Here is a 114,282-nt window from a genome sequence, read left to right as displayed (position 1 = left end):
TAGTAGATACCATTCCTCCCGAAAAGCCGACAATTTTCAGTTCAACTCATGCGGAAGGGGTTCCTTCATCAAACAGAAATGTGTTGTTCCACTGGTCGACTGTTGGCGGTCCAAGTTCTGTTGTGTATTTCTATCGTTTGGATAATTACGATAATGAGTGGAAACAGACGACCGAGACGAATGTTTCATATCAAGGCTTGCCAGACGGAGTTTTCACTTTCCTCCTTAAGGCTAAGGATGCCGGAGGAGAAAGTGAGACAGGAAAATATTCGATAATCGTGGATACCGTACCTCCGGATATCGAAATCTTCGGACTCGAAAACGAAAATAGACTTAAATCATCTTCAAGAATTTTCACGCTAAAGGGAAGGGTGGAACCTGGTTCTACAATCGAAATAGACAATCTCCGGGTATTGGCAGATGAAAATGGTATATTCAACGTGGACCTTCAGCTCTCAGAAGGCCTTAACCTATTTCTTCTCAAAATTGTTGACAGAGCGGGAAATGTTACGGAGAGACAGCTGGTTGTAGAATGGCCTGGACCCAGCTGGGTTCAAAAATATAAAATAGTGATTTTTATCGGCTGTGTATCGATTGCTGCGCTAGCAGTTTTTTGGAAAATCTATCGCCTCCCGAGGATGAAGCGTAGAAAACGAAAACGTCGTTCTAGCCGATGACATCGGAAAAGTAAAACTGTCAAACTGGGCAGAATTCAAGATTTGGCGCCCTGGCCGGGATTTGAACCCGGGGCGCAGGCTCGACAGGCCTGCATGTTAGTCCCGGCTACACCACCAGGGCCCAACTAATCTTTTTTATTTCCAAACCTTTAAATTTCTCTGGCCAAAGAAGGGAAGGACGAATATGTGGAAATGTCAGAACTGTGGAAAAACATACGAGAAGCTTCCGGAAGGATTGAGCTGTACCCACTGCAAGAAGAAAATCTTCATCAAGCTCAGACCAAAAATAGTGAAAAAAGTCAAAGCAATTTGAAATGGTTTGCGAAGACGTTTGCTAATGTTCTATCGACGATTTTAAGAGGCTGGCAGCGTTCCGGACTTCCCGTGGGCTCGCGCACCACAGTACCGTCCAGAACGCAGGCGGGCTTAACTTCCGGGATCGGACGGGACCGGGTGTTTCCCCGCCGCTTTGGCCGCCAGCCAATTTACTACTACTGAAAACATGCTTTTTTACTTTATGGTTACGAATCCGCTGAAAACAGTTCCAACTCCATCGATCCATATTTTTACAAAAATATCCTCACGGAGATTCTCCGAAATATCTGCCTTGGCCCAAGCAAGATCGCCCTCACAGAAGCGATCTGGCCGCTCAAAAGTCCAATTCACAATTTTCATTTTACTTCCGTCAGAAAACAAGACTTCTCCTTCCATAAGTTTGTCCGGGTTTTTTGCGAGATCAAAATATAAACAACCTCCTCCAGTGTGCCGCACGATGAAGATAACAGCATTCTCAACCCTCTTGGCTTCAACGCTTACCGAGAGCGTTATTCTGCCAGTTATCGGAAAAAGAGCGGACAGCAGACATGAAACGGGAAACGCAATCAACAACGCAAAAAGCAAAGTGAAAGTTATACTCCACGCATGTTTTCTCTCCATCCGAATCCACCAAAACTGGGTTCCAGCTACTTTAATACTTCTCATATTAGCGTGAAAAGCCAAAGAACCTGCAAATAGACCGGGAGCAACAGTCTTTTTAATAAACAGACACGAAATAGCGGAAGGTATAGGGCTATGATAAGAGATGTTGTGAAAATCCCAGAGGGCATCCAGGTCAAAATTGAGGGAAACACAGTCGAGGTCAGCGGGAAGAAGGGTTCCATAAAGAAGACTTTCGGTTTTCCCGAGGTCGTCATCAAACAGGGAAATGGAACTGTTGTGATAGAGGCGCCATCTCCGAAAAGAAAACTGAAGGCGGCCGTAGGAACGATAAAGGCTCATTTGAGAAACATGATTAAGGGTGTCACGGATGGGTATACGTATAAGTTGAGGATAGTTTATTCTCACTTCCCGATAAAAGTGGAGGTGAAGGGAAACAAAGTTTTGATTCATAACTTCTTGGGAGAGAAATACCCAAGGGTGGCGGAGATATTGGAAGGCGTTACCGTGCGCGTAGAAGGTGATGAAATAATAGTTAGCGGAATAGATAAGGAGGCCGTGGGGCAGACAGCCGCAAACATAGAGCAAGCCACAGTCGTGAGATATAGAGATCGGAGAATTTTCCAAGATGGTTGTTACATAACCGAAAAGGGGTGAAAGCGTGAGCAAAAAATTCAAGAGACAAAGTTGGTGGAGATTCAAACGGCTTGATGAATCTTGGAGGCGACCGAGAGGAAAAGACAGCAAGATGAGGCTACAGATAAAAGGGAAACCTCCTCTGGTTTCGATAGGATATCGTTCGCCTAAATCGGAAAGGGACCTTCATCCATGCGGTCTAAAGGAGGTGCTCGTCCACAACCTGAAGGAGCTGGAGAAGGTTGATCCCTCGACGCAAGCGATCAGAATATCCTCAACTGTTGGAAAACGTCTGAAGACCCAGATTTTGAAGGTGGCCCAGGAGAGGAAAATAAAGGTCTTGAACCCAGGAGGATGATTGAATGAAGCTGGATAAGAAGAGGAGGACGGCTGCCAGAATTCTCGGTGTTGGCGTCAACAGGGTTTGGATAGATCCGGAACATATCGCCGAGGTAGATGCCGCCCTGACAGCTGATGATATTCGCAATCTTATAAAGAGGGGTTACATCAGAGCTAGACCAGAGAAGGGCGTCAGCAGAGGCAGAGTCCGGGAGCGGGGAAAGAAAAAGCAGGGGCCCGGAAGTAGAAAAGGGGCCAGGGGAGCTAGAGACCCACGCAAGCGTAGATGGATAAGAACAGTTAGACCTCTTAGAGCCAAGCTCCGTGAGCTCAAAAAGCAAGGAGTTTTAACTCCGAGCCTTTACCGTAGGTTATACAGAATGGCTTCTAGGGGTGCATTCAAAAGCAAGGCTCATTTGGACCGTTATTTGCGGGAAAAAGGAATAATCAAGGGGTGACTACGAGATGGCAAAAGGTCCGAGATATAGAGTTCCATTCCGCAGACGTAGGGAAGGCAAAACGGATTATCGGAAACGACTGAAACTCTTGAAATCCGGAAAACCTAGATTCGTCGTTAGATGGTCTCTGAACAATGTTCAGGCGCAGGTGATCGGAGTGGGTTCTGTGGGCGATTTTGTCATTGCGCAGGCTCACTCGAAGCAGCTCCAGAAGTTTGGTTGGAAGGGAGGAACCTCAAATGTTCCAGCAGCCTATTTGGTGGGACTGCTATGCGCAAAGAGAGCACTTGACAACGGAGTTTCCGAGTGTGTTCTGGATATTGACAGATACACACCAACAAAAGGGGCAAGAGTCTTTGCTGCTCTCAAAGGTGCATTAGATGCGGGTCTTTCAATTCCTCATGATCCAGAACTTTTTCCTGACGACAAGAGAATAGCAGGTGAGCACATAGCCGAGTATGCCAGAAAGCTAAAGGAGGAGAATCCCCAACTTTATGCTAGAGTGTTCTCTCAATATCTCGCAAGAAGTCTTCCGCCCGAAGCTCTACCAAATCACTTTAACGAGATTAAAGAGAAGATTCTAGGAGGCGTGCTGAAATGAGACCTGGCGAAGCATTCGACATAAACCTTTGGGAACCAAAAACGGAGCTCGGCAGACTTGTTAAAGAGGGGAAAATAAAAGACATCTCTGAGATTCTCCGCTCTGGGAAGAAAATTATGGAACCGGAGATAGTAGATGCCCTTGTTCCAGATCTTAAAGAGGAAGTTCTCTCCATTAATCTAACACAACGTATGCACAAGTCAGGGAGAAGGACTAGATATCAGGTCGTCGCAGTTGTGGGAAATGGAGACGGATTGATCGGTGTGGGTAAAAGCAGAGCCAGAGAGATCAGCCAAGCCATAAGGAAGGCCACCGCAGCCGCCAAACTCAACATAACGGAGATCGCGCGCGGTTGTGGAAGCTGGGAGTGCAGGTGCGGCAGACCACATTCTGTACCTTGGGAAGTAGAAGGAAAAAATGGTAGCACAATAATCAGAATAAAACCCGGTCCGAGAGGACTGGGTTTGGTCGCGGCAGAGATTCCAAAGATAATCCTGAGACTTAGTGGGATAAAGGATGCTTGGACCCATACGGAAGGGGAGACTCGTACGACCATTAACTTTGCTTTCGCAACTTTCAGCGCTCTAAAAAACACTACGAGGGTAGCATCCCTAGATCAGCTTAGGAACGTTGTCATTGGTAGGGCGGGTGTTTCCGGTGAAACTGGCAGTAGTTAGAGTGCGAGGAGGAATACGGGCGAGGGGAGATGTGATAGATACTCTCAGAATGTTAGGGCTAACAAGAGTAAATCACTGCGTGATCGTTGATGATACGCCGTCTCTAATGGGCATGTTGCAAAAGGCAAAAGATTACATAACTTGGGGGGAGATAAATCCGGAAACGCTAGAAATCTTGATAGCAAAAAGAGGACGACTGATCGGGAACAGAAAAATCGATGAGGAAACCCTCAAATCTTGGGGTTTCAGTTCATTTCGAGAGATAGCTGAGGCAATTTGCTCGGACAAAATCTCCATCCGACAGCTTCCGGGCCTTAAAAGAGTTTTCCGTCTTCATCCTCCGCGAAAGGGGTACAAGTCCACGAAAAAATCTGTGAGCGAAGGTGGAAGCTTAGGTTACTGTGGAGATAAAATAAACGATCTGATCAAACGGATGGTATGAGGTGAAAAGATGGTTGTAAGAAGAAGGAAGAAAGTGAAGAAAAAGAGGGGCAGCAGGACACACGGGAGAGGATGTGCGAAGCGGGGAAGAGGTAGCGGCGAGAGGGGCGGTAAAGGAATGGCGGGTGGTCACAAACATAAGTGGTCATACATAATCCACTACGCGCCGGATTATTTCGGAAAGCACGGGTTCTTTCCGCCTACCAGAAGGGAGCAGGAAGCGGTGAATGTGGGAGAGCTCGATGAGAGAATAGAGGAGCTTGTCGAAAAGGGGCTCGCGACCAAGGAGGGAGATATCTATAAAATAGATGTTAGGAAGCTTGGGTTTTCGAAGGTTTTGGGTGGAGGTGAAGTCAAACACCCGATGGAGATAATAGCCGATAAAATCTCTAGCGAGGCCAGAAGAAAAATAGAGGAGGCTGGTGGACGGGTTTCAACCGGTGACTAATGATGGCGGAGGAAACCGAAAAGCCACGCTCGAAGCTTTACGCTTTTGAACCCATTTTAAGAAAACTTCCGGAGATTTCGGTTCCAAAGCGTCACGTTTCGTTTAAAGAGAAGTTCTTTTGGACGATTCTTGCTCTTGTTCTTTTTTTCGTCATGGCACAGATTCCGCTTTACGGGATACCTAAGGGTTTCGGAGTTAGCGAACTGCTCGGCCAGCTCAGGTTTGTGTTCGCTAGTCAGACTGGAACCTTGATGGAGTTAGGTATAGGCCCGATAGTCACTGCCGGCATTATAATGCAGTTGCTCGTAGGGAGTAAGATAATCAACCTGGATCTATCCGATTCACAAGATAGGGCAGTGTTTACGAGTTCTCAGAAGCTTCTGGCGATTCTGATGGCAATATTTGAGGGAACCATGCTTGTTCTAGCTGGGAGATATGGCGTAAAGCTTACGAGTTTAGCCGGAATTGCCATAGTCGCCCAACTAACGCTAGGTGGAATAATTGTCATATATCTCGATGAAATTGTCTCGAAATATGGATTTGGCAGTGGGGTCAGTCTTTTCATAGCCGGAGGAGTTGCGATGACAGTATTCTGGCAGACTTTCAATTTGAGGACCGGAGCGATACCAGTTTTTATAAGGGACGTGATGGCAGGAGAGAATCCACTCAGCGCATTCTTTGCGCCAGGCCCAGTCAATATGATGGGCGTTGTTGGAGTTATCCTAATCTTTCTGGTCGTGGTATATCTCGAAAGTGTTAGGGTGGAGGTGCCCGTGACGCTGGCAAAATACGGAGGAATGAGAGGAAGATATCCGATAAAGTTCCTCTACACCTCGAATATTCCAGTTATCCTTGCCATGACGATTTTCGCAAACATAAGGCTATTCTCATCTCTGGTCGGAGCGCAGTGGTTAAGCAATTTTGTACATCCACCAAACGGCGTGTGGGACGTCCTGGCTAATCCACTCAGGATTTTAATTTATGGAATTCTTTTGATTTCCCTATCCGTAGCTTTTGGTTTGATGTGGATATATATGACCGGAATGTCGCCGAAGGACATCGCACAGCAACTCGATGAATCCGGCATGACGATTCCAGGGTACAGAAAGGACCCAAAAGTCCTTGAGGCAGTCATCGGAAAATACCTAATACCTGCGACCATACTCGGTTCGCTAGCAGTTGCATTGATTTCGCTGGGTGCAGACATGCTGGGAACACCCGGCAGCGGAACAGGCATTCTTCTGACTGTCGGAATAATATACTCTCTCTACGAACAAATGGCGAGAGAACAGTTGGCGGAAATGTTCCCCGCTGTCAGGAGGTTATTCGGTGAATAGAGTTGTGGTAATAACAGGAGTGCCGGGAAGTGGGAAGACAACGGTGATGAGAGAAGCTCTCAGAAGGCTTGAAACAATGGGTGTAAAGTATAAGGTGGTCAATTACGGAGATGTTATGTTCGAGATAATGTCGGAAAAACTTGGCGTTAAACACAGAGATGAAATGAGAAAAATAGGGACCTTGGTTTATCGGAAGATTCAGAGGGAAGCTGGGAAAAAAATCGCGAAGATGGCAGAGGAATCAAATGTGATCGTGGACACGCATTGCTTGATAAAAAAGCCCGAGGGATATTATCCAGGTCTTCCTGTTTGGGTGCTAGAAGAATTGAGGCCAGATGTTTTGATACTCGTTGAAGCAGAACCGGCCGAGATATTTGGTAGAAGACAGAAAGATATGGACAGAATGCGAGACCAGGACAGACTCGAGGAAATAGACGAGCATCAGCAGATGAACAGAGCCATAGCAATGGCATATGCCGCTTTCACCGGAGCCGCGATAAAGATCGTTCAGAACCGTGAGGGGAGGTTAAATGAGGCTGTAGAGAATATAGTGGAGGTGCTAAAATGAAAAAGTTGATAACCGCGATCGTGTTGATAGCGGCCGTAATTGCGCTGACGGCGATAGGTGTTTCGGCTAAAAGTGACGATAGGATTGCAGAGATCATGAGAGGAATAGATTCGACAATCGTTAGCCTTCGGAAGGGTGAGGAGTTGGGAGCTCGTCTCTCACAAATTGAGCAGCTCTATCGCCAAGACATAGCACCACAATTGGAAAACGTAGATAACGAGCTTAACCAGCAGATTTTGTCCAGATTTTCTGAACTCAGTTTATCATCAAGACCAGTGGAGGAAAATATCCGCTCTCTCAGGGAAGAAATAGTCAAAGCTGGAGAAAAGCTGGGCATGTCGATTTCGCCGATTCACAAGTTTTCTTCAGTATTCATTTTGTTTTTGACATTTCTGCTTTCGCTCCTAGTCACGCTTGCAAACAAATGGGTTGTCAACTGGGAGCTGGTTTCCAACTATCAAGCACAAGTGACAGAATTCTGGAACGAATATAGAGATGCTCTCCGTAAACAAGACAGAAAAAGATTGCTCAAGCTAGACCAGAGAAAGCCCGAGATTTCTAGGATGCAGACGATTATAATGTCCGAGACGATGAAACCATCGATTTACTATCTTGTACCTCTTCTAATCTTGTGGGTTGTGCTGGCAAAAGCTTTTAGCGGGTGGGTAGTGACTTGGCTTCCTTTTAGCCTCAGTCTGCCAATCTATGGAAAATGGGTTGCGTGTGGTTTTGGCTGGTGGTATTTTCTGACTTTTATGGCATTTTCCGTTCTTCTCAGACCCATCCTAGTGCCAAGCATCCAGAAACCGAGTAAACCACAGCAAACCGAGGTGAAAACATGAAAAAAAGCGAGAGAAGAGCACCTAAGCGGTTTGTGAAAACTCCTGGGGGCAAATCGAAGGTTCACATAGGCAAAGTGGCCGCAAAACCTGCCAGATGTGGCATGTGTGGAGCCATTCTTGCCGGGGTTCCTCGGGTTAGACCATCAGAACTTTCAAAAATTCCCAGAAGTTCTAGGAGACCAAACAGGCCTTACGGAGGAAATCTCTGTCCGTCATGTTCTAGAAGGATAATCAAGGAGCTGGCAAGGGTCTGATTTTGATGGTGGTTGTAGCCGTAAGTGGACCCCACGGTGCAGGCAAGACCACAGTGGCTAAATTTCTCGCGAAAAAGCTGGGTCTGCGATATATATCAGCCGGCGAGATATTCAGAAAAATGGCTGCAGAGAAGGGCATGTCACTTGAAGATTTTTCTAAGTATGCGGAAAGAAACAAGAAGATCGATGAGGAAATAGACAGGAGGACGATCGAGGAGGCTAAGAAAGGCAACGTGTTGGTGGACGCAAGGCTTGCTGGATGGCTCGTGGAAAACGCAGATTTAAAGATACTTCTGACGGCTCCGCTTGAGACGAGGGTAAAGAGAATCGCCGAGAGAGAAGGAAGACTTTATAAGGACGTGCTGAGGGAGACAGTGAAGCGCGAAAAGAGCGAGGAAAAAAGATTCAAAAAATTCTATGGAATTGATCTGTCGGACTACTCCCCTTACGATATCGTATTAAACACCGAGAAAATATCTATCGAGAAGATGAAGGAGATAATATGGACAGTTACGCGCGCAATACTCTTTGGGAGGAAGGTAAATGATGGAAATCGGAAGGGTTTGCGTGAAAATCGCGGGTAGGGAGGCCGGCGAAAAATGCGTGATAGTGGACGTGCTTGATAGGAACTTCGTTGTGGTCATCGGTCCAAGAGTCAGAAAGAGACGTTGTAACATTGCACATCTGGAACCAACGGATAAAAAAATAGACATAAATAAGAATACACCCGACGAGGAAATTTTGAAAAAACTCAATGATCTCGGCATAAGGTGAAATTTTTTGGGTGTCTTGCCTTCAGAGGTAAAGAGACAAACTTTCTTCAAGTTTCAGGACGTGTCTGATCCGAAATATGGTTGTAGGCCAGACAGAAGACCTATTTCAGAGCTTATCAGACTAGGTATTATAAACCTAGACAAGCCACGCGGACCAACTTCTCACGAAGTCTCAGCTTGGGTCAAAGAAATTCTGAATGTCAAGAAGACGGGCCACGGTGGTACACTTGATCCGGGAGTCAGCGGAGTTCTTCCGATCGCGATCGAAGATGCAACGAAAGTAATTATGGCATTACAACCAGCGGGTAAAGAGTATGTTTGTTTGATGGTTCTTCACAAAGATGTTCCAGAGGACAGACTTCTGGAAGTTCTCAAAGAGTTCACCGGAGAAATCTTTCAGAGGCCTCCCGTAAGAGCAGCCGTGAAAAGAAGAATTAGAAAAAGGCAGATCTACTACATCGAACCGATAGAAATTGAGGGCAAAAATGTTCTGATGAAGGTTGGTTGCGAAGCCGGAACATACATGAGGAAACTCTGCCATGATATCGGAGAAGCCCTTGGATGTGGTGCACATATGCAGGAGCTGAGGAGAACAAAAACTGGACCTTTTAAGGAAGAAAATTCTGTGAAGCTGCAGGACCTTGCTGATGCTTATGCATTTTGGAAAGAAAATGGAGACGAAGAGGAGCTGAGAAAAGTAATACTGCCAGTTGAAACTGCTGTCGAACATCTTCCAAAAATAGTGGTAAGAGATGGTGCTGTCGATGCTTTGTGTCATGGTGCAAGCTTAGCGGCTCCTGGCGTAGTTGCTGTTGATTCAGATATAGCTATCGGCTCTCTTGTAGCCATAATGACGTTAAAAGGAGAATTAGTTGAACTTGCGAGGGCGGTCATGAATACTGAGCAGATCCTTGAAGCGGAATATGGAATAGTAGCTAAGCCGGAAAGGGTGGTAATGCAACCAGGAACATATCCAAGGGAATGGAAAAAGTGAGACAACGGTGTTTGTTGGCTTAATATATGAAAAAACAGTAAAGTAGTGGATGATGAGATGAAGGTCGAATGGTATCTAGAGTTTGTTGATAAGAAATATAAACCCAAATCAAGCGACGTAGTGGCGCTTTTCTATTATGAACCGGCAAATGGGATATCGGCAGAGGAGGCTATCGGAAGAATCGCCTCAGAGAGCTCCTGCGGAACTTGGACAACGTTAACAGTCCTTCCAAAAAGTCTACCCAAAGCCGTTGCCTTCTGGTATAGGGAGAACCTTGTCAAAATCGCTTATCCAATGGACAGCTTTGAGCACGGATCAATCGCAGGGCTGATGAGTGCAGTTGGTGGCAACATCTATGGTATGAAGGCTCTCAAAAATCTAAGATTGATCGACATACAATTTCCAAGCGAATATCTGAAAGATTTCAGCGGTCCACTTTATGGCATTGATGCTATAAAAAAGATATTCAGGCGAGAGTCTGGTCCGATAACCGCCGTGGTTCCGAAACCAAAGGTTGGCTTCAGCGCGTCGGAACACGCCAAAATGGCTTATGAACTTTGGGTTGGCGGGATCGACTGTGTGAAGGACGACGAAAATTTGACAAGTCAAAGATTCAACAGATTCGAGAAACGCGTGACTCTTCTAGCGAAGCAGAGAGATAGAGCGGAAAGAGAAACGGGTGAGGTGAAGGACGCATTCATTAATGTGACGGCTCCAGACCTTTGGGAACTAGAAAGAAGGATAAAACTTGTTCACGACAATGGTTTCCGATATTTTATGATCGATGTTGTTGTGAGTGGATTCACGGCGGTGCAGACAGCCACCGAACTCGCGCGTGATTATCGCATGGCAATTCACGGACATAGGGCGATGCATGCAATGTTTACGCGCAATCCCAAGCACGGGATGTCGATGCTGGTTCTGGCGAAACTCATGCGTTTAGCAGGCGTGGATCAGCTCCACATCGGCACGGTTATCGGAAAACTCGCTGGAGAGAGGGAAGAAGTCTTAGCCATCAGGGACGCAATCGTAAAGCGTGAGGTGAATGAGATACCAGGCTTCCGACTTTCGCAGTCATGGGGGAAGATAAAGCCAATGCTTCCAGTGGCGTCCGGCGGGCTTCATCCTGGAATCTTGCCGGAGATTTTCAATCTCTATGGAACCACGGATATCGTCGTTCAGGTTGGAGGAGGAACATTTGGACATCCGATGGGAGTTCGCGCAGGGGCAATGGCGGTGATACAGGCCATAGAAGCATACAAACAGAACATTCCGCTAGAAGAGCAGGCAGAAAAACACATCGAATTGAAAAAAGCTCTCGAAAAGTGGGGCAAAATGAAACCAGTTTGACTCCTTTAAATCATCTCAGGTCTGGCTTTCTCCAATCTTTCTACAATTTCGTACGGAACTGTTACGGTTCCTATGGGTCTTTCAGCCCCGTGAGCATCAGAACCGCCTATCTCGATCAATCCGTATTTTTTGGCAATTTTCTTGAATCTTGCTACTTCTTTTGGTGTGTGATCTGGGTGGTAAACTTCGATCCCTTTGAGACCAAGTTCTACAAGGTAAGGTACAAACTTTATGGCGTCCTGATATTTTGGATGAGCAAGCACGGGAACTCCTCCGGAATTCCTTATCAACCGCATGATTTCTCCAAGGGGGAGTTGGTAACGGTTGACATAGGCCGGGCGTCCATAGATCAAATATTTTTCAAATGCCTCTGATTCAGATTTCACGTATCCGCGCTTAACCATGGCTCTTGCCACATGAGGTCTCGTTAGCACACTTCCTTCTGCCGCTTCTGCCAAAACGTCTGCGAGTGTTATTTCGATTCCGATTTCGGATAATCTATCAACAATATCTCTTATTCTTCTGAATCGCCCCTGCTGAATTTCGCGTAACGCTTCTTTCAAAGTGGCATTTCGCCAATCAATAAAATAACCAACGATGTGAGCTCCAGTTGGACCTTCTTCATAACACATCTCGACAGCCGGTATGACCTTAACCCGATAAAGTTTTCCAGCTTCTAATGCCGGTTCAATTCCGTCCACAGAATCGTGATCGCAGATCGCTATCGCAGAAATCTTCATTTTCTTGGCGATTTTTACAGCTTCTTCAGGTCTGTAGCTACCATCAGAGGCAATAGTATGAATGTGAAGATCAGCAACTTTCTGCACTACTCCACCAATATACTCTCTACGACCATAAATAACTTTCAGTAGGTTAGGATGATCGTTCGTTTAGATATTCCAAAATTTTTCTTGCGAGTCTCTCTCTGGATTCAATATCGGGTAGAAAGAGGTCGGCACTCTCCACAGAAATGCCGAGCCGCTCAATTTCAGGAGCGAGATAATGATCACTTTTATCCACAAAAATAGTCTTTATAAATTGTCTGTAAATCTTTGCAACACCAACTGGGTTTACTTCATATTTTAAGGCTTTCATCAAGATCCCTGCGGGGCCACTGACTGGAGCATTACCTATGATGGGACTAACGGCCACTACCTTCTCTCTATTCTTCATCAATTTCTTTCCTATTTCTCGAACTCCGATGATAGGTCCGATACTGGTCACCGGATTGCTAGGTCCGATGATCACTAGCGAACTTTCATCAATGGCCTCCAGAACTCCAGGCGCGGGTCGAGCATTTTCCAAATTCTCAAAAGTTACATTTTTTACGTTTACATTTGCTCTTCTCGCGACCCAGAACTCGTGGAAACTCAAATCGCCCTCCTCCGTGTGAATGACTGTTCTAACGCGATCATCACTCATAGGCAAAACTATTGCCTTAACTCCAAGAGTTCTGCAGATTTCTCCGGTTATTCTTGATAGACTCCATCCTTCCCGCATTTTTAAGGTTCGGTAAAGTTTGACAGCTCTATCTTTATCACCGATTCTCAACAACTCTTTTTCTCCCAAAACTTTCAACATTTCATAGCAGCTAAATGTGTCTCCAGATATCCCATACCATGTTTCTTCGTTGACAATTCCGGCCAGAGTGTAAACAACCGTATCAATATCTGGTGAAACATACAATCCAGAAATCTCAGTATCTTCGGCTGTGTTCACTATTATCCTCAGATTACGTTGATCTACAATTTTGGTTAAACCTTGAATGAGTTTTGGCGTTCCGGTTCCCCCGGAAAGAACGGTTATCATCCATCACACCTTATACAAAAAGATCCTTCTCTTTTGGTCTCACAAGCTCGATGCATTTGCTCTCTCCGAACACAGATTGTGGGGCATTGCGAACTATTACGACGGGGGTTTTCTCATCGGCTTCACCCATCATCAACACAGCGGCTGCAGCTATTGCGTCTGCAGGGCTCGTGATTGTTGAAACAAGTTTTTTACCATAAATGTCTTTTTTTCCTCTGAGGTCATCTAACACCTTAACGCCAGCAACGCCAATGGCGACGCCTACGCATCCGAGTCTAAAAGCTCTCCCCTGCGTATCCGTGATTATTACTCCGACATTAACGCCGAGTTTTTTCCTTATGAAATCACGTATTTTTTTCGCAGACTCGTCTGGATTTTCCGGCAGAAGCGTCACGCAGTTTGGTGGAGCATTTGATCGATCAACTCCGGCATTGGCACAGACAAAGCCATGTTTCGTTCGGGAAATTATGACGTGTGCAATCTTGATGATTTCAGAAGATTCAGATAAAATTACCTCAACTTCTCTAGGATCTTTTCCGAGCTTCTTTGCTAATGCCACACTCAATCGACTTGGTTTAACTTTCTCTAGGTTAACGATTCTTCCTTCGCTCTTAGAAACTATGCTCTGACATACAACGATTATGTCTCCCTCCTCAAGCGAAACATTGTTTTTTCCCACGGTTTCTACGATGAGCTTGGGGAGGTTGTCTCCGGGTTTTACAATTGGGAAATTTCGAAGTGGTAGAAATTCCATTTCAATCCCCACACATTGTATTTTATTATATCAGAGATTAAAGAAAAGTGATGCGGCTGGGGGTTGAGTTTGTTCCATACATAGAAATAGACAAAATGGTTTCTCTTGCAAAACTTGTCGAACGCCTTCGTTTTAGCCAGATTTGGATATGTGACCACTACCATAATCGCTATGTCCACACAGTTTTGACGAGGTTGGCTCTTAGCACGTCAAAGATTTCTCTTGGGCCAGGTGTCACGAATCCTTATACTGCGCACCCAGCGATCACAGCAACGGCGATAGCGACGTTAAATGAGATCTCTGCAGGCAGAGCCATACTTGGAATATCCGCTGGAGACCCGTTATTCCTCCAAACAGTGGGATTAAAGCAAGAGAAACCGGTGAGAGCCGTGGAAGAAGCAATCAAAATCATTAGAGGTCTGCTTTCCGGCCGTACCATATTTTTCAATGGGGAAATTTTCAAGTGTCAGGGAGCAAGGTTGCGATTCGATCCGGGAGGTCATATTCCAATTTACGTTGGTGGTAGAAGGGAGAAAATGCTCAAACTTGCCGGGCGCTTGGGAGATGGTGTGTTGATAAATGCTTCACATCCAGAAGATATACGCGAATCGTTAAGTTTCGTTAGAGATGGGATGAGAGTCAAGAAAAAGAATTTTGACTTTGTGGCCTATATGGCCGTATCCATAGACGATGATCCAGAGGTAGCTAGAAAGTTGGTCAGAGGAGTTGTCTCATTCATCGCATCATCTGCTCCAAAAAGTTCTTTGGAGAGACACGGAATAAACGAGAAAGATGTCGAGAAAGTTAGGAGAAGAATTTTGGCTGGAAGTATAGAAAAAGCCCGCGAGGAGGTAACCCCTGAGATGATCGAAGCGTTCAGTGTTACAGGACCGCTAAAGGTTTTGGAAGAAAGAATCGAAGCTCTAAGAAAGCTCGGAATAACAACAGTGGTTGTTGGTTCTCCAATCGGAAGAAATAAACCAGCTGTTTTGAAACAGATCTCCAGTCGTCTATTGTGACATCATTGTACGCTTAGTTTTCTTTCCCTGGATAAGCTTTATAGCATCCTCCAACTAGCTTCGGATACTCGAATATTTCGAGAACGTGCAGAGGGCACATTGAACGCAGAGATTCTCGTCTATTACATCCTTATTAATTGTTGTCCGAGATTAATCTTTAAATGATGTTATTTGATTTCGAAGAAGAAAAAGTCGTGAAGTTCATCCGACAATACAAGAACAAAAGTGTTGGGATTCAACTTCCTGCTGGTTTAAAGAGATATTGCGACGAGATTCTGGAGGTCTATTACAGAGAAGGAATAAAACCAATTGTTTTTGATAGCTGTTTCGGATCTTGCGACCTTGCAGATAAGCAGGCGTGTCAAGCTGGTTGCTCCGCTCTAGTTCACTATGGACATTCAGACATGGGTCTGAGGACAGAGATCCCGGTTCTTTACGTGGAAGCTAGGGTAAAAAACTTGGATTTAGAACCCTTGGAAAAAATAATCGGAGATATTTGTGGAAAAAAGGTTGCTATCTTCACGACGGTCCAATATATCGACTACCTTTCCGATCTTGCGGCAATCATTCGAAGACTGGGTGGAATTCCCATGATCGGACAACACGGCTGGAGGACGAAGTATGATGGTCAAATTCTTGGCTGTGATCTTCAAAGTGTTCGTTCGGTTCTCAATCCTGACCGTCTTCTTTATCTCGGAACTGGCAGATTTCATCCACTCGGCGCATCGATAATCTCTAATAGCCCAGTTATATGTGTGAACCCTCATACATTTGAGGTCGAGGAAATTAGTGGAGAAGAGTTCCTTCGTAAGAGAATGGCATACATCATGCGTGCTCGTGATGCTCGGAAATGGTGTGTTGTGGTTTCCACGAAACCAGGGCAATTTCGATTCGCATTAGCGGAAAAAATTTATGAAAAGTTACTCAGAAATGAACGAAAAGCCACTTTGTTGATTGTGGATAAAATTTCGTCAGACTCTCTGGCGGATTTTGACCCAGATGCAGCGGTCATTGTCGCCTGTCCGAGAATACCGATTGACGATTGGGAACTTTTCGACTTCCCCGTGTTGACATCATCTGAACTCTCGATAATCCTAGGAGAAAAGGCTTCATATGAGCTTGACGAGGTTAAAGAGCAGGACTTTATAATGGCATTGAAATAAATCAAAGAAGGGGATTGAAAATGGTTGAAGTAAAGACTGGAGATTTCGTGCTTCCGGGCGATTTCCTTGCCACGCCCGAGGAATTTCTTCCAGGCGAAGGAACATATGAAGAAAAAGGAAAAGTCTACTCTTCATCCATTGGAATAGTTCTCCTTGATATTCGAACAAGAAAAGTTTCAGTTTTTGCTAGGACCAAGACTCTCCCAATTCTAAAACCGGGAGATTTGGTCATAGGGCGTGTCGAAGAAGTAAGAGATCAGTTTGCCACCGTCCTGCTCATGAACATGATCGGTAAGGAGGATAGGGAGCTCCCACCTCCGAGAATCGGTATTCTTCATATCTCCAAAGTTCAGCGCGGATTCGTGCGTGATTTAGGAGCGATGTTTAAAGCTGGAGACATAATAAAAGCAAAAGTAATCGAGGTCCGGCCAGAATGTGTTCACCTCACAACGATAGATAGAGCCCTGGGTGTGATATATGCTCTCTGTTCCAAATGTCGCCAACCTCTTGAAAAGGAGGACAACAAACTGAAATGCAGGACTTGCGGAAGTACTGAAACAAGAAAACTCTCTACGGACTATAGGCGGGGGACACCTTGAAGAAAAAAATCCGGATAAAAGTATCAAATGCTTCTTCCCTAATGAAGCTTATGGAAGCTCTCGGTGAAATAAGTGCCAACATGGACGCAGAAGGCTCAGGATGCGCGGTAAATATTTACATCTATGGTGATGAGGAAGAGATTAAAAGTACGATAAGGAAAATTAGAGAGATTGCAAGGAGGTTATGAATGATGGAAGTAGAGGTAGTCGAGAAAGAGGAAAAGAAAAGAGTTCTAAAGGTAACGGGGACGGACCACACTATTATGAATCTTCTATGCTCCGAGCTTCACAGTGACGAAGATGTTGTATTCGCTGCCTACAGAGAAGATCATCCTCTTACAAAAACGATAACTTTTTACATACAAACCTCGGGAAAAACTCCGGAAAAGGCGATAAAGGACGCGATTGCCAGAATTCAGAGGCAGATAGACGAGTTCGAGGAAAAGTTTAAAAAGGCGTTAAAGTGAATGTCAACCAAACCTCAAGCATCTTTTCATGTTAAGCCTGAAATAAGGATGCTCGGAGTGGATGATGGTCCGAGCACATCCGTAGCCGTATTACTTGTTGGAGTAGTTTGCCGAGGGGGAACGTCCGTTGATGGTGTGCTCAAAACAGAGATAGAAAAAGATGGGATGGATGTTACTGACAAATTGATTGAGATGGTTTCCAAAAGTCGTCATAAAGGGCAGCTTCGTGTAATTTTGACGGATGGGATAACTTTTGCGGGTTTCAACGTGTTGGATGTTCACAGAGCCTCCGATGAGCTAGGTCTTCCGTTCATAGTAATTTCAAGGAAAAGACCAAATATGCGTGAAATGAGGACAGCACTAAAGAACTTGTCAGGTTGGAAAGAAAGATGGCAGTTGATAAAGAAAACGGGCAAAATTTATGAGATGCGTCCGAAAGCAAGGGGGCCGCCCCTTTATATTCAACCGATTGGGATAAATCTCAGAGAAGCTGAAAAGATAGTAAGAATGAGTTGTGTGAGAAGTTCGATACCTGAACCGGTGAGGCTTGCACATATGATTGCAACTGCAATGGTAAAAGGTGAAAGTCATGGCGGGCCATAAACGTAAGAGAAGCTCTAAAATTAAAAATCTTCTCGGAACTGTTCTTTCTCTCCTACTGGTATACAGCTTTATGGTTTCCTTCGCAACCTTAGCCGCTGGAACCACATCTTTCTGGATGTCTGTGGTTTCAGATAGCATGAGTCATAAGGATAATCCTAATTGGAGGGTTTACTTCGAGAATCGAGAAGAAAGAAGGTGGCTCCTCAGTAAATATGGTATACCTCTTACGGAGGATGTTTTACGTACTTACGATACTTCCAAGTTTCCGGTTAAGGAAGGTTTTCAAAGAGGAGATCTGATAATTGTTAAAGGAGTCTCTTCCATATCCGAAATCTCTGTCGGTGATGTGATAGTAATGAGGGGTAAAAATGGTGGGCTCCCCATGACTCACCGGGTTCTCGCAATCTGGCAGAAAGACGGAGAGATAAGGCTGATAACCAAAGGGGATCACAACCCATTTCCCCTTCCGCAAGAGCGAGAGATACAACCAGAAGATATCATCGGTAAAGTTGTTTATGTGGTTCCAAAACTAGGATGGCCTTCCATAATTGTACAGGGAAGATAATGACCTCGCCTAGATTAGCCGTGGACGCCGTGATAAAAGCGAAGAATGGCATTGTTTTGGTGAGGAGGAAGAATCCTCCTTTTCGAGGGAAATGGGCGCTTCCGGGAGGTTTTGTCAAATATGGGGAAAAGGTGGAGGAGGCGCTAACCAGAGAAGTTAAAGAGGAAACTGGGCTTGAAGTTGAAATAGAGAAACTACTTGGAGTGTATTCTGATCCGTCTCGCGATCCTCGTGGGCATGTCGTAAGCATATGCTTCCTGGCAAAGGTAGTTAGTGGAAAGATGCGCGCTGGTTCAGATGCCGCCGAAGTCCGAATTTTTAAGAAGATTCCGTGGAAAAGACTTGCTTTTGACCACGCTAAGATTTTAATTGACGCCGGTCTGAATAGAAAATAATGCAGAAGTGTAAACGCTGTGGGGGAGTGATGCTACCTCAAGAGATCGGCAGGAGACTCATGTTGGTCTGCAACTCCTGCGGATATCGGGAGCAGGCTAGTCAGGAAGATAAGCGAAAAATTTCCACAAAGGAAGCGGACGTTATAGTCGTAGAAAAAAGAGGGGAACTAGCTCCAACAACCCACGTGATTTGCCCGAACTGTGGCGCAGATAGAGCTTACTGGTGGATAAGACAGACAAGGGCCGCGGACGAGCCATCCACCAGGTTTTATAAATGTGTGAAGTGTGGAAAAGTCTGGAGAGAATACGTATGAACATGTTTGTACGCTCGCCTTATAAAGAGAAGAGGATTTCGGAAATTTCATCAACAGATGGTCGAGTGAGGGTTTTAGGCACGGTGGTCGAGACAGGTGAAGTGGATTTAGTAATAGCAGACGAAACCGGACAAATTTCTTGTTTTGTAAAAGATCCCATCCTTTTGCAGGACATCCGCCCTGGCTCTGTTATCAGAGTGTTCGGTTTCCCAGTCGGTATGGGGGAGACAAAACTTCAAATCGACATAATTCAGAAGATGGACGGCCTGAACGTACAGCTTTATAGAGAAGTTCGGCAAGAAATTTCTAGGTTTGAGGAGGGACTTGAATGGTAAAGATGCGAATGGCTGAACCGAAGATTTTGAAAAATGCCATCGGATCGATAGTAGAGTTGATTGAGGAATCAGCTTTCAGGTTTACACCAAAAGGTGTTAGTATGCGGGCGTTGGATCCCTCGAGAATAGCGATGGTAGATTTCGAGCTTCCAGCTGATGCATTTGACGAATACGATGTCACAGATGAAATGATAATCGGTGTAAATCTCGTCGACTTCGAGAAAGCTTTGAGTAGAATGAAGAGCGGGGAAGAGTTAACATTGGAGATTTCTGAAGATGGGAGCAGACTCCTTTTAACTTTCCGCGGGGCTTCTACGAGAAAACTCGGAATTCCAATAATCAATGTTGAAGAAGAAGAGGTATCGGAGCCAAAAATACAATTCACGGCAGAAGTTGGGCTTACGGCAGAAGTGCTTATAGATGGTCTAAAGGACGCTGAAATGGTGTCCGAAAGCGTTCTCATTATGGCAAAGAAAGGCGAGTTTGTTATTTCGGCTGAGGGTAAGAAAGGCTCTTCGGAATTGAGATTGAAAGAGGGAGACGCGGCACTTACAAAACTTGATGTGAAGCAAAACACGAGTGCGAAGTTCGAACTAGAATATCTTCTGAAGATGGTAAAAGGAGCGTCTTCTTCGGATGAAATCATTTTGAAACTTGGCACCGATCTTCCGCTAGAGATGGAGATGAAACTCGAAAAGGGAAAACTGAGGTTCTTCCTAGCCCCGCTAATTGAGGCTTAATTAATCAGCTCCACCAAATGGAATTCGGATGCTGTCAGATTTCTACCTTCCAGTGCTGGACCCATTCGGCGAAGAAGCGAAGAAAATAGTAGCTAAAGCACCCCCCTTGGATTCTATGCCTCAGGAAATCATAGAACTTGCAGTAGATCGCTTGAAATGGAAGACGAGTGAATGTATCGTTGAACCAAATGAGAGAGCTGTTGAGAACGAAATACTCTCATTCTATCTGGCGATGCAGGCAACTGCTTCTGTGTCTATGCCTTATTCTAGGGAAGTTCAGTTTGTGGCAGAAAAGACGAGAGACACAATAAGGTACAGGCTTTACAACTTATTCAGAAAAGGAGAGGGAGACTTCTGTCTCAAAGCAATCAGTGGGCAGATAAAAAATCTGACACTTCAAGAACTCTCCAAAGCTCTTGGCATGAATTTTGATGAAAACGACCTTAGGAAGATACGAGATTTGCGCTTAAAGAAGGATGGGCTGAAGGAGGTGGATGATCATCTTCTTCCCCAGTATATGCCGTCTTTGGCTGTTAGATGGCATGATCTTTCTCCCCTTATTGCTCATGGGAGGTTACAAGTTACAGATCTTCACATGGTCAGTGGCTGGGCAATAGTTTCTCTTCGTGATTTGTGGGACCTCTATTCGGAGCTTATGTATGTCAAAACAGAGCGATACATCCAGGAAGTATTTGAAAAATTACAGGAGGGTGGAGAGCCGCATCCCCTCTTGCTCACAGTTGGTGAACGGATATCCAAGATGGTGCCAAGGGCGCCAGCTATTGCGGTCGACACCAGACGCATGGCGGGTAAACTTTTACCCGACTGTTTTCCTCCCTGTGTCTCAGCCGTCATGAATGGTGTGAGTCACGGCTTGAGAAACTTTGGAGTCGTCATGCTTCTCACATCGTTTCTTTCATATGCAAGAATTGCGCCGTCTGGTAAGGCTTCAAACAAGATATCTGATTTCGTGAAAGACATATCGATAGTTACTCAAGAAATCGTCCCGCTCATAGTAGAGGCGGCGAATCGTTGTAACCCGCCCCTCTTCCAAGATCAACCGCAGGAGAAAGCAAATATTTTCTATCATCTTGGCTTTGGGATGACGACCGAGCCGAAAATCGAGGATTCCGGGAGATCAAAATGGTATATGGTTCCAAATTGTTCCAAGATAAGGTCCTCGGCTCCACTGCTCTGTAAACCGGATGATATGTGCAAAAACGTGAAGAATCCGCTCACGTATTACTTTCTGAAGAAGAGGGAGAAGTTCAGAGGTGGCGTGCGTGATAATGAGAGAGGCAAAACCGGAGGAGAGGCGTAGGTTTTACGCTGAGGAATGGAAAAAGGAGGATCTGCCAGATTTCCTTCTTCATACTCTCTCCATGAGAGAATTTGGATTTGATTTGGATGGAACAGGCCCAAACTATAGGTATATTCAGTTTCTCACGATCGAGGACTTGGCAAATTTCCTGAAGTCGAAAGCACCTCATGCGGCGTATTCGAGCGTCTGTCTCTATCAGAATCCGAAACAAAGAGAGGGGTGGATCAAAGCCGAATTGGTTTTTGACATAGACGCAAAAGACCTGCCTGTAAAAAGTTGCGGATGTCCTAAAGGAGAGGTCTGCGAGAAATGTATAATGGAAGCTAAGCAGTTGGCAATCGAGTTTTCGGATGTTCTGAAATCGGATTTCGGCTTCCGGGATATACACTTTGTTTACTCTGGGAGAGGTTTTCACATGAGGACAACTGATGAGCCAGCAATGCTCTTGGGTGCGAGTGAACGTGATCAAATGGTCAGTTATATCGTTGGAGGCGTGATTCCTTCAGATTTGACGATATCCTTCGGATATTCAAGGATATTCAGAAAAAGGATCGCGTATATGCTGGAAAAAGTTCGGGAGGACGAACTCAAAGATGCTATAAAATCGAGAAGGGTTTTGAGTAAAATTCTCGCAGAGAAAAGCAAAATCATTGAGAAAATAAAAGCAGGACAAATAGAGGAAATTCTCAGACCAGGAGAAATAGGAGTTGGAACCATTCAGAAACTTCTCCAGTTTCTCGCAAAAATGAATTTTCAGCTCACTGACGGCAAAGTAACGGTGGACACAAAACGTATACTCAGGCTGCCGTCTAGCCTTCATTCAGGTGTGAGCAGAAAATGTATGGTCATAAAGAACATTGAAAAGTTTCATCCAGACGATGCAGTACCGAAGTTCCTGATGGAGGTGGAACATTGAAGGATTTGACATTAGACGAACTTGCGGAAATATGCAAACGCGAGATGAATTCAAAAGATGTGGAAAAGCTTGCGGACGGGTTCGTGCAGGATGTTTGTAAACTTTTGGAAAAATTGAAAATGGAAATACAGCAGAAGAGGGGGCTAGAAAAGGCATTGGCCGAGCGGCAGCTTTCAGAGGCGATTAGGCTGACCGAGCTTTTGTTTTCGGTCAGAACTACAAAGGCAATTATTCTGATTCTAACTGGAAGAGCTCCCCAGAACTTGGTTGAGATCGAACGCGAAAAATTCTCAGAAGTGAACCGACTTCTCGCAGAAATACGAAGATCGCTGGTTTCGGAAGAAAAAATAACGATAAAGATTCCGGGAGCCTGTGTGAGAAGGTTAGTTGTTTTTCGCCTAGGGATTTCACAAAAAATAGTAGGTGTAGATGGGAAAATTTATGGACCATTCGACGCGGGAGACATAGCAAACTTGCCAGCGGAAAACGCAGAGCTCGTGATAAAACACAGGTTCGCTGAGGAAATACATCCGTCGTAAAATCTTGAAAAACAGGCTTTTATGTAGATAACGAGTATTTTGACAGAGACGATGAAGCTTCCAAAAAAAATCCGGACGTATTGTCCCCACTGTAAAAAACATACCGAGCACACGGTTTCGCAGGCAAAGAAACATAAGGCGAGGTCTCTCAGTTGGGGACAGAGGCAATTCGAAAGAATAAGCAAGGGTTACGGTAGCCAGCCGAGATCTGAACAGAAAAAATTTTTCAAGACAACAAAGAAATTTGCTTGGCTTCTTAGGTGTTCTGAGTGTGGCAAGGCTCATCCCCGCACCGGCTTCAGAGCGAAGAAAGTCCAAATAGGTGAGTGAGATGAAAAAGAAAGCAACTTTTCTTCGCGTCAGATGTACCGGATGCGGCAACGAGCAATTGGTTTTTAGTCACGCAAGCACTATCGTGAAATGTCGAATATGTGAGAAGACTCTTGCTGTTCCTAAAGGAGGAAAAGCCGAAATAAAGGGGGTTATCCTCGGAGAGATGAGTTGATGCCGAGAAAGAGATCCGAGTGGCCCTCTCTAGATGAGTTGGTTCTCTGTACGGTTACGAAAGTCTTTCCTCAAGCGGCTTATGTAACCTTGGATGAGTATGGCGGGAAGGAAGGAATGATTCACATCTCGGAGGTGGCTTCAGGTTGGATAAAGAACATCCGCGATCATGTTAGAGAAGGACAAAAAATCGTATGCCGGGTTCTTTCTGTAGACCCGGTTCGTGGAGCGATAGATCTATCCTTACGTAGGGTAAAGGAAAGCGAAAAAAGATGGAAAATTGAGCGCATTAAGCTTGAGCAAAGAGCAGAAAAACTCCTTGAAATTGCAGCAAAAAAGATGAAGAAAACTTTGGATGAGGCATATGAGGAAATTGGGTTTAAGCTTCAGGAAAAATTTGGCGATCTATATGGTGCATTCGAGGCCTTGGCAAAAGATGAGCATGCGTTGGACGGCGTGATTGAGAATAAAAAATGGATAAAGATACTTGCGAAAATTGCCAAAGAAAACATAGAAACACCCCTTTACAAGATTTCTGGAACGCTTGTTCTTTCTTCTCACCGGCCAAATGGTGTGGAAGCAATAAGAGCCGCCTTGCTCGCTGCCAAAGCTTCTGCAACTGCTGATGCAAAAATAGAGATATATGTGGAAAGTCCACCGCGCTATAGGATAAACGTGACTGCACCATCTTACAAAACGGCCGAGGCTGTGATGAAACAGGCGGCAGACGTTGCGATAGAGGCTATAAAAAGGGCGGGAGGGAATGGGGAGTTTATAAGGGGATAAATGTGAAAATCAAACGGTGCAAATCTTGTGGCAGATACACTTTGAGAGAGAGATGTCCTGCATGTGGAGGAGAGACATCGACTCCCCATCCTCCACGTTTTTCTCCGCTCGATCCGTACGGGAAATACAGAAGAATGTTAAAGAAGGGGTATGAATGCGCGAAACAGTGATTCATCTGCTGGCAACTAAAAAGTTTAGGAATCCAATTTTGGTAGAGGGATTGCCCGGCATGGGGCACGTCGGAAAGATAGCCGTGGAACATCTCATCACGCAGCTGAAGGCAGAGAAGTTTGCAGAAATATATTCCTCCTCTTTTCCTCATCATGTTGTGATAGAACCGGACGGGACGATGAGACTACTGAGGAACGAGCTCTATCATGCGCAAGCTGGCGGAAGAGATTACATATTCTGGGTGGGAGATGTTCAGCCGTTCGGGTCAGAGGGACACTATCGGGTTGTCGAGAAGGTCTTGGATTTCTTGGAGCAGAGAGGGGTTAAACAGATGTTTACGTTAGGTGGACTCGCGACTGGCGAGTATGTGATAAACACCCCAAGAGTTATTGCTCTAGGAGACGCAAGTCTTGTCAAAAAAGCAGAGAAATTCGGAGCGATATCAGACAGATTGGCCGGACCGATCATTGGTGCGGCAGGGCTGCTCATTGGTCTCGGAAAACTGCGCGGGATAAAAGGTCTCTGTCTCTTGGGAGAAACAATGGGAATGATTGCAGATGCACGTGCAGCTAAGGCAGTTTTAACCGTGCTTTTACAAATACTGGGGCTTTCGGTTAGTTTTGAAAATTTGGAGATACGCGCGAAGGAAATAGAGGAGATGATGCGCAAGTTAAAGAGTGAGATGGAGAGAAGGGAAGAGAAGAGAAGGGAAAGTGAAGAGTTATTCTACATCGGCTAAATTCAGAGGGATAAAGCAATAAATCTGATTATATCTGCAACATCCTCACATCTGTCGGCTACATTTTCCATGTTATCGATTATTTCCTTAACGAGCAGATACTGTCCAATATCTTGACATTTTCTGGACCATTCAAGCAGTTCTGGCAAGATTTTCTTGATTCTGAAGTCGTCGATCAATTCCTCGGTCTTTTCTATCTCGTTTGTAACAGCGATTGCAGACTCTCTATCTTTTCTAAGTAACTTTAACGCATCATAAGTTTTCATAACCATTCCGACAAGATTCTCTGAAACATTGAGCATGAGTTTTCTGAGGTTTGGAGGTATTTTCTTCGGATCTGCTAGCGTTCCGATTTTCATCGCTGCAGCTTTTGCATTTGCAGCTATGTCATCTGCGGTCAAAATGAGCCTAACAAGATGCTCTTGATCGAGCGGATGTATTACCTTACCGTAAAGTTCAACGAGTATTTTACGCTTTATCTCATCGGCTTCTTTTTCCTTCTCAAAGGAAGTCCGATAGGAGCTTCTGCTTCCTTGCAGATTCCCCTTCTGAAAGTTTTCCATCGTTTCGTTTAGCGAGATAACAACCGAACAGATTTTCTGCATGTGGGTTTCACAAAGTCTTAGGATTTCCTTTTCCCTTCCTCTTCCCAACCAAGCAATTGGACCGCTTCTCAAATGATCACCCAGCTAAGTAATCTGAAAATTCCCATACTTATAAACGCTGCGCAAGGAATCGTTAGTGCCCAGAAGGCAAGGATTTTTCCTGTGGTCCCCCTATGGATGCTACCAAAACCACCTGCAGCCAGACCGACACCTATGATGCTACCGATGCTGCTATGGGTGGTGGAAATAGGTATACCGAAGCCCGTCAACCATGCGGGAACGGTGGTGAAGAGGAAAACGCACAGGGCATTTGAGAGTTCGGCGGAGAATCCCATCAAAGGATCCAGTTTTGTGATTCTGTAGGCCGCCGTTGCGATCACCTTGGGTCCCCAAGTGAATCCGCCCAAAGCGATGAAGATGCTTCCAAGTATTGCGAGAATTAGCATGGTTGTTAAAGTTGGTTTTCCGGTTAGAATCTCTGTAGGAGTTACAAAAACTCCAGTTGCATTTGCTAAATCATTTGCGCCAAACGCGAAAGCCGAAAAAGATAGCGAAAGAATAAGCAAGAATGCGAGCGAACCTTCTCTCCAATCTTTCCCTGATTTTTTTCTTTTCATCAATCCAACGGTGATTAATGATCCCAGAACAGAGGCAATGGTTGAGACAAAGACAATTTCCGAGATTTTACCCTTCCAAAAAATCTGGAAAATTGAAATGGATGTCGTGAGGAATATAAAGAAGACTATTGCAGCCGTTGTGAGCAAAATCTTTTTGTTTGAACCTCGCAAAAAGATATGCCTCATGATGTAAAAGAAGAAAGCGGCTAAAAGAGCGGATAAAACGGGAGAAAGGACGATACTAACTGCAACGAGTTTCAGTTTGCCCCAACCAATTAGACTTGGACAAGCGATGAGTCCGAATCCAAGAATGCTTCCGATTGCCGAGTGCGTTGTTGACACTGGCATTCCGAGCCAAGTAGAGACGGCAACCCAGATGATTGTAGCAAGCGCTGAGGTCAGGCTCCCGAGAATTAAGGTCTCTTTATTGAGCAAGCCGGTTTCGAAACCAGTTTTTCTATCGACGAGTCCCCTGTCAAACGTTTTTATCACGAATGGGCCTATCAAAATTCCGCCCAATGCGGCGAAAATCGCGAAAAGAGTGATCGCTTTGCGTAAGGAAATGACGCCTGCACCAACAGCGCATTCGGTCGGATTAGAGGCATCGTTTGCTCCTAGGGCCCACGCCATTGCGCATGATAAAATCATTCCAACAAGATAAACTAGCCAGACTATCATGACCTCTCACGAGCATCGGGAAAGAGAGCATTTAATCTTTTTGATGGACATAACAAGCGATGACTTAAAAATAGCTGACGGGCATATATGCTGGAGGATAGAATGCGCGTGAATGGAAATCTCTGCATGAGATGTGGGGCATGTGTGAGTGTTTGTCCGCTTGATGCGATAGAAGCCACAGATGGGCAGGTTATGGCGAGCGACAGGTGCAATGATTGTGGTCTTTGTGCCAAAGTTTGTCCAGTGGGGGCGATCACGGTTGGAAAAAAGAGAGTGTGATATCGCCATAGTCGGGGCAGGGCCGGCTGGCTCGACCGCAGCATATGCTGCGGCCAAAGCTGGTGCAAGCGTTCTCATGATCGATAGACGAAGAGAAATAGGAGTCCCGGTTCAGTGTGGCGAGGCTCTGGCGGAGGACGTGTTAAATGAACTGAAAATCAAACCGGATGAAAGTTGGGCTGTGAACAAGACGAATGCCGTGAAGATAGTCTCTCCAGGAGGAATCGAGGTCAAGATTTCCGAGAAGGCTGGTGGCAAAGTCGGTTACATACTCAACCGCAAGATTTTCGACAAGTTCCTTGCGCTACGTGCTGTGGAAGCCGGAGCTGAGCTGATCGTCGGAACGTATGTTAATCAGCCAATCATCGAGGATGGGAAAATCGTTGGAGTCAGGGGTTCAGGTCTTGGCGGAAGCATAGAAGTAAGGTGCAAGGTTCTGATAGCTGCGGATGGTGTGGGTTCTAGAGTTGCAAGATGGGCCGGGATAAAAAGTGTGATAACAGCCGCAGACATCGACACCTGTGCCCAATTTCAGATGAAGGGTGTAAAGCTGGAATCCACAAGGGTTCTCGAATTCTACCTCGGGAGCAAGATCGCTCCTGGAGGCTACGCTTGGGTCTTCCCAAAGGGTGAAGATTACGCAAACGTTGGGATAGGCATTCTCGCGAGCAGAGCGGAGAAGACACCTCTCGAATATCTTCAAGATTTTGTGAGAAGAATGCCAAACTTGGTGAGAGGGAAGATTATCGAGATAAATGCTGGTGGAGTCCCGGTGTGTGGGCCTCTCAAACAAACCGTGAAATCGAACGTTATGGTTGTCGGAGATGCGGCTAGACAGGTGAATCCTCTGACGGGAGGTGGAATAGACTCGGCAATGAGAGCTGGATCGATCGCCGGCGAAGTAGCGGCTAAAGCTGTAAAAGAGGGAGAGATCTCCGAAAAGAGATTGATGGAATACGATAAAAGGTGGAAAGCTTCATTTGGTGAACGTCTGCAAAAATATCTTAAGGCAAAGGAGATTTTCCTCTCCCTTTCAGATGAAGAGCTCGACAAACTTGCAGCGGCGGTCAGCAAGATAGAGTTTGACAGAATAAGTCTCACAGATCTAATAAGAGCGGTGATGCGGGCGGATCCAAAACTGTTGCTCAAGCTTCGCGGTCTGTTTTAGTGGAGTCTATGGAAAAACCGATCATAAGAATCGGGGCCGTTGCCGATGTCCACGCTCCTAAGTATCTCGATGATTTCACAAAAAGTTTGGCAAAAATAGGTGATCTCGATGTTCTTCTCTTGGTGGGCGATGTTGTTCTTAAAGGAGATTTCACACAGATGCCGCGAGTAATCGAAGAAATCAAAAAAGTATATTCCGGAAAAATTTTTGCGTGTTTTGGAAACGAAGAATATGAGGAAAAAGAGGAAGCCCTGAGGAGTTTTGAAGAGATTACGTGGTTGGACGATCAGGCCGCAAAGTTAGAAATTCACGGAAAAATTGTGGGGATTGTTGGTTCCAGAGGTTCGCTTGACAGACCGACTTCTTGGCAGCGAAAAAATAGGCCGGAGCTCTTCGAAGTATATCGAAAACGTGTTGAAATCTTAGATAATCTTTTGGAAAATCTGAAAGCCGATCTCAAAATTGTCATATCCCATTATGCTCCGACCTATCTTACTCTTGAGGGTGAGGAGAAATACGCATGGCCTGAGATGGGTTGTAAAAGGATGGAAGATGTGATAAAAAGGAGACAGCCGGATGTCTGGTTCCACGGACACGCCCATAGATCGGCGAGGCTAGAAGCGGAGATCGGCAGAACTTTTATAATGAACGCTTCTCTTCCGGCAAGGAAAGAAATAGCAATTGTAGAACTTCCAAGGAAATTTGGTTTGGAAAGATTTTTCTAAGGAGTGAGCCTTTTCTTGTCTCTTGGGAACAGTGCACATTCTCTGATGTTTTCCGCTCCGGTGAGAACCATCGTCAGTCTTTCTAAACCCAGACCCCACCCCGCGTGTGGTGGCATCCCATATTTAAATGGTAGAAGATGATATGAGAAATTTTCCGGGTTTAGACCGTGAGCTTTCAGACGCTCGACCAACAAATCGTATTGGTGTATTCTGGTTCCACCGGAAGCCAACTCTAGACTACCATACATGAGATCAAAAGCTTCTGCGAGCTCGCGGTTTTCAGATTTAGGCATGGTGTAGAATGGCTTTATCTTTAACGGCCAGTCGATTATGAAGTATGGTCCAGGAAACATCTCGCCGAGCTTCTTCTCAGCTGGAGTTGGTATGTCTTCTCCCCAAGGAATGTGTAGACCGGCTTCGTCGAGTTTTTGCAAAACTTCCGAATAAGTTAGGCGCGGGAAGGGTTTTTCCGGAACTTCCAGAGTTTTGTTCAAAATATCAAGCTCCTGCCTGCATTTTTCGTTTACTCTCGAGAAAACAGAAATGATAACTTCCTCTAGGATTTTCATCACATCTTCGGCTCTGGCATAGGCCATCTCTATATCCACCGATGTTGCCTCGTTCAGGTGCCTCGGTGTGTCATGCTCTTCAGCCCTGAAGATTGGTCCGATTTCGAAGACTCTCTCAAAAGCCCCCGTCAACACCTCCTTATATAGCTGCGGGCTTTGGCTCAGAAAGGCTTCTCGGTCGAAATAAGTTAGAGGAAAAAGAGCTGCTCCACTTTCCGTGGCAGTAGCGACTATCTTCGGTGTATGAACCTCAACGAATCCGAGAGATGTGAGACACTCTCTGATGGCCTGAACAGCCGTATGTCTGATTTTGAAGATCGCAAGAACTTCTCGGCGCCTAAGGTCTAATGCGCGGGCATCTAATCTCGTGTCGAGGTTGGCTTTAACTCTCCCAGTTATATCGAGTGGAAGAGGTGTTTGAGCTAGATTTAGAATTCTGATTTCGGAGGGGATTACTTCAATTCCTCTGGGGGCCTGAGGGACTCTGACCACAGCCCCTCTTACGGCTACGCAGGATTCTGGGGTTAAGATGGAAATCTTTTGTAAAATTTCCTGTGATGCTTTTTGTTTGGGAATGGTGATTTGGATAGTTCCGCTGATGTCACGCAGTATGAAGAACTTTATTCCGCCGAGGTCTCTTATGTTCTCGACAAAACCCATGAGGATGACTTCTTGACCTTCATTCTTCTCAGTTATCTCCCCAGCCAAGTGAGTTCTGCGGAGGTCCCCTAATTCGTCCATGGTTCTCTAAAAACAATGGTTTAAAAAAATAAAAAAGGAGGGCACGGGCCTTATGCCTTGCTCAAAGTAATTTCAATTGTTGAGACGTTGGCCGTGCCACTCTCTCCCTGAACCTGCTCAGTTCCGATTGCGATGTTTTGCACTGTCAGATTTTGCATGAAGCGATTCCTGAGGATCTCTGCAACGTCGACGGCTCTGCTAATGGCCTTGCCTCGTGCCTTGAGGACAACGGAATTCGCGCCCTCGTTGAACTGGGTGATGGCCGCTAGTACGTAGTTCATCACTGGTTTCGTTCCGATGTAAACCACATTTTCTGCAGACTTCTCAGCCATTTCATTCGCCTCCTTTGTTTTCTATTTCCGATAATAGCGCAGATATTTAAATATTTTCTCTGGCGAGGATGAAGGATAAACATGAAGTCTAAAGTTATTGATGTGCTTTTTGGTTTGGGAATAGCTTTTCTGTTTATATTTCCGTCGGTAGTTTTCTTGTTTTACGGTTTTCGAGAATCCCGTACAGTTTCTAATGTCTATTTAAATCAGGAAAATGAGAATTCCGAATTTATGGAGATAGTTTGGATTGCGGACTGGGGTTATCCCGGTCCCGGATATAGATATGAGAATTTCGTAGCATATCTCTGGTGGCCGGATAATGCAGAGTTCTTAAGAATAAGGAGTTACACGTTTAGTTATTATACCCCATCAAACGAGTACACTTGGTGGTGGGATTTAGATGATAATGAAATAGTTTACGGCGAAGCAAGGTGTGATCCTGTTGTGATAGGTTCTCTACCTGAATGGTTGCTTCCACATATGCCAGAGTTCAGTCTTGTTGAGATGGATACACCAACCGGAAGAAGAACCGTTGCAAAAATCACGCAGAAGGAGTACTGGGAAAATATACAGTATAACATCAATGTTTGGATAAGGATTCCGAGAAGAATAGCTGAAAACAGAGAGTTTACAGGAATAGAACTCGGAGAAAATATAAATTTATTAGGGCAACGCTACTGGAGTGACAAGGCGTATTTCTATTTCGATTACGAACCAAAGAAACCGATGGGGCAAGTGTTTCATCTGAATCTTGGAGATTTCGGTAATGAAGGAGTTTACATGAATACACTTTTAACAGCAACAATTATTCCCGGAAGATGGATAAAATCCAAGGGTTATCGGGTTAGTGGATACGAAATTCTATAGAACTGGTAATATGACAGTTATTGGAAGCGGAATAGTCTTTGTAACATCTTTCACTTCGGCAACAACTCGGATATTCGAACCGACATCCACATAGAAGCAAGCTACTATTGTTTGGCTACCGTTTGTGGCTTCTATATCGATTTTGTATTCAAAAGACTTTGTTTTGGATGGTTTAATGCCAGCTGGCTGGATAAGTCTCAAAATATATGTGTCGTGCGTATTGTTTTCTCCGATTTTATTCCAATTTATAGCAAGACGGTAACTTGGGTCGATGTTTGCACACGCTTTGAAAATGTATCCTTTAGGAATTCCAACTTCTGTTTGTATTTCATAACCGTTACTGATGTAGATAAGCTCGTACCAAGGATCTCCAGTAGGCTCATAACTTGGAAAACAAAATATCAAGTATCGTATGTAGTTTTGATGTTTGATGGCATCATAAGTTATACTTACAGGATATCTTTTTTGTTTCAGCAGAATATTGTCTGATTGGAGCGGAGAACCGTTTTCTTGGATGTTGGAACCGAGCGGACGTGACGCATAATAAAGCAGATAATTCCGATTGTCTGGAAGACTCGGATCGTTTGTTCTTATTTCGAACGGCATGTTCTCGGATCTTCTAAACCAGCTATCCATGACTGAAAACCTCAGAGTGCTTCTTCCATTCGGATAGAACGCAAGCCTAAAGACATACGCATTTTCTGTTTTTCTGTGAGACGTTATGTTCTCGAACCTGAATCTCTTTGAGTTTTCTGGTCTGAAAGAAAGCCCAGTCCACCTCCCGGCATAAACCCAGTCATATTTGTAAACTGGTGTCGGTTTATATGCCCAGGCGTATGTGTCTGCCAAAAATAGAATAGATGGCGGATTTTCAGGGTCTGGATAATAAACGGCATATCTTCCATAATCATCTGGATGCATGTATGGTTCTCTTGGGTAGTCTCTTCTCTCGATAATCTCATAATATCGGAGTCGTACTAAGGTTTCTGGACCCCAGATTGTCAAGTAACTAGGATCATACTCCCAGTGGAGAACACATATGTTGTCACGCGACATGCCATTTGCATAAATATTTTCATGCAGATTTATCGAAAATCTGAATTCTCTGCCTATAAGAAAACGGATATCGGAAAACGGAATGTTTGCAACATTGTCTAGAACAGTTACCTTTTGTGGAAGCCCTTGTGGGTCTATGGAAATCGTGGCAACAAGTTTAGAGTTTTCCAAATCATATTTTACCTTGACGGCATTTATTGGAGGATTGACACACCAATATATGCTGTCTATACCGATATAACCAGAGCGGAGAATACTTACTTCTCTTACACCAAACAAACGGAGACCATCTTCATCGACAAAGAGGTCTCCAGCTCCAACTCCATTCCCATATGCATCCTCTCCGTTTATGAAAACACTTTCTCCGTTTGGAATCCACTCGTTAACGGCAATCCTTTTTCCAACTATAGTATATGCCCAAACATCTGCATCATAGAGATCTATTGTTATCGGAACTGTGTACACATTGTCAACCCAGAGGGTAACATTCTCTCCAGAGAGCAAACTTGTTCCGAGCAGGAGGTTATCAGTGTATCCGTTCAACCGGGCAACGTAAAGGTTCTCGTGCTTTATCGGATATGGAAGATAGTAATATGTCTCGAAGATGTTTTCGTATGCATCTACGTATTTGCGATAAACATGATACTTTATCCGGACATTGTAATAACGATATTCGCTTGTGTTTTCCGGGGGATTTGAAAATTCCAGCTCACCCTTATAAACCCAACCATAAACTGGAACTCGTGTGTTTGTGAGCATCCAGTCGTATCGATCGACAACGAAGACATATTTTATCTTCTTTAGCTCAACTGTCATGTTTTTGTAATATGCTCGTACTCTTGGCGCATCATTTGATGTTTGATAGTTTTCTCCAAAGATCTCAAAATAATAAACCGGGCCGGATGGATAAGAATAGTGCCACCAGTTTCCATAATCATTTACGGTGGCGGAACTCGATTGCCCGAGAACAGATGAACTTCCTATTGTCACATTGCTTATTCTCCATCTGTTAGAGAATCCGTTTGTAATGATGTCGTCGACGGAAATTGTAAAGGTTTGTTGCCCTTCAAATGTCGTCGGTTCGTTCCCGTTCTCTACTGCTTTCATATACAAATTGAGCTTAAGAGAGAAACAGTCTTCTGGGTCTCCCTCTTTGTTGATATCCGCTCTAACCGTTATTTTTACCGGAACCTTGCTCAGATTTTTATCATTTCCACCGGTCCAAGGAGGATAAAAGTACTCATATCTACTTGGAAGGATTGGAGAGATTTGTCTAGTATCATAACCGATCGTATCGATTCTTTTACTCGTTATTTTATACTTGTACGATCCATCAGACTCAGGGGGGTAAAACTCGTTTCCCACGTTGTACCCGTAATATTCGCCGAAAGATGCATCATACTCGACGCCACTCGCAGTTTTCACCCAAGTATATTGCTGGGCATCCTGATATCCAACGATTTCCCAGTGATAGACATCAGCTGCCCAATAGCTTTCGAGTTTCCATCCAGATTTGTTTTCATATGAAGGTGCCTGCCACGCCTCTACGTCTTTTACATACTCCCAGCGATAATCAAAATACCAGCCGAGCCTGTTTTCCTGAGAGTTGTAATTTCTTGAAAAGCTCAATGAATTGTTCCTCATCCATGCTTTGAACGGATCGTAGAACATGTAAACAACGAGTCTTCTGTTTTCAGGCGAGACCTGCCCTTTCCAAGAAGTTTGAGCATAACCGAGGGCACTTACAACGATATCTAGGGCGTGATTTTCTCTTCCAGAAATTTTGATAAATGCTTTTCCATTTTGCCTCGTGTGCAATTCTAAAAAGGTCTTATTATGCGAGGCGATGGTCCCCACAATGCCAGCGTTTTCGATCGGCTCATCGGTTTCAACATCTTTCACAAGAATCTCTATTCCATTCGATGGGAGACGAAAAGATACAAGTTTTGAGAGATTTATCGGGAGATTTTCCATAAAACTAAAGCTTGCCTCAATCGTTCCGCTTGATTTTTCTTCGCAGACTACCTGCTGTACAAAAAAGATAGTGAAGATGATAAAAATATAAGTCAAACGATTTTCCATTTCTCACCTCCTTCTTTTTGTAGAAATTCCCTTTAAAAGTTTGACATATTGGTTCGGAATGCGCCAAGAATCTACACGAGCTCCATTTTTGCCCCAAGTTTCTTCATATCTTCAACGAAGTTTGGATAAGACACTGGTATGCTTTCTGCACCCTCGACCACTGTTTCTCCTTCAGCCACCAGCCCGGCCACCGCAAATGCCATCGCCATTCTGTGATCCATGAAGGAACTCACGTGTGTGCCCCTGAGTTTTTCAACTCCCCAGATCCTCAGACCGTCCGGCAATTCCTTAATTTTTACCCCAAATTTCTCCAGCCCGATGGCCAAAACGTGCAACCTGTCGCTCTCCTTCGCCCTAAGATGTGGAACATTCACTATCTCGGTTTTCCCCTCAGCTACGCTTCCGGCGACAGCTAGCGGTGGCACTAGATCCGGATTATCTTTGCAGTCGAGTTCGGTTCCTTCCAGAGATTCTCCAAAAATCTCGACGTAGTTTCTTCCTACACGCAATTCTGCTCCGAAGTCTCGCAAAAAGTCGACGATTCTCTTGTCGCCTTGCGGTCCTTCGAAGTCCAAATTTTCAATTCTCACTTTAGATCGCGTTATTGCCCCTGCCACAAGCGGAAATGAGGATGAGGAGAAATCTCCGGGTATTTTTATGTTCAGCGGTTTAAGCGGTCCGCCCCTTATCCTAAACTTTCGGAAATCAGGCGAATGTTTTACGTCAGATCCGGCAAGCTTCAAGAGCTCCAGTGTTATCTCTACATAAGGCCTAGAAACGAGTTCTCCTTCTATTTCGATCTCTGTTTCTCCCTGAAGCTGTGTGGCCGCGATAAGAAGCGCCGAGATAAATTGAGAACTGACGTTCCCCGGCAGACCGACGCTGCCCGCACGTAGACCGCCACCGACGATGACGGGAGGTCTTCCTTTTTCTCCCTCGCATCTAGCATCGGCTCCAAGAGTTCTCAGCGCCTCTATGAGTGGACCCATCGGCCTTCTTAGAAGCGATTCATCGCCGGTGATCTTCAAACGTTTTGGCGAAAGAGCAGCCACTGCACTGAGTAGACGCATGGTCGTTCCAGAATTCCGTGCATCGATTACATCTTTCTTCGGAGAAATTTTACCACCAGTTCCTTCAACTATCCAGACATCGTTTGTTCTTTCGACTTTTGCCCCGAGAGTTTTTATACCCTCAATCGTGGCGAGTGTATCCAAGCTTATGAGCGGATTTTCTATCTTGCTTTTTCCCTTCGCAAGCATTGCAAGAATGAACGCCCTGTGCGTGTATGACTTTGAGGGCGGCGCCGTAATAGTTCCAAAGATATGCGAGGGATAGACAATGAGTCTGCTCATTTTCGTCAATTTCAATTAAGCATTTTTACTCTAATTAGACTGTTGCTCGAATAGTTGCCCGGATTATTACGCTTATATACGTTTCGATACGGAAATTTAGGAGGTGAGACTCTGACGGAAATCGGGAAGAGAATACGGCTCGAGAGAATAATCGACAGGAAAACAAGGAAAACAGTGATAGTTCCGATGGACCATGGACTTTCAATGGGCCCCATAACCGGTTTGGAGGAGATGACGACGATAATCGATAAGGTTGCGGATGGTGGGGCAAACGCGGTTGTTCTTCACAAGGGAATAGTCAGAGCCGGGCATCGAGGTAGGGGAAAAGACATCGGGTTGATAATTCACCTATCCGGAGGTACATCGCTTGGTCCGGATCCGAACTGGAAGGTTCAAGTGGCAAGTGTCGAGGAAGCGATAAAACTCGGAGCGGACGGTGTTTCCGTTCACGTGAATGTTGGCGCACCGAACGAACCGGAACAGTTGCAGATGCTCGGAATGGTCGCAGAGAAATGTTCCGAGTGGGGAATGCCTCTTTTTGCAATGATGTACGCTCGCGGTCCAAAGGTTCAGAATCAGCATGATCCGGAGCTCGTCGCTCACGCTGCGAGAGTTGGGGCAGAACTCGGAGCCGACATAGTTAAGACGGTTTACACGGGAAGCGTTGAGTCCTTCCGAAAAGTTGTGCGCGGTTGCCCGGTTCCAATCGTAATAGCAGGAGGTCCGAAGATGGGCTCAGACAAAGAGGTGCTTCAAATGGCATACGAAGCGATGGAAGCCGGAGCTATCGGAATCTCTATCGGGAGAAACATCTTCCAACACAGAGATCCTACAGCTATGACAAGAGCACTGGCGAAAATAGTTCACGAGGGAGCAACGGTCGAAGAGGCTCTCAAAGAGCTCTAAAGGTGAACTGAACTTGCGGAAACTACTCTGGGTGAAGGCAGACTGGGATTTGCCATGGGAAGAAAAGGCAGAATTTGTGAAGAAAGCAGTAGAGTGCGGTGCTGATGCTATAATTGTCAAAGGAAGCGAGGTCTCATCGGCTCTTTGTTTTGGTTCGGCTCTTATCGTCTCACAAGAAGATCGTCCGGGCGTAGGAGTAGTCCTCGTAAAGTTTAAGGATTTGGAGACCACAGAGAAAGAGCTGAGCAATTTGAAATCTGCAGGGCGCAGAACTGCCGTGTTGGTCGAAGTTTTTGATAAAAAATCCGAACAAGTCGCGATTAGGCTTGCAGGTCTTGCCGATTTTATTCTCGTCACGGCGAAGTCTTGGGAGATAATCCCGCTTGAGAATATAATAGCTGCTTTGCAAAAGACTGGAGCGAAGTTGCTTGCTGAAGTGAAGTCTGCAGAGAAAGCAACGATTGCTGCGCAGATTTTAGAAATCGGTGTCGACGGTGTAGTTTTAGACCCGCTTGACTTGGGTCCAGAGGAAATAGAAAAGACATGTAGGGCATTGGATGCTTTGACCAAGGGAAAGCTGGCTCTCAGCAGAGCAAAGGTTTTCAGAGTACAACCGGCTGGTCTCGGTGACAGGGCGTGCATTGACACAACATCGTTCATGAGCAAGGGAGAGGGCATGCTCGTTGGAAGTCAGTCGAATGGTCTCTTCCTAGTCCACTCCGAGACGTTGCCGAGCGAGTTCGTCGAGCAGAGACCCTTCAGAGTGAACGCCGGAGCAGTCCATTCTTATTTAATGATTCCAGGTGGAAAAACGAAGTACATGACTGAATTGAAGGCCGGTGATGAAGTTTTGATAGTTGACCATTCTGGAAACTTCCGTCCAGCTGTTGTAGGAAGAGTCAAAATCGAGAGGCGCCCGCTCGTACTTGTTGAGGCGGAGGCAGGCGGAAAAGTTTATAAGGTCCTACTTCAGCTTGCTGAAACGATAAATTTGGTGGGAGCTGGAGGAGAGCCGCTACCAGTGACCAGACTGAAGCCAGGCGATGAGGTGCTCGTCTACGTGGAAGAGGGGGGAAGGCATTTTGGGATGAAGGTAGAGGAAACAGTTGTCGAGAAGTGATTATGTATGGGTGAGATCACCTTAGGGAAATGGAAGATAAAAACTCCAGCGGTTTGTGCTTCAGTCGTTGCGCAGAGTTCAGTGGAGGCTAAATCGCTTGCGGATTCTGCCATAGCGAGAGGAGCAAACTTGGTTGAGATCAGGCTTGACGCGTTCAAACTTGCACCCGACTGGGATGAACTTGGGAAAATCAACGCTCCAGTCATTCTAACAAACAGGAGCAAAAAGGAGGGTGGGAGATTTGGCGGCGACGAGCAAGAAAGAGTTGCATGGCTTCTACAGGGAATTGAAAGAATTGGTGCATGCGTAGATATCGAATTTTCTACTTCTCGGAAACTCGTTCAAAAGGTTGTTGAAAGTGCTAAATCGCGGGGGACTGGTATAATAATCTCCCACCACGATTTTCGCGGAACCCCTAAGCCAGAAAGTCTTCTGAAGATTGCTACGAAGATGGAGCAGGCTGGAGCAGACGTTGTAAAGATCGTGACAATGTGCAGATCTTGGAAAGATGTGGAGAATCTGATGAACTTTGCTGTTGAGACGATCAAAAATTTATCAAAACCTGTAATAACTTTTGGAATGGGTAAAGAGGGGTTGATCACCCGGTATCTCAGTTTAGTAATAAACAACCCCGTGATCTATGCGGCGGCAGGACCTTCGGCGGCTCCCGGTCAGCCGGATCTCGAAACGGTAATCTCATTTTTGAAGGAAATCCCAGAGTGGGAGGTCAAAGATTGAGAAAAAGGCAACCGGAACTCTTCATGCTGATAGGGGATCCCGTAGAAGGTACTCTTTCTCCTCTAATCTTTAATACGGCATTCCGAAGATTAGGAATGAACGCGATTTATGCAGCTGTACGTGTTCCTCCTTCAATCCTCTCAGAATTTGTTTTCACGATTAGACGGGCGGGGATCCGCGGTTTCAATGTTACCATACCACATAAAGTGGCAATAATCGAGTTGCTCGATTCTCTTAACGAATCCGCTAAGGAGGTCGAAGCCGTGAACACAGTTGTTAATGAGGATGGTAAGCTGATCGGATACAACACCGATGGGCGTGGAGCGCTCATGGCTCTTGAAAAGGAAATCGGATCAGTTAATGGAAAAAGGGTCTTGCTTCTCGGAGCTGGAGGCGCCGCCAGAGCCGTGGCTTTCTCGCTGGCGAAGGCGGGTTGTGAGCTTACTATTGCGAACAGGACGCTTTCAAAGGCTGAAGCTCTGGCCGAGATCATAAGTAAAAAACTCGGGAAATCTGTGGGAGTCATTTCCCTTGATCGGGAAAAGCTTAGAGAAGAAATTTCCCGGGCAGACATACTTGTAAACACGACTTCTGTTGGGATGATGCCGAATGTCGACGAAACGCTGGTAACTTCAGATCTTATGCACAAGAATTTAGTTGTGTATGACATCGTCTACAAGCCACTCAAAACGAGACTACTAAAAGAGGCGGAAAAGGTCGGAGCTAGAACTGTAAACGGTTTAGGCATGTTGATCAATCAGGCTGCCATAGCGTTCAAGATATGGACAGGAAAAGACGCTCCAGTCGAAGATATGAAAAGAGCTGTGCAGGAATATCTGGAGGGAAAACGATGAAGGTTGCGGTGATCGGAGTAGGCGGAATGGGCAAATGGTTTGCAAAACTCTTCAAAGATGCTGGTGATGAGGTGTTGGTTCACGACATAAAGGCTAAAAGAATGAAAATGGTGGCGGAGGAGCTCGGGGTCGAGTTTGGAGAAGCAGAGGACATCGCTCGTAAGTCTGAGCTGGTGATTGTTGCTGTTCCAATATCTGCTGCCCCAGAAACCATTGAAAAAATCGCCAGGGTTTTGGGTTCTAGAAGTTTGCTGGTGGATATCTGCTCAGTCAAAGAGGAGATAGTTGACACAATGAAGGAGCTAAAAACGGAAGCGGAAATGGCTTCAATTCATCCACTTTTTGGGCCGGGGGCGTCGGACCTCCGCGGAAAGGACATCATTTTTGTGCCGGTAAAGGTCGACCGGATGTACAAAAAGTTTAAGGAAAGGATTTCGGAAATGGGCGCGAACGTTGTGGAGATGAAAGCGGACGAGCATGACAAACTTATGGCCGTCGTTCAGTGCCTCCCCCATTTTTCAGTACTTTCTTTTGTTCTCACTTTGAACTCTATGAAAGATTTTCTTGTGGAGGATGTAAAGACACCGATGTTCGCTCATCTTCTTCTGGCGAGCAAGGCTTTTCTAACGCGCAGTCCAAAACTGTATGGTGAGATACAGGTTCACAACAAATATGCGAGCATCGTGAGAGAAAGAATGCTCGAAGTCTGCAGATCTCTTGACGTGGCTCTTTCAGCTGGAGATGCTGGTGTCGTGGAGAAGGAGTTTATGGAGCTCAAGAAGTTATTCAGCAGGAAAGAAATGGAAAAAGCATACAAACTGTTATACGAGTTGTTTGAAAGGAGAGAGGAAAGATGAAAATTGCCGTGCTTGGACCGAGGGGAACGTATACGGAGCTGGCCGCACGCAGACATTTCGGAAAGGAAGACTTTGTTTACTATTCTTCGATCTTGGAGGTAGTGAAGGCCGTGGAGGCGGGAAACGTTGATGCAGGTGTTGTTCCTGTTGAAAGCATGCGGGAGGGATCGGTGGGCGAGACTCTCGACGCTCTCGCCTGGTGTGACGTTCGTGTGACCGCGGAGATAGTCCTCCCAGTTGTTCATTCTCTTTTGTCCGTCAAAGGAGCCAGACTCGACAATATAAAACAAGTTCTTTCGCATCCTCAAGCCCTATCACAGTGTAGAGAGTTCCTGCGAACGAAGTTACCCAGGGTAGAGCTCATTGAGGTAAGTAGCACGGCGAGGGCAGCTGAACAGGTGAGCAGTGCTGGTTCCCTTGAGGTCGCAGCTCTTGGGCCGAAGGAACTCGCCGAGATATACGGGTTGGAGGTTTTGGTAGAAAATGTTTCCGGGGATGAGGAGAATCTTACCAGATTCTTCTGTCTAGGGAGAGAAAAAGTTCAGCGGACCGGTAGAGACAAGACTTCTATAGTTTTCTACACGGAGAGGGATAGGCCGGGCATTCTCTACGAGATTCTCGGCGAGTTCGCACACAGGCAGATAAACCTCACGAAGATAGAGTCGAGGCCGTCTAAGAAAGTCCTCGGAGATTATCTCTTTTTCGTAGATTTCGAAGGCCACGAAGATGATGAAATCGTCAAGGAAGCGCTAGAAGGCTTGAGAAAAAAGACAGCGATGCTGAAAATTCTTGGGTCATATCCTAGGAGGTTCTGAATGTCTTCGGTTGAGAGGAAAATCGAAAATGCTCTGAAAATAGATGTGAAAAAGGCTAGAGAAAAAATCGTCGAGTTCATAAAGCGAAAATTCGAGAGTTCGAAGGCGGATGGACTAGTCATAGGTCTGAGTGGGGGCTTGGATTCGTCTGTTTGCGCGTTCCTCTCGGTCGAAGCTGTGGGTAATCAGAAGGTTTTGGGAGTTTTCATTCCTGAAAAAGGAATCACTCAATCCGCCGATTGGAAGGATGTTCAAAAGGTCGCGGATATTTTGAAGATTGAAGTCCGAGAGGTTGAAATTTCCGAGATTCTGAAGGCTTTCAAGATGGCGATAATTGGCTTTGATGAGAAAAACGTTCTTGCGGAGGCAAATCTGAAGCCAAGAATCAGGATGACAATTCTTTACTACTATGCCAACCTTCTCAATTGTCTCGTGGTTGGCGCAAGCAACAAGACGGAGTTGAGAATCGGATATTTCACAAAATTTGGGGACGGAGCTTCCGACATTACGCCTATTGGATGTCTCTACAAAACGCAAGTAAGAGAGATGGGTAGACATCTGGGAGTACCGGAGAGCATTTTGAAGAAAACGCCGACAGCTGGTCTCTGGAAGGGACAAACGGATGAGGAGGAGATTGGTCTTCCTTACGACAAACTGGACAGAATTCTTGTCGGGGAAGAACTCGGATTTTCCGCGGAAGAGATCTCTTCTGCTGTCGGCGTGGATCTAGACACGGTTAACAGAATTCTGGATAGAATCAGGAGAAACAGACACAAGATTTTACCACTTCAAGTCCCGAGGTTGTAGTCGGCATGATAAAAGTTTATTACGGAAATCTGGAATTTCTAGTTTTACCTTCAGTTTACGAACCTTCGGATGATACTTACCTGCTTGCGTCAAACCTGCAAATACTTCCTGGACAGAGAGTGCTCGAGATCGGCACAGGTTGTGGAATGATTGCTGTAATTTCGGCGTTGATGGGTGGAAAAGTCACAGCAACGGACATTTCGGAGGAGGCAATAAATTGCGCCAGAATAAACGCGGAGAAACATGGTCTCTCAATTGAATTCTTGGTTGGAGATCTTTTTCAGCCAGTAAGGGGGAGAACGTTTGATGTCGTGATCTTTAATCCTCCATATCTACCATCTTTATCCAGTTGTGATGATCCGATTTTGAAGGCATGCGAGGGTGGTCCAGAAGGTAGAATTGTGGTAGACGCGTTCCTGGACGAGCTTCCAAAACATTTGGAGCCAGGCGGTGAAGTTTATCTGGTGCAGTCATCCCTCTCGAACGTGGAGCGAACCGAGAAACGCCTACGTGAGTTGGGATTCGAGCTGAAAATCAAAAGAAAAAAATTATGGTTTGAGGAACTCTTTCTTTTTAGGGGTAAAAGATCAGTAATCTGAGACTTTACGGAGGTGAGAGTCTGGGGAAGCGACCGAGGAAGTGGAAGAAGAAGGGACGTATGCGCTGGAAATGGGTGCGTAAGAGAATGAGAAGGAAGATGCGAAGGCTTAAGCAGAGGAAACTCGGGAGACTTGGCTGAATAAGAATCTCTCTGGTATCTTCGTTTGTAGGAAAATCCAGAATGCTACTCCGACGATTATTCCTGAGACGAATATCCAGAAACCTCGGAAAAGATCATTTGGGAAAACCGGGGGGAGCAGGTATATGAAATTTTGTCCTATGAGCATAAGGCCTCTTGCCAATAGGATGAGTAGGCATATCACTCCGACACTTGTAAGAGTCAGCCCCACTGGAAGAAGTTTTTTTGTGTCAGCTACATCGGTCAGCCAAGCAAGTAGGCCGGAGACGAAGATTGCAAGAGTGCCAGTGATCGTAAAGAAGAGCACCGGAAGGCCAGTCTTTCTCTCTTGATTGTCGATAAGGTCAAAACCTGAAAAGGTTCTGGCGCCAGCTTTGTACCATGGGCTCAAAAGGCCCAATAGAATGAGACTTCCGGAGAGGAAACAGACGAGGGAAGTCACAACAACTTTCCATCTGATTTTCATCGTTTTCCTCCTTAAAGGATGAATTGTGGTGTTTTTATTTTTATGCGGATTCTTGGGTCTCAGATATTTGAAAAGCTCTTAGGCGAAAAATTTATATCCCGATTTGGAGCCGCCGGTGGGATTTGAACCCACGATCTACCGCTTACAAGGCGGTCGCTGTAACCAGGCTCAGCTACGGCGGCCAAGAAAAATTTAATGTTCAGAAAGTTAAAATTTTCCGCTTACTGCTCTGACCATGTCTTCTATCGCAGCCCTTGGGTCTTTCGCACAGACGATCCCAGACGCCACTAAAACGCCCTTCGTTCCAAGCTCGATTGCCTTGACAACATCCTCACCGGTCGTTATCCCAGCTCCGCAGAGAACCTCCACGTTAGGGTTAACCTTTTTGATCTCTTCAACGGCTCCGGCCACAATTTCCGGTTTTGCTTTTGAAACAGGGATTCCAGTGCCTATCAGCTCTGGAGGCTCTATGGCTATGATGTCTGGCGAGAACTCGGCAACCTTTCTGCTTTCCTCGATGTCCGCTGTGCAACAGATGGTAACCAATCCAGCGTTTCTTGCAGCTTCGATCGTGCTTCTGACTACTTCTAACGGAAGCTTGTGCTCAGAATGATTTATCAACGTCCCGATTGCACCTGCTGCCTTCATAGTCTCAGGTATGACCCATCCAGTGTTTCTTCCGGGTTTCATCGGATCAACATGCTGTGCAAAAACTGGGATTTTGACCTCCTTGGCGACCCGAAAGACGTCAGCATGCTGTGGGCAAACCGCGATGGTGACCTTGTACTTTTTGGCCACCTTCTGCATAATTTTTGCCATTTTTACCGCGTTCTTTCCGGTTGCCTCCGGGTATGTTTTGAAGTTTACAACGATAGCGGGAAGTTTGAACATCAAAGAACACGGTAAACACCGCATATAAAGTTAACGATTCACCAAGCGCGGCACATAAATATTGTCTTAACATCATCTTTAGGGGGAGAAACATGCGAAAAATCCAGATAACAGTGATACAAGTTGATTGTTATGGCCCATGGACGGTTACTCCTAGCCCCAAACCCGAATCAGAGCTTCAGATTCTCCAGTCTAGGCTTTATGCAGATCTCCAGGAGAAATTCGCTTCGCTGGGCGGTCTCGTCTTCCAAGCCAGACAGGACAACATGTTGGCTATTTCCAACGGTCTCACGATGGAAGACCACCGCAGAATTCAGATGGAAATTGTTGAAAGATTTCCGGTGACGGTTAGCATGGGGGTCGGTTGCGCCGAGAAACCCTATGACGCGCAAGTCGCTGCAACGCTGGCTCTTCAGTCAACCGGGAGTTCTAGAAATCCAGACCGGAAAAGCAAATTAGCGGGCACAACGGTGGTTCCACCGGATGAGGACTGGGTCGAGATCGTTCATATGGATGTCAATCACTCGACCCTTTTGACAGACACGAAACCAATATACGAAACACAGCTTCTGATAAATGAAATACTCACATTTCTCATGAAGCGGATGCTAAGGCATGGAGGCATGGTTTTCTACATGGGGGGAGATAACTTCATGGCAGTTTCAAATGGCATAGATGAAAAGGTGTTGATAGAAATTTTGAAAGATCTCAAGCTAGAACTCGGCGTGGAGATGAAAGCAGGCCTTGGAAAGGCTAGGCGGGCCGCAAACGCCGCAAAGTTGGCAAGTCAAGCGTTACATGAAATAAGATCTGGAAAAAGTCGAACAAACATAATTGTTAAGTGTGAGGATTAGTCACAGATTTTGATTCATTGAAGAAACATTTTTAATTTTTGCATGTTTATTTTTTTGTGAGATTAATGAGAAAATTCACAATTCAACTCGTTCTCTTAACGCTTCTGCTACTTCTGGCAGCGATTGTAAAACTTTTGATGGTCAACCCAGCGATCGCTTTCGCTGGAGGGAGCGGGACTCCGGAGGATCCATACATAATTATAGATGTCTACCAGTTGCAGGCGATGAAGGATAATCCCTCAGCATATTATGCTCTTGGAGCGGACATTGACGCATCTGATACAATAAATTGGAACGGCGGTCGTGGTTTTGAACCGGTGGGATCTCTCACATCTCCGTTCTCGGGTGGTTTTGACGGAAGGGGTTACAAGATCTACAATCTTTTCATAAACAGACAAACAGAGGATAGGGTTGGACTTTTCGGAGTTGTTGATAATTGGGTCGTGATAAAAAATCTGCGGATGGAAAACGCCAGCATAGCCGCATATTCTCGTGCTGGAATAATCGCGGGGATTCTTCGAGGTAACGCCCTTCTTGAAAATTGTTTTTCTGATGGTCAGGTTTCGACCGTAACTGACTATGCAGGTGGACTTGTGGGTGGAAGCAATGGAAGTCTTCTCAAATGTGGTTCATCTGCAAACGTTAGAGGAAGGAACTATGTAGGGGGACTAGCCGGCGCAATTGTTGGAAGTGTTATCGATAGCTCCTTTACCGGTGATGTAACTGGGGAAAACTCTGTGGGCGGGATTGCAGGATATTCCGGAAATGAGATTTCCACAAGCTGGGCAGCGGCAGAAAATGTTAATGGAAAAAACTATGTTGGAGGTTTAGTTGGATATGCATATAGCTCCAGTTTTATAATCGACTCGTACTCGCTCTCAAAAGTTAGCGGTACACAATATGTCGGCGGTCTTGTAGGCTACAATTTAGGTTATGTGATCAACACATACTCCGCTGGACCGGTCGTCGGAACATCAAACGTGGGTGGTCTCATAGGTGCTAACTTTTGGAAAGTTCTAAACTCATTCTGGGATATTGAAAATTCCGGTCAATCGTCAAGCTCCGGAGGCACGGGGAAAACCACAGAGAACATGATGAATGTTCGAACTTTCACGGACAACACATGGAGTGATGGACTTCTTTGGCCTTGGGATTTTGTTGGCAATCCGTATGAAGACACAAGATTCAGAGATAGATGGAAGATTGATAGCGGATATCCTTTTTTGGTCTCACCAGTTTTCTCAGGTACCGGGAGTGGAACTATAGATGATCCATTCTTGATTGAGAACGTTGAGCAACTCGATGAAGTTCGAGATTTCCGGTTTTCACATTTTGCACTCGCAAATAACATAGATGCAACGCAAACTATGGGGTGGAATGGTTGGTTTGGGTTTTTCCCGATAGGTCCGATAACGTCTTTCGGGCTAGGATTTTCCGGGAGCTTTAATGGGAATGGACATACAATCGAGAACCTTTTCGAAAATTGGGATTGGGATTTGGGCTCTGTCGGTCTGTTTAGTGTACTAGACAATAGTGCCAAGATTTTCGATGTGGTTCTCTTAAACTTGACTGTGCAGACGAAAGGTGGTAATGCTGGCGGTTTGGCAGGAACAAATCGTGGTTTCGTAGAAAGATGTAGAATTTTTGGTGGAACAATTTCGGGTAGCGGATCTAATGTTGGCGGAGTTGTGGGTAGGAATCTAGGAACAATCAAACAAACCACATTCTTCGGAACCGTTTCCGGCTCGATGGAGGTTGGAGGACTAGTGGGATGGAATGATAACCAGGCGTGGATTATCGGTTCAGGTGCAACAGTTCAGATAAGTGGAAATAGCTATGTTGGTGGCCTTATTGGTAGAAATTATTTTGGAAATGTTTTTCAAAGTTTTTCTTCTGGAAACATCACTCAAGCGACCTATTATGCTGGGGGACTTATCGGAGCTAACCTGGGGTCCTGCGAGCAAAGTTTTTCAAACGCCAACGTTTCTGGTGTGCAGGGCGTGGGGGGACTGGTTGGCGTTAACTATGGAATGGTGCTAAACTGCTATGCATCAGGATCTGTTACGGGTAGCTTGTATGTTGGTGGACTGGCTGGCTCAAACGAAGTATCAGGCGCTCTTTCTGGTAAAATAAGAAACTCTTATTCAGTTGGTCCAGTTGCGGGGAATACATTCGTAGGGGGACTTGTTGGACTCAACAACGGCGAGGTGACGAATTCTTTCTGGGATAATGAGACCTCAGGACAGTCTTCAAGCGCCGGTGGAACCGGAAAAACCACGGAAAATATGAAGAATGTGAGGACATATACGGACAACACATGGAGCGATGGACTGACAATCCCCTGGGATTTCTTGGGGAATCCTTATGAGGATATTGAAAACTATGACATATGGGATATTCATTCCACAGTAAACAGCGGTTATCCTTTCCTGGTATCTCTATGGCGGGAGTATAGTCCAGGACCACCGCCAACTAAACCTAACCTTTACCTTCCAGAGAACAACGCAGCAATGAACAACTCTACGCCGGATTTTGAATGGGAGAACGGAATTTATGCGGAGAGACATAGACTAGTTATTGACGATAATTTTGATTTCAGCTCTCCGGTTTTCAGTTTGGAAATAATCGGAGATAACAAATACACTCTTCCTCCCGAAAATGCTCTCCCAGATGGTCAGTATTACTGGAAAGTGATAGCAGTGAACATGTGGGGAGAAAACGAATCTGATGTCTGGAACTTTATAGTTGATACTATTCCACCCTCAGCTCCAGTTCTTATTTTGCCCGAAAATGGGGAAAACATTAACGACAACACACCAGAGTTGACTTGGCAATTGATCCCAGAGAACACGTTTCCTGTGACATATACTATAGCAGTTGGTGTCTGGAATAAAACGTTCAGTTTAATTGTTTCCTATGATTATGTTACCTATTCATCATCCGGAACCGCATCAATTGAGGTGAGCATGCAACTACCGGACAATCTTTACTGTTGGTTTGTTTATGCAACTGATGGTGCGGGTAACACGGGAGAATGGAGCCAGATTAGATTCTTCAGGGTTGACACAGTTCCGCCCGAAGGCCCGACTCTGGTCTTTCCAGTGAACGGCGAAAACACGAACGACAATACACCCACTCTCGTATGGAACAACGTCTTTGAGAACTCCCTACCGATCGTCTACACGATAGAGGTTGACAACGAGAACACGTTCTCTGCCCCACTCGTTTTCACGACGACCGTTGAGAACTGGTCAACAACCGGAACCTCTAGCGTCACGACCTCCGTCCTTCCGGACGGTGTATACTACTGGAGGGTGAGAGCTAGGGACAATGCTGGAAACGAAGGCGATTGGTCAGGTGTCTGGAGCTTCAGAATCGACACCGTTGCTCCCTATGTTGTTGGCATCACCATAAGCGACAACCTTATAACGGAATCCGATAATGGAGGAACTCTGGTTATAACGATAACGTACAGTGAGAATATGGATGCTTCTGTTGCTCCCGATATAGCGTTCGATCCCGACATAGTATCATCCGGAACACTAACCCCGGTCTCCGGAGCGTGGATATCGCCTACGATCTACGTGGCAACCTATGATATAGCCGATGTTGATGAGGAGGTCCTAGGTGTTGACATCGTCGTTGAGAATGCCAGAGATCTGGCAGGTAACACACAAGTTCCCTACCGTGCGCTTGATATGATAGACGTTGACACATACGTGAGGATTCCGATACTAATCTCTCCAGTGGATGGAGAAAACATCAATGACGACACACCAACCCTTCTCTGGGAGAATGTGGTAGATGCCTCCCTGCCCGTTGAGTATTACGCCGCAGTGAGTGATAACTCAGCATTCCCGTACGAGAACGCAAGCTCCGGCTGGATAACTGACAACAACTGGACCACACCTAATCTTTCCGATGGAGTCTGGTACTGGAGGGTGAGAGCTAGAGACAATGCAGGAAATGAGGGTGGATGGTCAGGTGTCTGGAGTTTCAGAGTAGATACGATTCCACCAGCTGCACCTACCCTAGTCTCGCCGTCCGATGGGGAGAACACGAACGATAACACGCCGACCTTGGTCTGGAACAACGTCTTCGAGAACTCCTTGCCCGTTGTATACACGATCGAGGTTGACAACGAGAACACGTTCACAGCCCCACTCGCATTTACAACAACCCTTACGGTCTGGTCAACAACAGGTACTTCCAGCGTAATAACTCCAGTCCTTCCGGACGGTGTATACTACTGGAGGGTGAGAGCCAGGGACAATGCCGGAAACGATGGCGGATGGTCATCTACCCAGAGACTTACAGTGGACACAACTCCTCCGCAGATAATATCTTTCCTCATAAACGGAGGTGCGGCTGAAACAACTTCTTCCACCGTGACCATCACGATCATCGCAAGTGATGCGCTGAGTGGAGTCTGGCAGATGCGTTTTAGAAATGAAGGAGAAAATTGGAGCAGCTGGGAGGATTACTCCACAACGAAGACATGGCAACTCAGTCCCGGGGATGGATTGAAAACTGTTTATGGGCAAGTGCGCGACTATGCCCTGAATGAATCCGAGGTCGTCTGGGGAAACATCCAGAAAATAACTCCGACCCCACCGCCGCCTCCGCCTCCAACCAAGCTATCAACGACACTCTCAATAGATCCCAGCGCTTTCGAAATTTTTAGTGGAAGATCCTTAACCTTAACGGCTACTTTGCGCGACGAGCTTGGTAGACCTCTTCAGGGAATGGTTATAACCTGGTTAGAGAATCACAACCTAGGAACCTTCAATCCCTCGAGTGGGCGGACGGATGAAAACGGTAGGACAACAACCGTTTATACTGCGCCCGTAGTTGACGAAAATGTGTATGTATTTATTATGGCGACATTTACGGAAACGTCTCAATATTATGGAAGTATCGGAACCTCCACAGGTCTCGTGCTCTCTCGTATAAAAACAAGATTGGCGATATATCCACTTGAATTTTCGATATCTTCGGAAGAGAGTATTCTATTGACCACTACGCTCGTAGATCAAGACGGAAATCCCCTTCCGGGTAAACCAATCATTTGGAGCACAACTCTAGGAACCCTCTTAGAAAATTTAACAAACACGGATAATGCTGGAAATGCCTATGTAACCTATCGTGCGCCGCGCGTGTTAACACAAGAAAACACAATGATAACCGCTTATTTCCCTGGTGACGAGAACTATTCCCCCAGCCAAGCCGTTTCATTAGGATATATTTTCCCGCAACTTCCACCATCTTTCCTGACTATTTCAGCGGTTCCTCGTACTTGGTTCGGAAAATCTGTGGAGCTCACAGCCACCCTTATGAACGAGAACGGAGTCCCGCTTGCAAACAGGTTGATAGTATGGCGCACAACTCATGGTATCCTCTCAAAAGAAGCGGACACAACGGATAGGAACGGACAATCCAAAGTCATTCTGGTAGTCCCGAGAATTACAGAAAATGTGTTAACGGTTACTGTGACCGCTTTGTTCCCAGGCGATATTATGTATTCCAGAAGCGAGAATCAGTTGACAATTAAGGTATACTCGCCGATCAGGTTTGTTTTCCGTGTAGATAATGTCCTCGCTTCCAATGTTGAAATATACTTTGGTTTTGAAGAAGGAAGAGAGATAAACTATCTTGGAAGAACAGACGAAAGAGGAGAAATCGAAGTAGAAAATTGGGAACTTTTCGGGAGAACAGTGTATCTCAAAGCTCCAGAGAACGAACTTGTTGGGAAAGTTGTAATCGGTGAACTACCGGGCGTTTTTGATGTAATTTTGTCCAGACCTGTGAAGATTCCTGTCTGGATTTTATGGGTTGCGCTAGTTTCTGTGATTATCTTTGTTTTATTCATGATATTCGTTTGGAGAAGAAGACGAAAAAACGCGAGCTCAAACAAGGCTGAACTTACACGTTAATGTTTTCATAGACAAAGTAAATAAAATCATGATTTAGGTTTCCGTAGCACGAGATTTATATCTCTTGAAGAATTTTATTTTGAATGTCTAAAAAGGATGACGAAATCTTAGAAGAGCTCAGGCGGATAAGGGCGCTCCTAGAACCAAAACCACCGCCTCCTCCACCGAAGGGCTTCAAAGCCGAGTTCATAAATTTCGTTTCAAAATACAAAATTCTCGGACTGGCGGTGGCGTTTGTGATCGGTCTATATGTGGGTGCTCTTGTGCAAGCGCTCGTTGCGGATTTCATAATGCCAGTCATCGAAATCGCGGTTCCCGGAGCTGAGTGGGAAACGATAACTCTCGGGCCTTTCAGAGTCGGACACTTTGCCGGTGCTCTGATAACCTTCTTGATCGTTATGCTGGTAGTCTTCCTTCTCATAAAACTTACAGCGAGAATTGGCATTGATTAAATTCTTGGAATTAGATTCCCCTCTCCAGATGGTTTTTACCATGTGCTTCAGTCCTCACAGTTCTTAAATTTTCAGCGTGGGGCAATTTTTTCTTCATATAGGTATGCAGCAAGATCCTGAAAAAGCTAGGATAGATTTTCAAAAAGATTCCGACATCTTGGTCTATCGGCTTTCTCCGATCATGACTTCAAAAAATAAATAGAAATGTCTTGAAAGATACGAACTGTTTTTAAAACTTAAAATGAAAATATGAAAAGGGATGTTCGTTGGGTGGAGTCCCTGAGAAAGATAGGAGAAGGCTTCTGAAGGAGATTATTGGGCAACTGCATGCTGGTGCGTCTTTGCAGGAGGTTAAGGAGAAATTTAAACAGATACTGGAGGGAGCAGACCCGTTTGAGATAGTCAAAGTTGAACAAGAACTCTTAAGTGAGGGTGTATCGAGAGAGGAACTTCAAAGGTTATGCGATGTTCACTTAGCAGTCTTCAAGGAACAATTGGAAAAGCAAAAGATTGAGGCGGCTCCAGCCAGTCCCATTGGCATCTTACTAGAGGAGCACAGAATGCTTCAGCAAATATCCCAAAAGCTTGGATTTTTAGCTGAAAAAATGCAAAGAGCAGAAAGTTTAGATGAGGTAACCGAAGAATTTTCACAGTTGAGACATGTTGCAGATGAGTTTTCAGATGCCGAAAAACATTATTTACGTGAGGAGAACGCTCTTTTCCCAGTTTTGGAGAAACATGGAATAAGTGAACCGCCAGCCATAATGTGGATGGAACACAACCAGCTTAGAGAAAAGAAAAAGCAGCTTAAGGCCTTGGTCGAAAGCGCCTCAAAAATGAGCTTCTTGGATTTTGGGAGGCAGCTCTGTGAACTAGCTAACGCCATAGACAGCGCTCTAAACAGCCATATTTTCAAGGAAAACAACATCCTATTTCCGACGGCTCTACGCATCATCACGGAACAAGAGTGGACCACTATAAAAGCTGACTTTGACGAAATTGGATATTGCTGCTTCACTCCAGAATACTCAATAGCCAAGTCAGTCAAAATTGTTGAAAAACCAATAGCTGTAGCTGAATCTATACAACAGGGCGAATTACAATTTGAAACTGGGACATTAACAAAAGAGGAAGCAGAGGCTATTTTAAACACCCTGCCAGTGGATATAACCTTCGTAGACAAGAATGATGCTGTCAAATATTTTAATAGAGCAGAAAAACGCATATTTGTAAGAACAAAGGCTATTCTAGGCAGAAAAGTGCAACTTTGTCATCCGCAAAAAAGCATTCATGTGGTTAACAGAATCCTAGAGGCCTTCAGGAAGGGTGAAAAAGACGTGGCAGAATTCTGGATAAAAAAGGGCGATCGCTTAATTCACATAAGATATTTCGCATTGAGAGACAAGGATGGCAAATATTTGGGAACAATGGAGGTTTCCCAAGACATAACAGACTTGAAGAGGATAGAAGGCGAAAAGCGACTCCTAGATTGGGAAGGGTGAAGCATATTTCTGATCACGAAATACGCTTTGGTAGAAAATAATGTTAAAAGCCTACTGTTCCCGTTTTTGTTAAGTTTGCGCTGAAACATTTTTAGCATACTTAAATCCTTTTTTATTCAACAAAACACAGAAGTCCGGTGAATATCCAAAAATGATTTGGTGGACCGGGCGGGATTTGAACCCGCGACCCCTCGCTTGCGAAGCGAGTGCTCATACCAGGCTGAGCTACCGGCCCCGTGTTTAACTATCCGTGCAAGATTTTAGATTTTACGGAATGATTTCGCATCCGTTAAACTCTAGGAAATTAAAATCTTCAGGTTTTACGATATTCATCTGCAAAGCTTTCTCAATTTTTGGCAGAACACATCTCAGCGCGTTTACTAGATTTTTCACAGTTCCGCACACAATCCGGTATGCTTCCCGTGACCATCTCTTCATCACGTTGGCGTAGAGACATCTCCCACCGCAGAAGGCGAAAATTTCGCAGTCCTCGCAGAAATCTGTTGTTTTTATTTTTTCTAGGTTTAGCGGATGGCTTTGTGTAATGTGTCCTAGATAAAATCTTCGCATTCCCCACATGCTCGGGCACGGAATTATATGTCCATCTGTCTGTATGGCATAGTTTGCCCAGCCAGCACCGCATCTCAACCCTCCAGCACCGCCTGCAAATAAGGATTTCAAAACGCCGAGGAAGGGATAAATTTTATGAACTCTGCCGTGCCAGATCTCTTCTGTCCACCATTCCACGAGTTTTCTCACGCCAGGATTATACTTTTCTTCTACCCAAACTTTGAAATTCCTTTTTTCAAAGTCATTCCAGAAACCAGCGTTTAGCTGCCAGTGAACAGCGGAGAAAGAAAACTCCTGATTGTTGAGAAGCCATCTTACCTCCTCGAAAATGTCCATCGGCTCCATTACCGTCATTCTGGCAATTATTTCTCCTTCAAAACCACTCTTCGCAACATATTTCAGATTCTTCACAACTCTCCTAAAAGTTCCATCACCCCTGTTCATATCGGTGGTTTCTTCTTTCCCGTCCACCGAAACGGCGATCGTGTGGAGTTTTGCAAAATAATTTTTCCCGAGCCGGTGAAGAAGGGTGCCATTTGTTTGGATCAGAAATCTGCGTGCTGGAACTTTCTCTATGATTTCTTCAATCTTTTCGGCTTCGAGCAATGGCTCCCCACCGTAGAAAATAATTGAACAATCAGGATCTTTCGAGCAGAAGGAAGCAAGCTCACCAACATCGTATGCTATTCTTTCCGGCAGAAGAACGTCAAAATCTTCACCCGTTTCGGAAAAATCGTTTACGGCCTCTCCATAGCAATATCTACACATGAGATTACAATGAGTCGTCATTATCACATGGAAGAACATTTTGCCTCACCTATCAGAAGCACTTCTTCTCCGCAAAATTCACATCTCTTTCCTATCAAATTTACCTCCAAAACCTCAAAACCGAATCTTCTTATGAGAACACGTCCGCAGGCTGGACAATAAGTATTCTCAAATGGGTGCCCCGGGATATTTCCAACGTATGCATACATCATTCCTTCCTCCATGGCCAAGTTATGAGCCATTTCTAGTTTTGAAACGGGAGTGGGGGGAGCATCAAATCTAAAAGCCGGATAGTATGCCGTGAAATGAATTGGGGTTTCCTCCCCTGCCTCGCGCAGACATCTTTTCACGAGATTTCTCAGCTGATCTTCTCCGTCGTTTACGCCAGGTATGACCAGATTTACGATTTCGACGTGAATTCCAAGCTTTTTTGCTTCTCTGATATTTCGCCAGACGATTTCCACATCTGCTCCGCAATATTCTCTGACCGTCCGTTCATCCCCTTTAACGTCCACATTCATCGCATCGAGACCGGCCTCGACAAGCATTTTGAGAGCTTCAACGGTCATGTAACCGTTCGAAACAAATGTGTTATACAGTCCCTTTTTGCGTGCAAGTCTGAAGACGTCAAGAGACCACTCTAGCATAAGTGTGGGCTCGTTGAAAGATATGCTAGTTCCTCGACATCCTTTTTTGATCGCCAGCTCAACGAACTTTCCTGGACTTATGTAGTTTGCCTTATCCGGTTCAGGAGGAAACTTGCTTATGCTCCAGTTCTGACACCAGGGGCAAGTGAAATTGCAACTCCAACTCCCAACGGTCAGGGCTTTGCTCCCAGGCCAGAAGTGATAAAAAGGTTTTTTCTCTATTGGATTTGCAGACATCGATGAAATGTCGCCGTAGATCAACGTGTATAACTTTCCACCTATATTTTTTCTGGTTTTGCAAAAGCCAAGCTGATTTGGAGAAATGAAACAGCGTCTCTCGCATACTCCACAGCGAACGTTTTTCTCTTCCAACTGTTCATATAGTAAAGCTTCTTGGATAGTCTCTGCCATCTGAAAGATTATTCCTAACAAATTCGTATCAACCTATATGTAGTGGTTCTTTCTGCAGGTATCCTCCCAACAGCACGTGCCAGTTCCTCAAGCTCCTCAGCTTTCATGCAACGTACGTTACCTCCGGCAGCACTCGTTATATTCTCCTCCATGAGTGTTCCTCCCAGATCGTTGGCCCCAGCCATCAGAGCAGCTTTTGCTCCTTCTAGTCCAAGCTTCACGTAAGAAGTCTGGATATTTTTAAGAACATCGCCTAGGACAAGCCTAGCGACTGCATGCATTTTTATGTTCTCGCTCATACTTGGAGAACGCAAACCGGCTTTTCCAAGTGGCGTTCGTGAAGACACAAACGGTAATAAAACGAATTCCGTGAACCCACTGGTCTCTTCTTGGATTTTTCTAATCAGCAGCAGGTGTTTTGCGCGTTCTCTGTATGTTTCGATCGTTCCATACATGATTGTCGAGGTTGTCGGTATTCCTAAAGAATGGCATGCCTTAACGATTTCTGTCCATCTCTTCGTCCTCACCTTGCGCGGACATATTTTCTCTCTCACGTTGTCCGAAAGAATCTCCGCTGCAGTTCCTGGGACGGAGTCAAGTCCATGCTCCCTGAGGGCACACAAAACTTCAAAGACATCCATCCCCTCCTGCCGGCAAATATGCTCGATTTCCTCGGGGGAAAAAGCATGAATATGAATACTTTTTGAAACGGACCTTACAGAATCGAGAATTTTCAGATAATCTGAAAGTCCGAAATCTGGATGCAGACCGCCCTGCAAACACACTTCTGTAGCCCCCGCCCAAACTGCTTCAGCTGTTTTTCTCGCTATTTCTTCCGGAGAGAGGACATAAGCGTCTTCGTCATCTTTATCCCTGCGGAATCCGCAAAACATACATGAACCGATGCAGATATTCGTGAAATTTATGTTTCTATTTCTCACATAGGTGACGATGTCTCCGACCTCCAGCCACCTTTTGTAGTCTGCAATCAAGGCAATCGTTGGGAGTTCTTCAGGTTCGGAGAGCAGTAATCTACATATCTCTTTTTCAGTTAGTTGTTCATTTTGTAAAGCAACTTGGAGAATCTCGAAAAGTTCCCCATCAACCTGCTCTGTAACCGGCTTCATCAGACAAACTTCGGACAATTCTCTTCACCTCCGCAGACATAAATTGCTCATCCATCACAAACTTGGGATAAATCGGTAGACGTTCGCGCAAACGGAAACCCAGCGATTCAACGATCGTTCTCAGTTTCTCCACTTCTGGCCAGGGATTTTCAGGATTTATAAAATCTGGCGTGATTGGAGAGATCCCTCCGAAATCGTTTGCACCGGCATCTAGTATCGCAAGAACGTTTGGTGGTGACAGGTCAATCAGGTTTGGGGGAACTTGTATGGCAACATCTTCCAAAATTTCTCTAGCTTTCCTAACAGTCCATATAACTTCCGATAGAGACGGGGGCGGACAACTTTCCATAACGGTGTTTGGTTTTGGTGAGAATGGTTGGATTATCACCTCTTGAATATGCCCATATCTTTCTTGGAGCTTTTTTATCTCAAAAAGGGAAAATAAGCGATCTTTTCGGCTTTCGCCGATTCCAATTAGAAGTCCAGTCGTGAACGGGATTTTAAGCTCGCCGGCATTTCTTATCACCTCAAGTCTAATCTCAGGCCTTTTGCCTGGACTCTCTTCATGAGCTGGCAATCTGGTTGCACATTCCAGCATCAGTCCCATGCTCGCGTTATATCGGCGAAGTTTTTTCATCTCCTCGTAGGTAATTGAGCCAGCGTTTGTGTGAGGTAGGAGATTCATGTTGAGCATCATTCTGGAGATATCTACAAGATAATCGACAGTAGTTCTATAACCCAGGTCTGATAATTTGAGCGAATACGACGGATAAACTTCTGGTCTCTCCCCCAGCGTTATAAGAGCCTCACAGTAACCAGCGGCTCTTGCCCTTTCTCCGAGTGCCTTTATCTCATCAGGTTTCATCAGCCATCCATTGTGCGGGTCTCTCCTGAATCCACAATAATGACATTTGTTTCGACAGACGTTGGTGACTGGTATAAAAACGTTTCTCGAATACGTTATTGTTCGGATCTTCAAGATTCCACCCTCGTCTCATTATTAGAACTCGCGTCTGGAAAAATATTTTTGGATGATTGGATGTCTGCCCGCCCTTGGCTGATTATTCCCATAAAGGATCTCTCTTTGGCAAAGTCATCCCTCCAAAATTGCCTGAATCCTGAGGAGAGAAAAAAACTCATAATGGCGATGCTTACCGACGTGCTGACCTCAGCAAAAAGAGTTCAGAGTTTGGACAGGATATGTGTGCTCTCTCCGAATGAAGAAATACTTAAATTCGCGTCAAATCTCGGGATTCGGACAATTCGAGAACCGGGTCTATCTCTGAACCCAGCGCTGGAGTTTGCAATCAGTCGAGCAAAAGCAGAAGGAGCCGATTCAGTTTTGATAATTCCCGGTGATGTTCCCCTCATAACACCGAGAGATATAAGAGAAATTATTTCACTTGCGGAGGAAGAGAAGGTTGTCGTGATTTCGCCTTCGAAAGACAGAGGTACAAACGCGCTTCTGCTGAAACCCCCGGATGTCATTTCTCTCAAATTCGGGGGAGAGAGTTTCCCGGTACATTTAAAGGAAGCCTTCAAAACTGGCGCAAAAGTCAAGATTTACCATTCGGAATCTATCGCTTTTGACATAGACAAACCCGAAGACCTCCTCAAAGTAAAAATTGTTGCTCCACACACTCGAACAGCAGATTTCCTTTCATCTTTAGAAAAAGACAGAATACTTGACAACAAGGTATAATCCTAGCAAAAGGAGAATGACAACACATATCCGGAGGAGCAAAATTCTGATTTTTTCAACCGCTGCATGACTCGAACTTACGAGGTGGGAAACTAAGGAAAACCATCCGAAGTCGGCTGCATAGTGACCTATCAGCCAAGCTGCGACACCAGCGAAAGACGCAACAGAATATGCCTGGAGAAGAAGAGCGAAACCTACCCCCACCCACCAGAGCGGAACTGTCGGATTGAAAATGCTACTGAAGAGGACCCCTCCAACAAAAGGGTGGAAACAGGTTACTTGGATCTTGTATCTTCTGGCGCGCAAACTCCGTAGACTCGAGGAAGCGATCAAAATCAGAAGAAAACCTCCGGTTAGACCTATCGTTCTCTCCAGAAGTGGATGGGCAAGAACATAACCGATACCGGCGAGAAGTAGAAGAAGGATAACGACTTCGACTGCCAAGTGGCCTACCACAACCAATGGCCCGATCTGTCTGCCCTCCTCGGTCGATTTCGCAGTCACATAGGCGAGCAGAGGACCCGGAATTAACGCCCCGGAGAGTGCAACGAAAAAACCTATTGGAATCTGTATGAGTATCTCGAACATTTTTGCACCTTAATGAACAATTTTGAGAAATGCTTAAATATGTTTGCAAACAACTTGAATGGAGCTTCCATGGAAAGAACGAAATTCCTACTCGATGAAGAGGATATTCCAAGGTACTGGTATAACATTCAGGCGGATCTGCCCACACCTCTTGACCCGCCTCTTAATCCGAAAACAGGTGAACCCGTAAAACCAGAAGATCTTCTTGCGATTTTCCCAAAGGCGCTGATAGAGCAGGAAGTTTCACGCGAGCGCTGGATTCCGATACCTGAAGAAGTGCTGGAAATCTATCGACTCTGGCGTCCAACACCTCTTTACAGAGCCAGGAGATTGGAGCGGATGCTGAAGACCCCAGCCCGAATCTATTACAAGTGGGAAGGTGTAAGCCCGCCCGGGAGTCATAAACCGAACACTGCCGTGGCTCAGGCATACTTCAACATGAAGGAAGGTGTAGAAAGACTGACAACGGAGACAGGGGCCGGTCAGTGGGGCAGCGCCTTAGCCTTTGCAACAATGTTGTTTAACTTGAAGTGTACAATTTATATGGTCAAAGCGAGCTACAACCAGAAACCCTATCGAAGAATCTTAATGGAGATATGGGGAGCCGAATGTATACCAAGCCCGAGCAACAGAACGCAGTTTGGCAGAAAGGTTTTAGAACAAGATCCAAATTGTCCAGGCAGTCTAGGAATCGCGATCTCCGAGGCAATAGAGGATGCAGTAACTCACGAAAATACGAAATATTCTCTTGGAAGCGTTTTGAACCACGTTCTTCTTCATCAAACGGTAGTGGGACTTGAGGCGAAAAAGCAGCTGGAAATGCTTGACGAGTATCCGGACGTAGTATTTGGATGCGTTGGAGGAGGAAGCAATTTTGCCGGCTTAGTCTTTCCATTTTTGGCCGACAAGCTTAGTGGAAAGAAACCGGATCTCCGTGCCGTGTCATGTGAACCGAAAGCCTGTCCTACACTCACCAAGGGGGTCTACACTTACGACTATGGAGACACGGCGGAAATGACTCCTCTTCTAAAGATGTACACGCTTGGTCACACGTACGTTCCACCACCTATCCACGCCGGTGGTTTGAGATATCATGGTGACGCCCCTCTCTTGTGCAAATTAACAAAAGAAGGGTATATGGAAGCAGTCGCATACCATCAAACAGAAATTTTTGAAGCGGCAAGCATTTTCGCCAAAGCCGAAGGATTTGTCATTGCTCCAGAGACAGCCCACGCTGTGAAAGCCGTGATAGACGAAGCAATCCGGTGTCGCCAGACTGGGGAGGAGAAGGTCATCCTATTCAATTGTAGCGGGCACGGCCACTTTGACTTACAGGCATATGCAGAATTCTTGGAGAAAAAGTTGCAGAATTACGAATATCCTGAAGAAAAAATAAGAGAAGCCCTATCAAAGTTGCCCAAAATACCCGGGTTTTCGCAATAACTTTTATCGAGATCTTATGATGTTTTCTAGGTGTTGGGCTTGTTGATGAAAGATGCGTGTAGAGGAGAGATAACGGAAGAAATGAAGAAAGTCGCTGAGATAGAAGAAATCTCACCAGAAGTCTTGAGGAGAAGAATAGCCTCCGGCCGCGTAATCATTCCGAAAAACATCATAAGAGAAATCGAACCCATCGGAATTGGCGAAGGTCTAAAAGTGAAAGTGAATGCAAATGTTGGAACATCCCCAGACTACGTCGATCTTGAGGAGGAACTGCGTAAAGCATTGGTTGCCGTGAAATATGGCGCAGACACAATAATGGATCTAAGCATAGGTGGGGACATAGATTTGATAAGACGCAAAATTCTCCAGTCGGTCAATGTTCCCGTGGGGACCGTTCCGATTTATCAGGCGGCGATGGAGGCAACGAAAAAAGGTCAAGACATCGTCGACATGAATTCCGACGACATTTTTAATGCTATTAGAAAACACGCTGCGGATGGCGTCGATTTCGTTACCGTGCACTGTGCCCTAACACTGGACGCTCTCAAGATCGTTAAAAAGAGTGACAGAATTCTACGGATGGTCAGCAGAGGTGGATCACTTTTGGCTGCTTGGATGATTCACAACGAGAAAGAAAACCCGCTCTATGCAGAATTCGATTATCTTTTGGAAATAGCGAAGGAATACGATCTAACACTGAGCATTGGCGACGCTCTTAGGCCTGGCAGTTTGGCGGATGCAAGCGATATACCGCAGATGTTAGAGTTGCTTGTGGCAGCTGACCTCGTCAGAAAAGCGAGAAACAATCACGTTCAAGTAATGGTTGAAGGTCCAGGTCATCTCCCGCTCGACCAAATCGAGGCAAACGTGAAATTGGAAAAAGCCGTTTGTGACGGGGCACCATATTATCTACTTGGTCCGCTTGTGACGGATATCGCAGCGGGATATGACCACATCGCGGCAGCCATCGGAGGAGCTGTTGCGGCGTGGGCGGGCGCAGATTTGCTTTGTTATGTAACTCCAGGCGAGCATTTATGTCTTCCGGATGTGGAGGATGTGCGGGAAGGAGTAATCGCTGCCAAAATCGCTGCCCACGCTGCGGACGTCGCAAGAGGTTTTGGAATGAAAAGGGACGAAGAAATGTCTGAGGCGAGAAGAAGATTTGACTGGGAAAAGCAGATCGCGCTTTCGCTTGATCCCGAAAAGGCAAGAGAGATGAGGAGTAGAAAACCGCCCATACTTGATCCAAAGACGTGCAGCATGTGTTCACAGCTTTGTGCTGTCAAGCTTGCTTCCAAATATCTATCCAAGCTAGAAGACGACAGGTAGATCTGGGTTGGACAGAATAATATTTCGTCTTTTCGGGTCGAAAAGAATGTTCATTCCCCTCATTCGAACGCCAGCTCGGCTTGCTTTCTCCATAAGAAGATAAAGTTGGGGATCGGCTGTTATGTTTGGCGTTATTCCTCGGACGCCTTCCAGACTTGTAACGAAAAATATCGCAGAATTTCCGCCAGATCGAGCATAGTTTATGAGATCTTCTATTTGTTTTCTTCCCCTCTCGGTGGGACAGTCCGGATATCCGCCCAAATCGTTTAACCTCAAGACAGCACTTTTGAGCTCCACAACGAGCTCGTTTTTTCCTTCAAGCTTATAGTCTATGATTGAACTGCCGACTCTGATATTTCTTCTAGCCAACCGGTAACTCCGAAAAATGGGGATGAGACTTCTGGCGAGCGCTACCTCAAAAGCTTCCGCCTGCATTCTTGTGTCAATAACGCTTGCAAGTTTTTCCCCACTTATCGCAAACAGTCTGTAGGGAAGCTTTCCCCGTCCCCTAAGACAGTATCCTGAAGCGTTGTAAAGCAACAACTCTTCAAGCCTGCCCGTGTTATTCAGACTAGCTTTTGTCACCTTCCTCCCTATGCTTATCCTAACCGTGAATCTGTTGATTCTTTTGATTATTCTGCAGGGAAAAACTTCGGGAAGCTTCAGAAGTATGATGCCCCGCATCCTTTTCCATTAGCTCTAAATCTCCCCGAAAACAAAAAGATGAGGGAACATGATATTTGTTGCCGTGGGATCGAAAAACAGGACAAAAATAAAAGCAACGGAGAGAGCCTTTCGGAAAGCTTTCGGAAGAGTAAGAGTGGAGTCTGTGGAGATAGACTCCGGTATCTCACCACAGCCAATGACTGCGGTCGAAGCCGTGAAGGGTGCAATGAATAGGGCAAAAAAGGCGATCAAGCTTCTTGATGCAGATTTTGGAGTCGGGATAGAAGGTGGAGCTGTAAGGCTCTGCGGAAGGTGGTTTACAACCGGTTTTGTTGCTATAGTCAACAGGGAGGGCAAAATTTCGATCGGGACATCAGGATGGTTTGAGTGCCCTGGAAAGGTTGTAAAAGAACTTAAAAGGGGAATCGAGCTTGGAGAAGTTATGGAAAGATTAACAGGAGAAAAGAAAATAAAGGAAGGAAAAGGCGCAATAGGTATATTCACAAAGGGGCACGTGGATAGAACTGCCCTATATGAGCATGGAGTTTGGATGGCACTTTGCAAATTTCTCTCCCCAGAGTTCTTCAAGTGAAAAATCGCACAAATATTGCTTTTAATGATCCCAGACAAAGGTTTATCAGATGCCGAGGAAGCTCTCACACCAACGTTTCAGGAGGAAGCGAAGATATGGAGTGCTCCATCTTGTCGTAGCGTTAATTGTAGGAATGCTTACAGGAGTTTTAGCAACGTACGGATTCATGAAAATCTCTCTAACCCTGGAAGAAAAAGAGAGCAGCATAAAGACAAATCTGACCGGCTGGATAAAGAACGCCCGTGCAGCAACGATTCCGATAGTAGCTGTTGGTTCGACTGATCAGGGAGAATTTGGAGTAGTTTGTACGCTTGCCGTCAAAATAGAGCCAGGGGATGGTTACGTCTATGTCGGGATCGACCCAACGTTGGTTGGTTTCGATTTTCAAGATGCTGATAGAACTGCGATAAAAGTTGCGGCAAAACTTGCCGGATATCAGCTGGATGCGGATGGGGTTGGCTTAGCAGGTTACGATGTGAAATTTATCGTGGTTGGTCCAGGTGAAAGAGTAAGGGTGGAGGCGATCGACGGACCAAGCGCCGGGGCGGCGACCACTATTGCTTTACTTTCCGTTCTCGAAAACCGCAAGATAAAAAGCGGATACGCTATCACGGGAACAATTCAGGAGGATGGTTCGATTGGACCGGTTGGTGGAGTTTTTCACAAGGCGGCAGCTGCAGCTGAAAACGGAGCGAGAGTTTTCCTCGTCCCAAAAGGCCAGAGCAAGGTTACTGTTTACGAACGGGTTGTTGAGCAGATCTTTCCAGGATTCAGCTGGGTGAGCTACAGGCCCAAAATAATAGATCTCAATGAATATTTCGCCGGTTACGGACTATCGGTAGTAGAGGTCTCCACGATAGAGGAGGCCGCTTCTCTAATGCTCGAATGAGTTTTACTTTCAGAAAAATAGAAAAATCTGGGCCGGTGGTCTAGCCAGGAAAGGACACGGGCCTCCGGAGCCCGTGACGTGGGTTCGAATCCCGCCCGGCCCGCCACGAATACCTTCCTCGAAACGTATTTGAGAAGAAAAAATCAACAAATTTTTGAATGAGAAAAAAGCTTCTGGTGCTGGGGCTCTCTCTGCCCTTTTTCATGATACTCACAATGCTTTTCTCTGCTCCCCCTATCAGTTCCGAGCCAGTGTGGATTGAGAAAGCCCCAACCCCACAGCCGGGCGGATACGGTCAAGCCTTGGTCTCTGTAGGAAACTATATCTACATAATCAGGTGCTACGATGTCCTAGATAATGTTCATTTCTGGAGGTATGATCCATTTGCAAACGAGTGGACAGAGATAAACACGTCCATGCTACCCCAAGGTCTTTTCAGAAATGGTACCGCTCTTGCCTGGGATAATGAAAATTACATATACGCTCTGGCGGGGGCGAGATATCAGGATTCCAACCGCACAATCTTTCTGAGATATTCCATTCCTTCGAACAGCTGGGAGTTCTTGGAGAACACTCCTGGTCCACAGGGTGCGGGAGATGCTCTCTGTTGGTGTGGTTATGATGGAAGAATTTATGCGATCTTGGGAAGCTCAACACACGGAACAACTTTCGCCCGTTACAACCCACAGACCAACACCTGGCAGGTATTGGCTAACCCACCAGGTGGCACCGATGATGGTTGTTCGCTTGTCTGGACCGGCGGAGCTTACCTCTACGCTTTAAGAGGAGAATATTATGAAACTTCACCTTTGCAGGATTTCTGGAGATACAACATTGAAACAAACAGTTGGGAAAATCTTAGTCCGATACCGGATCCAGGTGGGGTAGGGGATGGAGGATCTCTCCTCTGGATTCCAACCAAGTCCGATTACATTTACGCTCTTAGCGGTGGTTCCTATCTTGAGCAGCCAGGCTATGGTTTCTACAGATATCAGATTTCGACAAATACTTGGGAGAGTCTAGAAAATCTTCCCTACCCCGTCGGCGAGTATAACGGAAACAGACTGGGTTTCGTTAACAACACCATCTTTTATTGGCAGGGTGCTCCACCAGACTGGGCCGGTGGTGGTAATAAATTCTGCGCCTATCCTCTGATAGAAATCCCATCAGTTCTGATGGTAGTTCCGGAAAATTCAACCATAATGCCAAACTGCTGGTTTAACGTGACAGTTACTGTTTGGGAAGGAGAGATGGAGCTCGAGAACATATATCTCGTAGCACATGAAAATTCGCTCAGCCATACAGCGTCAGACAACATCAGAAATCACTACACATGGAGTGCTTCAAAGAGCGCGGGAGCTTGGCAGTTTAGTTGCCCACTTGGGTCTGCTTACATAGACACATCTGGATGTTCAGTCTTAGAGAATTCTGAAACCAAGACATACACTGCAATCTTTAGGGTGAAACTTTCAAAAATCGCGGCTCCGGGAATGTGGAATCTATACGTCAGAGCCGTCGATAACACCGGTCTAGATAACTATTTGGAGAATATCAACGCGATTATGGTTCAGGTCTACCTCGAGATGTCTTTGAGCACATACACCCTCTCCTTCAGCGGCTACAAAGGACAGAGCGTTTACGCAACCCAGAGTCCGATGACGGTTATTGTGTCCTCAAACAGAAACTTCACGATTAAGGTCAGAGCGGCCGGGGATTTCACGTCTGACGGATACACGATATCTGCCAGTGCGGCCAAGGCGATCGGCGGTAGAACCGTATCACTGAGCACCATCTACGAAAATGTTTGGAATAACATCCAATATGGCGAAAATATGCAGAAACAGATAGAGTGGAGATTAGATATTCCAAGCAACGTAGCGGCCAGAAACTATACAAACACTTTCTATGTTAGAGTAGAAACCTTGCCAGAGCCGCCATTACAACTCGTCCAGAACCCAAGCTTCGAGCAGACCGGTTACTGGAGTTTTGGAACCAACGCTTCTAGGTCTAGCGAAAGGGCAAGAACTGGTAGTTACTCCGCAAAGCAAGTGGTTAACTCCTCCTCGTATACCGCGTATGTGACCTCAGACAATATCACGAGCTTCATCCCTGGACAAACGTATTATCTAGCCGGGTATTACTACCTCGTAAATCCAGGAGGAGGGGCAAGTCCAAGCCAGTACACTCTATTCATCAGAGTAAGATGGTATCCATACTGGGAGAATGATGACGGTTATGTGCAGACACCGAGTAGCGGTTTTGCATCAACAGCCTTTGATAGTTGGACTTTGGTATCTTTCCAAGTAACGGCTCCACAAAATGCGGTTAGGGCGCGCGTTTTCATTACTGCTAGATACACAACTGGGCAGACACCTCCCGCTACGAGTGCATACTGGGATGACATCTGGCTATCCACTCAACCCCCGTGAAAAAGATCGGGCAGATATCCGCCAGTGAGTGTAAATCTTTTAGCAACCCAAATCTAGATAATGAATAGAATGAGGAAGTTGTACTTGTGTTCCCTTTGTGCATATAAGGATTCGCCGGATTGTAGCAGACTTGAAAGACTGATACAGAGTACTTCTGTCTCCAGTTTATCTTATCTCAGACTCTTCAAGGAATTTAGATCTATGTGCATAAGGGGACAGAAATGGTGGACGGAAAAAGAAAAGGACGAAGCATTAGAGGAGCTGGAGAAACTTGAAAGGACGTCACGGGAGAGATTTTGATCAGCTTGAAGAAAAATTTCTAGAGGGAATAGGAGAACCCTCGCCATCTGCTTTCGTACCTTCACCTTTCCAAGAGGAAGCTCTGAGATGCGTTCTTCAGAAAGACACTATTGTCGTTGCACCGACTGGAAGCGGAAAAACTTGGATTGCGGAGCAGGCAATCAGAAGTTTCATCAAACTAGGCAAAGAGTGTTGGTATACCACGCCCCTTAAAGCCCTTTCTAACCAAAAGTATGACTACTTCAAGAGAATTTTTGGGGAAGAGAATGTAGGTCTTCTCACCGGAGAGAGAAAAGAAAATCCAACTGCTTTCATAATCGTCGCCACCACAGAGATCCTCAGGAACTCTCTTTATGGCGAGGGAAAACCACCCGATTTTGTCGTCTTGGACGAAGCCCACTACATCGCAGATCCTGAGCGTGGTGTTACGTGGGAAGAAATCATAATCCTTTCTCCCTCAGAAACACGTTTGCTACTTCTCTCAGCTACCATCTCAAACTCAGATGAACTGGCTGAGTGGATGGGAAAAGTCCGGGGTGAAGAGCCTAGCCTAATAAGGGTTGACGAGAGGCCAGTTCCCCTCAGATATGGTTTTTTACATGCTGGCGGCTGGGTTCTTCCGCTGAGAGAAAAAATCATCGGCAAACTCGGCGATAGGGATGCTAGAGTGCCCTTTAATCCGGTAAAAATCGTTTCAATCTTAAAAGAAAAGGATCTCATACCAGTTATCGTTTTCCTTCCGCGCAGAAGAGACTGTGATGAAGCCGTGAGGACCTTCCGCGGGCAAAAATGGATTGGCCGGGAAAGACGGATGGAGATCTTTGCTCAGGTCGCGGAGGAAACGCCAGTTTTATGGGACCATCCCCTCTTAGAGCAGCTCATAGATGCCGGCGTGGCACCACACCATGCTGGCCATTTGACTGGCTGGAAGGTTGCTGTGGAAAGAATGCTTTCGGCCGGTCTCATCCAAGCAGTCTTTGCAACGACAACTCTCGCCGCTGGGCTCGATGTTCCGGCAAGAACCGTTGCTCTCCCGACGGTTATGACAAGAGATGAGAGTGGCACTCGCCTTCTCACACCGCTTGAATTCCATCAGATGAGCGGAAGGGCTGGCAGAAGAGGAAAAGATAGGGTAGGTTTTGTGATTTTTGTCCCGAGAGAAAAAAGAATGCTGTATGACGCCGTCTCGCTCTCCAAATCTCCGCCGGAACCTCTGAAATCCGCCTTCTCTGTTGCATATTATCAGATTTTGAGTCTACTTGGCAGACACGGTCTTCAGGGAACTATCAAAATCTTCGAAAAAAGCCTTTTGTTTTACCAAATGTCAAAACTCGGCAGAAAGAAGGAGAAAAAAGTTAGAAACCTGATGATGCAGGAGTTTGGGAGGAGAATAAACATTCTGAAGTCTCTTGGATATCTGACAGATTCTCTAGAGTTGACAGAAGATGGGGAGTGGGCCTGTATGATAACTCACGCATCTTTTCTCTATCTTGCGGAGTTTGTAAGAAGGGGCCTCTACCGCGGGCTTTCTCCAGCCGCTCTAGCAGGAACTGTTGCAGCACTCATTGGGGAAAGGTCACCCAGACGTAAGCTGGCTCTCCTTGATATTTCGCGTGTAATCGGTTTACTCCGCGACATCTGGAGGATGGAGAAGAAAGCGGGGATCTACAGCGAGAGACCTTCTTTAGAGGCAGCTCGTGGAAGAGCCAGTTGCGTCTATATGTGGGCCTCTGGAGCCAAGTGGCAAGAAGTGGTCGAGCTCTCCCGCATGGAGGAAGGCGATCTTCAGAGATTGATTCTGCAGACAGCCGAAGCGCTACATCAGCTTGAAGGTTTATCATTGCCGATTTCCTCTTTAGCCAAGGAAGCAAAAAAACTCATCCTTCGGGAACCCGTGATATGATGGAATTCAAATACTTTCCCAAACGGTTGGCTCTCTCGATTTTTTTCTTTGACCAGAACGTCTGCGAAACAGCAAAAATATGAGAACTAACAATACAATAACAATTGTCACGACTAAAAAAACTAGCCAGGGGGCAATACCGCTTGTGAAAACCTTAACCGAACCACCCTGAACGTTTACCTCTACCTGTTCTCCAAGCGGATTACCGGCAATCACATCAAAAAGGGTAATTGTTGATTGTCCGGTTTTCTTTGCCCGAAATCTAACAATTGCCAAAGTTCCATTCTCCGAGCTTCCGCCCTCTCCCAACACCACGCACACGACGTCTCTTAAAACTCCCGCCGTTCTGTCCACATCCCCCTCGTAGAAGTACGTGTTTAAACCATACTTCCTGAAGAAATTTCCCTCTCGTATGGCAAGAAAGTCAAGAACCGATGAATCGTAGCCGATAGAAAACTGATAGCCCGCTATTTTGGTGGAAGGGTTTGCCACTATTTCTATTTCGAAGACCTTTCCATTTTCTACATTAACTTCTTTAGGTTTTACGTAAACCCTCGTAATTTCGGCTTGACAGAGGGGCTGAGAGATGAGAATAATCAGTATGGCAAGCGCAAATAACCAGCATGTTTTCAACCTTTCATCCTGTCCAATGCTGTCCAATGAGGATGAGGTCAAGCACGTTTATTTTTCCGTCTTTGTTTATATCCTCAGCTATCCAACCAGCAGGACCGGTTTGTTTCCATTTAGATATCACAGCCAGCATGTCCTGAATGTTTACTTTTCCATCCCGGTTTACGTCCCAAGGAGCATATGCTTCTACAGTAACGACTGCCCCCCTAAGTGTTACTGGAAGAACCTGTCCGTTCTCATCTCCAAGGATAACATCCTCAAGCCAGAGCTGTGATGTCCCCTGATTATCCTTTGCTTTTAATTGCACTGTCGCAAAAACTCCGGGGGAGTTGGCAGATCCGTTGATCCGTACACCGGTGATTTCAATTTTTCCCGTCGTGTTATCCAAGGAAATCACTTGGAAGAAGCTACTGGCTCCTCCTTGCTTCAGGAAGTCACCCTCGGTTACATCGAGAACTCCCAGAATCTGTGGATTGAACCTCAATGTACACTGAACGCCAGCCACACCAGTCACTGGAATGATTCCGATTTGTACGGAAAAGTTTTCCCCGGTTCTGACGTTTTGATTTTCTGGAAATATTCTTACGATAGTGTTGTCGACAGGTTGCTGAGGGGCATTCTCGTTTTCACGAATGAACCTAACGAGGTCTATATAAACTGTTCCAGAGTTCGGTGGTAAGTCCATGACAAAGTTTACCATGGCGAGGCTCGTCAGACTAACTCCAGAGAAGCTAGAAAGGTCCAATCTGAATTCCTTCCAAGAGGAAGTAATCCCACTGATAACCTGTTTCGATACTTTGTTTGAACTATCCTTCAACTCCACCCTGAATGATTCACCTCCGCTTGCTCCTTTTACATACATGCTGAGATACTTGTAATCAGAAACATCGACACCATGTTGGTCGGGGTGCAAGAAACTCCAGTAACCGACCCAACTGGAGGTTCCTCGATTGTATGTGAGTTTCAGACAACCGAGCCCCTCATACGCTCCGCCGACATACTCTTCCGTGATCCACTCAGGACCACCATTTGGATCTGGATCCATTATCCCGCAGCCACCACCTAGATTGTTTGGCCCACTTCCGTCGTTGTAATCGTCAACTATTAGACCGGCTGGTAGACTGCGGGCTGGAGAATCTGTGGTGAAGGTTATTTTGTCCAGATGTACGGTCCCCTGCCACGGGGCCCTGTCGAAGACGATGTTGAGCTGTTTTACATTGCCGAGGTCCACTACGCTGGCGAAATTGTAAAGGGGAATTACAAGCTTCTGCCAAGATGTAGTCGCCCCACTCTCGAAACCTGGAACGAGTGTTACATATATCGCACGATATCTGTTGTTTGTGTCTTTCATTTCGACCTTGAAGATTTCCCCCCCGCTTGCGCCCCTTACCCACATCTGGAGATCCGTATATCCTCTAAGATCGTATCCCACTTCATCCGATCGGAAGAAACTCCAATAGCCGGCCCATTGATTTGGTGGAAGATTATACGTAAGTGCTAGAGCCCTGCCCTCGTATCCTTGCACAAAGCTAATAGTGGGGTCGTGATTTCCATCATATGACATCGCTCCAGCAGCGCCCCCAGTGTTGGTACCAAGAGTCTCATCGTTGAAATCGTCATAGATGAGCTCGGGCGCCGATATCAGCGGAATCATGAGTAATAAAGTCGCTAAGCTTGCAAACACTATTGCTGTGGTTTTCTCCATCGAGCAAAACTCGGAATGGGGACTTAAAAACAGCCAAAAACTGTGGGATTTTCCGCAGATTTACGAAAATATTAAGTAGATCTCGCTGCCTCAGAAGAAATTATAAATTATTTTTTCTTTTCGACCTTTTCCTTTTTAATCTCCTCCTTCTCCAAGAATCTTCGATGGTAAATTCTAGAAGCTATACCGACACCAGCAGTAATAACCGCCAATAGAAACGCCATCTGGAATCCGGTCCTTATCTCTGTGCTAACAGTAGCATCTCCTGTTACGATTGCAGACTTGGAACTTCCTGAGAGAAATGGCACATTTATTTTGATCTGTAAACCTCCTTCAGTACCCTCTCGAATCATGCCGGAAACTATCTTTGGAAGCACCGCGTTAGCAAAGATGGTCCCAACGATCAGTATGATGATTAGAGTTAGTATACCCCAGAATGGTTTCATTACTCCAAACCTTAGCAGTTTGGCGGACCACCAACGGTCAGCGAAAAGAGAAGCCAAAATCGAAAACACGCCAGCGATCATGAAGGTTATTTTTGAAAATAGCAAAATATAATCAACGAGCACAGAACGTACTGAAACTCCAACAACTTTCACATCAAAGTTGAAGGGAGAAATGGCTACCGAGGCGGCATTGTCACCTACCTTCAGCATCCACCAGCTGCCCGCAAATGGCAGCACGATCATAAGAACCCCAAAGACAACACCAAACCAGTTAATCGCGTTTTTCCTCTTCATGGTTTCACTTCCTCGGTTTTATTTCAAGTGTTACGCCAAGTTTTTCAACAACTGCAAGTTTTAATTCGGTCTCAACGCTTTTTCCTCTTGGATCCTCCGCCACGACACCGACTAGGTGAAATCTTGTATTTTCATATGGAGTGATCTTGACTCTGTTCTCCTGCATGCTGAGCGAGGTTGAATGACCATCGTAATTCACAGAAACTTCAAGTTCTAGAATATCGAAAGAGAACTTCATTCTGGAATATATCATGACAGGTATTCTTGCGAACTTTGTGGCTTCGTTATATTCAATAGCGCCCTCATCGACGCTTAATTCTAGATTTTCGAAATTTAGACCAGAAAACTTTTCCTCAATTTCTTTAATTTCATCTTCTTGGATCAAAGTTTTCTTGAGATCCCAGTTGCTCGCAGAAAACGCAATTAGAATCGGCCCTAAGATAAGAAATATTGAGAGAAGTCGAAGACCAATCCCGAGTAAAACCTCGGCTCTCATTCTCCCCAAACATTTCTGTACCACAATTTAAACATTTTACGAATTCTTAATCTGCAGACTGTTTTTAAGAGCTAAATGAAATAAAATGAGGGGATACATCTGCCATCCACGATTGTGGTAGGAGGACAGTGGGGTGATGAAGGCAAGGGCAAAATGGTGGCATACCTCGCTCTTCGAGATAAACCCGACATCGTTGTTCGGGCTGGTGTCGGTCCAAATGCCGGACACTCTGTGTTGTATGGCGGAAAAAAATATGGGCTACGCCAAGTCCCCTGCGGTTTTGTCTATGAAGGTGCCCGTCTTTTGATCGGTCCTGGAGTCTTGGTTAATCCACAAATCTTTTTGCAAGAGGTCGAAGAAACTAAGGTCAAAGACAGGATAGGAGTAGACAACAACTGTGCTATAATAGAACCCAAGCATATAGAAGAAGACAAAACTTCTGCACATTTAAAAGGTAAAATCGGAACCACCGGGACTGGCTGCGGACCCGCAAATGTTGCTAGAGTTAACCGGACGGCTAAACTCGCTCGTGAAATCCCAGAATTATCTCCTTTCCTTTGTGACGTACCATTAGAAGTTAACGAAGCAATAAAGAAAGGAAAGTTTGTGATAGTTGAAGGTTCACAGGGTTTTGGTCTTTCCTTGGTTCATGGCACATATCCCTATGTCACAAGCAAAGACACTACGGCGAGTACCTTTGCGGCAGATGTTGGTTTAGGCCCAACTCGCGTCGATGATGTTATAGTCATATTCAAAGCTTACACAAGCAGAGTTGGAGAGGGACCATTTCCGACTGAAATTCCACAGGAAGAAGCCGAGAAAATGGGTATAGTCGAGTTTGGAACAGTAACCGGCAGACGTAGAAGGATCGGTCTTTTTGACTTCGAGTTGGCGAGGAGAGCCGTCATGATAAACGGCGCAACACAAATCGCGATTACTTGTATTGACAGACTCTTCCCATCTGCCAAGGGGGCAAAGAAATGGGAAGATTTACCAAGAGAAGCGAAAGAATTCATTAGAAGAGTGGAGGAAGTGACGGAAACCCCTGTCACATTGATTTCGGTTGGTCCGGAAATCTTTGATGTAATAGACCTGAGATAAAAGTTTCGGTGAGCATTTTGAAACGTATGATAATCTCTGTCACAGGCACGCCCGGAACGGGTAAAACTACGTTTAGCAGAGAACTTGCAAAACGTTTAGGTGCACACCTGCTGGACCTTAATCGATTTGTAACTTCACTCGGTATCTACGAATTGGATGCTGAGGGAACCAAGGTTGTGAATTTGCGAAAGATGAAGTCGGAATTCAGAAAATTTGTAAGAAAAACCAGAAGAAATCTCGTAGTAGATGGACTTCTTTCACATTTTCTCCCTTCCACGCTTATAACGCATGTCATAGTTTTGCGTACCCATCCGCGCGTTCTGGAGAAGCGTCTTAGAAAACGTGGATTTAAGGGAAAAAAGCTTGAAGATAACTTAGAGTCCGAAGCCTTGGACATTATTCTTTGGGAGGCAGTGAACATTCATGGAGAAGACAAGGTTTATGAAATAGATACAACGAGAAAATCCTTGAAAAAAAGCGTCAGCGATTTCTTGATGGCATTGAAGGGAAAAAAAGATCTCCGACCTGGAAAGATAAGCTGGCTGGAAGAATATTTCCTCAAAGAAAGATGATTTTTTCATTGATTTTTGTTAAATCGAATTTCTCGTATGGATTTATTCGGAGCAAAAAGGGTTTTCCACCATAGACACTAGTTGTGCTTAGAGTTATTACTCGTCCTCCTTGCTCTAAAAAAGGACCTTCAGAAGCTTTCATTGGTTCATGACTGCGAACAAGGAACTTCACATCAAGTGATTTGAGAACGCAATCTGTGATGTCTGGGCCAAAGAGTATACCGGCTCCTCGCGGATTGGGAAATTCACCAGGGAGATCCGTTGGGTCGCTCCAAAGTATGCATTCTTCTATTTTTCTGTTTGGAGCTTTCAAATCATTGAGACTTTTGATTCTTCCACAAATTCCACCATGCACACAAAGTGCAAGACCAGGAATTACAAAGGCGATTGAAAGTTTGTTCAAAAAATTTTTCTCGAAAATTGGAAAAAAATCCTCCCATTTGACTTTTCTCTTCATTTTAACTTCCCATCCAAAATCCCAAGGATGAAAAGTTGGTGAACCATTCACGTAATCTTCGTGATTTCCTTTAAGTGCCACAACTCTGGGGCCGATCATCTCGGTCAGAGTTTCTATTACTTCCAACCCCATGTCTCCTCGATCCGCATAGTCACCTAAGAAAATCAGTATGCTATCCGGAGTTTCTTCAAAAATTTCCAAGGCTCTCTTGAATGCATTAAAATCTCCGTGAATATCACCAGCGATCAGCACATTTTTGCATTCGCTTTTGAGCACGGAGACTCTTCCGAGTTTAGATATCACAAAACTTTCTTCAATCGAAAAGGATATAACCCCTAACTGTAGAAAGGTAATTGGCTAGGCCAGAGGCGATGGGGAGAGGAGGTTAGATTAGAATGGAAGCTCCCCAGGCTCTGGCCAAGGCGGCCGTTTCTCTTGCCACACTAATTGAAGCAGATGCGGTAGTGGTTCGTGTCGACAACGTCAACATTCCCACTCAAGAAATTCTCAAGGAGCTTTCAATTTTTTCCAAAAAAATCATTATCTGCACCGGATCTTCTGATGAAAAGTCTTTTTCTACGAGCTATCCTGTAGTTCACGTTCCCCTGAAATCTGAAAATACGGAAAAGGAAGCGGAGTTCGCACTCGCTGTTTGCGTAAGGCAGGGGGTCCTGTCAAAAGGTGAAAAGGTTGTATATCTCGATGGTTCACACGCAATTCACTTAAAAATCGTGGACGACGTGGAAAAAATATTCTCTTTCGACGAAACAGTTATACATGCCATAAAACTTGCGCTTTACATCGCTAATACCTCCTATAACAACATGAGGGTGGGAGCAGCATTTATCATTGGGGATTGGAAAACTGTTATGCGCTTATCTCATCAACTCGAGTCAGATCCACTACCCCATCAGGCCCGCGACATTAAAAAGAAAGATAACTATCCGATTATAGCAAAAATAGCAGCGACGCATGATGGAGCATTTGTAGTAGACTCAAACGGTATAATACGAGCATGTTGCAGACATCTGGACGCCAATAGGAAAGTCGATGTCCGCGGATTGGGAAGCAGACACTACGCAGTAGCTGCGATGACACGTGCGACAAAATCGATTGGTGTGGTAGTTTCACAAGAAGATGGACATGTGAGGGTATTTCAAAATGGGAAAATAGTTCTAACCATTCAACCATCAGGACACGTGATGGATAGTCAATAATAAAGAAAACGGAAACAATTTTAGGATTGAAAAACAAACCGCTGAATGAGATAATGAAATACCTTACCTTAGCTGAAACCTTCGAAAAATTAGAAAAAACTTCATCTTATCTCGAAAAAAATGAGATAATCGTGTCTTTACTGCAGAACACTCCTCCTGAATACATCGAAAAAGTAGTGCTTCTTCTCCTTGGAAGGGCTTGGCCGACATATGTCTCTAAAGAAACGGGCGTTGGAATACAACAGCTTAAAAAAGCGATCTCGCTCGCGTCTGGTTATCCAACCTCACAGGTCGAACATCTTCTTAAAAAAATGGGGGACTTGGGCGAAGTTGCACAAGAGCTGATAAAGAAAAAGAAACAAGTTTCGCTATTCCAAAAACCACTAACAGTCTCTGACGTCTTTGAGACGATAAAAAGATTGCCGGAGATTACCGGAGAGAGCTCTATTGATAGAAAAATTGAGCGAGTAGCCTCCCTTCTAACAAGTGCTCAACCAATTGAAGCAAAATTCATTGTTAGGACGGTTTTGGGCGACCTCAGAATTGGTGTGGCAGAGGGTAGATTGCGCGATGCAATAGCGGATGCTTTCAACATACCCCCTGAAGATGTAGAGAAGGCATACATGCTTACATCAGATTATGCGCTGGTTGCAAAAACCGCCGCCGAGAAAGGTATAGAAGGAGTTAGGGGTCTTTCGGTGGTAGTCGGGCGTCCAGTTAGTCCAATGCTTGCCCAACGAGCGGAAAGTATAGCGGAAGTCCTTCAGAGAATGAACGGTAAAGCGGCTTTTGAGATTAAACTCGACGGTATAAGAATCCAAGCACATAAAGATGGAGAGAAAGTAATTCTCTTCACAAGAAGAATGGAAGACTATACAAGCATGTTTCCAGACATGATATATCCTCTCCGCAGAGCGATAAAAGCGGAGAAAGCGATAGTCGACGGAGAGCTCGTAGCAATTGATCCAGAAACAAAAAAACCCATGCCATTTCAAGAAGTTTTGAAGAGAAGGAGAAAATATGGAATCGAGAAAACGGCGAAGCAAATACCAGTGGAGCTTCACCTTTTCGATGTCCTGTTAGTCGATGACAGAGCCATGTTAGAACGACCGTATGTTGAAAGAAGAAAGATACTCGAAAAAATAATCGAGGAAAACGAAAAAGTCTTCATCGTCGAACAAAAAGTTCTTTCGAGAGAAGAGGAGATCAGAGAATTCTCGGACTACGCGATAAAAATCGGTCATGAAGGCCTACTCGCGAAGGAATTGAACTCTCCCTACAGGGCTGGGAGAAGAGAATTCCTTTGGTTAAAAATAAAACCTGTTTTAGAAACGCTGGATTTGGTTGTTGTTGGTGTTCTGTATGGGAAGGGCAAAAGAGCAGGAGTCTTTGGTAGCTACATTTTGGCGGCCCGAGATCCGGCATCTGGTAAATTCAAGACCGTGACAAAATGTGGTTCGGGTTTCACAGATGAGGATCTAAAAGATTTGACGGAATTGTTTCAACCACTCATTTTGCAAAAACCTGATCCCTCTGTGGATATCGAAATCGACGTCGACGCCCACGTAGAACCGAAAATAGTCTTCGAAGTCGCATACGAGGAAATCCAAGCCAGTCCGGAAGAGAAACATACAAGTGGATTTGGTTTAAGGTTCCCACGATTTATCAGAATAAGAGAGGACAAACGTCCCGAAGAAGCAGCCACGATAAACGAAATTGCAGAACTCTACAGAAGACAGGAAGAGAGAAAAGCTAAGTCTGGTGCTGCATAAGGAGATTTCTTTCAAAAACTTCTATAAATTTGTTGATCTTATCTTCCTCGATCAGGGCTCCGCCGGCTGTTGCATGACCTCCTCCTTCACCTCCAATTTCTCTACAGGTTTCCCGAATTGCCTTAGCCAAGTTAATGTTTTTAAGAGCCAATAATTTGGAGCATCTTGTCGAAATTTTTGCAAATCCGTTTTTTCTGACCATTCCAAGGACCGGTCTGTACGGATCGACGAAACCAGAAGACAAGCACATCCCAACAATCGTTCCAACTAAATTCTCGCTCGCGTATTCCGTCGCATCAAAGAACTGCAAATATCCCAATGGGCCACTGTAAAATTCTGTTCCTTCTAGATAGCCTAGGCTCTCAGCAATTTTTCTTCTATATCTGTTCAATAACTTTTGCATTTGCGCATAATATCCTCCTCTGTCTCCTTTGGCAACCTCTAAACCCAAAATTGGTTGATTTTGCTTAGCGACCGCGTTTAAAGAGGTAGCAAACTCGTCAACATCCTTCAGACCACTTTCCTCGCTCTCTTGCGGAAGCGAAAAAACTTCTCCGAGTACTAACCTCGGAACATATGGAGACAACTCTGGAGGAGCACTTAGACTCGCTCGTACGATGATTTCTGAAGCAAGACGGCTCTTTTCCTCTTCAGTAAGATCGACAGGTCGTCTAAATTTTGTGACGTTCTTGATTTCTATTCCAAGTTCTTTAAGCAATTGGAGACAACCAGAAGGGGAATTACTCACGCCCGGAATGAACGGATCGGTAAAATTTGCCAATGCCTTGTAGATTGGTCTTGAATGTCTGCCATAAAGAAGTAAATCTATGTCCCTTCGTAGAAGTCCGAGTTTTACTGCGATTTCAGCTATTCTTCTGTTATAACCCTTAAGCTCTCCCCATAGATCTTGAGCATCACCCAGTGCACCAATGATCGCCAAATGAGAAAGATCGACGTTTTTCTCGTAGAGGGCGAGAGCAAAAAGGTACGCCATTCCCGCTCCGCTTATTTCGATTCCCCCATCCATGCCTAGAAGATGAGCATTTAAGTGCACAAGATTCTCCTGATGTATGTCTTGATCTATTTCATGGTGATCTAGGATAATCAATTTGCTGTTCGAAAATCTTTCACAAAGATGATCTAAAAGAGAACTACCAACGTCTGCCAAAATTGTTAGATCTGCTGACGGCATGTCTTTGAAAGATTCCTTGTGGGGTGTTTCGACAAACTTCACAGAATACTCAATTTCCTCACGCTCAAGACACTTTGATATTATTGCTGCTGCACAAACACCGTCGGCATCGGAGTGAGAAATAACTAGAATTTCCTTATGTCTATTCTCATTCACAATTCTTGCGGCTTTCTCAAATGGCTTGAGCATATCCGAACTCTCATCTTTTTATCCACAGTTTCAGTTAAATCTTGCGGTAGCGATGAAAACAGTCGAGTTTAGGAATGGGAGAGTTTACCTCATCGACCAGTCTCTCATTCCTTGGAAGTATCGAGTAATCGAATGTAAAACGGTGGGTGAAGTCGCACTAGCGATAAAGAACATGAAAATCCGTGGAGCACCAGCAATAGGCGTGGCCGGCGCGATGGGTGTTGCACTGGCCGCGGTAAGAAGCAGAAGAAAATCTAAAGAGAGGATCCTGCAAGATGTCGAAAGAGCCGCTCGCATTCTAAAGGAAACCCGTCCAACCGCTGTCGATCTTTTTCATGCTATCGAACGCGTTCTCCGAGCTTGCAGAGACTCGAGAGACGTACGCAAAGCCGCTGTTGAAGAAGCACTAAAAATAGCCAAAGAAGATGTCGAAAGAAACAAAAGGATCGGAGAATACGGCGAAAAACTAGTTCCAGACGGAGCCACGATTCTGACACATTGCAACGCTGGAGCGCTCGCAACAGTAGATTATGGGACAGCGCTAGGTGTTATCAGAGCCTGCGTGGAGAAAGGAAAAAGGATACAGGTGATTGCTACCGAAACTCGACCGCTTTTACAGGGTGCTCGGCTTACTGCTTGGGAACTTAAAAAAGAGGGAATTCCGGTGAAGGTGATAGTTGACAGTGCTGCCGGATATCTGATGAAGCTCGGTGAAGTAGATGTTATACTTGTCGGTGCGGATAGAATTGCAGCAAATGGAGACACCGCTAACAAAATCGGGACATATACTCTTTCCGTTCTGGCGAAACAGCACGGTGTTTCATTTTACGTGGCAGCGCCTTCAAGCACGTTTGATTTCAAAGTCAAAAATGGATCTGAAATTCCAATAGAAGAAAGACACCCCGATGAGATCGCAAAAATTGGGAGCATTCGAATACTTCCTAAAAACATTCCAGTGTGGAATCCCGCTTTCGATGTAACACCCGCTGAGAACATAACCGCCTTTATAACAGAATTCGGTGTGTTTAAGCCAAAAGAACTTAAGAAGCTCAGGCACCGAATTTGTGACTTTTTCCCATGAGGTCTGCCAAAATCGGGAGCAAATGACGACCATTGATCCTGCCGAGTCCACCCTTCGCAGCATCCCTTTCTCCGAATTTTTCCACATCATCGACCCTAACGCCAGGTCCGTAAATCACAACGGGTACAGGATCTGCTGTGTGATCTCCAACACTCACTGGCGTTGTGTGATCCGCTGTAAGCAATATAAAATCCGTAGCCTCAATTAACTGGGGCAAAATAGAATCTATTTTTTCTATGAATTCTACTTTCTTTCTCGGATCATGATCATGGCTCGCTTCGTCCAGACCTTTTATATGAAGGAGAACGATATCGTGATCTTCTAAAAGTTTGAGAGTGGTCTTAACCTTGCTCGCAAGATCCGTGTTTACGCTCCCCGTTGCTCCGGGAACATCTGGAACTGTCATTCCTGCAAGTCTGCACACGCCTTTTACAAGTGCCGCAGCAGCGACACAGGCCCCTTTCAGACCGGTTCTCTCTTCCAAGGACGATAGATGAGGAACCACCCCGGGCCCTCTGAGCAAAATGTAATTCGCAGGTGGTTTTCCTTCTTTTATCCTTCGAAGATTAACCTCATGTTTACGTAACACTTCGTGCGCTTTACGAGAGAACTCGTTCAAAATTTTTGCGGTTTTAAGCGCCCGGCTTCTTCTTATGACCAACTTTCTTACCCCTCCTGCAATTAAAGGATATTCAGGAGTTCTTTTTTCTTCAATTAATTTCGGAAAAATCTTTAGCGGTTTCACTCCCGTTGCATGCGGATCGGAATCTGAAACTTCATGTGATAGACCCTTCCCGCGTAGAACTAAAACACCGCGATGTCCAATTGTCGCTTTGAAAATTATTTCTACTCCCTTGATCTTTATTTTGCTAATCGCTTCCTCCAATAGCTTGGCTTCTTGTATCCTACCTGCCCTTCTATCTACAATTATCCCTTTTTCGTCAACTGTCGCGAAGTTTGCGCGGAAGGCTATGTCTCCAGGCTTAAGCTCTATTCCGGCACCAGCGGCTTCAAAGGGGCCCCTTCCCGTGTAGACCTCAAAAGGATTGTAACCCAAAAGCGCGAGGTGCGCGGTATCACTCCCCGGAGGCACCCCTGCCTCAACAGTGTCCATTATTCCACATACGCCGTGTTTCGCCAGCCAGTCCATGTTCGGTTTGTGTGCGATTTCAAGAGGTGTTTTGTTTGCGAGCTCTGGAACCGGACGGTCCGCCATACCATCGCAAATTATGAGAACTGCTCTCATCGGTCTCCTTTTTTCTCGGGTAATTCTCCTAAAAAGTTTTACGTTTACATTATTCTTGGCGGGCAATATGTTCCTTCACGTAGGAATAGACGATACGGATTCCCCACGCGGCATGTGCACTACCTATGTAGGAGCAGTAGCGATAGAACGTGCTCAAAAGCTCGGAGCCGAACTTGTCGATTACCCACGGTTGATAAGGTTGAATCCTTGCTGGCCTGAAAAGACAAGAGGAAACTGTGCCGTGGCTTTTTTGCTTAAACTTGGTGAAGATCTTTTAGACAAGATCAAAAAAGCAATCTTGAAAACAGTGGAAGAACTGGCCGAGGAAGATGAAAAGACGAATCCGGGCGTGGTATTTTATCCGAAAAGGAAGATACCTCCAGAACTTTCTGATTTTGCGCTCCGTGTTGTTCGCGACATAGTGACAATTGATGAGGCTAGAGAACTTGCACGTCTCATATGTGCGGAAATTTATGAATTCAGAAAGGGGAAAGGAATCATTGGAGCCCTAGCCGCAATTGGACATCCACTCGACAGAGATTTCACTTTCGAATACATTGCATATCGAATCCCTCAGAATTACGGAAAACCTAGGAAAGTTGATCCAGAAAGCGTAAGGGAAATGAACGAAAAAACATTCCCACTCACTTTTGACAATATCGACCCATGGACTGGCGAAATCAAGATCACTCCACACACCCCGTGTCCGATTCTTTATGGGATCCGCGGTGAATCTCCTGAGATTTTGGAGAAAGCCGCGGAGATTGTTAAAGTTGGAGAACCAATTGAGCGTACGATTATTTATAAGACAAATCAAGCGACCGATGAACACCTAATACCTGCAAAAATAAAAGAAATAAAACCGCTTCGTTCCTACTCTGTACGCGGTTTTGTGAGTTCAAAACCAAGGGTTATCCCTGGTGGTCATGTTATCTTCACCATAAATGACGACACAGGTAAAATTCACTGTGCAGCATATGAGCCGACCAGAAAGTTCAGAGAAATTGTGCTGCAGCTTATGCCTGGAGACGAGATTGTTGTTCACGGTAGCGTCAAAGAGAAACCCGGGATCCCTCTAACCCTAAATTTGGAAAAGATAGAAGTGCTCAAGCTTGCCGAGAAGATAATAAAAGTTAATCCGACCTGCCCAATCTGTGGAAGGAGAACGAAATCCATGGGTAGGGGCAAGGGATATGAATGTGAAAAATGCAAATACAAGTTTCCTCCCGAGGCTGTAGAATATCGGAAAAAACCCAGAATAATTCTTCCTGGAAAATTCGAAGTTCCACCAAGAGCCAGAAGACATCTTTCGAAACCGCTTGTAAGAGAGTTCAGGAGCAAGATTGGCGAGCTCACGCTTTTAAAATGTGAAGATGAAAAATGATTGGAGGTGAAGAATTGGAATTGGTCTGGACAATAAACGTAATTTTGATGGCGTTTGTGGTGGTTCTCTTAGCGGTGATGCTTTGGGGTAGAAGCGGTATTCTCAGACAGAGAAAACTCGAAAAAGAAATAGAGGAACTTAGAAATAAGCTCGTCGAATATGCAAAGGCAAAGCCGGTTGCGCCAATGTCCGGTTCCGATCTCTATGAACTCGTTAAAGATTTGGAAACATTGAGATCCGCAATTGCCGGAGCCAAAATATGTCAGCGAACCATACTCAAAAAATACAAAACTCGACCTGGTGTTGAGGCCTTGGAGAAAATACTAGCGAGGTCGAAGCTTCCGGAGCCGGTAAAGCAGAGATTGGCGGACGAATTTCTGGTCGGCGAAGCTGGAAGAGAAATTATAAGGTTACTGGATCGTGGGGAAACAATTGAGAGAATATCGGCCGAAGTAGGAATGCCATTGATTGTTACGAAATCTCAGATAACAAGGCTTCAGATTTTGGGATATCTAGATGGTAGGCTAAAACCAACAGAGAAGGGGCGCCGTGCCCTGCAAGCATAAATCAATCAAAGATCCTTTTTGCTGCCCTTTCTACCTGCTCTTCAAATCTCGGATCAGCCAAAACTCTCAGGAAAAACTTGGGACTTTGTCGTTGTTTTATTGCTTCGGCAAGAGGAGAGAGCTCCGCAAGATTGTGCAGTTTTCCCCTAGACAAAACTGGCATTTCGACTTTGGATATTCTGGGCTCTGAGATGATGATATCGACAACCGGAACGTCGATCATAACTCTGCCGACTTCAACCCCTGCTTCTTCCGCGATTTCCTCCTGAATCTTGCGTATTTTGGACCATCTGCCGAACTTTTCTAAATATTCCTTCTTCTCCTCTTCAGAAAGTTTGGTTCTTGGTCTAACATAGACTGGTTTAAAAAGCGTTCTATATCGTAATCTTGCCACGAGTTCTGACACGAAACCGCCGACTGAATCTAGAAAAACCATTAATTGTGCATCGTTCATTGTGAACAACCTTAAAGCTTCGCGTTTGGAAACTCCACGAATTACGAAATCTACTGCATTTGCTAGCATGACCTCTGCCGTCCTCACTGTGTGATGATAGTAAACGGAACTGTACATTAGACTTCTAGCCGTAAGAAGCCCCTCAATTGCTTCTATTCCCTTTTCAAGTACGCATAATTTATTTTGCCGAACAACAAGCGTATTTATAATTCGTTCGGCGTCGACCATGCCAAGTGCTACACCGGTGTAGTGAGAATCGCGGAGCAAATAGTCAAGTTGGTCAACATCGATTTCGCTATGAAGAAGGTCGCCCAAATACTCCTTTTCATGTTTTCCAAGAAGCAGGAGTGAAATTTCTTTTGCGGATAAACCCCATTCTTTAAGAACATCGCAAGTTCTTGGCACATTGAGAGATCGCAATTTTCTTGAACTCTCAACTGAAATCTTTCCTTCTAAAATTTTTCCGGTAATTTCCATATGGTCTAATCCAAGGACGTCCAACATGAGTTGTTCAAATGTGTGGGAATATGGAGCATGTCCAACATCGTGCAAAAGCGCTGTGACTTTGAGAAGTTCTCTTTCATCTTTCGACAATTTTAGGATCGTCGAAACTTTTTCAGCCATGTGGGAAGCACCTAAGGCATGCTCAAATCTAGAGTGGTTCGCTCCAGGAAAAGCCACGTTCGCTAATCCTAGCTGTTTTATTCCACGTAATCTTTGAACCTCAACAGTATCGAGAAGGTCTAGGACAGCACCATGAACTGTTATACTCCCGTGTACGGGATCGTGGACTGTTTTTTTCACCAAAAAGACTACTCTGTTTAAACAATAAAAGTTTTTTCACAAGAGATCGAATCAATTTTGATGGAATTCTCTAAGCTTGCCGAACTTTGTGAGAAGCTTGAAAAAACGAGAAAAAGAAATGTGATGATTGAAACCGTTGCTCGATTTATAAGTGGACTGGAAAAATCAGAAGTTAGACCTGTGTGTGACATGCTTCTTGGAAAGTCGGCTTCGGCGAGTGAACTGGGCAAAGGACTGGGTTGGGAGTCCATCAAAAAAGTGGTTCTAAAAGTCACGGGGTTAAAAGAATCGGAATTCTGGAAGTTTTTCAAAGAAACAGGAGACCTTGGAGAGACAACCAAAATAGCATTTGAGAAAAGGAAAATAGCCCCCGTCTCGCTTCATCCGAGGCAATTGACAGTTGAAGAAGTTTGGGCCATTCTTCACAAGATTTCTGAAATTAGTGGTAAAGGCGCAAATGAGCGAAAAGAAAAACTGCTGGAAGGCTTGCTAAATCGCTGTGGTCCGACTGAGGCAAAACTTCTCGTGAAGATACTGACTGGAGAGATGAGAACAGGATTCAAGGGAGAAATGCTCAAGAACAGCTTGGCAAAAGCTTTCGGCATCAGTGAGGAGGAGATTGAGAGAGCAGTTGGAGTCATGGCTGACATAAGTGAAGTCGCTGCCAGAATTGCAGAAAAGGGAAAGGATGCGATTTCTTCTCTGCAAATATCCACTTTTCAGCCAGTAGAGCCCATGCTTGCCCAAATAGCCAAGGATGTACAAGAAGCGTTATCGCTGCACGGCGGGCAAACCTCTTTTGAATTCAAATTGGATGGCGCCCGCATCCAGCTTCACAAAAAAGGTAGCATTGTCAAAGTATTCAGCAGAAGTTTGAAAGATGTTTCTGTTTGTCTGCCTGAAATTGTTGAAAAGGTTCAGGAAATAAAAGCTGAGGAAGCGATCTTGGACGGAGAAGTGATCGCAGTCGACCAACATGGCAACCCACTTCCTTTCCAATATCTTTTGAGAAGATTCAGGCGTGAGATGGAGGTTCCAAAAATTGTGAAGGGAATTTTTCTCAAGTTACAACTTTTTGACGTTTTATACGTAGACGGTCAGGTCACGACAAACTTGCCATACCTGCAAAGGAGAGAAAAACTGCTAAATCTGATCCCACCAGATTGTATAGTTCCAGCAATGATTACTTCAAGCAAAAAGGAAGCAGAGGAATTTCTGAATGAAGCAATCAAGCAGGGGCATGAGGGGCTTGTAGCAAAAGCGCTACATGGAAAATATCTACTGGGATCTAGAAGCGAATTATGGTTAAAAATAAAACCGGTGTTGGAGCCTTTGGATCTCGTGATAGTCGGAGCAGAGTGGGGTCATGGGCGAAGAGCCAGATATCTCTCAGACTACTATCTTGGAGCTTTAGACGAGAAAACCGGAAAATTTGAAATCGTTGGGAAAACGTTCAAGGGTCTCTCTGATAAAGAACTCGAGCAGATGACTAAAAGGCTCATAGACTTAAAAATCTCTGAAGAAGGACGAACGGTTTGGGTTAAGCCGGAGATCGTTGTGGAAGTATTCTACAACGAGATTCAAAAAAGCCCAAAATATCCGTGTGGCATGGCCCTCCGGTTTGCAAGAATAAACAGAATTCGCGAGGAAAAGACTGCCGAGCAAGCGGACACTTTGCAGAAGCTTCGCAAAATATTCGAATCACAGAGAAAAATCTATTAATTGGATAAGAATAAGAAAATCTGTGCGTCCAAAACATGTTTTGGAGTTGCCGGAAGACCTTCGCAAAGAGCTGAAAAAGCCGTTGGGTGTTGTTAAAAAAGATTTCGAGGAAATCGCCAATTTCATTCGAGAAAGGAATCCTCCGAGGATCGTATCAGTGGGGGATTTCGTGAGTGTAAAACTTCTTGAGAAAGAGATTTTTCCCGATATACTGGTGATTGATTTCAAAATAGAGAGAGCAGATGTCCTTCAACCTGTTTTGAACATGTTACGCAATGCACCATACCAAGAAACTCGTATAAAAAATGCAGCTGGGACCCTAAATCCAGCTCTATGGGATATCTTCGAAAAAGCGAGCGGTAAGATGAGAGTAATTGTTGAAGGAGAGGAGGATCTTGTGACGATTCCTGCAGTGTTGACTTCTCCGATCGGGTCGATAGTAATATACGGTCAGCCTGGCGAAGGAACGGTAATCATCGAAGTTACAGAGGAAAAAAAGCGGGAATTCGAGAAAATTTTGAAAAGATTCACTTCGGCGGGATCCCCCTAAAGCGAACAATTTAAAAAACATGAACATAATTCTGATGGAATATATATGGCGCTCGAGTTAGAGATCGTGGAAAATGTGGAGAATAAGCTTTTGCAAAGAAGGGAAATAAAATTCAGGCTGAGACATGAGGGAATGTCCACACCCAGTAGGCGGGAGACCAAGGCAAAACTGGCTGAAATACTGAATGTTAACCAAGATCTGATCATAATCCAAAAGATAACCAGTTTGCACGGCAAGGCTGAATCTTTGGGAATAGCCAGAGTTTACGAGTCTAGAGAACAACTTGAATCCTTAGAACCGAAGTATTTATTGAATAGAGACAAACCAACTGAGAAAGCAGCAGAGGAGGCAAAAACTTGACAGAAAAAGTTGGGGGTAGAAAATCTAAACTGTATAAAATTGAGGGAGAACGCTTGAAGAGACTTAGACGTTTCTGTCCTCGCTGTGGTGAAGGAGTGTTTATGGCCGAACATGAAAATCGGTATTCATGCGGTAGATGTGGATATACAGAATTTAAGAAAAAATAATGAAGCGACAACATTAAACACCCTCCAGACGACATCTTTTTGAAAAAGATGAAGATTTGGATCTTCGGACTGATTGGAGTAATCATAATCTCGACATTTCTTATCTTAAGTTTCGTCAATCGACCGCCCCCTCTGGCCGGTCCAGGCGGATTCAAGGTACCATCGGGCTTCAAAATCGAAGAAGAGAATTTAGTGGAGAACTATATCATAGTCAGATATGTCGGTTCGGGTGATCTCGAAAAAGCTATGAACTCATTTGATAAAGCACTCCGAAAAGAAAACTGGCAATCGATCGGAGAAGGAAACATACTCAGATTTTACGGAAGACTTCTCGAAAAAGATAACAACTTCGCCTTGATTTCTGGAGAAGTTGAAAATGAACACGTTTATATCTATGTGATAGTTGGGCCAAAACCGCTGGAATTGGAAATCCCACCACAGGAGAACGAACAACCACAGGAGAACGAACAGCCGTTAATAATCAAGAGCATGAGTTTTACTTTGCTCATCGAGAATTATCCCATACGAAGAATAGAGTTTTACACAAGGAACTTAGATCAGATCGAAAACTTGGAACTTAGAATAAACGCCATAGACGAAAATAACGCACGAATCTCGTACATAATGAGCTGGAGAGCTAAAACAGGTTGGGCACGTTTTGAGAATGAGGACTGGATAACATTTGAAAACGCCAATATCGACTTCCGCGAGTTCTGGAACTACTACATTGTGTTTCTAAACTACGCTGGAGCTTTCGCTAGAATATATACCGGTCAGGAAATCCCAGCCAAGATCGATAATCTAAACGTGATTTTTACAAATATTTTAATCAATCCTGTTTTTCCAGACCTCATATTCCAGCCTATTTAAAGCAAGATAGTTAATTTGAATTCTGATGGATCAGGAGATATATGAACTCAGAAAAAGGATGGAGAGATACGCGAGAATGAAAGGATATTCTCTGAATCCAGACGAGGGAATAGTAAACATGATACTGCGTGGATTGTTGGAGAATAAAAAGAGGCATGGGTACCAATACTGTCCATGCAGGGCATTGACAGGAAATCCTGCGGAAGACCAACCCAAGATATGTCCGTGTAGATGGCACGAAGAAGAGATTCGCACAATGGGGCGGTGCCATTGTGGTTTATTTGTTAAAAAGGAAATCTTTGAGGAGGTGAAGAATTGAGGATAACAATTTGCATAGGTGGATCCGTGTTGGCTCCCGACGGACCGGATGGAAAATTTGTGAAAAAGCTTGCGGAGGTGTTACGCAAGTTGAAGGAAGATGGTCATGAGATATCGTTGGTCGTTGGCGGCGGAAAGCCAGCGAGAATGTATATCGAAGAAGGACGCAAACTGCTGCTTCCCAGCAGCAAACTGGACGAGCTAGGAATCTTAATCACCAGACTGAATGCGAGATTTTTGGGGCTGGCGTTGGGTGAAATTTGCGAACAAAAGCCAATAGAGACGGTTGAGGAGGCAACAATTGTGTTGGCAAGTGGAAAAATACCAATCATGGGGGGAACGACTCCGGGTCAGACAACGGATGCGGTAGCTGCAACGCTCGCTTCTTCGGTTGGGTCGGAGTTACTCATTTTCATATCAAACGTGGATGGCATATATGATAAGGATCCGAAGCTATACCCGGATGCGCAGAAAATCAAAGTCATGAAGACTGCAGACCTCATGAATCTTTTTGGAAAAATAAAATTCTTGCCCGGAATGAACGTGATAATCGATCCGGTTGCAGCAAAGCTCATACATTTACATAGATTAAAGTGTGTGGTGTTGGGAAAAGAGGAAATAGAGAAACTTCCAGACATCTTGGCCGGAAACCCCCATTCTGGAACTGTCATCGAGCCAGGTGAATAAAATTGGTCGAGGATCATAGACACTGTGTAGTGTGTGGAAAACCAGTTCCGCCCGACAAGTTTATCTGTTCTCCATCCTGCGAGGAAATTCTAAGGAAACAGCAGAAGAGATATCATAGAATTCAACTTTACACAATGATACTGTTTTTCTTGCTTTTTGTTCTGATTTTAGTCATAAGTGTGGTCAAAGGAAGCTCATAAAGGCAAAACAATGGTGATTGGAAATTCCTCTACTAGTACGACTTTCTTTCCATCGGCAGAGGAAACGGTTCTCAAAAATTTTAGGTCTCCCGGGTCTAGTTTGAATTCCTTTCCTTTGTAACAGATTGTCACGCCACCACTCATAACGCCAGAATAGATATCCTTGGGGTCTGATTTTTCTAGGGCTTCTTTAAGAATCTCTAGGTCCGATCTAAATTTTGGTCCGACGCGTTCGATGTTTAACTCAACTCTTTCTATATCTTCCTCTATTTCTGGCGAAGAGATAGAGATTGAGAGCTCCAAAATCCTGAGAGTTCCAGAAATGTCGGACTTTAGTTTTTCCAAGTCTTCGGCGATTTGTGGCGAAGTATAGAATATTGCCTTGCTTATCGCGGCATTCAAAGGCATCCTTTCCCGAGCTTTGAACTGTCTTAAGGCGCCAACCACGGCACAAAACATTTCACCAAGCCTTTCGCTCTCTTTGTCTATGAATTCTGGCTTTGCTTTCGGCCATTCTGAGAGATGTACGCTTATAATCTCCGGAAAATCTCTTGAAAAGAAAGTTTGGAAGACCTCCTCAGCAAAGTGTGGGATAAACGGTGCGAGCAGTTTTGTTATGCCGAGGAAAATTTCATAAAGAGTAAATCTCGCAGCCTCGGCTGTCTCGTCTTTGCTGTACAGTCTGTATTTCACGGCCTCCAAATAATTGTCGCATAAATCATGCCAGACAAAAGTGTAGATTTTTCGCAGAGCATGGCAAAATTCAAAATTTTCAAGGTGCTCCGTGACTCCTTCAACCAGCCTCTGATATTTGCTCAATATCCATCTATCTACAGGAGAGAATTTTAGCTTAGATGGATTTAGATTCTTGGCACCTACTAAAAATTTCGATGAAAACCGGAAAGCGTTCCAAAGCTTTTGCATGAATTTATGGCCGAACTCAACATCTTTCCAGCTGAATGGAACATCAGAACCCGTGGAAGCTCCTATGGCTGCCCACTGTCTGAGAGCATCGGCACCCCATTTTGACCTAGCCATGCTAGTATCGACATAGTTTCCCAGGGATTTCGACATCTTCCTTCCGTCTTCTCCGACAACCATGCCATTGATCAGGACTGTTCTATACGGCTTTTCACCAAGAAGAGCGAGATGACGGATCATCAGATAGTAATCCCAGGTTCTTATGATATCAGTTCCATTCGGTTGCAAGTCAGCAGGATACAATCGAGGATCCATATCCGGCCAACCAGCGTGCACGCAGATGGTGATGGAACTATCCATCCAGGTATCCAGCACGTCGGTTTCCGGTTTGAAGTTTTTCCCTCCACAGTGAGGGCACTTTTCCACAGGGGGTGGATCTCTCCAGGGAATCACAGGCAGTTGCTTCTCGCTCGCAACGATCGGAGCTCCACAATTGGCACAATACCATGCGGGTATAGGCGTAGCAAATATCCTTTGCCTAGATATTACCCAATCCCAGTCCATCGATTCCGCCCAATTGATGAATCTGAAAAGCATGTGAGATGGCACCCATCTTACCTCCTTAGCCTTTTTGATTGCTAGCGGGTTTAGATCCAAGACCCTTAAGAACCACTGCGGTTTAGAGAGGATCTCAACCGGAGTTTTACAACGCCAGCATAGACCAACATTTTGCCGTATCCTTTCTTCCTTAAAAACAAGCCCGGCCGTTTTTAGATCCTCAAGAACCGCTCGTCTGCATTCTTCTAGGGACATTCCGGAGTACTTTTTACCGGCTTCAGTTATTCGTCCTCTCTCGTCCAAAAGCCTGATAACGGGGAGGTTGTGACGTTTAACCCATCTCACATCAGTCTTGTCCCCGAAAGTACAGATCATCACTACTCCGGTGCCAAACTCGGGATCTACTTCTTGGTCTTCTATTATCGGTACTTCATTCCAGAATGGAGGAACTTTTATCTTTCTGCCGGGAAGTCCACGATACCTATCATCCTCCGGATGAACGGCCACAGCCACGCACGCTGGTAGAAATTCGGGTCTCGTGGTGGCTATTGGGATTTTCTCCCCACTGTCTAATTCAAAACTTATGTAATACAGAGACGTTTCTCTCTCTTCATATTCTACCTCGGCGTCGGCGATGGCGGTCTCGCAGCGTGGACACCAGTTCACTGGGTGTTCTCCACGGTAAATCAGGCCTTTTTTGTAAAGAAGAACAAAAGAAAGCTGCGTCTTGCCATAGTAATCTGGATCCATCGTTCGGTACTCGGTAGACCAATCTATGGAAAAGCCCATCGATTTCATTTCCTCTTTCATATGTGCTATGTTATTTTCAGTTAACTGAATGCATAACTCGCGGAACTTGTCGGGTGGCAAATCTCCCTTCCTGATTTTGTAAATCTTCTCAACCTGAACTTCTGTCGGAAGCCCGTGACAATCCCATCCTTGAGGGAAGAAAACGTTATAGCCTCTCATCCGCTTGTAACGTGCGACAATATCAATGTAGGTCCAGTTTAAGGCAGTACCCATGTGAAATTCACCAGAAGGATAGGGTGGGGGCGTATCGATAACATATGTTGGACTATGTCGGTCCTCTCGCCGAAATCTGTATATTCCCCATTCTTCCCACTTTTTCTGCCATTTAGGTTCTACTTCAAGTGGACGGTACTCTTTTGGGATTTCCATCTAATCTTCAGAGTTCTGCACACTTTCTTAAAATCTATTATGTTCTAACAGTTGTGCACGGAAGGAGCCACATTCGCAAGTTTTATTTTATGTTGTAACGATCACAGCGGTCTCTGTGTACGTAACTCCTTCGATTTTCTGTATCTCGTTTACTACGCATTCGCCTAGTTCGCGTATATCCGAAACTTCGACCCTAACCACGATGTCAAATCTACCAGTGGTAGCAGCGGCGAATCTAACTTGGGGTATTTTCTTTATCTTTTCCAAGGCTTTCAGAGCCTTTCCAGGAGTAGTCCGAATATACACGATTGCCTGCATGCTTATCATACTAGTTTCTTCCAGTGCCAAATAAACTTTTAAGTCCATACGAAGAATGAGTCTTGGATGAACATAGACATACCCAAAAATGTTCAGTTTGAGTGTCAGAGATGTGCTAGATGTTGTGGTGACGCCCCGCACAGAAGCCGAGTAATTTATTTGCTTGAAAAAGAAGTTGAAAAAATTTCGAATGTCACAGACATGCATCCTATGCAATTTGCTAGTCCGATTTCTGGAGCAGGAAAGTTCAAATACAAGATGAAGAGGAGAGGAGGAGCATGCATTTTCCTGAAAAACGGGGCATGTACGATATACGAACACAGACCACTAGTATGCAGACTGTATCCGTTCTTTGTTAGAAAAACAGAAAAGGGTATTGTGTTTGAAATCTACGACGATTGTCCGGGTATCGGCTTAGGACAAAAACTTCAAGAAGTGGATTTCAAAAAGCTGATTGAAGCGGCGAAGGAAATCTTATCCTGACGATATCCCCATTTTTAAAGCTATTTAAATAACCTCAATTTATTTTTAAAAGGTAGGAAATGAGTAGAAAAAACATTGTTTTCAGGGAGATTTTGTATAGAACACTTGAACTCGACGAACCGTACATGACGCAAAAATCGATCGCCGAAAAATGTCAAATCTCCTTAGACACCGTGAATAAAGTCGTAAGAGAACTCCACAGATTTCATGGAGTCGAAAAGAAGCCCATGGGCTTCCGTGTGATAAATGTTCAAAAGGTCCTCACTTACTGGGCGTGTACAAGAGACTTGCATAAAGACATATGCTTCTTGACTTACGTTCCGCATAAAGTCAAAGAAATCGAGAGCGAGCTCCCTTCCGGCACAATTTTCACAGCATTTTCGGGTTACGCGCGAAAGATAGGGGAAACCCCGCTGTACTCAGAAGTTTATGTTTATGGAGATCCTCAGAAAATTTCTACAAAATTCCCTAAAAGAGAAAGTAGAAGACCAAATCTTGTGGTGCTCGAAAAAGATTCTCACATTGAAAGCGTAAGTCAGAACCAGTCAGCCCCGATCGCTCAAATATACGTTGATCTATGGCAAATTGGTACCCAAGAAGCCGAAAAATTACTCGTTGTGTTCGATGAGAAAATCCGATCAAGAAAGGAAATCGCACTGAAGGGGATAGTTGAAAAAATGAGAAGTGGATGAAATCTATTTTACGGCATAGAGGAGTTTCATGTTCTTTTTTATCTTTGTAGCAATGCTGCGGGCTATCCTATTTATCTCCTGAGCGGCAGGTGAGGCCGGGTCTAGGATGACTAACGGCTTGCCCTTAGTCACACTTTCTGGCATCCTGGGGTCTTCTGGAACTATGGAAATCACGGCGCCACCAAATGTCTTCCGCAAATCTGTTGGAGAGATTTCAAAATTTCCCCCCTGAACACGGTTGATGATAACGCGCTCGATCGGAACACGCCACTTCTCTGCAATTTTACACGTTTGTAGAGCCTGTAACACGGAGGGGATTTTCGGCTGACAGACAATAATTATTTCGGTACAAGCTCTGAGACTGGAGTGGACCTCCATTCCTAATCCTGGTGGAGAATCGAGAATTATGAGAGGATATCTCTCACGCAAAAGGTCTATTATCATTCCTATCTCACTTTCAGATCCATAGTCAAACGAGAGAGAAACGATATCCAGGATATTCCCGTACTTTGTGATTACCTCTTCTATCCGGCCTCCGCCAGTGACTATTTTGCTAGGTGGAATCTTTGGTTCTGGCAAATCAAAGTAAAGGTGAAGCGTCGGTATCGCTCCACCAACCTCCATGAGAGCAACTCTTCCTTTCAGCAGTTTGCCGAGAAAGTTGCCAAATTCACGGCTAGAACTGTCTTTCCTACGCCTCCCTTAGCCGAAAAAAGTCCAATGACAGAAGAAATCCTTCTCACCAAATGTATTCACCTCTGTCGGATTCCTTCACTTACTTTCTGGATCTCTTCTAAAAGCGCCTCTATTCGCTTCCTGCTAAATTCCTCTCCCAAAACGATTTGTGCCTGCTGTAATCTTTCCACGCTCAACACGGTAGCCGGCAGTATCGCGTCCATTTGAAGCACATTAGGATATTTCTGTAGACTCTTGAGCAATCTTAAGGAGACGGGATCATAGAGTTGCTCAGGAACATCGATTCTGCTCATTATGCCCATCCCTTCCTTTGCCAGTATTTCGTGGGCCCTTTTGGATGCGGCGAAAGTCATGAAAGTTTTAGCTTCATTCTTGTGTGGAGCTCTTTTAGTCATCAACCAAGCGTTTCCACCGGTTATCATGACATGACCTACTTTGTCATCTATCGGCGGTATCAAGAAAAAGTCATAGTCAACACCCGGTTTATAGCCATAACCGACCTTCCACATCTCATTAACCCAATCTCCTTGAAGTTGCATGACCGCTTTTTCAGCGTTTAGAGCCTCCCAAGACTCGCGAAAACTATAGCTGAATGGTCCTGGCAAGAAATACTCCGAAAGCTCTCTCAAGGTTTCATAAGCCTCGATAACACGCGGATCCAGCCAGCTCTCTTCGCCCCTCATCAAAGCGTTGTAAAAATCCGGCCCCACAAATCGAACCAAGATGTTCTCAAACCAGAGAGAAACCTCCCAAGAACTAGAGACTATTGGTCTGATACCTTTCTGGGAAAGTTTCTTACATATTTCTAAAAATTCGTCCCAGCTTTCCGGAGGTTCTAAGTTGTACTTTTTGAAGACTCTTTTCAGATACCAGACTGCAAAGGTGAAACATTTAGACGGCACACCGTAGATTTTGCCGTCTACGCTGCAGGCTTCTTTTATCCAGTCCGGTATTGCTTTTTTGAGACTTTTACTCGACCAGATCTTTTCGACTTCGGCAATTTCGCCAGTTTTAACGTAATCAGCCAGCCTCCGTCCTATATCCGTGGCTACGATATCGGGCGGATTCTCTCTCATAACTTTAGCCTGAGTTATCGCGCTATGGATACCCCATTCCATCGCTATGTCTCTGACCTCAATTGAATACTTTCTCGCAAAAAAATCCAAGAAACTTTTTATTGGTGCATGCTCATGCCCTATCCAGAAGTGATAAACTTCAAGCTTTTCTTTCACCCTCTCACATTTTATTTAAGACAGCAAAGGTTTTAACCCTTTTTGGAAAAAGCTAGAGTAAAATTAGTTCCAAAAAAGAATTTTAATTTAGTTTTCGTTTTTTTACAAAACACCATTTAGCTTCTCTTGCGTGCACGAAAACTAAAAAAATCGCATGAGTAGTTTTCTAGAGGTCCATGTCACAGGAGCAGAGACTTTTGTCAAACAAGTACGGATACTTCACGAAAAACGGCAGGGAATTTGTAATAACTAGGCCCGACACTCCAGCGCCATGGGTGAACATAATATGTAATGGAGACTATGGGTTAGCCATCTCCCAGGCTGGTAGCGGCTTCAGCTGGAGAGGAAACTCTGCTCTCGCTAGGTTGAACATTTGGCATCAAGATCTCATCCGCGACGAATATGGAAAGTACATCTATGTGCGCGACGATGAAAATGGTGAATTCTGGTCTTTGGGATGGAAACCCTGCTGTCCAGATTTTGAGAAATACGAGGTTGTACACGGTTTGGGATACACAGAGATCAAAAGCGCAAGGTCTGGTTTAGACTGTTCGATGCTCGTTTTTGTACCAATCGGAGAACCGCTGGAAATATGGCGTGTAAAGTTGAGAAACTCCTCCGCGCGCTCTCGTGCTATCAGTCTGTTCACGTATCTTGAGTGGTGTCTCGGAAACGGAATGGATACACATCGCGAGTTTCACAAAACATTTATAGAGACTGAATATATTACGGATCTCAACTGTATATTTGCAAAGAAGCGTCCACTCCCGACGCCGAGATACATCAGCACAGGACAGCCAGAAATCCCGCTCGAAGCCTTCCACTCAGTCAACATGAAACCAGAAGGTTTTGAAGGAGACAAACTCTCTTTTTTGGGTAGGCGAGGAGACATACGCAGGCCCGCAGCTGTGGAAAGTGGCAGACTCTCGGGAAATGTTGGAAAGTTCTGCGACAGCATCGCGAGTCTCCACGTCAGAATTCATCTGAAGCCCGGTGAGGAAAAAACTATCATTTTCTTGCTTGGGGCCGAAAAAAGAGAGAAGATCGAAAGTTTGATCAGAAAATATCATGACCCGATCAACGTCGAAGAGGCGTTACGGAAGGTGATTGATTTTTGGGAAAATCTCGTGTCTGGCATATTGGTCGAAACTCCGGATAATGCGTTCAACATTCTCATTAACTACTGGCTAAAATACCAGGCCCTCTCCGGACACATGTGGGCTAGAACTGGCTACTACCAGTGCTCCGGAGCTTATGGCTTCAGAGATCAGCTCCAGAGTAGCCTGATTGCGCTCCCGTTAGATCCTGAGATAACCAAAAAGCAAATCTTGCTGCATGCCTGTGCGCAGTTCCAAGATGGTGCAGTCTATCACTGGTGGCATCCCGGAACGACAATCGGCATGAGAACAAACATTTCCGATAATATGCTCTGGCTCCCGTACATCCTGACATTCTATCTTGAAGAAACTGATGACTACAAAATACTGGAGGAAAAAGTACCTTACGTTGACGGGCCCGAGGACACCATTTTGAATCATTGTCTGAAGGCGATAGATTTAGCGCTCTCTCGCTTTAGTCCTCGCGGACTTCCGCTGATTGGCGCCGGAGATTGGAACGACGGTTTGAGCGCAGTAGGTTTGCAGTGGAAAGGAGAATCAATCTGGTTAGGACATTTCCTGTATGGTCTACTGAAAAGATTCGCCAAAGTTTGTAGAAAAGTCGGACTAAATGAAAAAGCAGCGCTATACGAAAGAAGAGCTGAAGAATTGAAAGAGAAAATAAACGAATATGGATGGGACGGTGAGTGGTACTGGAGGGCATCAAAAGATGATGGCAGTCTAATCGGGAGTAAAACATGTGAAGAAGGAAGGATATATCTAAATGCGCAGACTTGGGCCATAATAAACGAGATCACTCCACCCGAAAGGGTTGATAAGATAAAACAAGCAATTGAAAAGTATCTTTTAATGGATTATGGACCTCTTTTGTTACATCCAGCTTACACGAAACCCGATAACACAATCGGATATATTACGCGCTATGCTCCTGGTTTAAGAGAAAACGGAGGAGTTTACACACACGCTGGGACATGGTGCATACTGGCATATTGTAAATTACGAGAAGCGGAAAAAGCGTACGACATCTTCCGCAGAATGTGTCCGCCGCTGCGAGCATTAGACGCTGACGCATATCAGGCCGAACCTTATGTTCTACCGGGGAACACCGACGGACCTACAGCCAAGAATTATGGAAGAGGAAGCTGGACATGGTATACTGGATCTGCAGCTTGGATGTTTAAAGTTTGCACGGAGTGGATTCTTGGAGTAAGGCCGGTTGAAAAAGGCCTACTCATCGACCCCTGCATTCCAAAAAGCTGGAAGAGGTTCAGGGTTATCAGAAAATTCAGAGGAGCGATTTATGAAATCGAGGTAGAAAATCCTGAAGGTGTGAATACCGGCGTGCGTGAAGTTATTCTAGACAACAAAAAACTTGCGGAACCGGTGATACCACCAATAGGTGACGGAAAGATTCACAAGATCATTGTGAGAATGGGAAAGGTTTACTGACCTACCGCGGCCAACCCCTGTATGAAATATCTTTGCAACAGTATGAAAAGGATTAGCGTGGGGAGGACTGCCAAAAAGCCTGCCGCACAGAGAAGCCCATACGGCACGCCGGCCGTTGTTGATAAGCTGGCTAGAGTTGTCGCAACAGGGTATGTGTCGGTATACCTCATCAAAACCAGCGCCCACAGCATATCGTTATAGATTCCTGTGAACTGCAGGAGAGATATGACAGCCAAGGCTGGCAGAGAGAGGGGAAGAAGAATTCTGAAGAAAAATGAGAAATGAGAACATCCGTCGATCATTGCGGCATCCTGGAGAGATCTGGGCACAGTTTTGAAGAAGTTTCTAAGAATAAAAGCGCAGAAAGGCACACCAAAGATGATATGCGTGCCTATCACCGCCAGATAGTTTCCGGTGGTCGTCTCGTAAAGACCGAGGAAATCTGCAGCCTTGAAAACCGGAACCATTACCAATTGAAATGGAAACATCATCCCGAAGAGTAACAAAAGGTATACTGTCGTGCTTCCTTTAAATTTCAGCCTTGCTAAAGGATACGCCGCTAGAGCGCCCAAAAAGACTGAACCGAGCACAGCAGGGGTCGTTATTATCAGAGTGTTTTTGAAAGCGGTAAGGAGCGGCGGGCTTCCCTCATAAAGAGCATCTGAGTAATTGCTAGTAGTTGGATCCGTAGGCGGATAGAGAGGATTACCCGTCCTTATCTCCACCTCCGGTTTGAATGATGCGAATATCACGGTGATGAGCGGCAAGACCCATATAATGCATATGAAAAAAACAATCACATAAAGAATCTTTGTGCTCTTTTCACTCATTCTTCTTCCCTCCTCCTCATCAAAGTAATGTAGATGATAACAGGCGCTATTGCAACTAGTATCCCGATAACTCCTATGGCGCTCGCATATCCGTAGTTTCCTATCTTCAGGCTGCGATAGATGTAAAGAGCTAGAACATCTGCGGCGTGGTGCCCAGCTCCACCCTCTTGCCCAGCAAGTGTGTAGACTAAGTCAAAGGCCTTAACGGAGCTTATCGCGGAGAGCACAATGAGGATGGTGAAAACAGGACGAAGATATGGTAGGATGACGTGCCTAAGTGTCTGAAACCAAGAAGCACAGTCGACCTTTGCCGCTTCTAAAACACTTTTTGGGATTGCTCTCATTCCAGCCAGAAACATAACCATGGATACCGCGGATCCCGCCCAAGTTGATGCGATGAGGATTGAAACCAGCGAGGTGGAGACTGCCCCAGTCTTGTAAAGGATCGCTGGAATCCCAATGCCGAATAAACTGACAATCAAAACAAGCGACAAATCGGATACTTTCGGAAAGAATGACAACAAAATCACCATGACCGAAATCGCAAACACAGGAATAGTTATTATCCAGAGAAATGGAACTGGGCTGGAAGGATCGTTTATCCAAAGTTTAGTAGTGGGATTGGCTAAACCCATCAGCCCGAGCTTGCTCAGGATAAAATTCAGAACTCCGTTATCTTTCGGGAGGAAAAACCAGCTCCATATCACTCCGATTGTGGCTCCGGACAGGAGTGCTGGAAAGTATATCACGCCCTTGAAAAATCCTTCGCCCTTTAACCCTGCGCTTAGGATAAACGCTAGGATAAATCCGAGTCCTACCGGGATCAGAATAGCCCAGATCATCCAGAAAAGATTGTGCCATAGGGCTGGCCAGAAGTATGGGTCCTCTGTGAAAAGCTTTACAAAGTTCTGGAGTCCCACAAATTCCCCGTTTGAGGTAAAACTTGCCGCAAAAAGGTAAACTATCGTGAAAATCACGAAACCTATGCACAACAGTGGAATTAGAAGAAAGAGAAAGGCTGTTTTTTCTGGTTTTTCCTCTTCTCTGAACTCCTCCTCTAACCTTTGGCGGGCTTCCCCATTACCGGTTTTACCAGCGTAGGGGAACTTTTTCACCCCCCAACAACTGCTTGAATCGCCTCACAAATTTGAGTGATGTTAACTGTTCTTGGATTCGCCCAGATCTCATACATTTTGTCTCCGAAGACATTTCTTACAGTCTGCGGATAGTACCACATCAGCGGTAGGGCCCAATCCCAATTTTCGGCCTTTCTCCACATAGCGATTTGAACGCTGTCTGCATAGTCTTCAACTCTCGCGTCCTTGTGCGGAGCGAAGCTACCTTTTATAGAAGCAAAGGATATCTGAACATTCTTATCCGTGATAAATTTCAGGAATTCCTTTGCGGCTTGTGCATTCTTCGCCTTAGAAGGTATCACGAAACCTTCAACGTCCGGAATACCGATCGGTCTAACACCGCTCTTGAATGGGAGGAAATCCGCGATGAAATCAACGTTGGGCTTCCAGCCTATCTGCTTGAGGGCCGCGCAAGCCCAATCGCCCATGAAGTAAATCGCCGTTTCTCCATTTATGAAAGTGCTTAAGGCTTCCTGCCAGTCTAATCCGGGAGCCGATGGATCGAAGTAACCTTTTTCACACCATTGTCGATAGATCTCGAAAGCTTGTTGAACCGGTGCGTCCGTCCATCGATTTTCTCCCCTTGTTAGTCCAATGTAGAAATCTGCACCGCCTATCGAGGCAAGAAGCGCCGTAAAGACCATGTCTCTGGGCCAAGCATCCTTGAAGCCCATCGCGATCGGATGTTCCACACCGCTTGCCTTCAGTGCTTCCAGCAAGGCCTCAAACTCCCCCCAAGTTGTCGGAACGTTCAGCCCTTTAGCACGCAGCACTCTTAGATTATAAATGACTACTCCGCCTTCCCAGTGAATGTCCAGCGGGACACCATACTTTTTTCCGTCAACCTCAAGAAGTCTTGAAATTTTTTCTGGAAATATTTGATTTAAGCCTTCAGATTGCCAGAAATCCGTTAGATCCAAAAGAGATCCGCGGCGTGCGTAGCCAACATAAAAATTGTTAAACCAATGGGCGGCGACGTCTGGTGGGCTCGTGTCGATGACTAGGTTTAACTTGTCCTGATATCCTGTAAAGGCGTTCATTTTCGGTTTAATCCCGGTTCGATTCTCGAACATCTGAGAAAGCATGCTAACAGCTTGCTTGTCTGCTCCAGCGGTCCAGTAATGATAAACGACTATAGACTCCTTTTCTTTCTCACCTCTGGGAATCAGCACAACAAGGGCGGCGATGATTATCACGATACCAATACCCACAGCAATTATTTTCGTGCTTAGCCCTCTGTTATCCATATTCACCTACTCACCTCTTTCGCGATATTTTTATTGCTTATGTTAGTGTAAGCACCCCCCATGTTGATGGTCTCGCCCAGACAACCGGCACCCTTATCCAAGAAAGCATGGCAGTTCTTACATATTCGCCGGGCTCCGCGTCCCTGATGTACGTATTTTGAATCGTGAAATTAAGCCCTATCTTCACACCCTCTGCAGGCTCCAGGCCAAGGTATTTCCAGGGGATAGCGATTTCGATCACATAACCGTTTGAAGTTCTGCTTGATGCGAGCTTCACCTCGGGAGCAACCATAGATATCGGTCCAGGATTGACATCTTCATGTCTACATGCCTGCGGGTTTCCTTTTGTATCAAATGGTATTGCCGCAATTTTGAAAATTCCAGCAGCTCCAGGCACGAATCTGTCTGGCTGAATGTAAAACTCTATGCTATCGGTACGGTATAGGCTGTGAATATCATCTGGCTCTATGTTTGTGACAAGTATGGTATCCGTGACATCACAAGCTAGATACAGGAAGTTTTTGTCCCATGCCGCAGCAAACCTTCCCCTGACGTTTTCAATATCGGACCTTATCGACCCGAGAACGACGTCTTGCGGTCCCACGGTCTCGAAAGTTGCTTCTGACCAATCCGACAACAAACCATCGATTTTTATAGTTGGTGGAGCTTTAGAAGCGATGGTTTCCTTCACTTCCACCGGCTTGAGATATTTCTGTTCGTATTCTACAGTCACAGCTCGGCCATTTTCCAGTGTTCCTTCAACAAATCCAGCAAGGCGTATGGCGTTTTTAATATAATCATTTCTCATGAAAAGATTCCAAACAAAATTGTCCAAGTAATTCTGCACCATTATGACTTGGATCCCGACATCGATCCCTGTGTAATCTCGGGAATACCAATCAATGTCTGGATTAAAACCGCTAGTGAATCCATATTCTCTCCAGATTTCTCTTCCATACCTCTGGAGAAGCGCTTGTATTCCGCGCATGGAAAGCTCCGGAACAAAGGGGAGAGAAGCGACCATGCCGTAAGGATGAATGGTTCCGTCATATCCCCCCAGATATGCTCCGTAGTTCTTATAGCCAGTTTTTGCACACGGAGCATCTCCGGCAGTTAGTCCCCAAATATCCTCCCCGAAAGCGCTATATTTACCAGGATTGTTTATTGCTACCCAGATTACAAAATTCCTGTTGTTATAGATAGCGTTGATAGAATTCTGCCAGTAATCCGCATACCTATCATGCTTGTTTCTGAAGTCTATCCACGCGTGAGAATATTGGTATGTAAAGAGACTTTCCGGCGGAGACATTATGTACATCCTCCTAGTTCCGATGTTTGCCAACGGTCTCTCCCATGCATCCCAACTGCTTGGAGGAATTGGATGCGTGGGAGAACCCATCGCCAGAAGGTAGAGAATCATAGACTCCGCATAATATTCCCACTTGTGTGGGAGGAATCCTCTTTCTGGCGTCCATCCATGATACAAAGTATTATCGTCTGCAAGCATCCAGTCCCATCTGACACGTTCATAGATTTCCTTGGCCAGGACTTCTACCTCTGTTCCTTTGTAATATTCTGCCGCTGTTAGAGCACCAGCTAAAAAGAGTGCTGTATCTATGGAGGAGAGTTCAGAAGATTCGCCCGGTTTTCCGAGTTTTGCTGGTTCCCAGCGTTCACCCGTTGACATCCTAACGAAGTGATAGAAAAAGCCGTTATGCTGGGCAACGTTATCCCTGAAACTCCTTAGAGTTCTCAAAATGTGTTCATAAACAAGTTGGTTATCCAACCACCCTCTGTGCGCTCCTATTATCAAGGATGTCAGACCGAAACCTGTCGCCGCTACACTTGCTGGAAACTCATCATTCGGATACTTAGTAGTATCGCGAACGAGACCGGTTTCTTTATCTGAGAAATCCCAGAAATACATGATGCCTCTTCTGACGATTTCATTGAGAATGTTATCCATTGGAGGAATTTCTTCAGGACTCAGTCCGGTTTCTAGCGGCTTAACCATGATTCTGCCTTTCTGAGATGTATAGGATTTCGAAGTCAATGGGATACCGGGTAGAAAAACAGCGCCTTTTTCGAAATTCAAGATTTCCTCCTGAGTCGTGCCCGGTGGAACTATGAGATCAATAATGTTCGGATCTGAATTATCGTCTCTACCTCCACCAAAATTCCAAGCGGACGCGTGAGCGTTAACAACTCTAGCATTTCCGTAGTCTATGCCAAAAATGTACGTGACAATCTTCCAGTCAGAGCTGGGTCTTCCCGTTATACGGTTTGGGATGAGAATACGTATAATTCCCTTTTCCTTATCCACTTCGAGCGAACCTACTTTAATTTTCCCTCCATTTTCACCAGTCGGATTTCTGAAGATAGCAACCTCCCAGCCATGAGCTCTTACCGCGTACTCCCAAGCGGCATCCTCACTTATTTTTGCGTTTATCGTTCCGGAGGGGTTCATTTCTAGATTTCCGGGCACAGTCTTATCAAATATCGTTTCTGTGTGCCCTCCCGGCTTTCCCGTGTCTATGTAGATGTCGATTCCGTGTACGCTGATCGGGTATGGCTTTGAGCTTAGGCCCCAAGGATCAACAATAGGTTGTGCAAGTCTATACTCAAAGACGATTTCCTTGTCATTTTTTTCATAGACCTTAAACTCCACCACGTCGAAAGTTTCTCTCTTACCAAAGTTCTCCAGCCTGAAGGTGAAGTCTACCGGATAGGTATACGTTCCTGGTCCGTAATCGTCCCCATGTGGATCTACAATGTATAAGTAATACCCGGATGACGTGTGAGAAAAACGTAAAACAAGCACCCCAACTAAAACAATAAAAAGCGGCCATATCAGCAGCAGGGTTTTTTTCAATCTCAATTTAACCCTGTAAGAGTATCCTCATTAGAAATAAATTGGTTTTCCCCGAGTTTTTCTCCTTTTAATATATTCGAATCTTTGCGAAAATTTAGAAAAACGAGGATTTTTATCCTGCATGTATATATGGAAATCCAAGCGAGTTTTTCCCAGAGAAAATGACTGAGACAAGTGTCAACCTAAAGAAAAACAAGGTGCTTCTGGGAATCGTGGTTCTCGTGGTTTTCATAGTTATTGTGGGAGCAGTTTTACTGCTTCGCAGAGAAGAAAAAGTTGAAAGCGGAATAACTATTCCTTCCGGGGCACTCGTTCTCGACGACTTCGATGACGAATCGCTCGGAACCAACTTGGGTACTCCAGTCGGAACAATGGGTGGGTATCCGCCAGATCCCGGTAATGAGTACTGTGCTTTCGTGCCCACCTCTACTGGTCTTGCTATTCAAATGACAATCGATGTTCCGCAGGGGGGGTGGAGCGGTTACTGGTGTTTCCTAAAGTCCGGAGACATCTCTACCGATCCGATTCTGGTAAGTATAGGATCCGGTTATGACCTCAGCGGCTATACAACGCTAAAGATGGCTGTAAAGGCCAGCAAAGCGATGAGTTTCAAAGTTGAGCTTCAGGATACTTTGCAGTTTTCAAATGCCCAGAATGCGGCGCGGGTGTTTAAGATATCTGACAACAACTTCAGAAATAACACTGCTTATAGAGACATTGTGTTGAGCAAATATGGAAAATCAATCGAGAACCTTTCTCGAGAACTTTTTGGACGCGCGCCAGAGGATATCGAGAGAATGACAAATGCGGACGTCCACACGGCCACTGACAGTCACAACGGAAAAGTTCACAGAACTGCGAAAACAGAATGGGAAGTAATAGAGATACCCCTTGTGCAGTTTGTTCAACAAGCCGGATCGCTGAACCTGAAGGATATCAGACAAATTAACATAGTCTTCGAGGGACCTGTTCAGGGTAAGCTCTGGATAGACTGGATAGCATTTGAGTAAAAGGCTAGATTCCCGGAGGCACATTCTTTTTTCTTTTTTATTTCTTTTCAAGTATCCTTAAGTAGAATCCCCAGCCGCCTGCTTTGTTGCAAACTTTCACCAATATTGTGCTGGTTCCCTCTTCAAGCCATATATCTGGTATGATATCTTGATCCGGAGCGGCGGCCCTAGCAACCCGATTAGAATGAACAAGTTTCCCATTTATCCAGACCTTGACAGAATCATCACTTCCCACCCTGAGTTCCACGGTCTTCTTCGATGGCGAATAAATCACCGTAAAAGCGTAAGCCCCCGTTTCTTCATATGGCCCTAAAATTTGACAAAAATCAATGAACCTAGACACCGGATCGCCATATGGCGCGTGATGTTCGACCCATTCTCTTCCCGCAATACGCTCTCCAGATTTGTAAAACAATAATGAAGTTTCTCCGACAAAATCGGAATTGAAGGCTTCAGCCTCCCCCAAACCAAAGGGTCCTATCACTATCCAGTCTTTCACAAATCCTCCGCTGTCATGGTGAAATCCCTCAACAAAACCCGCCTTCCGCAAAGCGTTGATAATATAAGGTATACTCATGAACTCTTTCCAAACTGATCCACTTTTGAAGGCCTCAAGCATTAGAACCGTGTTGCCTTGATCGATTCCTATATAGTCATTATCGAACCAGTTTTGACTAGGGTTAAACGCATTCACAAAACCGTACTCTCCCCAAATTTTCTCAGAATATTCCCAGTACATTCTCATCAGATCAAGGATTGCGTTTTCAGGAATGAATGGGATGGCCGCGGCTACCGCTGATGGAGCAACAGTTCCATCAAAAGTATTTCTGAAACCAAGATAACCATTTATTCCATCACAGGCTGTCCACCCCCAAACAGCTGGCCAGCGGTTAACTCGAGATTCCTCCAAACAAAACAGTCTATTTGCCTTTAAAGCGGCTACTCCCTCTAACCAATAGTTTGCCTTTCCATCATGAATGTTTCTGAAATCGATCCAGCAAGCCGGAAACTGATAAAGGTATGCCAGCATTGTCCGGCCGCCCGGTGTCAGGAATCGTCTGCCATCGTGCGAATACCAACTGAAGGTACTGGTCCATGTATCCCAGCTTTTTGGGGGAATCGAGTGAGTGGGCGAGCCCAAGGCTAAGATATATGCCAGGATATACTCGCTATATCCGGAGGCTGGAGAAAGGAATCCACCTTCGGGCGTCCATCCCATACTCAAAAGTCCGTTGTTGAGAAGCATCCAGTCCCACTGGACTGCTTTATAAATCCTGCTAGCAAGGCTCTCGATTTCGGTTCCCTTAAAGTGTTGTCCGGCATGGAGAGCCCCTGCGATGAGTATTGCTGTGTCAATGGAGGAGATTTCACTCATCCAAGCTCTCCGGCCTGTTCGTGCATTGACAAAATGATAGAAAAACCCGTTTTTGCCTTCCACGCTCGGTTTATCGGGATCAAAATTCTTTAGTATCCTCAAGACACGTTGGTATGCTTCATCTTTGGAAATCCATCCGTTTGCCTCTGCCACACATATTGCAGAAAGACCGAAACCTGTGGCCGCGATGCTTGAAATATCGGGATTGCTTGCTCTGTCATAAACGAGCCCTGTGACCTGGTCGGCTTTTTCCCAAAAGTAAAGAAAGGACCTTCTTTGAAGATCTGTCAGAAAAGATTTTTCTTCCTGACCGATATCGCTCCAGCGTATCGGTGTATTCGAAATCTCTTCCCAGTCGATTGCGAAAGAATAAACCTTCTCCCATTTCTCGAGTGATGGTTTTTTAGTTCCTGAGGGTCTGCTGATGTAAACGCCCCCAAGAACGCTAGCGGTCACAAGAACCAGCACGACGGATCTCTTGACGAGGGAATTCACAGACTCACTTTAATCACTTTAAAAAGTTCCTTTAAAAAGAATAAGACATGTCATCTCCTATTCGCTTCTCCTCGAAACCGATAAAAATCACATGCATGCAGTAGACATGGCTTAAATCCATTTAGGATGTAATTTGATTGATGGTCTCAGTAAAGCTCGACCATGTGACAAAAAGGTTCGGAGAGGTTACAGCAGTCAACGACGTATCTTTTACAATTCCGGATAAAGAACTCGCTGTAATCGTCGGGCCAAGCGGATGTGGAAAAACTACCGTGCTCAGACTCATTGCCGGATTGGAAAAACCCGACAGTGGGTATATATACTTTGGTAAAGTTTGCGTCAACGATGTGGCAATCAGGGACAGAGGGATTGCCATGGTTTTCCAAGATTATGCTTTGTATCCACATATGTCCGTCTATGACAACATGGCATTTGGACTCAGAAATCTTGGTTACAATAAAGAAGAAGTAGATAAAAGAGTGAAAAATGCGGCCAAGCTATTGGATATAACTCATCTTTTAGAAAGAAAGCCAAGCCAACTTAGTGGGGGTCAAAAACAAAGAGTTGCCCTTGGAAGAGCGATCGTCCGTGAACCAAAAATTTTCCTGTGGGACGAGCCACTTTCTAACCTTGACGCCAAGATGCGTGTAATCATGAGAGCAGAACTTCGCAAATTGCAGAAGGAGTTAAAGATCACCACTATTCATGTGACGCACGACCAACTCGAGGCAATGACGATGGCAGACAGGGTGATAGTGATGAGAGCCGGGAGAGTCGAGCAGGTTGGCACTCCGGAGGAGATATACGACTTTCCAGCGAATACATTTGTAGCTGGCTTCATAGGTACACCGCCGATCAATTTCTTCAGAGCTTCAGTGGTGATGAAAAAAAGCAAGGTGATTTTGGATGCTGGCGAATTTTCGATTGAACTACCTTCCGAAATCGCAAAAATAATCAGGAAAGCAGACTGTCGAGAAGTGATTGCCGGAGTTCGCCCCGAAGACATTTTGATATCGAGAAAAGGTGAAAAAAATACTATAGAAATGAAAGTAGACCTAGTAGAGCCGATCGGATCGGAAGATTTTCTCTATATGAGCAGAGGAAACCTGAGAATGGTCGCCAAAGCTCCCCCAAAAATCGGTTTGAAAATGGGAGACAAGATAACCATCACATTTAACATGAAACACATTCACATTTTTGACGCAAAAACGGAAAAAGCGGTCGTCTGATTTTTCAAGTAATGATGTTTTTCAGACCAAACTTTCGTGCATAGCTGAGAGCCTTGTCCATCTCCTCTACCGTTATCCTACGGTTTATGTCTTCAAATTTCGGCGCGAGATATTCTGGTCTATACTGATCCATGATATTCACGCGAGTTTCATGTCCAAGATTTTTCGCAATCCATTCCAGCACCGGATAAGTGCAACATTCAAGATGATTTGGCATGACTAGATGTCTTATGATCAACTCCGAGTCCGCAGCAGCAATTTTGTGATTTCTAGAAACGACAGCAAAGTAGTTTTTAACTAGAGAAAGTCTCTCCGCGCACTTATCGTTTCCGTACTTAAAATCCGTCAAGTAGATGTCCTGAGTGCCTGCCAGTAAATCCATCGCTTCGGTGGTCAGATACATGTTTGAGTTCCACACACTTGGTATGTTAGTCTTGCAAAACCAAAGGGCCTCCAAGATAGCGTGAAGGTTTGGCGTCGGATCTCCTCCTACCCAGTTCACGTTTCTCGCTCCATTATCTCTCGCATTTTCAACGAGTCTTGCCAAGATTCTTGGATTCGCCTCCGTACCTTCGTCCGGAAATTGCGAGATATCCCAATTCTGGCAAAATCTACACTTGAACGTACAGCCTGAGAAAAATATTGTGTAGCTCGGAACTAGTTCCGGCTCCTCTCCGTAATGCATGAACTCCGAAGCCACTTTTGGCTTTTCTCCGACCCCACAAGCTCCTCTCTCACCAATCGTTCTGTCTACTCCACACCTCCGTTCGCAGAAATGACATTTTCTGAGAATTCGCTTAGCAAGTTCGATCTTCAGTTCGAGAAGAGAAACTTCCGGGATTTCCATTTCTTGTAGCCTTATTTTCCCATCGTCGATTTTCGAAAGAGTTTTCCAGAACTTCTCCATAGCCGCTTTGTGTTCGGCTAAAAGTATGCTTTCATCCGACGAAAGATCGATTTTTACGGAAATTCTCTTGCATATTTGGAACCTTGCAGGCAATTTGTCCTCCATTACAGCGAAATATCTATTCAGCGATTTTCTCGCGAGTGGATCCGATAGTACTTCAAGCGAATCTGGCCGAAACGGGAGCCACATCAAATTAATCTTATTGTCAGAAAAAGCAAAAGTCTTATGTTTTTAAATGTCCGGATGTCTCTTAAGATGATGATCTTCCGTCTCGTGGGGTGGGTGGCGTTGGGTGTCATGTTTCTAACTATTGCCACGTTTTCCATGAATGCTCTAATGTCTTGGAAAACTAAAAACGATTTCATGTTGGATGTTAGAAAATTTTCGGATAGCGTGGCGCTCCTAGCCTACCAGCCGGTTGGTAGCTCGAGGATGCTCAAAATCCATGTTCCAAAAGATTGTTCCCTCCGTACAGAGCCTAAAGAAATTGTTGTCCAAGCATGGGGTGAAAATCTGAGCTTGGAATCGGAACTGGAGCTTCCGATGTTAACACTCGGTCCGGGGGATTACGAGGTCTACGTCGTAAGAACCGATCAAGGGGTCGATATAATTGTCAGATGACGGAGAAGATTTTCCATTCATTCTAATTTTTATCGTTGTCTCAGCGTTTCTGACTGCTTTTATCCTCATAACTATCTACAACAAGCAAGTTGCTATGAAGATTGATGAGAAAGCATCTGGCTTCGTAACAAATTTGAGCTGGACGGCATTTCAATCTTTTTCCACCGGAGTACTTGGTAAGATTGATTTGCCCAAAAACATCGAGGGGTACAATTATCGGTTGAAAATACATCAGAACGCCTTTGTTCTAGAATTGCTGGAAGGGCCTCTCAGAGGAAAATCCTATATCGCCGGCGTGCCGTTTGATATGATTTCCGATAATCTGACTCTCCCAAAAGATGAAACCGTATTTTTCAAACGAAGCGGTGAAAAACTTTTGGTATGTTTTAGTGTTTTGGAATCCATAGAAAATGAAAATATAAACATCGAACCAAACCCGCCGGAATTCTATTTTTTCGCAAAAGATCACCCGAAAGAAGCTGCCGGCATTCTTGCCGCATTTTTCTACTCTGGGAAAGATATTGTGCGATATTCTTGGTTGGAAAACCACGTCCTCTACGTTATGACGGAGGATAATGAGTCATTTATTTTGACATTCAGGAGGGATGAGTTACAGCATGATATTCCCAGTTTACAAGAAATAGAGACACCCACTATTGAAATCGGAACAGAACGGATAGGAGCCGAGAAATGTCCTTCACCCGCTGAAGCCCTGCTTAAGGGGTGGATAATCTCTCCAGAGCTTGCGCTCGCTAGTCTACGCTCTAGAACTTGGATTGATCAAAACGGTCCAGTAGGAATTCCCGCAAACGCTGAAATCAGTATGAGTTGTGTTTTCACGAAGTTTGGAGGATATCCAACTTGGCGCATATCTTTTGAAAACAGAACTATCTTCCATCGGGCGCTGTTCTGGTGGCATGCCGAAAATGAGCCAGGCTTTCTCATGCAATGCTCGCCAGCGATGTACCCGATAGATTAACCTCATTTGCTAGCTTCCCGTATGATGTAATCAAAATTCTGGAGAAGAAACCGAATGCTCACCTTGACAGCGTTCGGCGTACCTGGCAAGCAAAACACCGGCTTACCACTTATGATTCCTGCAGAAGTTCTACTGAGAAGAGCAGGAAAACCTATCCGTTCATAACCCAACTTTCTGAGCGCTTCGCCGATTCCCATAACATATTTTTCATACATTGGTTCCACTGTTTCAATCGTGACGTCCCTTTTCGAAATTCCTGTACCACCGGTGATCAAAATTGCGCTTATCTGGGGATCTCGGAGAAGTCTCTGCAGAATTTTCTTTATTATTTTGCCATTATTTGGTATGATTTCTCGAATAGTGTTGTACCCCTTCTTTCTGAGTTCTCTCTCTAAAATTCTCCCAGAGACATCCGTATCTTTGCCTTTCTTAGTAGCTTCTGCTCTAGTGTCGCTGACCACCAAAATTCCAACCTTTCGTAATTTGTTTTGATGCTCAACCTTCATTTCTCTACACCAGTCATATTCTTCTTAGCTCATGAGGATAAACCTTGGTCTATAAAAACGTCTCAATAGTACATCGGGTTATGTATGATGTCTTCGATGGGGCACCACATTTGGCTTTTACCGATTTTTGTTTTTCTAACCCTACCACAGCTTTCCAAATCTTTAAGTACACTGTTGACTTCGCGTACCTTCCAGTTTAGAATTTTGGCGATATCACTACTCCTTAATAAACCGTATCTTCTTAGCAGGAACTCGACTATTTCATATCTTGCGCGTTCCATCCAGTCTTCGTCTTCCTCATATTCTTCTTCCTCGTCAATGTACGCGAAGTCGATATGGACCACCAAAATGAAGAAATTAGTTCGACATTTAAATTTTTGCCTCAGTTTGTCATTTTGTAACCTCGGAGTATTTCGGATATAAAGATTCGAACCATTGTTATTTGATGATAAGCGGAATCGATGAGGCCGGCAGGGGCCCCGTGATAGGTCCCATGATGATATGTGGAGTGTTGCTGAAAAGAGAGAATATCGAGTATTTGAAAGGATTAGGGGTACGTGATTCTAAAACTCTCACACCCAGGAAAAGAGAAGAACTGGCAAAAGTTATACGCAGAATTTCCTCCAAATATGAAATTCTAAGAGTTTCGCCCGAGGAGATCGACAGGGCAAGAAGGAAGGAAGCGCTGAACGAGCTTGAAGCAGAAAAGTTTGCTTTACTGATCGACAGACTTGGACCCGATGAAGTTTATATTGACTCTGTGGATCCCAATCCGGAAAGATTTCGCGCCAGATTGATGAGATATGTTCATCATGTGCCTGCGAAAATCGTGATAGAAAATTTCGCAGACAAAAAGTATATCCCAGTGGCAGCTGCATCCATCTTAGCGAAAGTTGAAAGAGATCGAACAGTAATGATGTTGCGCGAGAAATTTGGAGATTTCGGTTCCGGCTATCCTTCAGACCCGAAAACAATCAAATTCCTAAAAGAATGGAAAATAAGATATGGAAAGCTTCCGGACTTCGTTAGAAAAAGCTGGAAAACTCTCGAGCGGTTGTGAGGTGAGCAAAAAATGATCAGAAATTTGCGAGAGGCCCTGGCGGATAAACTCTCCAAAGAAGAGCTGCAAAGAATACGTGCATTTGATATCGTCGGAGATATAGCGATCATGAAAATTCCAGATGAACTCGCAGATAAGAAAAGAATAATAGCTGAAGCGATAATGAGGGTTCATAAAAACGTGAAAGTGGTTTTGAATCAAGTTAGTCCCGTGAGTGGAGAATTTAGAACTCGAGAACTGGAATGGCTCGCAGGTGAAAAAAGAACTGAGACTTTCCATCGAGAAAATGGTTGTGTCTTTAAGGTAGATCTCGCACGGGTCTACTTTTCTCCACGACTGAGCACGGAGAGAATGCGCATAGTAAAAATGGTTCAACAGGGAGAAGTTGTGGTTAATATGTTTGCAGGGGTTGGGTGTTATTCTATCCAGATTGCTAAATATTCAAATCCAAGAGTAGTTTATTCGATAGACATAAATCCCTCGGCCTATGAACTCATGGTGGAAAACATTCGACTCAACAAGGTTGGACACAAAGTCTTGCCCATCTTAGGAGACTGTCGAGAAGTTATTAGAAATCTTTTAACGAATTCTTGCGACAGAGTTCTGATGCCTCTTCCAGAATTTGGCCGCGAATTTTTCCCTGTCGCGTTACTTGCAATCGGAGATAAAGGCATCGTCCACTTTTATGATTACGGCCAAGAGCCAGACGTGTTTGAGCCTTCTGAAAAATATGTAATCGAAACTGCAGAAAAATTGGGATTTCAGACCGAAATTATCGGAAGAAGAAAGGTCAGATCTTACGCACCAAGATGTTATCATGTTGCAATAGACGTGCTTGTTCGACGAATTTGAGCCCCCGGTTTCATTTTTCTTTAGTAAAACCAGATTGCTCAATTCTAAATTCTTTCTTAATTTTTTCTGCTATCTCCCCATTTGTGACTACCAAGGCTCCCCGATATCCGCACTCTAGACATTCGTAGAGCGACCATAGTTGAGGAAGTCCAGAAGCCCATCTGAGCTTATCAGATCCACAGCGTGGACAGTATATTTTGTTCATAGCTGTAGGAGCTCCACATGAACGTCATTTTCGGTTATCACAACCTCGGCGGCAAAACCCTTAGAAATTGGACCAGGATTTACCATAATCGTGTTCTTAATCCTGTCTATGGCGCGTGCCTCATGGATATGTCCGCATGCCAAAAGCAATGGTTGTTTTTCCTCAACGATTTGTCTCACGCTTTTGCTGCCAACATGTGTTCCCGAAGGCAATTCGTCAAGCTTTGTTTCAAACGGAGGAGCATGCGTCACAAGTGCCCAGCGACCCTTCACTCCCTCGAGCAAGGCTGAAAGTTCCTCAAGAATCTCTGCTTCCGTTAATTCAAAAGGGGTTCTAAATGGAGTGATGTTTGAACCACCTAGGCCAACAAAAATAACATCACCAATTTTACGGCATTTTCCGTGCAGATTTGCACCATGTCTGTCTAGAATCGCAAGAATATCTTTCGGATCACAGTTCCCGGGAACAGAAAGCACTGGAATTTTGAACGATTCCACCAGAGAGAGAATGCTCTCCGCCACCTCAGGTGGCCCAAACTCTGTCAAATCGCCTATGAGAATCGCACAATCGTAACCTCTCTCAAGAAATTTCGAAAGATTGCTCTCTGCTGTTGCCGCCCCGTGAAAATCTGCAGCGACCAGAATTTTCAGATTTTCACCCAAAAATTCTAACAGCGGACGGAAGTTAAAACGTTTACTGTTGAATTTCTTCTCCCCCACAAAATCTTTTGATGTATGTGATGGTTTTTTCCGCCACTTCCTGTAGAAATCTGTTTTCTATTCCGGGAACTCCGCAAAAGATCAACACGGCTTTTGTTGTCTCCTCAGTGATCTTCGTTAGCTCGGAATCTCGATATGGATAGAGAGCAACAACCTTCTCGTCATCGCAGATTATCGGTCTACCTCCGTCCAAGAGCATGGAAGCCGACATGCCCATTCCAAAAAATAACTCTCCGACTCGGGAATATCTGAGAACAAGCTCTCCCTTGATTTTTTCTCGATCCAAGGCACTTATCGCCACTCCCGTCTCCGCCGATGCCAAGTTGTACGCATCAACTAACGTGTTGATTGTTGGAAGATCCTTGCCAAGAAGTATACGTCGCAATAGCGCTTCGCCTGCTGGCCTAGTTTTTGTTGGGTCTATCCCAAGCCGCCAATAGAAACTCCTATATTGTCGTATAACTGGCAAATTCTTTACATCTTCGATGAAATACGTTTTACGAAGCTTGTCAAAGACCTTCTGCTTGAAAATTTCGAGCTGTTCATCTCTATTTTTGACTAAAACTCCAGTTATCTCGCGCACAAGCACGGAGATTTCGGGAAAATCTTCCTGCAATTTTTTCTCGATGTGTAATCTCATCATCCTAACTTGTTCTGTCCAAATTTTAAGGCAT

125 protein-coding genes, 4 tRNA genes and 1 rRNA gene (2 of these 130 running past the window's edge) are annotated in these 114,282 nt (G+C 45.0%); 84 read left to right on the top strand and 46 right to left on the bottom strand.

Annotated features, from left to right (window positions below):
• Positions 1-677, top strand: partial view of a S8 family serine peptidase gene (locus tag QXF64_02455; GenBank protein ID MEM1689354.1) — the 3' end only. Its footprint begins 3,718 nt before the window's first position; the window shows 677 of its 4,395 coding nt (coding positions 3,719-4,395); the start codon falls outside the window, past its left edge; it ends in the stop codon at positions 675-677.
• A 43-nt stretch (positions 678-720) separates the two neighbouring features.
• Here the strand turns inward: QXF64_02455 and QXF64_02450 are convergent.
• Positions 721-798, bottom strand: a tRNA-Asp gene (locus QXF64_02450).
• Positions 799-861: 63 nt separating this feature from the next.
• On the opposite strand from QXF64_02450, the gene QXF64_02445 reads away from it, so the two are divergent.
• Positions 862-990 (top strand): hypothetical protein, encoded by a 129-nt coding sequence (locus tag QXF64_02445; protein ID MEM1689353.1) that lies wholly within the window; start codon positions 862-864, stop codon positions 988-990.
• Between the two features lie 47 nt (positions 991-1,037).
• Here QXF64_02445 and rrf read toward each other — a convergent pair.
• A 5S ribosomal RNA gene (gene rrf / locus QXF64_02440) occupies positions 1,038-1,158 on the bottom strand.
• Positions 1,159-1,187: 29 nt separating this feature from the next.
• On the bottom strand, positions 1,188-1,613 hold the full coding sequence (locus tag QXF64_02435; GenBank protein MEM1689352.1) for a hypothetical protein: 426 nt from the start codon (positions 1,611-1,613) through the stop codon (positions 1,188-1,190).
• A gap of 135 nt (positions 1,614-1,748) precedes the next feature.
• Between QXF64_02435 and QXF64_02430 the strand changes: the two genes are divergently transcribed.
• The 15 genes from QXF64_02430 to rbcL are packed head-to-tail and all read left to right on the top strand — an operon-like array spanning position 1,749 to position 11,331.
• Entirely contained in the window at positions 1,749-2,270 is a 522-nt protein-coding gene (locus tag QXF64_02430) for a 50S ribosomal protein L6 (protein ID MEM1689351.1), read from the top strand.
• Positions 2,271-2,274: 4 nt separating this feature from the next.
• Positions 2,275-2,607 carry a 50S ribosomal protein L32e gene (locus QXF64_02425; protein ID MEM1689350.1) on the top strand — a complete coding sequence of 111 codons (333 nt, stop codon included), beginning with the start codon at positions 2,275-2,277 and terminating at the stop codon, positions 2,605-2,607.
• Positions 2,608-2,611: 4 nt separating this feature from the next.
• Complete coding sequence (locus tag QXF64_02420) at positions 2,612-3,046, top strand: 50S ribosomal protein L19e (protein ID MEM1689349.1); 435 nt, start codon at positions 2,612-2,614, stop codon at positions 3,044-3,046.
• 7 nt (positions 3,047-3,053) lie between these two features.
• Positions 3,054-3,647: a 50S ribosomal protein L18 gene (locus tag QXF64_02415; protein MEM1689348.1), complete on the top strand. Its 594-nt coding sequence runs from the start codon at positions 3,054-3,056 to the stop codon at positions 3,645-3,647.
• Positions 3,644-4,324, top strand: a complete 681-nt coding sequence (locus QXF64_02410; GenBank protein MEM1689347.1) for a 30S ribosomal protein S5 — start codon at positions 3,644-3,646, stop codon at positions 4,322-4,324. Before QXF64_02415 ends, QXF64_02410 begins: the two co-directional genes overlap by 4 nt.
• Entirely contained in the window at positions 4,305-4,766 is a 462-nt protein-coding gene (locus QXF64_02405; protein MEM1689346.1) for a 50S ribosomal protein L30, read from the top strand. Before QXF64_02410 ends, QXF64_02405 begins: the two co-directional genes overlap by 20 nt.
• Positions 4,767-4,775: 9 nt before the next feature.
• Entirely contained in the window at positions 4,776-5,213 is a 438-nt protein-coding gene (locus tag QXF64_02400) for an uL15m family ribosomal protein (protein MEM1689345.1), read from the top strand.
• Positions 5,214-5,215: 2 nt separating this feature from the next.
• Positions 5,216-6,550, top strand: coding sequence for a preprotein translocase subunit SecY (gene secY / locus QXF64_02395; GenBank protein ID MEM1689344.1), 1,335 nt, complete (start codon positions 5,216-5,218; stop codon positions 6,548-6,550).
• Entirely contained in the window at positions 6,543-7,118 is a 576-nt protein-coding gene (locus QXF64_02390; protein ID MEM1689343.1) for an adenylate kinase, read from the top strand. The genes secY and QXF64_02390 overlap by 8 nt, the downstream gene beginning before the upstream one ends.
• Positions 7,115-7,960 (top strand): EMC3/TMCO1 family protein, encoded by an 846-nt coding sequence (locus QXF64_02385; protein ID MEM1689342.1) that lies wholly within the window; start codon positions 7,115-7,117, stop codon positions 7,958-7,960. The genes QXF64_02390 and QXF64_02385 overlap by 4 nt, the downstream gene beginning before the upstream one ends.
• Positions 7,957-8,214: a hypothetical protein gene (locus QXF64_02380; protein MEM1689341.1), complete on the top strand. Its 258-nt coding sequence runs from the start codon at positions 7,957-7,959 to the stop codon at positions 8,212-8,214. The genes QXF64_02385 and QXF64_02380 overlap by 4 nt, the downstream gene beginning before the upstream one ends.
• Before the next feature lie 5 nt (positions 8,215-8,219).
• Positions 8,220-8,798, top strand: coding sequence for an AAA family ATPase (locus QXF64_02375; protein ID MEM1689340.1), 579 nt, complete (start codon positions 8,220-8,222; stop codon positions 8,796-8,798).
• Positions 8,758-8,988: a 50S ribosomal protein L14e gene (locus QXF64_02370; protein ID MEM1689339.1), complete on the top strand. Its 231-nt coding sequence runs from the start codon at positions 8,758-8,760 to the stop codon at positions 8,986-8,988. The genes QXF64_02375 and QXF64_02370 overlap by 41 nt, the downstream gene beginning before the upstream one ends.
• A gap of 6 nt (positions 8,989-8,994) precedes the next feature.
• Positions 8,995-9,981 carry an RNA-guided pseudouridylation complex pseudouridine synthase subunit Cbf5 gene (locus QXF64_02365; protein ID MEM1689338.1) on the top strand — a complete coding sequence of 329 codons (987 nt, stop codon included), beginning with the start codon at positions 8,995-8,997 and terminating at the stop codon, positions 9,979-9,981.
• 57 nt (positions 9,982-10,038) lie between these two features.
• The gene (gene rbcL / locus QXF64_02360; GenBank protein MEM1689337.1) at positions 10,039-11,331 is read left to right on the top strand and encodes a type III ribulose-bisphosphate carboxylase; all 1,293 of its coding nucleotides are present in this window, start codon (positions 10,039-10,041) and stop codon (positions 11,329-11,331) included.
• A gap of 5 nt (positions 11,332-11,336) precedes the next feature.
• On the opposite strand, the gene QXF64_02355 is transcribed toward rbcL, so the two are convergent.
• Genes QXF64_02355 through cofE form a run of 3 tightly spaced genes read right to left on the bottom strand, consistent with a single transcriptional unit; the run spans position 11,337 to position 13,894 of the window.
• A complete protein-coding gene (locus QXF64_02355; protein ID MEM1689336.1) occupies positions 11,337-12,158 on the bottom strand; it encodes a PHP domain-containing protein in 822 nt (273 codons plus the stop codon).
• 46 nt (positions 12,159-12,204) lie between these two features.
• Positions 12,205-13,140 (bottom strand): 2-phospho-L-lactate transferase, encoded by a 936-nt coding sequence (gene cofD, locus QXF64_02350; protein ID MEM1689335.1) that lies wholly within the window; start codon positions 13,138-13,140, stop codon positions 12,205-12,207.
• A gap of 10 nt (positions 13,141-13,150) precedes the next feature.
• Positions 13,151-13,894 (bottom strand): coenzyme F420-0:L-glutamate ligase, encoded by a 744-nt coding sequence (gene cofE, locus QXF64_02345; GenBank protein ID MEM1689334.1) that lies wholly within the window; start codon positions 13,892-13,894, stop codon positions 13,151-13,153.
• A gap of 50 nt (positions 13,895-13,944) precedes the next feature.
• On the opposite strand from cofE, the gene QXF64_02340 reads away from it, so the two are divergent.
• The 18 genes from QXF64_02340 to QXF64_02255 all read left to right on the top strand — a co-directional run bounded on the left by QXF64_02340 (position 13,945) and on the right by QXF64_02255 (position 25,070).
• The gene (locus QXF64_02340) at positions 13,945-14,913 is read left to right on the top strand and encodes a 5,10-methylenetetrahydromethanopterin reductase (GenBank protein MEM1689333.1); all 969 of its coding nucleotides are present in this window, start codon (positions 13,945-13,947) and stop codon (positions 14,911-14,913) included.
• 161 nt (positions 14,914-15,074) lie between these two features.
• Entirely contained in the window at positions 15,075-16,076 is a 1,002-nt protein-coding gene (gene dph2, locus QXF64_02335; protein MEM1689332.1) for a diphthamide biosynthesis enzyme Dph2, read from the top strand.
• Between the two features lie 20 nt (positions 16,077-16,096).
• The gene (locus tag QXF64_02330; GenBank protein ID MEM1689331.1) at positions 16,097-16,675 is read left to right on the top strand and encodes an exosome complex RNA-binding protein Csl4; all 579 of its coding nucleotides are present in this window, start codon (positions 16,097-16,099) and stop codon (positions 16,673-16,675) included.
• A complete protein-coding gene (locus QXF64_02325) occupies positions 16,672-16,863 on the top strand; it encodes a hypothetical protein (GenBank protein ID MEM1689330.1) in 192 nt (63 codons plus the stop codon). Before QXF64_02330 ends, QXF64_02325 begins: the two co-directional genes overlap by 4 nt.
• Positions 16,864-17,142 carry an RpoL/Rpb11 RNA polymerase subunit family protein gene (locus QXF64_02320; GenBank protein MEM1689329.1) on the top strand — a complete coding sequence of 93 codons (279 nt, stop codon included), beginning with the start codon at positions 16,864-16,866 and terminating at the stop codon, positions 17,140-17,142. It begins immediately after the preceding gene.
• A complete protein-coding gene (locus QXF64_02315) occupies positions 17,143-17,745 on the top strand; it encodes a DUF99 family protein (protein ID MEM1689328.1) in 603 nt (200 codons plus the stop codon).
• Positions 17,732-18,310 (top strand): signal peptidase I, encoded by a 579-nt coding sequence (locus QXF64_02310; GenBank protein ID MEM1689327.1) that lies wholly within the window; start codon positions 17,732-17,734, stop codon positions 18,308-18,310. The genes QXF64_02315 and QXF64_02310 overlap by 14 nt, the downstream gene beginning before the upstream one ends.
• On the top strand, positions 18,310-18,705 hold the full coding sequence (locus QXF64_02305; protein MEM1689326.1) for an NUDIX hydrolase: 396 nt from the start codon (positions 18,310-18,312) through the stop codon (positions 18,703-18,705). Before QXF64_02310 ends, QXF64_02305 begins: the two co-directional genes overlap by 1 nt.
• Entirely contained in the window at positions 18,705-19,019 is a 315-nt protein-coding gene (locus QXF64_02300) for a transcription factor S (GenBank protein MEM1689325.1), read from the top strand. The genes QXF64_02305 and QXF64_02300 overlap by 1 nt, the downstream gene beginning before the upstream one ends.
• Positions 19,016-19,354, top strand: coding sequence for a hypothetical protein (locus QXF64_02295; GenBank protein MEM1689324.1), 339 nt, complete (start codon positions 19,016-19,018; stop codon positions 19,352-19,354). The genes QXF64_02300 and QXF64_02295 overlap by 4 nt, the downstream gene beginning before the upstream one ends.
• On the top strand, positions 19,348-20,094 hold the full coding sequence (gene pcn / locus QXF64_02290; GenBank protein MEM1689323.1) for a proliferating cell nuclear antigen (pcna): 747 nt from the start codon (positions 19,348-19,350) through the stop codon (positions 20,092-20,094). The genes QXF64_02295 and pcn overlap by 7 nt, the downstream gene beginning before the upstream one ends.
• Before the next feature lie 28 nt (positions 20,095-20,122).
• Positions 20,123-21,415, top strand: coding sequence for a hypothetical protein (locus QXF64_02285; protein ID MEM1689322.1), 1,293 nt, complete (start codon positions 20,123-20,125; stop codon positions 21,413-21,415).
• Positions 21,384-22,331, top strand: coding sequence for a DNA primase catalytic subunit PriS (priS, locus tag QXF64_02280; GenBank protein MEM1689321.1), 948 nt, complete (start codon positions 21,384-21,386; stop codon positions 22,329-22,331). Before QXF64_02285 ends, priS begins: the two co-directional genes overlap by 32 nt.
• A complete protein-coding gene (locus QXF64_02275) occupies positions 22,328-22,870 on the top strand; it encodes a hypothetical protein (protein MEM1689320.1) in 543 nt (180 codons plus the stop codon). The genes priS and QXF64_02275 overlap by 4 nt, the downstream gene beginning before the upstream one ends.
• A gap of 331 nt (positions 22,871-23,201) precedes the next feature.
• Complete coding sequence (locus QXF64_02270) at positions 23,202-23,375, top strand: 30S ribosomal protein S27e (protein ID MEM1689319.1); 174 nt, start codon at positions 23,202-23,204, stop codon at positions 23,373-23,375.
• Positions 23,375-24,160, top strand: a complete 786-nt coding sequence (locus QXF64_02265; GenBank protein MEM1689318.1) for a translation initiation factor IF-2 subunit alpha — start codon at positions 23,375-23,377, stop codon at positions 24,158-24,160. The genes QXF64_02270 and QXF64_02265 overlap by 1 nt, the downstream gene beginning before the upstream one ends.
• Positions 24,161-24,162: 2 nt before the next feature.
• Positions 24,163-24,330, top strand: coding sequence for an RNA-protein complex protein Nop10 (locus QXF64_02260; protein MEM1689317.1), 168 nt, complete (start codon positions 24,163-24,165; stop codon positions 24,328-24,330).
• Complete coding sequence (locus tag QXF64_02255; GenBank protein MEM1689316.1) at positions 24,315-25,070, top strand: proteasome assembly chaperone family protein; 756 nt, start codon at positions 24,315-24,317, stop codon at positions 25,068-25,070. The genes QXF64_02260 and QXF64_02255 overlap by 16 nt, the downstream gene beginning before the upstream one ends.
• A 2-nt stretch (positions 25,071-25,072) precedes the next feature.
• On the opposite strand, the gene QXF64_02250 is transcribed toward QXF64_02255, so the two are convergent.
• Positions 25,073-25,747 carry a DUF47 family protein gene (locus QXF64_02250; GenBank protein ID MEM1689315.1) on the bottom strand — a complete coding sequence of 225 codons (675 nt, stop codon included), beginning with the start codon at positions 25,745-25,747 and terminating at the stop codon, positions 25,073-25,075.
• Positions 25,744-26,970 carry an inorganic phosphate transporter gene (locus QXF64_02245; GenBank protein MEM1689314.1) on the bottom strand — a complete coding sequence of 409 codons (1,227 nt, stop codon included), beginning with the start codon at positions 26,968-26,970 and terminating at the stop codon, positions 25,744-25,746. Before QXF64_02245 ends, QXF64_02250 begins: the two co-directional genes overlap by 4 nt.
• 87 nt (positions 26,971-27,057) lie before the next feature.
• Between QXF64_02245 and QXF64_02240 the strand changes: the two genes are divergently transcribed.
• Genes QXF64_02240 through QXF64_02230 form a run of 3 tightly spaced genes read left to right on the top strand, consistent with a single transcriptional unit; the run spans position 27,058 to position 29,142 of the window.
• Positions 27,058-27,249, top strand: coding sequence for a 4Fe-4S binding protein (locus QXF64_02240; GenBank protein ID MEM1689313.1), 192 nt, complete (start codon positions 27,058-27,060; stop codon positions 27,247-27,249).
• Complete coding sequence (locus tag QXF64_02235; GenBank protein ID MEM1689312.1) at positions 27,230-28,417, top strand: NAD(P)/FAD-dependent oxidoreductase; 1,188 nt, start codon at positions 27,230-27,232, stop codon at positions 28,415-28,417. The genes QXF64_02240 and QXF64_02235 overlap by 20 nt, the downstream gene beginning before the upstream one ends.
• Before the next feature lie 8 nt (positions 28,418-28,425).
• A complete protein-coding gene (locus QXF64_02230) occupies positions 28,426-29,142 on the top strand; it encodes a metallophosphoesterase (GenBank protein ID MEM1689311.1) in 717 nt (238 codons plus the stop codon).
• Here QXF64_02230 and aspS read toward each other — a convergent pair.
• Together aspS and albA are read right to left on the bottom strand one after the other, a co-directional pair.
• The gene (gene aspS, locus QXF64_02225) at positions 29,139-30,452 is read right to left on the bottom strand and encodes an aspartate--tRNA(Asn) ligase (GenBank protein ID MEM1689310.1); all 1,314 of its coding nucleotides are present in this window, start codon (positions 30,450-30,452) and stop codon (positions 29,139-29,141) included. The two genes, QXF64_02230 and aspS, sit on opposite strands and share 4 nt — an antisense overlap.
• Positions 30,453-30,502: 50 nt before the next feature.
• A complete protein-coding gene (gene albA / locus QXF64_02220; protein MEM1689309.1) occupies positions 30,503-30,784 on the bottom strand; it encodes a DNA-binding protein Alba in 282 nt (93 codons plus the stop codon).
• Between the two features lie 81 nt (positions 30,785-30,865).
• On the opposite strand from albA, the gene QXF64_02215 reads away from it, so the two are divergent.
• On the top strand, positions 30,866-31,651 hold the full coding sequence (locus QXF64_02215) for a hypothetical protein (GenBank protein ID MEM1689308.1): 786 nt from the start codon (positions 30,866-30,868) through the stop codon (positions 31,649-31,651).
• On the opposite strand, the gene QXF64_02210 is transcribed toward QXF64_02215, so the two are convergent.
• Positions 31,646-34,789, bottom strand: a complete 3,144-nt coding sequence (locus QXF64_02210) for a hypothetical protein (protein ID MEM1689307.1) — start codon at positions 34,787-34,789, stop codon at positions 31,646-31,648. The genes QXF64_02215 and QXF64_02210 overlap by 6 nt on opposite strands.
• 71 nt (positions 34,790-34,860) lie before the next feature.
• On the bottom strand, positions 34,861-36,141 hold the full coding sequence (aroA, locus tag QXF64_02205) for a 3-phosphoshikimate 1-carboxyvinyltransferase (GenBank protein MEM1689306.1): 1,281 nt from the start codon (positions 36,139-36,141) through the stop codon (positions 34,861-34,863).
• Between the two features lie 54 nt (positions 36,142-36,195).
• Between aroA and QXF64_02200 the strand changes: the two genes are divergently transcribed.
• The 8 genes from QXF64_02200 to QXF64_02165 are packed head-to-tail and all read left to right on the top strand — an operon-like array spanning position 36,196 to position 42,837.
• Positions 36,196-37,047 carry a 2-amino-3,7-dideoxy-D-threo-hept-6-ulosonate synthase gene (locus tag QXF64_02200; protein MEM1689305.1) on the top strand — a complete coding sequence of 284 codons (852 nt, stop codon included), beginning with the start codon at positions 36,196-36,198 and terminating at the stop codon, positions 37,045-37,047.
• Between the two features lie 13 nt (positions 37,048-37,060).
• A complete protein-coding gene (locus QXF64_02195) occupies positions 37,061-38,167 on the top strand; it encodes a 3-dehydroquinate synthase II (GenBank protein ID MEM1689304.1) in 1,107 nt (368 codons plus the stop codon).
• A gap of 6 nt (positions 38,168-38,173) precedes the next feature.
• Positions 38,174-38,905 (top strand): type I 3-dehydroquinate dehydratase, encoded by a 732-nt coding sequence (gene aroD / locus QXF64_02190; GenBank protein MEM1689303.1) that lies wholly within the window; start codon positions 38,174-38,176, stop codon positions 38,903-38,905.
• Positions 38,902-39,759 carry a shikimate dehydrogenase gene (aroE, locus tag QXF64_02185; GenBank protein ID MEM1689302.1) on the top strand — a complete coding sequence of 286 codons (858 nt, stop codon included), beginning with the start codon at positions 38,902-38,904 and terminating at the stop codon, positions 39,757-39,759. The genes aroD and aroE overlap by 4 nt, the downstream gene beginning before the upstream one ends.
• On the top strand, positions 39,687-40,616 hold the full coding sequence (locus QXF64_02180; protein ID MEM1689301.1) for a prephenate dehydrogenase/arogenate dehydrogenase family protein: 930 nt from the start codon (positions 39,687-39,689) through the stop codon (positions 40,614-40,616). Before aroE ends, QXF64_02180 begins: the two co-directional genes overlap by 73 nt.
• Positions 40,613-41,431: a prephenate dehydratase gene (gene pheA / locus QXF64_02175; protein ID MEM1689300.1), complete on the top strand. Its 819-nt coding sequence runs from the start codon at positions 40,613-40,615 to the stop codon at positions 41,429-41,431. The genes QXF64_02180 and pheA overlap by 4 nt, the downstream gene beginning before the upstream one ends.
• A complete protein-coding gene (locus QXF64_02170) occupies positions 41,432-42,238 on the top strand; it encodes an NAD+ synthase (protein ID MEM1689299.1) in 807 nt (268 codons plus the stop codon). It begins immediately after the preceding gene.
• Positions 42,239-42,243: 5 nt separating this feature from the next.
• Positions 42,244-42,837, top strand: a complete 594-nt coding sequence (locus QXF64_02165; protein MEM1689298.1) for a methyltransferase — start codon at positions 42,244-42,246, stop codon at positions 42,835-42,837.
• Between the two features lie 108 nt (positions 42,838-42,945).
• Here the strand turns inward: QXF64_02165 and QXF64_02160 are convergent, their stop codons facing one another.
• The 3 genes from QXF64_02160 to tpiA form a co-directional block, all read right to left on the bottom strand.
• Positions 42,946-43,443 (bottom strand): hypothetical protein, encoded by a 498-nt coding sequence (locus QXF64_02160; protein MEM1689297.1) that lies wholly within the window; start codon positions 43,441-43,443, stop codon positions 42,946-42,948.
• A gap of 104 nt (positions 43,444-43,547) precedes the next feature.
• Positions 43,548-43,625: transfer RNA gene (locus QXF64_02155), tRNA-Thr, on the bottom strand.
• Positions 43,626-43,650: 25 nt separating this feature from the next.
• Positions 43,651-44,334, bottom strand: a complete 684-nt coding sequence (gene tpiA / locus QXF64_02150; protein ID MEM1689296.1) for a triose-phosphate isomerase — start codon at positions 44,332-44,334, stop codon at positions 43,651-43,653.
• A gap of 92 nt (positions 44,335-44,426) precedes the next feature.
• On the opposite strand from tpiA, the gene QXF64_02145 reads away from it, so the two are divergent.
• The 4 genes from QXF64_02145 to QXF64_02130 all read left to right on the top strand — a co-directional run bounded on the left by QXF64_02145 (position 44,427) and on the right by QXF64_02130 (position 53,075).
• Positions 44,427-45,188, top strand: coding sequence for a GTP cyclohydrolase IIa (locus QXF64_02145; GenBank protein ID MEM1689295.1), 762 nt, complete (start codon positions 44,427-44,429; stop codon positions 45,186-45,188).
• 65 nt (positions 45,189-45,253) lie between these two features.
• Positions 45,254-51,121, top strand: a complete 5,868-nt coding sequence (locus QXF64_02140) for an Ig-like domain-containing protein (protein MEM1689294.1) — start codon at positions 45,254-45,256, stop codon at positions 51,119-51,121.
• An 83-nt stretch (positions 51,122-51,204) separates the two neighbouring features.
• Positions 51,205-51,573 (top strand): MscL family protein, encoded by a 369-nt coding sequence (locus QXF64_02135; GenBank protein MEM1689293.1) that lies wholly within the window; start codon positions 51,205-51,207, stop codon positions 51,571-51,573.
• 266 nt (positions 51,574-51,839) lie between these two features.
• Entirely contained in the window at positions 51,840-53,075 is a 1,236-nt protein-coding gene (locus QXF64_02130; GenBank protein ID MEM1689292.1) for a DUF438 domain-containing protein, read from the top strand.
• Positions 53,076-53,232: 157 nt separating this feature from the next.
• On the opposite strand, the gene QXF64_02125 is transcribed toward QXF64_02130, so the two are convergent.
• The 5 genes from QXF64_02125 to cofG all read right to left on the bottom strand — a co-directional run bounded on the left by QXF64_02125 (position 53,233) and on the right by cofG (position 57,577).
• Positions 53,233-53,310: transfer RNA gene (locus tag QXF64_02125), tRNA-Ala, on the bottom strand.
• Positions 53,311-53,342: 32 nt separating this feature from the next.
• A complete protein-coding gene (locus tag QXF64_02120; GenBank protein MEM1689291.1) occupies positions 53,343-54,452 on the bottom strand; it encodes a TIGR04084 family radical SAM/SPASM domain-containing protein in 1,110 nt (369 codons plus the stop codon).
• Entirely contained in the window at positions 54,437-55,471 is a 1,035-nt protein-coding gene (gene amrS / locus QXF64_02115) for an AmmeMemoRadiSam system radical SAM enzyme (GenBank protein MEM1689290.1), read from the bottom strand. The genes QXF64_02120 and amrS overlap by 16 nt, the downstream gene beginning before the upstream one ends.
• A 14-nt stretch (positions 55,472-55,485) precedes the next feature.
• Positions 55,486-56,616, bottom strand: coding sequence for a 7,8-didemethyl-8-hydroxy-5-deazariboflavin synthase subunit CofH (cofH, locus tag QXF64_02110; protein ID MEM1689289.1), 1,131 nt, complete (start codon positions 56,614-56,616; stop codon positions 55,486-55,488).
• On the bottom strand, positions 56,573-57,577 hold the full coding sequence (gene cofG / locus QXF64_02105; GenBank protein MEM1689288.1) for a 7,8-didemethyl-8-hydroxy-5-deazariboflavin synthase subunit CofG: 1,005 nt from the start codon (positions 57,575-57,577) through the stop codon (positions 56,573-56,575). The genes cofH and cofG overlap by 44 nt, the downstream gene beginning before the upstream one ends.
• On the opposite strand from cofG, the gene cofC reads away from it, so the two are divergent.
• On the top strand, positions 57,503-58,300 hold the full coding sequence (gene cofC, locus QXF64_02100; protein MEM1689287.1) for a 2-phospho-L-lactate guanylyltransferase: 798 nt from the start codon (positions 57,503-57,505) through the stop codon (positions 58,298-58,300). The genes cofG and cofC overlap by 75 nt on opposite strands.
• Here cofC and QXF64_02095 read toward each other — a convergent pair.
• On the bottom strand, positions 58,265-58,888 hold the full coding sequence (locus QXF64_02095; GenBank protein MEM1689286.1) for a LysE family transporter: 624 nt from the start codon (positions 58,886-58,888) through the stop codon (positions 58,265-58,267). The two genes, cofC and QXF64_02095, sit on opposite strands and share 36 nt — an antisense overlap.
• Positions 58,889-58,957: 69 nt before the next feature.
• Between QXF64_02095 and QXF64_02090 the strand changes: the two genes are divergently transcribed.
• Both QXF64_02090 and thiC read left to right on the top strand, forming a co-directional pair.
• The gene (locus QXF64_02090) at positions 58,958-60,331 is read left to right on the top strand and encodes a TrpB-like pyridoxal phosphate-dependent enzyme (GenBank protein ID MEM1689285.1); all 1,374 of its coding nucleotides are present in this window, start codon (positions 58,958-58,960) and stop codon (positions 60,329-60,331) included.
• Positions 60,332-60,376: 45 nt separating this feature from the next.
• Positions 60,377-61,660 (top strand): phosphomethylpyrimidine synthase ThiC, encoded by a 1,284-nt coding sequence (thiC, locus tag QXF64_02085; GenBank protein MEM1689284.1) that lies wholly within the window; start codon positions 60,377-60,379, stop codon positions 61,658-61,660.
• Here thiC and sfsA read toward each other — a convergent pair.
• Positions 61,643-62,344 carry a DNA/RNA nuclease SfsA gene (gene sfsA, locus QXF64_02080; protein ID MEM1689283.1) on the bottom strand — a complete coding sequence of 234 codons (702 nt, stop codon included), beginning with the start codon at positions 62,342-62,344 and terminating at the stop codon, positions 61,643-61,645. The two genes, thiC and sfsA, sit on opposite strands and share 18 nt — an antisense overlap.
• 49 nt (positions 62,345-62,393) lie before the next feature.
• Here sfsA and yjjX point away from each other — a divergent pair, with 49 nt between their 5' ends.
• From yjjX to QXF64_02050, 6 genes are all read left to right on the top strand, one after another.
• The gene (yjjX, locus tag QXF64_02075; protein ID MEM1689282.1) at positions 62,394-62,918 is read left to right on the top strand and encodes an inosine/xanthosine triphosphatase; all 525 of its coding nucleotides are present in this window, start codon (positions 62,394-62,396) and stop codon (positions 62,916-62,918) included.
• 49 nt (positions 62,919-62,967) lie between these two features.
• Positions 62,968-63,807, top strand: coding sequence for a S16 family serine protease (locus tag QXF64_02070; protein MEM1689281.1), 840 nt, complete (start codon positions 62,968-62,970; stop codon positions 63,805-63,807).
• Positions 63,808-63,836: 29 nt separating this feature from the next.
• Positions 63,837-63,913, top strand: a tRNA-Arg gene (locus QXF64_02065).
• Between the two features lie 52 nt (positions 63,914-63,965).
• Positions 63,966-66,236, top strand: coding sequence for a hypothetical protein (locus QXF64_02060; protein MEM1689280.1), 2,271 nt, complete (start codon positions 63,966-63,968; stop codon positions 66,234-66,236).
• A gap of 69 nt (positions 66,237-66,305) precedes the next feature.
• Positions 66,306-66,536, top strand: coding sequence for a hypothetical protein (locus QXF64_02055; protein MEM1689279.1), 231 nt, complete (start codon positions 66,306-66,308; stop codon positions 66,534-66,536).
• Positions 66,508-68,439: a DEAD/DEAH box helicase gene (locus QXF64_02050; protein ID MEM1689278.1), complete on the top strand. Its 1,932-nt coding sequence runs from the start codon at positions 66,508-66,510 to the stop codon at positions 68,437-68,439. Before QXF64_02055 ends, QXF64_02050 begins: the two co-directional genes overlap by 29 nt.
• A 6-nt stretch (positions 68,440-68,445) precedes the next feature.
• Here QXF64_02050 and QXF64_02045 read toward each other — a convergent pair whose 3' ends face one another.
• The 4 genes from QXF64_02045 to QXF64_02030 all read right to left on the bottom strand — a co-directional run bounded on the left by QXF64_02045 (position 68,446) and on the right by QXF64_02030 (position 72,010).
• Entirely contained in the window at positions 68,446-69,072 is a 627-nt protein-coding gene (locus tag QXF64_02045; protein ID MEM1689277.1) for a cohesin domain-containing protein, read from the bottom strand.
• A 4-nt stretch (positions 69,073-69,076) separates the two neighbouring features.
• Complete coding sequence (locus tag QXF64_02040; protein MEM1689276.1) at positions 69,077-70,774, bottom strand: cohesin domain-containing protein; 1,698 nt, start codon at positions 70,772-70,774, stop codon at positions 69,077-69,079.
• A gap of 107 nt (positions 70,775-70,881) precedes the next feature.
• Positions 70,882-71,514, bottom strand: coding sequence for a hypothetical protein (locus tag QXF64_02035; GenBank protein ID MEM1689275.1), 633 nt, complete (start codon positions 71,512-71,514; stop codon positions 70,882-70,884).
• 4 nt (positions 71,515-71,518) lie between these two features.
• Positions 71,519-72,010 (bottom strand): hypothetical protein, encoded by a 492-nt coding sequence (locus QXF64_02030; protein ID MEM1689274.1) that lies wholly within the window; start codon positions 72,008-72,010, stop codon positions 71,519-71,521.
• Positions 72,011-72,124: 114 nt separating this feature from the next.
• On the opposite strand from QXF64_02030, the gene QXF64_02025 reads away from it, so the two are divergent.
• Together QXF64_02025 and QXF64_02020 are read left to right on the top strand one after the other, a co-directional pair.
• Positions 72,125-73,111, top strand: coding sequence for an adenylosuccinate synthetase (locus tag QXF64_02025; protein ID MEM1689273.1), 987 nt, complete (start codon positions 72,125-72,127; stop codon positions 73,109-73,111).
• A gap of 26 nt (positions 73,112-73,137) precedes the next feature.
• Positions 73,138-73,683, top strand: coding sequence for an AAA family ATPase (locus QXF64_02020; protein ID MEM1689272.1), 546 nt, complete (start codon positions 73,138-73,140; stop codon positions 73,681-73,683).
• Here QXF64_02020 and QXF64_02015 read toward each other — a convergent pair.
• Positions 73,670-74,443, bottom strand: coding sequence for a metallophosphoesterase family protein (locus QXF64_02015; GenBank protein MEM1689271.1), 774 nt, complete (start codon positions 74,441-74,443; stop codon positions 73,670-73,672). The genes QXF64_02020 and QXF64_02015 overlap by 14 nt on opposite strands.
• A 92-nt stretch (positions 74,444-74,535) precedes the next feature.
• Between QXF64_02015 and QXF64_02010 the strand changes: the two genes are divergently transcribed.
• Both QXF64_02010 and QXF64_02005 read left to right on the top strand, forming a co-directional pair.
• Positions 74,536-75,357: a diadenylate cyclase gene (locus QXF64_02010; GenBank protein ID MEM1689270.1), complete on the top strand. Its 822-nt coding sequence runs from the start codon at positions 74,536-74,538 to the stop codon at positions 75,355-75,357.
• Positions 75,358-75,410: 53 nt separating this feature from the next.
• Complete coding sequence (locus QXF64_02005) at positions 75,411-77,129, top strand: ATP-dependent DNA ligase (GenBank protein ID MEM1689269.1); 1,719 nt, start codon at positions 75,411-75,413, stop codon at positions 77,127-77,129.
• Here QXF64_02005 and QXF64_02000 read toward each other — a convergent pair.
• Positions 77,110-78,510: a DHH family phosphoesterase gene (locus QXF64_02000; GenBank protein ID MEM1689268.1), complete on the bottom strand. Its 1,401-nt coding sequence runs from the start codon at positions 78,508-78,510 to the stop codon at positions 77,110-77,112. The genes QXF64_02005 and QXF64_02000 overlap by 20 nt on opposite strands.
• A 52-nt stretch (positions 78,511-78,562) precedes the next feature.
• Between QXF64_02000 and mtnA the strand changes: the two genes are divergently transcribed.
• Positions 78,563-79,591 (top strand): S-methyl-5-thioribose-1-phosphate isomerase, encoded by a 1,029-nt coding sequence (gene mtnA, locus QXF64_01995; protein ID MEM1689267.1) that lies wholly within the window; start codon positions 78,563-78,565, stop codon positions 79,589-79,591.
• Here the strand turns inward: mtnA and apgM are convergent.
• Positions 79,560-80,837 carry a 2,3-bisphosphoglycerate-independent phosphoglycerate mutase gene (gene apgM, locus QXF64_01990; GenBank protein ID MEM1689266.1) on the bottom strand — a complete coding sequence of 426 codons (1,278 nt, stop codon included), beginning with the start codon at positions 80,835-80,837 and terminating at the stop codon, positions 79,560-79,562. The two genes, mtnA and apgM, sit on opposite strands and share 32 nt — an antisense overlap.
• A gap of 67 nt (positions 80,838-80,904) precedes the next feature.
• On the opposite strand from apgM, the gene QXF64_01985 reads away from it, so the two are divergent.
• Together QXF64_01985 and QXF64_01980 are read left to right on the top strand one after the other, a co-directional pair.
• Positions 80,905-82,221 (top strand): tRNA(Ile)(2)-agmatinylcytidine synthase, encoded by a 1,317-nt coding sequence (locus QXF64_01985; GenBank protein MEM1689265.1) that lies wholly within the window; start codon positions 80,905-80,907, stop codon positions 82,219-82,221.
• Positions 82,222-82,235: 14 nt separating this feature from the next.
• A complete protein-coding gene (locus tag QXF64_01980) occupies positions 82,236-82,787 on the top strand; it encodes a hypothetical protein (GenBank protein MEM1689264.1) in 552 nt (183 codons plus the stop codon).
• Between the two features lies 1 nt (position 82,788).
• On the opposite strand, the gene QXF64_01975 is transcribed toward QXF64_01980, so the two are convergent.
• Positions 82,789-84,045 (bottom strand): HD domain-containing protein, encoded by a 1,257-nt coding sequence (locus tag QXF64_01975; GenBank protein MEM1689263.1) that lies wholly within the window; start codon positions 84,043-84,045, stop codon positions 82,789-82,791.
• A 60-nt stretch (positions 84,046-84,105) separates the two neighbouring features.
• On the opposite strand from QXF64_01975, the gene QXF64_01970 reads away from it, so the two are divergent.
• The 8 genes from QXF64_01970 to QXF64_01935 are packed head-to-tail and all read left to right on the top strand — an operon-like array spanning position 84,106 to position 88,919.
• Positions 84,106-85,767, top strand: coding sequence for an ATP-dependent DNA ligase (locus QXF64_01970; protein MEM1689262.1), 1,662 nt, complete (start codon positions 84,106-84,108; stop codon positions 85,765-85,767).
• Positions 85,768-85,789: 22 nt separating this feature from the next.
• Entirely contained in the window at positions 85,790-86,317 is a 528-nt protein-coding gene (locus tag QXF64_01965) for a DUF359 domain-containing protein (GenBank protein ID MEM1689261.1), read from the top strand.
• Between the two features lie 45 nt (positions 86,318-86,362).
• On the top strand, positions 86,363-86,677 hold the full coding sequence (locus tag QXF64_01960; protein ID MEM1689260.1) for a hypothetical protein: 315 nt from the start codon (positions 86,363-86,365) through the stop codon (positions 86,675-86,677).
• Positions 86,674-86,844, top strand: coding sequence for a 30S ribosomal protein S27ae (locus QXF64_01955; protein MEM1689259.1), 171 nt, complete (start codon positions 86,674-86,676; stop codon positions 86,842-86,844). The genes QXF64_01960 and QXF64_01955 overlap by 4 nt, the downstream gene beginning before the upstream one ends.
• 48 nt (positions 86,845-86,892) lie before the next feature.
• On the top strand, positions 86,893-87,714 hold the full coding sequence (locus QXF64_01950; protein MEM1689258.1) for a hypothetical protein: 822 nt from the start codon (positions 86,893-86,895) through the stop codon (positions 87,712-87,714).
• A 25-nt stretch (positions 87,715-87,739) separates the two neighbouring features.
• On the top strand, positions 87,740-88,033 hold the full coding sequence (locus tag QXF64_01945; GenBank protein ID MEM1689257.1) for a ferredoxin-thioredoxin reductase catalytic domain-containing protein: 294 nt from the start codon (positions 87,740-87,742) through the stop codon (positions 88,031-88,033).
• Entirely contained in the window at positions 88,030-88,719 is a 690-nt protein-coding gene (gene pyrH, locus QXF64_01940) for a UMP kinase (GenBank protein MEM1689256.1), read from the top strand. Before QXF64_01945 ends, pyrH begins: the two co-directional genes overlap by 4 nt.
• Before the next feature lie 2 nt (positions 88,720-88,721).
• Positions 88,722-88,919: a DUF2116 family Zn-ribbon domain-containing protein gene (locus QXF64_01935; protein MEM1689255.1), complete on the top strand. Its 198-nt coding sequence runs from the start codon at positions 88,722-88,724 to the stop codon at positions 88,917-88,919.
• On the opposite strand, the gene QXF64_01930 is transcribed toward QXF64_01935, so the two are convergent.
• Entirely contained in the window at positions 88,914-91,577 is a 2,664-nt protein-coding gene (locus tag QXF64_01930; protein MEM1689254.1) for a valine--tRNA ligase, read from the bottom strand. The genes QXF64_01935 and QXF64_01930 overlap by 6 nt on opposite strands.
• Before the next feature lie 87 nt (positions 91,578-91,664).
• Positions 91,665-91,904 (bottom strand): Lrp/AsnC ligand binding domain-containing protein, encoded by a 240-nt coding sequence (locus QXF64_01925; protein MEM1689253.1) that lies wholly within the window; start codon positions 91,902-91,904, stop codon positions 91,665-91,667.
• A 57-nt stretch (positions 91,905-91,961) separates the two neighbouring features.
• Between QXF64_01925 and QXF64_01920 the strand changes: the two genes are divergently transcribed.
• A complete protein-coding gene (locus QXF64_01920) occupies positions 91,962-92,378 on the top strand; it encodes a YkgJ family cysteine cluster protein (GenBank protein MEM1689252.1) in 417 nt (138 codons plus the stop codon).
• A 59-nt stretch (positions 92,379-92,437) separates the two neighbouring features.
• Positions 92,438-93,070, top strand: a complete 633-nt coding sequence (locus QXF64_01915; GenBank protein MEM1689251.1) for a hypothetical protein — start codon at positions 92,438-92,440, stop codon at positions 93,068-93,070.
• 3 nt (positions 93,071-93,073) lie between these two features.
• Here QXF64_01915 and QXF64_01910 read toward each other — a convergent pair whose 3' ends face one another.
• Positions 93,074-93,694 (bottom strand): hypothetical protein, encoded by a 621-nt coding sequence (locus QXF64_01910; GenBank protein ID MEM1689250.1) that lies wholly within the window; start codon positions 93,692-93,694, stop codon positions 93,074-93,076.
• Between the two features lie 128 nt (positions 93,695-93,822).
• Positions 93,823-94,998 (bottom strand): extracellular solute-binding protein, encoded by a 1,176-nt coding sequence (locus QXF64_01905; GenBank protein MEM1689249.1) that lies wholly within the window; start codon positions 94,996-94,998, stop codon positions 93,823-93,825.
• Positions 94,999-95,174: 176 nt separating this feature from the next.
• Between QXF64_01905 and QXF64_01900 the strand changes: the two genes are divergently transcribed.
• The gene (locus QXF64_01900) at positions 95,175-97,565 is read left to right on the top strand and encodes a hypothetical protein (protein MEM1689248.1); all 2,391 of its coding nucleotides are present in this window, start codon (positions 95,175-95,177) and stop codon (positions 97,563-97,565) included.
• Here QXF64_01900 and QXF64_01895 read toward each other — a convergent pair.
• The 4 genes from QXF64_01895 to QXF64_01880 are packed head-to-tail and all read right to left on the bottom strand — an operon-like array spanning position 97,559 to position 103,656.
• A complete protein-coding gene (locus tag QXF64_01895; GenBank protein ID MEM1689247.1) occupies positions 97,559-98,395 on the bottom strand; it encodes a carbohydrate ABC transporter permease in 837 nt (278 codons plus the stop codon). The two genes, QXF64_01900 and QXF64_01895, sit on opposite strands and share 7 nt — an antisense overlap.
• A complete protein-coding gene (locus tag QXF64_01890) occupies positions 98,392-99,510 on the bottom strand; it encodes a sugar ABC transporter permease (GenBank protein ID MEM1689246.1) in 1,119 nt (372 codons plus the stop codon). Before QXF64_01890 ends, QXF64_01895 begins: the two co-directional genes overlap by 4 nt.
• A complete protein-coding gene (locus QXF64_01885; GenBank protein MEM1689245.1) occupies positions 99,507-100,778 on the bottom strand; it encodes an extracellular solute-binding protein in 1,272 nt (423 codons plus the stop codon). The genes QXF64_01890 and QXF64_01885 overlap by 4 nt, the downstream gene beginning before the upstream one ends.
• Positions 100,779-100,815: 37 nt before the next feature.
• Positions 100,816-103,656 carry a glucoamylase family protein gene (locus QXF64_01880; GenBank protein ID MEM1689244.1) on the bottom strand — a complete coding sequence of 947 codons (2,841 nt, stop codon included), beginning with the start codon at positions 103,654-103,656 and terminating at the stop codon, positions 100,816-100,818.
• A gap of 155 nt (positions 103,657-103,811) precedes the next feature.
• Between QXF64_01880 and QXF64_01875 the strand changes: the two genes are divergently transcribed.
• On the top strand, positions 103,812-104,660 hold the full coding sequence (locus QXF64_01875; protein MEM1689243.1) for a hypothetical protein: 849 nt from the start codon (positions 103,812-103,814) through the stop codon (positions 104,658-104,660).
• Positions 104,661-104,697: 37 nt separating this feature from the next.
• Here QXF64_01875 and QXF64_01870 read toward each other — a convergent pair whose 3' ends face one another.
• Positions 104,698-106,530, bottom strand: a complete 1,833-nt coding sequence (locus QXF64_01870; GenBank protein ID MEM1689242.1) for a glucoamylase family protein — start codon at positions 106,528-106,530, stop codon at positions 104,698-104,700.
• 140 nt (positions 106,531-106,670) lie between these two features.
• Between QXF64_01870 and QXF64_01865 the strand changes: the two genes are divergently transcribed.
• Positions 106,671-107,759: an ABC transporter ATP-binding protein gene (locus QXF64_01865; protein ID MEM1689241.1), complete on the top strand. Its 1,089-nt coding sequence runs from the start codon at positions 106,671-106,673 to the stop codon at positions 107,757-107,759.
• 4 nt (positions 107,760-107,763) lie between these two features.
• Here the strand turns inward: QXF64_01865 and QXF64_01860 are convergent, their stop codons facing one another.
• Positions 107,764-108,855, bottom strand: a complete 1,092-nt coding sequence (locus QXF64_01860) for a radical SAM protein (GenBank protein ID MEM1689240.1) — start codon at positions 108,853-108,855, stop codon at positions 107,764-107,766.
• A 66-nt stretch (positions 108,856-108,921) separates the two neighbouring features.
• Here QXF64_01860 and QXF64_01855 point away from each other — a divergent pair, with 66 nt between their 5' ends.
• Together QXF64_01855 and QXF64_01850 are read left to right on the top strand one after the other, a co-directional pair.
• Entirely contained in the window at positions 108,922-109,287 is a 366-nt protein-coding gene (locus QXF64_01855; GenBank protein MEM1689239.1) for a hypothetical protein, read from the top strand.
• On the top strand, positions 109,277-110,266 hold the full coding sequence (locus tag QXF64_01850) for a hypothetical protein (protein ID MEM1689238.1): 990 nt from the start codon (positions 109,277-109,279) through the stop codon (positions 110,264-110,266). Before QXF64_01855 ends, QXF64_01850 begins: the two co-directional genes overlap by 11 nt.
• 2 nt (positions 110,267-110,268) lie before the next feature.
• Here the strand turns inward: QXF64_01850 and QXF64_01845 are convergent, their stop codons facing one another.
• Together QXF64_01845 and QXF64_01840 are read right to left on the bottom strand one after the other, a co-directional pair.
• Complete coding sequence (locus QXF64_01845) at positions 110,269-110,772, bottom strand: MogA/MoaB family molybdenum cofactor biosynthesis protein (GenBank protein MEM1689237.1); 504 nt, start codon at positions 110,770-110,772, stop codon at positions 110,269-110,271.
• 62 nt (positions 110,773-110,834) lie between these two features.
• Positions 110,835-111,116: a hypothetical protein gene (locus tag QXF64_01840; GenBank protein ID MEM1689236.1), complete on the bottom strand. Its 282-nt coding sequence runs from the start codon at positions 111,114-111,116 to the stop codon at positions 110,835-110,837.
• A 101-nt stretch (positions 111,117-111,217) separates the two neighbouring features.
• Here QXF64_01840 and rnhB point away from each other — a divergent pair, with 101 nt between their 5' ends.
• Both rnhB and QXF64_01830 read left to right on the top strand, forming a co-directional pair.
• A complete protein-coding gene (rnhB, locus tag QXF64_01835; GenBank protein ID MEM1689235.1) occupies positions 111,218-111,832 on the top strand; it encodes a ribonuclease HII in 615 nt (204 codons plus the stop codon).
• A gap of 12 nt (positions 111,833-111,844) precedes the next feature.
• Positions 111,845-112,684: a class I SAM-dependent methyltransferase family protein gene (locus tag QXF64_01830; GenBank protein ID MEM1689234.1), complete on the top strand. Its 840-nt coding sequence runs from the start codon at positions 111,845-111,847 to the stop codon at positions 112,682-112,684.
• Positions 112,685-112,694: 10 nt separating this feature from the next.
• Here QXF64_01830 and QXF64_01825 read toward each other — a convergent pair whose 3' ends face one another.
• The 4 genes in view from QXF64_01825 to QXF64_01810 are tightly spaced (at most 22 nt apart) and all read right to left on the bottom strand, a layout consistent with a single transcriptional unit that may run on beyond the window.
• Positions 112,695-112,889: a hypothetical protein gene (locus QXF64_01825; protein ID MEM1689233.1), complete on the bottom strand. Its 195-nt coding sequence runs from the start codon at positions 112,887-112,889 to the stop codon at positions 112,695-112,697.
• Positions 112,886-113,608, bottom strand: a complete 723-nt coding sequence (locus tag QXF64_01820) for a metallophosphoesterase family protein (protein MEM1689232.1) — start codon at positions 113,606-113,608, stop codon at positions 112,886-112,888. Before QXF64_01820 ends, QXF64_01825 begins: the two co-directional genes overlap by 4 nt.
• Positions 113,583-114,251 carry a phenylalanine--tRNA ligase beta subunit-related protein gene (locus tag QXF64_01815; GenBank protein MEM1689231.1) on the bottom strand — a complete coding sequence of 223 codons (669 nt, stop codon included), beginning with the start codon at positions 114,249-114,251 and terminating at the stop codon, positions 113,583-113,585. Before QXF64_01815 ends, QXF64_01820 begins: the two co-directional genes overlap by 26 nt.
• A 22-nt stretch (positions 114,252-114,273) precedes the next feature.
• Positions 114,274-114,282, bottom strand: partial view of a hypothetical protein gene (locus QXF64_01810; GenBank protein ID MEM1689230.1) — the final stretch only. Its footprint extends 1,908 nt past the window's final position; the window shows 9 of its 1,917 coding nt (coding positions 1,909-1,917); its start codon lies off the right edge, out of view; its stop codon occupies positions 114,274-114,276.

This window comes from Candidatus Hadarchaeales archaeon (assembly GCA_038823825.1).
In the GTDB taxonomy this organism is placed as follows: Archaea; Hadarchaeota; Hadarchaeia; order Hadarchaeales; family Hadarchaeaceae; genus JAVZGN01.
The sequence above is the reverse complement of the archived record's forward strand: the minus strand, read 5'-3'. Positions and strand labels throughout refer to the sequence as shown.

Coding starts and splice junctions, on each gene's coding strand:
- QXF64_02445 (MEM1689353.1), top strand. CDS start 862: ATGTGGAAATGTCAGAACTGTGGAAAAACATACGAGAAGCTTCCGGAA.
- QXF64_02435 (MEM1689352.1), bottom strand. CDS start 1,613: ATGGAGAGAAAACATGCGTGGAGTATAACTTTCACTTTGCTTTTTGCG.
- QXF64_02430 (MEM1689351.1), top strand. CDS start 1,749: ATGATAAGAGATGTTGTGAAAATCCCAGAGGGCATCCAGGTCAAAATT.
- QXF64_02420 (MEM1689349.1), top strand. CDS start 2,612: ATGAAGCTGGATAAGAAGAGGAGGACGGCTGCCAGAATTCTCGGTGTT.
- QXF64_02415 (MEM1689348.1), top strand. CDS start 3,054: ATGGCAAAAGGTCCGAGATATAGAGTTCCATTCCGCAGACGTAGGGAA.
- QXF64_02410 (MEM1689347.1), top strand. CDS start 3,644: ATGAGACCTGGCGAAGCATTCGACATAAACCTTTGGGAACCAAAAACG.
- QXF64_02400 (MEM1689345.1), top strand. CDS start 4,776: ATGGTTGTAAGAAGAAGGAAGAAAGTGAAGAAAAAGAGGGGCAGCAGG.
- secY (MEM1689344.1), top strand. CDS start 5,216: ATGGCGGAGGAAACCGAAAAGCCACGCTCGAAGCTTTACGCTTTTGAA.
- QXF64_02385 (MEM1689342.1), top strand. CDS start 7,115: ATGAAAAAGTTGATAACCGCGATCGTGTTGATAGCGGCCGTAATTGCG.
- QXF64_02380 (MEM1689341.1), top strand. CDS start 7,957: ATGAAAAAAAGCGAGAGAAGAGCACCTAAGCGGTTTGTGAAAACTCCT.
- QXF64_02375 (MEM1689340.1), top strand. CDS start 8,220: ATGGTGGTTGTAGCCGTAAGTGGACCCCACGGTGCAGGCAAGACCACA.
- QXF64_02370 (MEM1689339.1), top strand. CDS start 8,758: ATGATGGAAATCGGAAGGGTTTGCGTGAAAATCGCGGGTAGGGAGGCC.
- rbcL (MEM1689337.1), top strand. CDS start 10,039: ATGAAGGTCGAATGGTATCTAGAGTTTGTTGATAAGAAATATAAACCC.
- cofD (MEM1689335.1), bottom strand. CDS start 13,140: ATGATAACCGTTCTTTCCGGGGGAACCGGAACGCCAAAACTCATTCAA.
- cofE (MEM1689334.1), bottom strand. CDS start 13,894: ATGGAATTTCTACCACTTCGAAATTTCCCAATTGTAAAACCCGGAGAC.
- QXF64_02340 (MEM1689333.1), top strand. CDS start 13,945: ATGCGGCTGGGGGTTGAGTTTGTTCCATACATAGAAATAGACAAAATG.
- dph2 (MEM1689332.1), top strand. CDS start 15,075: ATGATGTTATTTGATTTCGAAGAAGAAAAAGTCGTGAAGTTCATCCGA.
- QXF64_02330 (MEM1689331.1), top strand. CDS start 16,097: ATGGTTGAAGTAAAGACTGGAGATTTCGTGCTTCCGGGCGATTTCCTT.
- QXF64_02320 (MEM1689329.1), top strand. CDS start 16,864: ATGATGGAAGTAGAGGTAGTCGAGAAAGAGGAAAAGAAAAGAGTTCTA.
- QXF64_02315 (MEM1689328.1), top strand. CDS start 17,143: ATGTCAACCAAACCTCAAGCATCTTTTCATGTTAAGCCTGAAATAAGG.
- QXF64_02310 (MEM1689327.1), top strand. CDS start 17,732: ATGGCGGGCCATAAACGTAAGAGAAGCTCTAAAATTAAAAATCTTCTC.
- QXF64_02305 (MEM1689326.1), top strand. CDS start 18,310: ATGACCTCGCCTAGATTAGCCGTGGACGCCGTGATAAAAGCGAAGAAT.
- QXF64_02300 (MEM1689325.1), top strand. CDS start 18,705: ATGCAGAAGTGTAAACGCTGTGGGGGAGTGATGCTACCTCAAGAGATC.
- QXF64_02295 (MEM1689324.1), top strand. CDS start 19,016: ATGAACATGTTTGTACGCTCGCCTTATAAAGAGAAGAGGATTTCGGAA.
- pcn (MEM1689323.1), top strand. CDS start 19,348: ATGGTAAAGATGCGAATGGCTGAACCGAAGATTTTGAAAAATGCCATC.
- QXF64_02285 (MEM1689322.1), top strand. CDS start 20,123: ATGCTGTCAGATTTCTACCTTCCAGTGCTGGACCCATTCGGCGAAGAA.
- priS (MEM1689321.1), top strand. CDS start 21,384: ATGAGAGAGGCAAAACCGGAGGAGAGGCGTAGGTTTTACGCTGAGGAA.
- QXF64_02270 (MEM1689319.1), top strand. CDS start 23,202: ATGAAAAAGAAAGCAACTTTTCTTCGCGTCAGATGTACCGGATGCGGC.
- QXF64_02265 (MEM1689318.1), top strand. CDS start 23,375: ATGCCGAGAAAGAGATCCGAGTGGCCCTCTCTAGATGAGTTGGTTCTC.
- QXF64_02255 (MEM1689316.1), top strand. CDS start 24,315: ATGCGCGAAACAGTGATTCATCTGCTGGCAACTAAAAAGTTTAGGAAT.
- QXF64_02245 (MEM1689314.1), bottom strand. CDS start 26,970: ATGATAGTCTGGCTAGTTTATCTTGTTGGAATGATTTTATCATGCGCA.
- QXF64_02240 (MEM1689313.1), top strand. CDS start 27,058: ATGCTGGAGGATAGAATGCGCGTGAATGGAAATCTCTGCATGAGATGT.
- QXF64_02230 (MEM1689311.1), top strand. CDS start 28,426: ATGGAAAAACCGATCATAAGAATCGGGGCCGTTGCCGATGTCCACGCT.
- aspS (MEM1689310.1), bottom strand. CDS start 30,452: ATGGACGAATTAGGGGACCTCCGCAGAACTCACTTGGCTGGGGAGATA.
- albA (MEM1689309.1), bottom strand. CDS start 30,784: ATGGCTGAGAAGTCTGCAGAAAATGTGGTTTACATCGGAACGAAACCA.
- QXF64_02215 (MEM1689308.1), top strand. CDS start 30,866: ATGAAGTCTAAAGTTATTGATGTGCTTTTTGGTTTGGGAATAGCTTTT.
- QXF64_02210 (MEM1689307.1), bottom strand. CDS start 34,789: ATGGAAAATCGTTTGACTTATATTTTTATCATCTTCACTATCTTTTTT.
- aroA (MEM1689306.1), bottom strand. CDS start 36,141: ATGAGCAGACTCATTGTCTATCCCTCGCATATCTTTGGAACTATTACG.
- aroD (MEM1689303.1), top strand. CDS start 38,174: ATGGGTGAGATCACCTTAGGGAAATGGAAGATAAAAACTCCAGCGGTT.
- QXF64_02180 (MEM1689301.1), top strand. CDS start 39,687: ATGGACAGGAAAAGACGCTCCAGTCGAAGATATGAAAAGAGCTGTGCA.
- pheA (MEM1689300.1), top strand. CDS start 40,613: ATGAAAATTGCCGTGCTTGGACCGAGGGGAACGTATACGGAGCTGGCC.
- QXF64_02170 (MEM1689299.1), top strand. CDS start 41,432: ATGTCTTCGGTTGAGAGGAAAATCGAAAATGCTCTGAAAATAGATGTG.
- QXF64_02165 (MEM1689298.1), top strand. CDS start 42,244: ATGATAAAAGTTTATTACGGAAATCTGGAATTTCTAGTTTTACCTTCA.
- QXF64_02160 (MEM1689297.1), bottom strand. CDS start 43,443: ATGAAAATCAGATGGAAAGTTGTTGTGACTTCCCTCGTCTGTTTCCTC.
- tpiA (MEM1689296.1), bottom strand. CDS start 44,334: ATGTTCAAACTTCCCGCTATCGTTGTAAACTTCAAAACATACCCGGAG.
- QXF64_02145 (MEM1689295.1), top strand. CDS start 44,427: ATGCGAAAAATCCAGATAACAGTGATACAAGTTGATTGTTATGGCCCA.
- QXF64_02140 (MEM1689294.1), top strand. CDS start 45,254: ATGAGAAAATTCACAATTCAACTCGTTCTCTTAACGCTTCTGCTACTT.
- QXF64_02135 (MEM1689293.1), top strand. CDS start 51,205: ATGTCTAAAAAGGATGACGAAATCTTAGAAGAGCTCAGGCGGATAAGG.
- QXF64_02120 (MEM1689291.1), bottom strand. CDS start 54,452: ATGTTCTTCCATGTGATAATGACGACTCATTGTAATCTCATGTGTAGA.
- amrS (MEM1689290.1), bottom strand. CDS start 55,471: ATGGCAGAGACTATCCAAGAAGCTTTACTATATGAACAGTTGGAAGAG.
- cofC (MEM1689287.1), top strand. CDS start 57,503: ATGACATTTGTTTCGACAGACGTTGGTGACTGGTATAAAAACGTTTCT.
- QXF64_02095 (MEM1689286.1), bottom strand. CDS start 58,888: ATGTTCGAGATACTCATACAGATTCCAATAGGTTTTTTCGTTGCACTC.
- QXF64_02090 (MEM1689285.1), top strand. CDS start 58,958: ATGGAAAGAACGAAATTCCTACTCGATGAAGAGGATATTCCAAGGTAC.
- thiC (MEM1689284.1), top strand. CDS start 60,377: ATGAAAGATGCGTGTAGAGGAGAGATAACGGAAGAAATGAAGAAAGTC.
- sfsA (MEM1689283.1), bottom strand. CDS start 62,344: ATGCGGGGCATCATACTTCTGAAGCTTCCCGAAGTTTTTCCCTGCAGA.
- yjjX (MEM1689282.1), top strand. CDS start 62,394: ATGATATTTGTTGCCGTGGGATCGAAAAACAGGACAAAAATAAAAGCA.
- QXF64_02070 (MEM1689281.1), top strand. CDS start 62,968: ATGCCGAGGAAGCTCTCACACCAACGTTTCAGGAGGAAGCGAAGATAT.
- QXF64_02060 (MEM1689280.1), top strand. CDS start 63,966: ATGAGAAAAAAGCTTCTGGTGCTGGGGCTCTCTCTGCCCTTTTTCATG.
- QXF64_02055 (MEM1689279.1), top strand. CDS start 66,306: ATGAGGAAGTTGTACTTGTGTTCCCTTTGTGCATATAAGGATTCGCCG.
- QXF64_02040 (MEM1689276.1), bottom strand. CDS start 70,774: ATGGAGAAAACCACAGCAATAGTGTTTGCAAGCTTAGCGACTTTATTA.
- QXF64_02035 (MEM1689275.1), bottom strand. CDS start 71,514: ATGAAGAGGAAAAACGCGATTAACTGGTTTGGTGTTGTCTTTGGGGTT.
- QXF64_02030 (MEM1689274.1), bottom strand. CDS start 72,010: ATGAGAGCCGAGGTTTTACTCGGGATTGGTCTTCGACTTCTCTCAATA.
- QXF64_02020 (MEM1689272.1), top strand. CDS start 73,138: ATGATAATCTCTGTCACAGGCACGCCCGGAACGGGTAAAACTACGTTT.
- QXF64_02010 (MEM1689270.1), top strand. CDS start 74,536: ATGGAAGCTCCCCAGGCTCTGGCCAAGGCGGCCGTTTCTCTTGCCACA.
- QXF64_02005 (MEM1689269.1), top strand. CDS start 75,411: ATGAAATACCTTACCTTAGCTGAAACCTTCGAAAAATTAGAAAAAACT.
- QXF64_02000 (MEM1689268.1), bottom strand. CDS start 78,510: ATGCTCAAGCCATTTGAGAAAGCCGCAAGAATTGTGAATGAGAATAGA.
- mtnA (MEM1689267.1), top strand. CDS start 78,563: ATGAAAACAGTCGAGTTTAGGAATGGGAGAGTTTACCTCATCGACCAG.
- apgM (MEM1689266.1), bottom strand. CDS start 80,837: ATGAGAGCAGTTCTCATAATTTGCGATGGTATGGCGGACCGTCCGGTT.
- QXF64_01985 (MEM1689265.1), top strand. CDS start 80,905: ATGTTCCTTCACGTAGGAATAGACGATACGGATTCCCCACGCGGCATG.
- QXF64_01970 (MEM1689262.1), top strand. CDS start 84,106: ATGGAATTCTCTAAGCTTGCCGAACTTTGTGAGAAGCTTGAAAAAACG.
- QXF64_01960 (MEM1689260.1), top strand. CDS start 86,363: ATGGCGCTCGAGTTAGAGATCGTGGAAAATGTGGAGAATAAGCTTTTG.
- QXF64_01950 (MEM1689258.1), top strand. CDS start 86,893: ATGAAGATTTGGATCTTCGGACTGATTGGAGTAATCATAATCTCGACA.
- QXF64_01945 (MEM1689257.1), top strand. CDS start 87,740: ATGGATCAGGAGATATATGAACTCAGAAAAAGGATGGAGAGATACGCG.
- QXF64_01930 (MEM1689254.1), bottom strand. CDS start 91,577: ATGGAAATCCCAAAAGAGTACCGTCCACTTGAAGTAGAACCTAAATGG.
- QXF64_01925 (MEM1689253.1), bottom strand. CDS start 91,904: ATGATAAGCATGCAGGCAATCGTGTATATTCGGACTACTCCTGGAAAG.
- QXF64_01920 (MEM1689252.1), top strand. CDS start 91,962: ATGAACATAGACATACCCAAAAATGTTCAGTTTGAGTGTCAGAGATGT.
- QXF64_01915 (MEM1689251.1), top strand. CDS start 92,438: ATGAGTAGAAAAAACATTGTTTTCAGGGAGATTTTGTATAGAACACTT.
- QXF64_01910 (MEM1689250.1), bottom strand. CDS start 93,694: ATGGAGGTTGGTGGAGCGATACCGACGCTTCACCTTTACTTTGATTTG.
- QXF64_01900 (MEM1689248.1), top strand. CDS start 95,175: ATGTCACAGGAGCAGAGACTTTTGTCAAACAAGTACGGATACTTCACG.
- QXF64_01895 (MEM1689247.1), bottom strand. CDS start 98,395: ATGAGTGAAAAGAGCACAAAGATTCTTTATGTGATTGTTTTTTTCATA.
- QXF64_01885 (MEM1689245.1), bottom strand. CDS start 100,778: ATGGATAACAGAGGGCTAAGCACGAAAATAATTGCTGTGGGTATTGGT.
- QXF64_01875 (MEM1689243.1), top strand. CDS start 103,812: ATGACTGAGACAAGTGTCAACCTAAAGAAAAACAAGGTGCTTCTGGGA.
- QXF64_01865 (MEM1689241.1), top strand. CDS start 106,671: ATGGTCTCAGTAAAGCTCGACCATGTGACAAAAAGGTTCGGAGAGGTT.
- QXF64_01860 (MEM1689240.1), bottom strand. CDS start 108,855: ATGTGGCTCCCGTTTCGGCCAGATTCGCTTGAAGTACTATCGGATCCA.
- QXF64_01855 (MEM1689239.1), top strand. CDS start 108,922: ATGATGATCTTCCGTCTCGTGGGGTGGGTGGCGTTGGGTGTCATGTTT.
- QXF64_01845 (MEM1689237.1), bottom strand. CDS start 110,772: ATGAAGGTTGAGCATCAAAACAAATTACGAAAGGTTGGAATTTTGGTG.
- rnhB (MEM1689235.1), top strand. CDS start 111,218: ATGATAAGCGGAATCGATGAGGCCGGCAGGGGCCCCGTGATAGGTCCC.
- QXF64_01830 (MEM1689234.1), top strand. CDS start 111,845: ATGATCAGAAATTTGCGAGAGGCCCTGGCGGATAAACTCTCCAAAGAA.
- QXF64_01825 (MEM1689233.1), bottom strand. CDS start 112,889: ATGAACAAAATATACTGTCCACGCTGTGGATCTGATAAGCTCAGATGG.
- QXF64_01815 (MEM1689231.1), bottom strand. CDS start 114,251: ATGATGAGATTACACATCGAGAAAAAATTGCAGGAAGATTTTCCCGAA.